A 114920-nucleotide genomic window follows, 5' to 3' on the forward strand; every position below is an offset into this window, starting at 1 on the left:
CACCGGCACGGTGGGCCGGGTCAACACCGGCATGGACCTCAAGCTGGCCGACGACGGCGAGATCCTGGTGCGCGGGCCGCTGGTCTGCCTGGGATATCTGCGCCCCGACGGCACCGTCGAACCGGTCACCGACGCCGGCGGCTGGCTCGCCACCGGCGACGTCGGCACCCTCGACGCCGACGGGTACCTCACCATCACCGACCGCAAGAAGGAACTGCTCATCAACTCCAGCGGGAAGAACATCTCGCCGGCACAGATCGAGAACCTGCTCCGGGCGCACCCGCTTATCGGCCAGGCGGTGGCGATCGGCGACCGCCGGCCGTACGTCACCGCACTGATCGTGCTCGACGAGGACGCGGCGCCGGTGTGGGCCCGGGCGCACGGCATCGCCGACCCGACGCTCCCCGCGCTCGCCGCCGATCCGGTGCTGCTCGCCGAGATCCGGGCCGCGGTCGAGGTGGCCAACGCCAAACTCGCCCGCCCCGAACAGGTCAAGGCGTTCCGGGTGCTACCGACCGCGTGGACACCGGAGTCCGGCGAGCTGACGCCCACACTGAAACTGCGCCGCCGCATCGTCGCCGACCGCTACGCGGCGACAATCGACGAACTGTACGGCTGAGTGGCGAACAGCAGATCGGCCACCTGGTCGGCCTCGATGGCGTCGAGGACGACCGCGTGCGCGGCGCGCTCTGGATCGTCGGTGTCGTAGAAAACAAGGTCGCGACGACCGCTGTGGTGGCACACCACGCCGACGCGTTGGCGGCGCGTGGTGGTGGCGGTGTGGCAGACGCCGACTCCGGGCAGTGCGACGCGTTCGATGATCACGATCGTCTCCATCCTGTACGCGGCCGTGGCACTCCACCGTCGCCCGACCCGGCGGCCGGTGCCATCCGGGGCGACACCCAAATGTGGTGCGGGCCGCCCGGTAGGCACCGCCGGTCGGGCGGAGACGGGCAGGATGGGTGTCAGCCCCGATGACGGGGCCCGCATCGGCCGGCACGCTGGAGACGGCGTGTCGATAGGACGCGGGCGCACCAGGTGATGAGGAGGCCATGCGAGGTTCCCTGTTCTGGCGGATCTTCCTCCTCAACGCGGCGGTGCTGATTGCCGCCACCGTGCTGCTGCTCCTCGGTCCGGTCACCGTGTCCACCCCGGTACTCGTCCGGGAGGTGCTGATCCTGGCCGTGGGGCTGGCCGCGATGCTCGCGGCCAACGCCGCCCTGCTGGGCATCGGTCTCGCGCCGCTGGCCCGGCTCACCCGAACCATGAGCACCATCGACCTGCTACGCCCCGGGCACCGGCTGGCGCCCACCGGACACGGCGGCGTCGCTGAACTGATCACCACCTTCAACACCATGCTCGACCGGTTGGAAGCCGAACGCGCCACCAGCGCCGCCCGCGCACTGTCGGCCCAGGAGGCGGAGCGGCACCGCGTCGCGCAGGAACTGCACGACGAGATCGGGCAGACCCTCACCGCTGTGCTGCTGGAGCTCAAACGGGTGGCCGACCACTCACCGCAGCCGGTCCGCGATCAGTTGCGCCAGGTGCAGGAAACCACCCGCAACAGCCTGGACGAGATCCGCCGCATCGCCCGCCGGCTGCGTCCCGGCGTGCTCGAGGAACTCGGCCTGACCAGCGCGCTCCGGGCGCTGGCCACCGAGTTCGGCGCGACCGGCCTGGCGGTACGCGGCACGTTCGACAACGACCTACCCGACCTGAGCCGCAACGTCGAGCTGGTGCTCTACCGGGTCGCGCAGGAGGGCCTGACCAACACCGCACGCCACGCCGACGCCCACCACGTCGAGTTGACGCTGCACCACCACGTCGTCGCCTCACTCGGCGACAAACCAGCGTGGGCCGGTGTCGAGTTGTCGATCCGCGACGACGGGCGCGGACTGCGCGACGCCGAGGAAGGAGCGGGAATCCGCGGCATGCGCGAACGCGCCCTGCTCATCGGCGCCGACCTCGCCGTCGGTTCCCACGCCGGCGGCGGCACCGAGGTCCGGCTGCGGGTCCCGCGCCCGGCGGTGCGGCGATGACCGCGCCCGCGACGCCACCGACCCGGATCCTGCTCGCCGACGACCACGCCCTGGTACGGCGCGGGGTACGGCTGATCCTGGACGGCGAGGCCGACCTGACGGTCGTGGCCGAGGCCGCCGACGGCGCCGAGGCCATCGAACAGGCCCGCGCCACCCGACCGGACCTCGCCATCCTCGACATCGCCATGCCCCGGTTGACCGGCCTGCAGGCCGCCCGCGAACTGTCCCGCCAGCAACCGGACCTGCGCATCCTGATCCTGACCATGTACGACAACGAGCAGTTCTTCTTCGAGTCCCTGCGGGTGGGGGCCTCCGGGTACGTGCTCAAGTCCGTCGCCGACCGGGATCTGGTGGAGGCCTGCCGCGCGGCCATGCGCGGCGAACCGTTCCTCTACCCCGGCGCCGTCACCGCGCTCATCCGCAGCTATCTGGAGCGGGCCGCGTCCGGCGACTCGATCCCGGCGCGCGCCATCACCGACCGCGAGGAGGAGATCCTCAAACTCGTCGCGGAGGGCTACTCCTCGAAACAGATCGCCGAACTTCTGTTCATCAGCGTCAAGACCGTCGAGCGGCACCGCGCCAACCTGCTGGCCAAACTCGGCCTCCGTGACCGCCTCGAACTGGCCCGCTACGCCATCCGCGCCGGCCTCATCGAGCCGTAGCCCACCCGCTACATGAAGTACCGGATCCAGACGTAGAGCCAGGCCAGCACCGAACTCAGCAGCGTCACCCCGATGCCGTACTTGGTGAACTGCCAGAACGTGATGGGGTTGCCGGTGCGGGCGGCGATGCCCACGGCGACGACGTTCGCGCTGGCGGCCACCGCCGTCCCGTTGCCGCCGAAGTCCGCCCCGAGTGCGAAGGACCACCACAGCGCCCGTCCGGTCTCCTTGTCCGGTGCCTCGGCGGCAACGCCCTCCACGATCGGCGCCATCGTGGCCGTGTACGGGATGTTGTCGAAGAACGCACCGAGCACCGCGGAGCCGAACAACAACGCGGTGGCCGCCAGGAAGTAGTTGTCCCCCACCGCGTCCACGGCCCAGGTGCCGATGACGCCGATCACTCCGGTGTGGACGAGCCCGGCGACCATCACGAACAGTCCCATGAAGAAGACCAGAGTGGCCCACTCGACCTCGCGCAGGACGTCGCTGAGGTCGGCGCCGCTGACGAGCAGCATCACCCCCGCGCCGACCAGCGCGACGACAGCCGGATCGATGTGCAGCACGGAATGCAGCCCGAACCCGAGCACGACGCCGGCGAAAACGATCAGGCAGCGACGCAGCATGCCCGCATCGGTGATCGCGCGCCGCTCCTTGAGCGCCATCACCGCGTCGACGTGGTCGGGGTGGTACTGGAACGAGGAGCGGAACAGCAGCCGCGTGGCGAGCACGAACACCACGAACACGACGGTGACGATCGGTGCCATGTGTACCAGGAAGTCGACGAACGTGAGGCCGGCGCGGCTGCCGATGATGATGTTCGGCGGGTCACCGATGAGGGTGGCGGCGCCCCCGATGTTGGAGGCGAGCACCTCCGCGATCAGGTACGGCCGGGCGGCGATGTTGAGCCGCTGGCACACCACGACGGTCACCGGAGCGACCAGCATGATCGTGGTGACGTTGTCCAGGAACGGCGACGCGATCGCGGTGATGAGCATCAGCATGACCATGAGCCGGTACGGTCGGCCGCGTGACTTCTTCGCCGCCCAGATGGCCAGGTAGTCGAAGACCCCGGTCTGCTTGACGATCCCGACGATCACCATCATCCCGAAGAGCAGGAAGATGACGTTCCAGTCGATGCCCTCGTGCTCGGAGAAGAACACGTCGGCACCGGGGACGAGCCCGAGAACCGCCATCGCACCGGAGGCGACGAGGACCACCTTGACCTTGTCGACCTTCTCGCTGGCGATGAAGATGAACGCCACCACGAAGATCGTCAGCGCCAGGGCGGCGGTCACGGACCGTGCCTCGGTGGTCCGGTCCGGACTGTCGTCAACACCGATGCGGAGACGGTGGATGCGCGCACGAGGATGACCTCCGGTCGCGGGGCGGCCCCCGCGGCGGCGTCACCGGCGGCGGCACGTGAACAGGTACGGGCGTGCCGACGTCACTCGTCGGGGCCGAAGACCGCCAGGCTCGTGATCAGCCGTTCGAGCGTGATCGCACCGACGAGCGCACCGTGGTCGTCGACCACAGCGACGAGTGGACTGTGCTGGCGCGCCATGAGCGCGGCCACCTCCAGCAGCGTCGCGTCGGAGCGGACGGTGACCGGCCGGCTGGACGTGCGGGGTACACATTCGCCCACGGTCAGGTCACCGAGTTCGGTCCAGAACCGGTCGGCGTGATCCTCGTCGACCACCCGGGCCAACGCCGGGTCCTCCTGGTAGGACTTGGGAACGGCAAGCCGCAGCACCTGGGATCCGGGCAGCACCAACGTCGGCCGCGACCGCCCGTCCACGACGATCAACCCCGGCAGGCGGCTGACCGCCATCACCCGCACCGCCTTGGCGACCGGATCGTCGACCGTGACCGTCGGCACGGGCACCGCGATATCGCGTGCTTGCATGGCAACAACCCATTCGGTGTGACGATCCAGCCCTGTCATCGCGTGTTCCCTGGCCATGCCTGCCAGTCTCTGCACAGCGGGGCGAAGCCACCATCGGCACCAGCACCCATTCCCGACGGGGACGGGCCCTACTGTTCCACCATCGCGTGCCGCGTCAGCGGCCGTGCCGGAGGGCGAAGAGCTTCACGGCGCGCGACATCGCGGCCGGTTTCCGGTCGAGCGTCATCAGGTCGATCGGGGCGCGGAAGCGCTGCCGGGTCACCGCGTGCGGGCGGGAGAACTCGCGCAGCCCGTCGGCGCCGTGGATCCGGCCGAACCCGGAGTCGCCGACGCCGCCGAACGGCAGTGCGGGAATCGCGGCGAACCCGAGCACCCCGTTGACCGAGACGGCGCCGGTGCGCAGCCGGCCGGCGACCTCCAGCGCGCGGCGACCGTCGCGGGAGAACACCGACGCGGCGAGCCCGAACCGGGACGCGTTGGCCCGTCGCACCGCCTCGTCGAGGTCGGCGACCCGGTTCACGACGAGCGTGGGGCCGAACGTCTCCTCGGTGACCGCGGTGCTGTCCTCGGGCACGTCGGTGAGCACGACCGGCTCGACGTACGGCGGGCGGACGGAGTCGACGCCACCGACGACGGCCCGCGCGCCCCGGCCCAGCGCGTCGGCGATGTGCCCGCGCACGACGTCGGCCTGGGTGGGTGTGGTCATCGGCCCGTACCGGGCGGTCTCCTCCGCGCCGGGCGCGACGTGGGCGGCGAGTGCGGCGAGCCGGCCGAGGAAGTCGTCGTAGACCGAGTCCACGACGTAGACCCGCTCGACGCCCGCGCAGGTCTGCCCCGCGTTGCCCAGCCCGCCGAAGACGGCGGCCCGGGCGGCGGCGTCGAGGTCGGCGTCGGCGGCGACGATGAGCGCGTCCTTGCCGCCGGCCTCGATGACCACCGGGGTCAGCGTCTGCGCGCACGCGGCCATGACGCGCTTGCCGGTGGCCGTCGACCCGGTGAACGCCAGCTTGTCGACGCCCGCGACACACAGCGCCGCACCCGTGCGGCCGTCGCCGGTGACCACCTGGAGCACGGGATGCTCGGGGACCGCCTCGCGCCACCGCTCGGCCAGCCACACGCCGACCGCCGGGGTGAACTCGCTCGGCTTGAACACCACCGCGTTGCCGGCGGCGAGCGCGTACGAGATGGACCCCATCGGCGTGTAGACCGGGTAGTTCCACGGTCCGATGACGCCGACGACGCCGAGCGGCTTGTACTCCAGCGTCGCCGCCAGGTTCGCGGCGAGGATGCCGGAGCCGACCCGGCGCCGGCGCAGCACCGGACGGGCGTTGCGCGCGGCCCAGTCGAGGTGCTCGACGGCGAGCATGACCTCGAGCACCGCGTCGCTCTTCGGCTTGCCGGTCTCGGCGCGCACGACGTCGGCGAGGTCGTCGATCCGCCGCGCGAGGAGCCGCTTCCAGGCGAGCAACCGGTGGCGTCGCCCGGCGAAGCCGAGGCCGGCCCACCACTCGGCGGCCGCCTGCGCGCGGTCGACCGCCGTCGCGACGTCGGCCGGGTCGGCGATGTCGTACTCCCCCACCAGGTCGCCGGTGACGGGGTGGACGGAGCAGAGGCGTGCGGCCATCGGGTGGTCCTTCAGGGACGTCACGGATTTGATATTTGATATGCTACGGTCGTTGTCAATCCCTTGCCGTGCCGTCTTTCTGGAGCGACGCGATGCCGATTGACCTCACTGACGAACAGCGCGCGTTCGAGCGCGGCGTCGAGGAGTTCTGCCGCCGCGAGGCGGGCACCCGGGAACAGCGCGGAACCGAACCGCACCACCCGGGCATCTACCGGAAGATGGCCGACCTCGGCTGGCTCGCCGCCCCGATTCCCGAGGAGTTCGGCGGTGCCGGCGGCGGCATGGTCGACACCTGCCTGTTCCTGGAGACCACCGCGCGCATGCAGGCGCCGATCGGCGGCTTCACCACGTCCATCATCGTGGCCGCCGCCTACGAGCGGTTCGGCTCGCCGGACCAGAAGAAGCTCGTCCTCGGCGGCGTCGCGACGGGCAGCGTCGAGGCGATCGCGATGTCCGAACCGGGCGCGGGGTCCGACGTCGCCGCGATGACCTGCCGGGCCGAGCCGACCGACGGCGGCTACCTCATCAACGGCCAGAAGACCTGGTGCTCCAACGCGCATCTCGCCGAACGGATCCTGCTCGTCGCCCGCACGTCCGGCGGCGCCGGCGACCACAACGGCATCACCATGTTCTGCGTGCCGGCCGACGCGGCCGGCCTCCGCATCCACCCGATCGACACGATGGGCGGCCGCGAGGTCAACGACCTGTACTTCACCGACTGCTTCGTGCCCGGGCACGCGGTCGTCGGCCGGGTCGACCACGGCTGGCACCAGCTGATGGCCGGCCTCAACGCGGAGCGGCTGATCCTGGCCGCCGTCATGCTCGGCACCGCCCGGCGTGCGTTCGACGACACGGTCACCTACGTCAGCCAGCGGCACCAGTTCGGTCGGCCGGTCGGCAGCTTCCAGGCGCTGCGGCACCGCATCGCCGACCTCGCCACCGACATCGAGTGCAGCCGCCTGCTGGTGTACAACACGGCCGGCCTCGTCGACCGCGATCCGGGCACGGTGCTGCGGCGGGAGGCGTCGATGGCCAAACTCAAGGCGACCGAGACGGCCAAGCGCGTCGCGCTGGAGGGCATGCAGATGATGGGCGGATACGGCTACTCCACCGAGTTCGACATGGAGCGGCTGGTCCGCGCGAGCCTGGTGTCCACTGTGTACGGAGGCACCAGCGAGATCCAGCGGGAGATCATCGGCAGGACCTACGGATTGTAGAACGTGTTCTCATTTCCGCCGTGAACCGCCTACGATGCCGTCGTGGACCCGTTTCTACCGGCGACGCTCGGACCGTTGACGGTGCGCAACCGGATCATCAAGGCGGCCACCTTCGAGGGGCGGTCACCGAAGCGGACCGTCACCCCCGACCTGGTCGAGTTCCACCGGCGGATCGCGGCCGGCGGCGTCGGCATGTCCACGGTCGCGTTCTGCGCGGTGTCGCTCGACGGCACCACCGACGGGCACCAGCTCGTCCTCACCGACGACGCCGTGCCCGGCCTGCGGACGCTGACCGACGCGATCCACGGCGAGGGAGCGGCGGCCGCCGCGCAGATCGGCCACGCGGGACCCGTCGCCAACGTCCGCGGCGTCCCCGCGCTCGCACCGTCCGCGATGGTCACCCCGGCGTTGAAACGCGCCCGCGCGGCGACCGAGGACGACCTCGACCGCGTCGTCGGCGCGTTCGCCGCCGGCGCCAAACGCCTTGCCGAGGCGGGTTTCGACGCGCTGGAAGTCCACATGGGACACAACTATCTGATCAGCGCGTTCCTCAGCCCCCGGCTCAACCGGCGCCGCGACCGCTGGGGCGGCCCGCTCGACAACCGGGCCCGCCTGGCCCGCCGCGTGGCGCGCGCCGTGCGCGAGGCGGCACCCGCGCTCGCCGTCACCGCGAAACTGAACATGGCCGACGGCGTCCGCGGCGGCCTCGACGTCGACGAAAGCCTTGCCGTGGCCGGGATGCTCCGCGACGACGGCACGCTGGACGCCCTCGAACTGACCGTCGGCAGCTCGCTGGCCAACCCGATGTTCCTGTTCCGCGGGCCGCCGCCCCGGCGGGAGTTCGCCGCCACCCTGCCGCCCGTGCTGCGGCCCGGTTTCGCGGTGGCGGGCCGGTTCCTGTTCCGGAACTACCCGTTCGAGGAGGCGTACCTGCGTCCGCTCGCGCGCCGGTTCCTCGCCGAGGTACGCATGCCGCTGATCCTGCTCGGCGGCATCAACCGGCTCGACACCATCCGCGACGCCCTCGGCGAGGGGTTCGCGTTCGTCGCGATGGCCCGCGCCCTGCTCCGCGAACCCGACCTGGTGAACCGCATGCGCGAAGGCGCGGCGTCGGCGGCGACGTGCGTCCACTGCAACAAATGCGTGCCGACCATTTACCGACGCACCCGGTGCGCGCTCGACGACCCCTGAAAGCGCTTGGTGCGGATAGCCGCACCTCTGAACCCGTGGTGGCACGGTTGATTCGATGCACCGCGGTCGATCAGCCTGAAGCCATGACTTCTGCAATCTTCCGACGGCGTCACGTACGCCGGACCCTCGTCAAGACGGCCGTCGCAGCCGTCTCCGTGGCGATGACAGCCGGATCGGTCGGGGCAGCTCACGCCGCGCCGTCTCGGCGTGTCGGGGTCAAGGCCGCGAGCGGGTCCGAGGCGGTCAAGGGCGTCCAGCGGGTCGGCGGTGTGAGCGTCAAGGGCGTCATCTCGTTGGTGTTCCTCGACTATGGCGGCGAGCACAACAAGCGCTCCATCGTCTTCGCGACCGGAAAGTTCGGGCTGAAGGCCTACGACATCACCGCCGACCCGACCCGGCCGACGCTGGTCGGCGAGCTCAACATGCCTGGCCTGCGGGAAACCGAGGACACCAACGTCGACCCACGGCGGAAGCTCATCTTCCTGGCCCGGGACCCGACGGCGTTCGGCGGGGACGAGGAAACCGGCGAGTCCGGTGTCTACATCATCGATGTCGCCGACCCGGAGCATGTGCGGCAGCTCGCCTACGCGAAGGTCCCGGCCGGACACACCACGAGCTGTATCAACGACTGCTCGTACCTGTGGACCTCGGGGGCGGGCCGGGCGAGTTGGATGCCCCCCGAGTGGGGCGGCCGCCCGGTGTGGGTGACCGACGTCCGCAATGCGCGCGAGCCGAAGACGTATCCAGATCCGATCGACACCGGACGCCACGACGGCGTGACCGACGGCGTCCACGACGTCCAGGTCGATTCGGACGGCGTGGCCTGGACCTCCGGGCGCGGCGGCGTCCGCGGTTACCACACCCGCGGCGAGCACTACGATCCGGTGGCCAAGCGGGTCCGTCGCGCCACCGCAGTCGACCCGGTGCCCTACGCCGGGGGCGGCATCGACGAGGCCGCGAGTGGGGGCTCGTGGGAGCACAACAGCTATCGCCCGGTCGGCAGGACGGGGGATCAGGCGGCCGACCCGGAGAAGTGGGGCGACGGCAACCTGATCTACGTCACCGATGAGTACTGGGTCGCCAACAATTGCGCGGCGGCCGGGCCGCTGGTGATCGCCTCCTTGGAGGGTTCGTACGACGGTCAGGGCTGGCGCTCGACGCCAGACAACAAGTTCCGGCTGCGGACCATCAGTACCTGGCGGGTGGCCGGGCAGGAAGGCAGCGACCCCACTACCGACGACTGCGCGGCCCACTACTTCGACGTCCGCGACGGCGTGCTGGTCCAGTCCTTCTACGCCCAGGGCACGCGATTCCTGGACGTACGGGACCCCACGAATCCACGCCAGATCGCCTACTACCGGCCGGCAAACGCCCAGTCATACCAGCCATACTGGCGCGGGGAATATGTGTACGTCGCCGACGAGCAACGCGGCATCGACATCCTCCGTCCGACTTTCCGCGTCGGCCGGTTGGCGATATAGGTTCGCACCATGACTCAGGTGCTCTCGATTGTTGGAGCGTTCTTCGTGTTGGCCGCCTTCACCGGCCTGCAGTTGGGTCGATTGGACGTCGAGAGCGCTACCTACCAGGTGCTCAATCTCCTGGGAGCGGGCGTGCTGACCGTCACGGGCCTGCTCACCGAGACATGGGGATTTGTCTTGCTCAACGGTGTCTGGACAGCGATCTCGATCGTCAAGTTGGTCCAGCTCGCTCGGGGTGTCGGCGGCGAATCCCGCACGGAGGATGGACCGACGGACGACAACGGGCCCTTTCACTCCGAAGGCTGAACGATCGGAACGCCGCCGTCTCCGCGCTCTATGGTGATGGCTGTGGCTGACCTCGATCTGTACGGATCCGCCTTCCACACCGATCCGTACGGCGAACTGGCCCGGCTCCGCGCCCAGGACTGGTACGCCGGAACGGCCATCGGGATGGCGGTTCTGCGCTACCACGAGGTGCAGACGCTGTTGTCGATGCGGGAACTGCGCACACCCGGCGCGGATTTCCTTGCCGTGCAAGGGGTCACCGACGGGCCGCTGGTCGACATCATGCGCGGCTTCCTCCTCAACGCCGACGGCGCGGCGCACGCCCGGGTCCGTCGCATCGTGAACACCGCCTTCACCACCCGCCGGGTGGACGGCTTCCGGCCGACCGTGGCGGCGATCGCCGACGACCTGATCGATGCCATGGTGACGCGGGAGGAGTGCGACTTCGTCGCCGCCTTCGCCGAGCCGTTCGCGCTGCGGGTGCTGTACCGGTTCGTCGGAATCCCGGAGGACCGGCGGGCGGACCTGCAACGGTGGACGGCCGATGTCGGCCTGATCTTCGGGTTCAGCGTCGTCGAGCACCGCGACCGGATCGGGGACGCGCTGCGCAATCTCGACCTGTTCCTCGACGGCCTGATCGCCGAGCGGCGCGCCGCACCGCGTGACGACCTGCTGAGCGTGCTGGTGACCGCCGAGTCGCTCACCGACGCGGAGTTGCGGGCGATGGTCATCACGCTCATGTCGGCGGGGCAGGGCACGGTGCAGCACCAGCTCGGCAACGCGATGGCCGCGTTCCTCGCCCACCCGGACCAGTGGCGGCTCCTGGCCGAGCGGCCCGACCTCGCCGCCGGCGCCGCCGAGGAGGTGGTGCGGTACTGCCCGTCGGCGCTCCTCGGCGTCCCGCGGGTGGCCAAGGTCGACGTCGAGCTGAACGGTCTGACGCTCACCGCGGGCAGCTGCGTGCTGCCGGTCACCGGCTCCGCCAACCGCGACGAGACGGTCTTCGAGCGCCCCGACACGCTCGACATCACCCGGGCCCGGACCGGTCACCTGACCTTCGGCGGCGGCATCCACTTCTGCCTCGGCGCGGCGCTGGCCCGGCTCGAACTGACCGAGGCGCTACCCCTGCTGGCCGCCAGGATCCGCGACCCGCACAGCGCCGGACCCGGCACGTGGCTCCCGCCGACCGAGGCGGTGTACGGCCCGTTGAACCTGCCGATCCGGTACACGCCCGTCAGCCGGCCGTGATTCAGCCGGCCGTGATCAGGTCAGGACGACGTCGCCGCCGCTGATGTCGTCGCGGGTGACCCCGCGGAACAGCAGGCCGACGTTGTCGCCGACGCTCGCCTGCGTGGTCTTCTTCCGGAACATCTCGATGCCGGCGATCTCGGCCGCGAGCGGGGGCCGCCCCGCCCGCTCGATCGTGACCCGGGCGCCGACCGCGACCGCGCCCGACCCGACCATCCCGGTGACCACCGTGCCGCGCCCGGTGATGAAGAAGACATCGTCGACGACCATGCGGAAACCGGAACTGCCAGGTGACGTCACCGGCCCGCTCTCGGGCACGGTGAACAGCTCTTTGCTCCGTCGCTTGAACAGTCCCACGCCGACCACGATAGCGGTCGGCCGATCATCGGCGCGCGTGCCGATTCACCCGAGCCGGCTCCGGCCGGAACTGAGGATCCGGCGGACCTCGGCGCTCGTCTGCTCCGCGTCGAGGCCGCTGGTGTCGATCGCATGACCTTCAAGGTCCCCGAGTTGCGCGAACGCGCCGTGCATACCGGTGATCGCGTCGACGTCCCGGAGTTCGTCGTCGCCCGCGCGCTCCGTCGCCCGCGCCACCGTGATGCCGAGCTCGGGGCGAAGAACCACATAGGACACCGTCAGGTGGTCCCGCTCCGAAAGCACCCGGAACGGCGACAGGAACCACGGCGCGAAGACCCCGTCGACGACGACGTCGTAGCCGCCGCGGGCGAACGTCGCGACGGTGCCGACGATCGCGTCGACGACCACCACGTTCTGGCGATGCGCCGCCGGCAGGTACGGCGGCACGAACCCGGTCTGGATCGCCCGGTAGAACAGGTCGGTCGTCAGGTTGACGGTCGGAACGCTCGCGTTCGCGGCGAGGAGCCCGGCCACGGTCGTCTTTCCGGCGCCCGGCGGCCCGGTCAGGATGACTACTTCACCGCTCACGGACACATCATGGACCGGGCCGCTTGTCTGCATGTGTAGGATACAGATTTATGACAAGTGGGCCGCGCTTCGAGCAGGTGGCCGCCGAGTTGCGCGAGCGGATCGCGCTCGGCGACTACGCACGGTCCGGCGCGCTGGAGAGCGAAGCGGAGCTGGGCCGCCGCTACGAGGCCAGCCGGGTGACCGTGCGGCGGGCGTTGGAGCGCCTGCGCGACGAAGGGCTGGTGGCCGCCCGGCGCGGCTCCGGTTGGTACGTCGTGTCGGGAGCGTCCTTCGGGCAGACGCTGGCGTTGGGCAGCTTCCAGCACGCGCGGTCGGCCGTCACCGACGCCGGCCTGGCGCTGACCCGCAAGGTGACCGGGTACGAGTACCGCCCGGCGCCGCCCGACGTGAGCGCGTTGCTGCACATCCCGCCCGGCGACGAGGCGCTCCGCGTGCGGGCCGTTCGACACGCCGGCCGCAATCCCCTCGACGTGGTGACGGAGTGGGTCGCGCTGCGCTTCGCCACCCCGGTCAGCCGCGCCGACGCCGAGGACCCCGGTGTGTGGGAGACGCTACGCCGGCAGGGTCACCACATCCACCTGGTGCGCCAGAGCATCGCCGCCACCGCGGCCAGCGACTCCGTCGCGCCGCTGCTGGAGACCACCGTCGGCACGCCGTTGCTGCTCGTCCGCCGCGTCGCCGTGCTGGCCGACGGACAACCGCTGGCCCTGTCCGAACACCGCTACCTGGGCCACCGGTTCCGGCTGGAGGTCGAGTTCCGCGGTGGTCCGGCGACCGCCGCCACCGAACCGCCGGGCGTCACCGCCGTCCCCGCACCGCAAGGAGAATCGTGAACCTGCTCGTCACCGGCGCGGCCGGCTTCATCGGCGCCAACTTCGTCCGCTACTGGATCCGCCGTCACCCCGCCGACCGGGTGGTCGCCCTCGACGCGCTCACCTACGCCGGGAACCTCGGCAACCTCGACGACGTCCGGGACCGGATCCGCTTCGTGCGGGCGGACATCGGGGACCTGCCGACCGTCGAGGCGCTGCTGCGCGAACACCGCGTCGACGTCGTGGTGAACTTCGCCGCCGAATCGCACAACAGCCTGGCCGTGCTCGACCCGCACCGGTTCTTCGCCACCAACGTCGTCGGAACGCAGCAATTGCTGGAGGCGTGCCGGCGGGTCGGGCTGGCCCGGTTCCACCACGTGTCGACCTGCGAGGTCTACGGCGACCTCGACCTCGACGACCCGGGCACGTTCACCGAGGAGTCGCCGTACCGGCCGCGCACCCCCTACAACGCCAGCAAGGCCGGCGCCGACCACGCCGTGCGCGCCTACCACGAGACGTTCCACCTGCCGGTGACCATCACCAACTGCGCCAACAACTACGGCCCGTACCAGTTCCCCGAGAAGGTCGTCCCGCTGTTCACCACCCGGGCACTGACCGACGAACCGCTGCCGGTCTACGCGTCCAGCGCCAACCGGCGCGAGTGGCTGCACGTCGACGACCACTGCGCCGCGATCGAACGGGTACTCCTCGACGGCCGCGACGGGGCCACCTACAACGTCGGCTCCGGGGTCGAGGTCAGCGTCGCCGAGCTGGCCACCCGCATCCTCGACCACCTGGGCAAGCCGCACACCCTGCTGCGCACCGTTCCCGACCGGCCCGGCCACGACCGCCGGTACCTGCTCGACTCCACGCTGCTGCGCACCGAACTCGGCTGGACGCCCACCGTCGACTTCGACCGCGGCCTGGCCGACACCGTCACCTGGTACGCCGACAATCCCGGCTGGTGGCGACCGCTGCGCACCGCGATCGACGAGAACACCTGGACCGCGAGCGCATCACCGGTGCGCTAAAGCAGACCCGCGATCGGGGCGTCCGGGCCGACGGCCTCGATGCCGAACTCGAGTTCGTCTCGCACCTCGTCGACCGAGTCGTCGTGACCCAGCACCTCGGGAACGTCGTTGCTGAGTTCCAGTTGCTCGAGCATGTCGTACGCCTCGCCCAGCGTCGAGGCACCCGACTCCTGCGCCCAGCGCAGGACGTTCCGGGTAGCCGCGGAGGGGGCGAACTCCTCATCCCAGCTCATCCGCCACATCAAACCATCAGCGGCGTCACCCGCAGAGTTCGTTCCGCGTACGGGTGAGGTCGAGGACCATCGCGGGTAGGCCGGTCGCGTCGACGACCCGCAACACGCATCCGTCGGCGGCCAACGCCGCGCGGCGTTCCATCAGGACCCTGACGACGCCGGCGTCGATGAACCGGACGTCACCCAGATCGATCTCGATGATCTTGGGGGACGCTCGCGCGGCCGTGCAGATGGCCTCGTCGAGGATGCCGCGGTTGGACATGTCGAACGCGCCGACGGCGCGCAGGCGGCACAGGCCGACCGTCACCCGGTCGACCGAGACCGAGCCTTCCCCAAAGGCGATGACGTTGATCGTGACCGCCTCTCGTGGTCGGATCCACCGCACGGCGTCACCGTTCATGGTCCGGCCGGATCGCCGGATCGCCTATCTCCGGGCACGAGGCGGACCCCACCCACCTGTCCGGAAAACGAATGGTCCGGTCCGAATCACGCTTCGTCCGGTGGACAACCCCGGGGGGTGGCCGATCCGGTCTATACCAGATGGCCGGAAACTGTTGACAAACTTAAATGTCTTGATGTCCCCTGTGATGAAGGTCGACGTCGGTGGGCGGACTAGTCGTCGGCAGACGCCCTCGCCTGCCGAAGGAGCCACATGACCCTCCGAAGAAGACTGGCGGTTCTCGCAGCCGCCACTCTCGCCGCACCGCTGCTCACCGTGATCATCCCGGCCTCCCCTGCCAGCGCACACGGTTGGGTCACCAGTCCACCGAGCCGCCAGGACCAGTGCGCCACCGGCGTGGTCTCGAACTGCGGCTCCATCCAGTACGAGCCGCAGAGCGTCGAGGCGCCCAAGGGCTCCCGGAACTGCAGCGGTGGCAGCAGTTTCACCGTCCTCGACGACGACAACAAGGGCTGGCGCGTCACGTCGATCAGCAGCTCGACGACGTTCACGTGGCGCAACACCGCCATGCACCGCACGCTCAACTGGCAGTACTACGTCGACGGCAACCTGCACCAGACGTTCACCAACGGCAACGCGCAGCCGCCGCAGATCGTGAACCACCCGGTCACCGGGCTGCCCGGCGGACGGCACAAGATCCTCGCCGTCTGGAACATCTACGACACCGCGATGGCGTTCTACGCCTGCGTCGACGTCAACGTCGGCGGCGGCGGCCCGACGAACCCGCCGACCAATCCCCCGCCGACCGGCAACTGCGGCGCGGCGTGGAGCGCCTCGGCCGTCTACACCGGCGGCATGGTCGTCTCGCACAAGGCACGCAAGTACACCGCGCGGTGGTGGACCCAGGGCGAGGAGCCCGGTACCACCGGCGAGTGGGGCGTCTGGCAGGACAACGGCGCCTGCTGACCCGGAATCACGCCGCCCGGCCCGCCAACCCGGGTCGGGCGGCTCCGAGCACCCACCCGAGCGGAGCCGCGTCGATGATCCTGAGCCGGCGTCACCTCGTCGCCGCGGCCGTGACCGCGGTGACCGTGGTCGCGGCCGTCGGCCTGTCCACACGGTCCGGTCCGACGACGGACGCCGCGCCCGCGGCGTCGGTCCCCGCCAGCACCGGGCATCACCACGCCGCCGGACCGGCGGCATCCGGTGCTTCCGGCGCGCCCGGCGGGACGCTCGTCGTGCACGCCGCCGACGAACTACGCGCCACGCTGACCACACTCGTGCCCACGTTCGAGGAGGCCTTCCCGGGCGTGAAGGTGGCCGTCGAGTACGGCACCGGGCACGCCGGGCACATCCTCGCCGGCGCACCCGTCGACGTGTTCGTCTCCGCCGACGCCGCCGCCACCGCCGAACTGGCCGCGCACGTCCGCGGCTCCCCCACGGTCGTCGCCCGGAACCCGATCGTCATCGCCGTGCCGAAAACCGCCGGCACCGGAGTTGCCGGCGTCACCGATCTGCCCGACGCCCGGGTGGCGCTGTGCGCCGAGACCACCCCGTGCGGCCGGCGCAGCCGCGCGGCGCTCGACGCGGCGGCCGTCGCCGTGCGGCCCGTGTCGGTCGAACCGGACCCGGCCACCGCGCTGGCCCGGGTGCGCGCCGGCACCGCCGACGCCGCCCTCGTCTACCGCACCGACGTCGTCGCCGCCGGAGACGGCCTGCGCGCCATCGACTTCGCGCAGGCCGCCCGCATCGCCGACGAGTACACCGCCGTCAAGGTGACCACCGGTGCGAACACCGTGGGCGCGGACGCGTTCGTCGCGTTCCTCGGTTCGGCCCTGGCCCGCCACATCTTCGCCGACACGGGCCTGTCCCCCACGTAGTGGACCGGGCGGCGCTCAACCGTCCGGGTCGAACGACCGTCACCGTTTCACCGGCTTCACCGCTTTCACCGGCGGGCGGCGACCGCGAGGAACCGGTGCGGCGGGTCGTCGTAGGTGGTGAGGGTCCAGCCGGTCCGCTCGGCCGCGAGGCGCAGCGGGGTCTCGGCGAGCGGGTCGTCGGGACGCAGTTCGCGGCCGTACCGGGCCGCGAGCGCCGCCCGCCCCGACGGGTGGAACAGGACGAGCCGGCCACCGGGCCGGGTGACGCGGGCCAGTTCCCGGAGTCCGGCGTCGGTGTCGGGCAGGTGCGTGATCAGCCCGGCGGCGAACACCGCGTCGACGGACCCGGTGGCCAGGGGCAGGTGGCGGGCGTCGGCGACGACGAGCAGCGCGCCGCTGGCGGTGGCGGCGAGCCGGGCGACGGCGAGCATCTGCGGGGTCAGGTCGATGCCGATCACCCTGCCGTCGGCGCCGACCGCGTCGCGCAGGGCGGGCAACGCCCGGCCGGTGCCGCAGCCGACGTCGACCGCCACCCCGCCGGGCGCGACCGTGGCATCGGCGACCGCGGCGGCGTAGGCGGGCAGGTCGTCGCCGAACCTCGCGTTCCAGGTGGCGGCGCGGGCGCCGAAGAAGGCGCGGGTCTCGCTGCGGTACCAGGCGCCGTGCGGGGCGAACCAGCCGTCGATGTGCCGGATGACCGGCCAGCCCGGATCGTGCAGGTCGACGACGACGTGCGCGTCGTCGCCCCGGTACCCGCCGGCGCCGGCGGCGGTGCGGACCCAGATGGTCAGCGCCCATTCCGTCGTCGGGACATGGTCGCGCCAGCGCGGCCCGTCGGCGATGACGGCCGTGTCGGGCGTCCGCCCGGTCCGGACGTCGGCGTGGTTGGCGCAGGCGGCGTCGCTGACGCGGACGCAGGTGCGGCCGGCGGCCCGCAGCGTGGCGGCCAGACGGTCGGCGAGCAGCCGGGCACCGCCGCCGGAGCCGCCGGAGCCGTCGACGTGGACGGACGGCGCCCCGGCGGGCACGGCGGCCGTCAGGTGGGCCAGCACGGTGGACCAGCGCTCGCGTTGTTCGCCCGTCAGGCCCGCCAGGTCCTCAGCCATCCCTCCATCATGCAGATACGGCGCCATCATGGCCAGAAGTGTTGCGGATACGAGTCGTTTCGCCGGTCCTGCGCCGCATATGCGGACGGTAGGCTGCGCGCGTGACAGAGTTTCGCATCGGTGAGGCCGCCGAGCTGCTCGGGGTGAGCGTCGACACCGTGCGCCGGTGGATCGACGCCGGCCGGCTGGCAGCCGCCCGCGACGAACACGGGCACCGGGTGATCGACGGCGTCGACCTGGCCGCTTTCGTGCGATCACAGGCGGGCGAGCCGGACGGCCGGTCGGAGGAGTCGTCGGCCCGCAACCGGCTGCGCGGGATCGTGACCGCGGTCGTCAAGGACACCGTGATGGCGCAGGTCGACATCCAGGCCGGCCCGTTCCGGGTGGTGTCGCTGATGAGCCGGGAGGCCGTCGACGAACTCGACCTGCACGTCGGGTCGGTGGCCGTCGCGGTGATCAAGTCGACCACGGTGGTGGTGGAGCGGTCCACGCCGGCCGTGGTGTCCAGGCGAGGGTGACGGAGGAGAAGTAGTGCGCGTACGTGTCGTTCTGGCCGGCTTGACGGCGCTGGCCCTGGTCGGTCTGGTCGGGTGCGGCGGGGACAGCAAGGAGGACGCCGGGTCCTCGTCGACCGGCACCACTACGGGCGTCACCGGCACCGTCACGGTGTTCGCGGCGGCATCGTTGACGGAGTCGTTCAAGCAGATCGGTACCGACTTCGAGAAGGCCAATCCGGGTGCGAAGGTCACGTTCAACTTCGCCGGTAGTTCGGCGCTGGCGACGCAGATCAACCAGGGCGCACCGGCCGACGTGTTCGCCTCGGCCGCGCCGGCGAACATGAAGACGGTCACCGATGCCGGCAACGGCGACGGAACCCCGACGACGTTCGTGAAGAATCAGCTCGTGATCGCGGTTCCGAAGGGCAACCCCAAGGGCGTCAAGGGCCTGTCCGACCTCACGAAGTCCGGCGTGAAGGTGGCGCTGTGCGCCGAGCAGGTGCCGTGCGGCGCGGCGGCGAAGAAGGCGCTCGACGCGGCCGGTGTGAAGCTCACCCCGGTGACGCTGGAACAGGACGTGAAGGCGGCCCTGTCGAAGGTGAAACTCGGCGAGGTCGACGCCGCGCTGGTGTACCGGACCGACGCGAAGGCGGCATCGTCGGATGTGGAGGGTGTGGAGTTCCCGGAGTCCGCGGGCGCGGTCAACGACTACCCGATCGTCGTGCTGAAGGGTGCGCCGAACAAGGCCGGCGCGACGGCGTTCGTCGAGTACGTGAAGTCCGACAAGGGCCGGGCGGTACTCAGCGGAGCCGGATTCCAGGCACCCTGACGTGCGGCGCGTTCAGAGGGCACCGCTGGCACTGCTGGTTCCGGCGGCGCTCGGGCTGGTGTTCCTGACGCTGCCGTTGGCGGGGCTGCTGATCCGGGCGCCGTGGAGCACGATGCCGCAGCGCCTCACCGAGCCCGGGGTGCTCACCGCGTTGCGGCTGTCGCTGCAGACGGCCACCCTCGCCACCGCCCTGTGCCTGGTGCTCGGCGTGCCGCTGGCGTGGGTGCTGGCGCGGGTCGAGTTCCCCGGCCGGCGACTGGTCCGGGCACTGGTCACGGTGCCGCTGGTGCTCCCACCGGTGGTCGGCGGGGTGGCGCTCCTGCTCGTGTTCGGCCGCCGCGGGCTGGTCGGTGAATGGCTCGACGCCACGTTCGGAATCACGTTGCCGTTCACCACCACCGGCGTCGTGCTCGCGGAGGCGTTCGTCGCGATGCCGTTCCTCGTCATCGCCGTCGAGGGGGCGTTGCGCGGCGCCGACTCCCGCTACGAGGAGGCCGCCGCCACCCTCGGCGCCGGCCGGTGGACCACGTTCACCCACGTGACCCTGCCGCTGGTGGCACCCGGCGTCGCCGCCGGTGCGGTCCTGTGCTGGGCCCGCGCCCTCGGCGAGTTCGGCGCCACCATCACCTTCGCCGGCAACTTCCCCGGCCGCACGCAGACCATGCCGCTCGCGGTATATCTCGCGCTGGAGACCGACCTCGACGCGGCCATCGTGCTCAGCCTCATCCTGCTCACCGTCTCCGTGGTCATCCTCGCCGCCCTGCGCGACAAATGGATCGCCGGCCCGTGACCGCCCTGGACGCACACATCGTCGTCGACCGGGGAACGTTCCGCCTCGACGCGCCCCTACGCATCGACCGCGGCGAAGTGGTGGCACTCCTCGGACCCAACGGCGCCGGCAAGACCACCGCCCTGCGCGCCCTCGCCGGCCTCCAACCACTGACCGGCGGCCACATCACCCTCGACGGCGAGACTCTCGACAACCCCGACCGTCGACTGTGGACACCCACCGAGAACCGGCCCATCGGCGTCGTCTTCCAGGACTACCTGCTGTTCCCGCACCTGACCGCCCTCGACAACGTGGCCTTCGGCCCGCGCCGCCACGGCGTCGACCGGCACACCGCCAAACGCGAAGCCGCCCAGTGGCTGCACCGGGTCGGGCTCGCCGGGTACGAGAAGCGCAAGCCCCGGCACCTGTCCGGCGGGCAGGCGCAACGCGTCGCGCTGGCCCGCGCGCTGGCCGTGCGTCCACAACTGCTTTTGCTGGATGAACCGTTGGCCGCGCTCGACGCCCGCACCCGCCTCGACACCCGCGCCGAACTCCACCACCACCTCGGCGACCACCCCGGCGCCACCCTCCTGGTGACCCACGACCCGCTCGACGCCCTCGTGCTCGCCGACCGCCTCGTCATCATCGAGGACGGCCGCATCGTGCAGGAGGGCGACGCCGCCACCATCACCGCCCGCCCCCGAACCGATTATGTGGCAAGGCTTGTCGGACTCAACCTGTACCGCGGGCACGCCGACGGCCACAGCGTGCGCATCGACGACCTCACCCTCACCGTCACCGACGAACTCTTCGGCGACGCGTTCGTCGCCTTCCCACCCGCCGCCGTCGCCCTGCACCCGAACCGGCCCGACGGCAGCCCCCGCAACACCTGGCCCGCCACCATCACCGGCCTGCAACGCCACGGCGACAACCTCCGCGTCCAACTCGACGGCCCCATCGTCGTCGCCGCCGACATCACCCCGGCCGCCGCCGCACACCTCGACCTCGCCCCCGGCCGCGCCGTCTGGGCGGCCGTCAAAGCGGCCGAGACGCGCGCCTACCCGAGCTGACCTCACCGTGCGCGGACGCCGCCGGAGAGGTTTGCGTCACGGGGCGGATTCATCGCCAACATGCGGCAGTGACCGCGGTGGCGTGAACTGGACGACGTGACCCAGGCGCGACAACCCACCACCGCCGCGGGCGGGACCTACCGGGCCGCGACCGGGCTGTCCTGGTGGGACGCCCACGAGGTGGCGGCGCGGGCACCGCGTGCTCTCGGTGCGGAGCGGGTCGCTTCCGCTGCCGCCACCGGGCGGACACTGGCCGACCCGGTGCGGGCGGTCGCCGCCGCACCGGCGTTCGACACCGCCGCGATGGACGGCTACGCGGTCGCCGGTGAGTCACCGTGGCGGGTGGTCGGCCGGGTCCTTGCCGGCGGGCCGGCGGTGCCGGACACCCTGTCGCCGGGCACGGCGGTGGAGATCGGCACCGGTGCCGTGGTGCCGCCCGGTACCCGGGCCGTCATTCCGTACGAACGGAGCCACCACGTCGACGATCTCGTGACCGGTGCGATCGAGGATCGCCGCAACATCCGGACGGCCGGGGAGGACCTCCGCCCGGGTGACGAGATCGTGCCCGCCGGTCGCGTCGTGACGGCGTCCGTGCTCGGCGCGATCGCCCAGGCCGGCGTGGACGAGGTGACGGTGCGCCGGCGACCCCGCGTCCGTCTGCTGGTGACCGGCGACGAGGTGATCACCGGCGGCAGGCCCGCCCTCGGGCAGGTGCGGGACGCCGTCAGCCCGATCGCCGCGGCAGTGATCGAGCGGGCGGGCGGGGACCTGGTCGACCACCGGCACGTCGGCGACGACCCGGACCTGCTCCACCGGCACGTCGAGGCCGCCGGCGTCGACCTGGTCGTGGTCAGCGGATCGTCCTCGATCGGCGCCGCCGACCACCTGCGGACCGTGCTCGCCGTTCTCGGTGCCCGCTGGTACGTCGACGGGGTCGCCTGCCGTCCGGGACACCCGCAGGCACTCGCCGAGACCTCCGACGGCCGCTGGCTGGTCGGGCTGCCCGGCAACCCGTTCGCCGCCCTCGTCGCCGCGCTCACCGTCCTCGAACCGGCCGTCGCCGCGCTCGCCGGCCGAGCACCGAACCCACCGCTACGCCTTCCCGTGACCGGCGACGCCACCCCCTACCCCCACGGAGCCCGGCTCGTCCCGGTCCACCTCGGCGGGTCCCACGCCCGCGTGGTGCCCGGAGCGCGGCCCGGCAGCCTGCGGGCGGCAGCGACCGCCGACGCCCTCGCCGTCCTGGCACCGGACCGGGTCGACGGCGAACCGGCCGAGATTCTTCCCCTGCCCTGACCTACGCCCACGAACACGGATCGTCGATTGCGATCCGGCCCGGCTGCTCGACGGTGGCGTGGACGCCGAAGGTCAGTTCGTGGTGTTCGGCGAGGGTCTTGAGAAGGTCGTTCCGGTCGCCGACGCGGTCCTGCGCCATGTCGATCATCACGCACCGGGTCAGCGGCCGGACCACCCGCAGAACGACCTGCCCGCCGATCTTCAGCCGGCGGCCCGGCCAGGTGTCCTCCACGAAGCCGTTGCCGGGTACGTCGAGGAGAACGTTGGCCCGGAACCGCAGCGCGTCGATCCGTTCTCCGCCGACCAGTTCGCCGAGGCGGCGCAGCGAGGCCGTGGTGATGACGCTGACCGGACCCTCGTCGTGATGCGGAACGGATGCCTCGGGTGCGAGTGTCACCGGGCGGCCGAGGAGTTCGCTGACGGCCCGGTGCCCGTCGGGGTCGGTGGCGGCGAAGCGACGGCCGTCGGGCAGCTCCACGACCGGGGCCGGGTCGGCCGCGTACGCCCGCAGGCGGAACAGGCCCGGCATCCGGCGGAAGCGGCGGGTGTTCTTGCCGCTGCCGAACTTGCCGTCCGGATCCCGCACCGCCCACAGCCGGTCACCGGCGATCCCGCGGGCACCGACGTCGGCGGCCGGCACGACCTCACCGAGCATCGACTTGACCGGATAGCGGCGCAGCTCGACGACCTTCACCGACCGAGCCTAGACCTCCGGCCGCCCGCCTCCACGGAACCCAACAGGATGTGGTCCCGGTCGGTCAGATGGGACTGGATCCGCACGCCACAACGCACGCCCAGACGTGGGCGCGGCGAGTCCGGTTGGCCAACGAATTGGGTACACGCGCTGATTGGTTGCCCGCACCTGCACGCGGTTACGAACGAGCGAGGTCGATCAGCCGGACCGTCGGGCGAGTGGCGTCGACGGTCCATGCCGGGCCGGCAGGCCCGTGTTCATGAAGGCGATCAGGCGTCGTGGTGGCAACGCGGGCTGGCAGCGGGTCTGCGGTCAGTTCGGTGTGCAGACAGCGTTGCCGTTCCGTCGTGGCGCAGACGACCAGGATGACCGTCGCCGGGACGCCGTTGGCGCGGCGGTAGCCGTCCAGGTTCATCGACGCCGATACGTTGGTGGCTTTCCAGGGTTGGCAGTCAACGTGCAGAAGGAAGCTGACGGTGGCGCCGTCTTCGATCCACGTCCCCTGCCCTACGACGTCGACCGGCCCGACGCCGTGGTCACGCAGCCACATTGCGGTGTCGGTGGCCCGCCGCCACCGGTAGAGGTGTCCGGATCCGTTCTCGCGGCTGGTTCGGGTGAGCGCGACGAGGAACGCGCTGGCGTCGAGCTGTCCACGTGCGGGCCGGCCGAGTCCGAGTGGGGTGGGCCGGCCCGTGGCCTGCAACCGCGACTTCAGCGCCGCAACGCCGTCGGTGCTCACCTCGTAGTAGGCCAGGTGTGAGGAGTCGTTGTCGTAGACGAACCGCCAAGCGAGGTCGGCACGCACGAGCGCGGTCAGGTATCGCACCGCCGCAGGTCGGCTCCCGAACATCAGCGTCACGACCTGGCCGGTGTGCAAGGGACCGTGCGTTGCCAGCACCATCAGCAATGACCAGTGCCTCGCCGTCAACCCCCGGACATCGACACCACCCGGCACTCGGGTCGGTGCGAGCTTCGGGCTCTCCCCCGCCCGCTGCCGGTACTGCCGCGCCACGGCCGCCTCCCCCAGACATCTGGCCATACCGATCCTTGTCGCAGTCTCATCGTGCCAAGGTCACCGAGGCCTACCGAAAACGCCTACGTAACCCATGGCCGTAGGAAAGCGCTTTCCTCGGGTCCGGTGTCCACTGAATCACCCGAACGGTCGATGCCTAACAAGTCTAAAAGCCGTGAAACGTCCACGGCCAATTGGGCGCGCAATCGAGTGTCGACAGCCCTAGATCGAGGGCATCGCGAGGCTTGTACAGCGTTCGTGGCCGCCCAAACGGTCCGGTTCCGTTACGGGCTCAGGAACTTGACCACCTGACGCTCCACCGAGGCCGGCGCCGCGTCCGGACGGTCGATCGTGTCGCCGGCGGCGTAGCGGTCGATCACCCGTGGGTCCACATAGGACGATCGCGCGACGGCGGGCGTGTTGCCCAGCTCGTCGGCGACCTCGCGCATCACCGCGGCGATCCGGCGCTTCTGCGCCGTGCGGGAGGACGCCGGTCCGCTCCGACTCAGTTCGGCGGCGGCCAGCACCGTGGCGTGGATCGTGCGGAAGTCCTTGGCGGACGCGTCGATGCCGAGCAGCTCGCGCAGGAAGTCGTTGATGTCGGCGGCGTGCACGTCGTGCGTCCCCGATTCGTCCGTCCAGAACAGGAGACGCTTGGTGCCGCGCCGGGCCGTGCGCAGTTCGGCCAGCGCGGCGACCACGTCGGGGTCGTCGACGGTCACCTCGTGCTCGATGCCGCCCTTGCCCGGGAAGCACAGCGCCGCCTCGTCGTCGCCGACGTGCACGTGCCGGGCCTCCAGCGTGGCGGCGCCGTACGTACCCTCGTCGCCGGCGGCGTACTCGTCGCCGCCGACGCGGAGCCGGGCGTGGTCGAGCAGGCTCACCGCGACGGCGAGCACGCGGTCGCGGGTGAGCCCGTCCTGCTTCAGGCACGCGCGGAGCTTGCGGCGCAACCCCGGCAGCTTCCGCGCGACGTCGAGCACGTGGTCGAACTTCAGCCGGTCCTGCCGTTCGCGCCAGCCGTCGTGGTAGCGGTACTGGCGCCGGCCGGCGTCGTCGGTGCCGACCGCCTGGATGTGCCCGTTGCGGTCCGGGCAGATCCAGACGTCCGTCCACGCCGGCGGGATGACAAGCGCCTTGATGCGCGCCACCTCGTCGGCGGGCAGCGGCTTGCCGTTCGTGTCGAGGTACCGGAATCCCTTGCCCTGTCTCACCCGGCGGTAGCCGGGGGCGGTGGGATCGCTTCGCCTGGTGCGCAACTCAGCTCTTGGACGACGGTTTGCCGAGGTCCTGCCACCGCTCCGCGGTCATCTCGACGTCGAACTTGCGGGCGGCCTTGCGGATCCGGTCGAACGCCTCGCGGCGCTCGGCGTCGCTGGCGTCCTTCACCTGGTCGAACCGGGAGATCGCGTTGCGGACATGGCTGGCGTCGCTCAAAGGTTCCTTGCGCAGTCGCGGGAACGCGTACGCGCTGTCTGGCATCTCGTTACGTTCAGCGGCATCGAGTTCATGGGACATGGAAATACGCCTACCCAGTATCGCTCTCGTCAATCACGGCATCGGCCCACGGCACGCGGTGGGTGTTGCGGCGCAGGATCCGCCGGGCGAGGTGTTCGAGGATCCACGGCCCCACCACCTCGTCGCGTTCGTAGCCGAGCAGCCGTCCCCACGGCCGTGCGGTCACGACGAGAGCGGTCACCCGCGGGCGCCCGTTCGGCCCGACGTCCGTTTCGATGTCGGCGATCCGGCCGAGGTCGCGGCCGTCGGTGGTTCGCACGCGCCGGCCCAGCAGGGCCGACGCGCGAAGGTCCACAGTGGACGCGGGTGCGGGTTCACGATTCATGGGACGCCCCGGGGATGTGCTCGATCAGGTGACGCCGCAGGAACGTTTCCAGCGGACGCTCCGCCAGCGCGCTCACCTCCACCGACAGGTGCACCGCGCTGTCCACGTTCGCCACGAGCTCGTACGGGATCCGGATCGGCTCCGCCCGCTGGTCCGGTGCGAGCTGCCGGGCCGCCGCCTCCATCCAGCGTCCGAGCCGGCCACCGATGCGCCGGCCGAGTGCGCGCTGACCGACCAGCAGGGCGGTCAGCACCGGCACACCGTCCGCGTCGAGCATGAACTCGACGTCGTCGACCTTTCCGTACGGCTCGCCGGTGCGGTCGAGGATCTGCCGGTCGAGGAGGTCGAAAGCCACCAGCATCAGCCGGCTCCCATCCGGGTGACGAGCATGAGCGGGATCGCGGCCACCGCCGCGACGAGGATGACCACCAGATAGATGACGCCGAACGCGTTGGCCAGCTTGCCGTTGACGCGGTCGCCGAGGTACCCGCGGTCGTTGGCGACGACGAGGATCGGCAGGTACGTCAACGGCAGCACGACCGCGCTGAAGATCAGCGTGTACTCGGTCAGCTGGATCGGGCCGATCGTCGTGGCGAGCGCGGCGACCCCCACGAGGATGCTGATGATGACGACGGTGTGGAACCGCGACGCCTCGGTGGGGCGCCGGAACTTCCCCCACGCCCACCCGAAGTACTGCGCCACCGTGTAGCCGGCCGACAGGCCCGTCTCCATGGCCGCGCCGAACGTGGCGGCGATGAACCCGAGGATCGCGGCCGCGAGGCCCAACTTGCCGAGCGCGATCGCCGCCGGCATCGCCGTCTGCGACAGGCTTCCCACCGAGGTGCCCGTCGGGTGGAAGACGGTCGCGGCGGTGACCATCAGCCCGAACGCGAGCAGGCCGCCGAGCGGGAAACCGAGGAACACGTTCAGGCGTGAGGTGGCCAGGTCCTTGCCGGTCCAACCCTCCTCGACGCTGCCCGAGGAGAAGAAGAACACCTCGTACGGGGTGAGCGCCGACGCGAACAGGGCGACGGCGAAGAATCAGTAGGTGCCCCAGTCCTCACCGGCGCCCGGCCCCGGATGGGTCGCCTGGTGCCACAGGGCGCCGCTGTCGGCGTCCAATCGGAAGGCCGCGATCAGGAAGACGATCAACGTGAGCCCGACCAGCCCGAACACGTTCTCCAGAACACTGAACTTCACCCGCCACAGCGCCACCCACAGCACGAACGCCACCACGGGCACCCACAGCAGGTAGTGCACGCTGGTGGCCAGCTGCAACGCCAGCCCCACGCCGCCGATCTCGGCGCCGAGGGTCAGCACCGTCACCAGCAGCGCCCCGCCGAGGTTGGCCAACGCGACCCGTGGCCCGAGCCGCTCGCGGACGAGGTCGAACACCGGCCGGTTCGACACGGCGCTGACCCGGCCGCACATCTCCGCGTAGACGCAGATCCCGACGACGCCGACGACCAGCACCCAGGCGTGCGAAATGCCGAACCGCGCACCGGATTCGGCGTTGGCGACGATGTCGCCGATGTCGACGAACCCGCCGATCGCGGTGAGGATGCCGAGCGCGACGGCGAGGAGCCGCTTCATCGGTGTGCCTCGATGAACTCTTCGAGGCTGCGGGAGACCGCTTCCAGCCGGTCGACAGCGGCGGCCAGCGCGGTACGATCGGCCGCTCCCGCCGCGTCACCGAAAGATCTTTCCGCGTCCGCGAGCAACGGACCCAGCTGATCGCGCAGCGACACCGCCCGTTCGTCGGGCGGTATCGCCGCGGCGAACTGCTTGCGTGCGCCCGCGAGCGCCTTGCCGGCGTCGTCGTAGGCCGTGGCCGCGAACGCCGCGGTGACCCGGCCGGCGAGCTGCTGCTGACCGGTGAGCCACCCGGTGCGGGCCGCGTCGTGCGTCGCACCGGCCACCTGCCCGACCGTGCGGCTGTAATCGGCGAAGTCGTCGGGCCGCGTCACGGTCCAGGCGAAACCCGACCACAGCGCCAGGACGGCCGCGAGCACGATGGACAGGCGGATGCGCCGCGTCATGACCGCGCCCATACCCAGAGTGTGCGTGGATCAAGCCCGCTTACTGAGCCGGGTGACCAGGCGTTCCCGGCGCCGCAGCGTCGCCGGATCGGCACAGCCGAGGAAACACAGCCGCGAACCGACCGCGAGCATCCGCTCCGACAACGGCACATTCCCACCGGCCACGGGGACGTCCAGGAGCGCGGCCCCGCGGAGCCGGAGGATCTTGCCGATCAGGTAGCGGACGCGGGGCAGGTGCCAGCCGTGCGACACGATCCCGAGCGGCCGCGCCGACGTGAACGCCCGCTCACCGAGCAGCCGCTCCTCGACGGTGTGCAGCAGGTTCTCCAGCGTGCTGCGCGACCGGGTCTCGGCGAGGAGCTCCACCTCCGGGGCGACGCCGGCCGCGCGGGCGGCCGCGAGCATCAGGTCGCCCTCGCGGGACCCGACGGGCGGCCCGGTCGGCCCGTCGGCCAGCGCCCAGCCGCCGGTGAACACGATCCGTTCTGGGCGACCGTGCTCGACATGGTTCACCGCCGCCCGCACCCGGGCGAGGCTCTCCGGCGTGAGCCGGTACCGCCCGTCGACGACCGTGACGCCGCGGCCGAACACCAGCAGCGTGTCAGCGTGCATCCCTCGACCGTAGCGTCACTTGTCGTTCAGGGTCGCCGACGGTGGAACGCCGTACGCCGCCCGGTACAGGGACGTGAACCGGCTGTGACCGATGATGCCCCAGCGGGCCGCGATCGCGCCGACGGTGACGGTGCCCGCCTCGGCGTCAACGAGGTCCTGGTGGGCCCGCTCCAGCCGGACCCGGCGGAGGTAGGCCATCGGCGTCGACCCGAGGTGACGGCGGAACGCCAGTTGCAGGCTGCGGATGGTGACGTGGGCCGACCCGGCGATGTCGGCGGCGCTGATGTCGCGGTGGGCGTTGTCGTCGATGAAACTGATCGCCCGGCGCAGCGTCGCCGGATGGGCGTCGCGCCGGTCCTCGACGGCCGGCTCATGCACCGAGTTGTTCGGGAACGCCGCCAACGCCGTCGCCGCGAGCAGCCGCGCGCCGTTACCCTCCAGCAGCGTCGCGTCGACGCCCCGGACGCTGGTGAGGTTGTCGCGCACGAAGTCGAAGGCGCTGCTCCACATCGCGGCCGCCGACGCGGAGACCGGCTCGTGCCCGGTGAACCGCAACGGCCGGGCCGCCCGCCCGGGCGCGGTCGCGGCGACCTGGGCCAGCAGTTCCGGCGGCAGCAGCGCGAGCTCGATGTCGGCGTCGTCGAGGAGTGCCTGGTAGGGCCGGTCGGGCTGGGCGGAGACGAACACGTCGCCGACCCGGTCGTGCCGCCGCTCCTGCCGGCCCGTCCGGCAGGTGATCATCCCCCGGGCGATCCGGCCGATCCCGAGCGAACCGATCGGCTCCCCGGTGACGTGGAACCGCATCCCGAACACGTTGCGGTGGATCTCCAACGGGCCGACACGGTCGCGGCTGATCCGCACCGCGACCGGTCCGCGGGTGACGCTGAGCCGGAGCTTGCCGTAGGCGGTACGCAACACGTGCTGCGCGAGGTCAAGATCCGTCGTTTCGAGTACGGTCGCCACGATCACTCCCTGGTCCCGTATCCGCCCTGCGAAAGTACTAGCCGGTGAACGAACGCGAGGCACTTCCCGCCGACGCGATCGGATAAACCTGCGACTTCGCCCGGCGGACAGGTGCCCGGCGCCGGCGAGTGACCGGGTTCAGGCGGCAACCATTTCTTGCGCCGCGAGGATCGAATCGGCCGCCCGCTCCGGTTCCGCCACCCGGTACAGGTACGGCGCACCGGCCAGGCGGGGGCCACCGCCACCCCGGTCCCACCGTCCGTTGCGCAGGATCGGGGTCCGGTCGAAGGCGATGGTGCCGACGCCGTCCGGGTCGACGTGGACCAGTGGCGGCCCGAGCAGAGCCAGCTCGGACTGGACCAGCTCAGGCGTACGGCGGTCGTAGACGACGACCACCCGCTGATCGGTGAGCGCGTAGCGGCCCCGCCGGAGCCGGCCGAACTGGCGGGCGGCGAGCACGAGCTGGTAGATCACCACGCCGACCCCGACCGCACACACGAGTGGCGCCCCGATCGTCATCCGGACCAGGACCGCGTGCCCGGCCCCGACCACGACCAGGATGGCGCCCCTGACGAGCCCGCGGTAGTTGGGGGCATCGACCAGGCGGGCGTCCCGGGCCGCACCGGTCCAGAGGACCCGCTCGCCGGGCCGTAGTTCGAGTCCCTTGAACACCACGGTCAGCCGCTCCCCTTCGCCGCATCCGAGCGGTCGCGGTCAATCTACGCGAAGTCGACCATAGACCGTGACCGCTCCGTGCGTGATCGGTGAGAAGCGGTTGTAACGATTGCCGACGTCGGACCGATGTGTTGGGTGACGAAGGAGGTCGTCGATGCGTCGGTTCATTCCGTTGTTCCTCAGTGTCCTGCTGGCGTCGGTCCTGACCGTGTTGACCGGTGCCGGGCCGGCGGCGGCCGGCCCGCCCGCTCCGGTCTCGTCCTGGCTGGCGGCCCGGATCGCCGGTGGGGCGGGCGGCACGCTACAGGTGTTCGTGCACGGCACCGACGTCACCGCCGCCCGACGGGCCGTAGTCGACGCCGGGTTGACCCTGGTCACCACGTGGGACCGGATCGGCGTGGCGGTCGCCCGTGGAAGCACCGGTCAGATCGCGTCGGTGCGGACCCGCAGCGGCGTGACCTACGTCGAGGGTGACCAGCCGATCAGTCCGCTGCTGTCCACGTCGAACCGGGCGACGCGGGGCGAGCAGACCCGCACCGACCTGCGTGACCCGCTCGGCCGGCCGGTCGACGGCCGAGGCGTGTCGGCGGCCGTCATCGACACCGGCGTCGACGGCAACCACCCGTTCCTCCGCAACGCCGACGGCTCCAGCGCGGTGCGACGCAACCTGAAGAACATCTGCGGCCCGTTGACGGACCTCGGTCTGCCGCTTCCGAACGACCTCTGCTTCCTCGACCTGACCGCCATCAACGACACCGACACCCTGTCGGCCGGCGGGCACGGCACGCACGTCGCCGGCATCGTCGCCGGACGCGACACCGCTGTCAGCGACGGCACCCGACCGCACGGTGCGGCACCGGGTGCGACGCTGATCGGCCTGTCGGTGGGTGCGGGGCTGAGCATCTTCGGTGCCGACAGCGCGCTGAACTGGGTGCTGGACCACCACCGCAACCCGTGCGCCGGCTGCCCGCCGATCAAGGTCACCAACAACTCGTACGGCCCGAGCGGCGGTGGTCCGTTCGATCCCGACTCGGCCACCGCCAAGCTCCAGCGGGCCCTCGCGGCCGACGGCGTGCTGACGGTGTGGGCGGCCGGGAACGACGGGCCGGACAACAACGCCACCAACCCACCGGGTCAGGACCCGACCCCCGGCGTGATCATGGTGGCGTCGTACGACGACCAGGGGACCGGAACCCGCAGCGGCACGGTGTCGGACTTCTCCAGCCGCGGCGCCGCCTCACAGCCACAGACCTATCCCGACGTCTCGGCCCCCGGCTCGGACATCACGTCGTCGTGCCGGCCGTGGCTGCCGATCTGCTCCACCGGACTGGCCCCCCTCAACGGCCCGGGCCCGGCGGATGTCGGCACGTTCAACACCATCAGCGGAACGTCGATGGCCACCCCGCACGTGGTCGGGATCGTCACCCAGCTGTTCCAGGTGGCGCCGAACGCCACGCCGGCACAGATCGAGGACGCCATCAAGGCGACCGCCGGCAAGTTCACCGACGGCGCGGCGTACGAGACCGCCGGTGCCTACACCACCTCGCCCGACAAGGGAACCGGCCTCGTCGACGCCTACGCCGCGGCACTGCGCCTCGGCGCCACCACAACGACGTGACGACGCGGCAGATGCCACGGCAGACTCGGCATCTTCGCATCGTGGTCGGGAGGCGGCGGGAATGTTCGACGTCGAATTGCGTGACGCGGTCGAGGGCTACCTCATCCGGCTCGCGGAGGTGGACGAGCGGATCACCGCAGCCGCGGTGGTGGGATCCCAGGCACACACCGACGGCGATCAGTGGTCGGACATCGACCTCACGTTCGCGGTCGCGGACACGACCGCGCCCGTCGCGGTACTCGACGAGTGGGCCGGGAAGCTGCGGGCACAGTTCGACGGCACGGCACTGTTCGACCTCGTCGCGGGTCCCGTCACCTACCGCGTGTTCCTCCTGCCCGGTGCCTTGCAGGTCGATCTCTCGGTGACGCCGACGAGCCGGTTCGCGGCGCGGGGCGACACCTTCCGACTGCTGTTCGGGACGGCGAACGAACCCGTCATCGCGGGTCCGCGCAACAGCACCGAAACGTACGGTCACGCCGTCCACCACGCGGTTCGTGCCCGCGTCTGCATCGAGCGCGGGCGTGCCCTTCAAGCGGAATACTGGATCAGCAGCCTCCGCAACGAGACGCTCGCCCTGGCGAGCCGGCGGGCCGGAGTTCAGGACTGGCACGCGCGCGGCGCGCACCTGTTGCCCCCGGAAACCCGCGATCGGTTCGCCGACGCGCTGGTACGTTCCCTCGACCCGGCCGAGCTCGATCGAGCCCTGCACGCGGCCACCGGCCTGCTCCTCGACCAGAGCGACGAGGCTCCCGCGCTCGCCGCCCGCGTCGAGAACCAGCTCCGTGCCATCACCGGATGCGCCGGCCCGCCGTGACCGGGGCGGTCCTACCGGCGGCAGCCGGGATCGGCGGTGTGGTCGATGAGGTGACGGAGCCAGGTCAACAGGCAGGCGAAGTCGGCGTCCCGGACTGCCGCGGCATGGTGGGAGAACCGGCCGGCTGCCTCGCTGGCGGCGAAGCCGAGGATCGCGGTGCTGAGCAGTCGTTCGGTTCGGGGGATCTGAGCCGGTTCCAGGCCGGCCTCGCGCAGCGCGGCGTAGATCGATTCGCGGACGCCGAGCGCCTCGGCGGTCCTGACCGGGCGGCTCAGCAGTAGCGCGAAGACGTCCGGGTGACGGGTGGCGGTGGCCCGGATGCCGTGCGCCGCCGTGGTCAGTCGCTGGTGCCACGGCAGTTCGGCGGCCGGCGGGAGGACCTCGGCCAGGAGCCGTTCGACGAGGCCGTCGAGGAGATCGTCCTTGTTGGCGACGTGCCGGTACAGCGCCATGGGTGTCACCCGCAGCCGGCGGGCCACCGCCTGCATGGTGACCGCGGGGAGCCCGTGCTCGTCCGCGATGGCCAGCCCCGCGGTGAGGATCGTTGCCCGGCTGATCTGCGCTGTGCGTCCCACAGTTATAAGTGTATGCTATACACAAATCGGAGGCGGCGATGCTCGTTCTACTCACGGACGGCTCCGGACTGACCGCACGGCAGACGGCTACGCTGCTGTCGCGGGCCGGTCACCGGGTCGAGGCGCTCTCCCCGGATCCCCGGTGTCTGTGCCGCTTCACCCGCCACGTACGGCGGATCCATCCGGTACCCGCGTACGGCGTAGACCCGTTCGACTGGCTCGACGCCGCCCTCGACCGGTACGCCCACACCGGCGCCGATATCCTGCTGCCGACCCAGGAGCAGGTCGCTGTTCTCTCCTGCGCGGCCGACCGGCTCGCCGGCGCCGGCGTCCGCACCGTGGTCCCGCCGTTCGAGGCGCTCGCCCGGGTCCAGGACAAGGTGTCGGCGTCCGCCACGCTCGACCACCTCGGGCTGCCCCAGCCGCCCTTCCAGGTGATCCGCGACGACCGGAAACTGACCGGCTGGGAGAACTTCCCGGTGTACCTGAAGCTACCGGTCGGCACGGCAACCAGCGGGGTGCGCCTGGTCACCGACGCGCACCAACTCCGGACCCTGCCGGACACCTGGGCAACCGCCGCCGGTCGCGGCGGGCTGCTCGCCCAGCAGCCGGTCGACGGTCCACTGGTCATGGTCCAGTCCGTCTTCGACCACGGCGCGATGGTCGCCCACCACGCCGCGGTCCGCACCCGGCTGGGCTCCCGCGGCGGAGCGAGCCACAAACGAAGCGTGACCATGGCCGACCTCACCGCGCTGACCGAGGCGTTGGGCCGGGGCCTGCGGTGGCACGGAGCGCTGTCCGCAGACGTCATCCTCGGTCCCGCCGGTCCGGTCTTCATCGACATCAACCCGCGCCTGGTCGAGCCGGTCAACGCCGCGCGATCGGGCGTCGACCTCATCGCACCGTTGCTCGATCTCGCCACCGGCCACAAGCCACCCCGGCAGGCCGCCGGACGTCCCGACACCGCGACCCACCAGCTCCTGCTGGCCGTCCTGGGCGCCGCCCAGCACGGCGGACGGCGACCCATCGCCGGCCACCTCGCCCGGGCCGCACTGGGTCGCGGCGAGTACCGCGCCAGCACCGAGGAGCTGACCCCGCTGCGATCGGATCCCGTCGCCGCGCTTCCCGTCGCGATCGCGGCGGCCACCACCCTGATCCGACCGGCAACCTGGCAACGGTTCGCGTCCAGCAGCGTCGACGGGTACGCCCTCACCCGCGAAGGCTGGCAGCTCATCCGGGACCGGCACTCCGCTCTGTCGACGAACGGCCCGACCGGCGTAGTGTGAGCGCAGGGAGCGATCCGGCCACTCCGGACCCGTCAGCGGTGCTGACGCGCTCCCCCTGCCGCCCGGACCTCGCGGTTGTCCACCAGCGACGTCCGGCGCTTCAACAGAGGTGTCGTCACCCGGCCGCGACCTGCAGCCTGTGCCCCCGAGGGGCGTGGACCCATGACCACCCTCGTCGTAACGACCTCGAACATCACCGCGCCGCCGGTCACCACGGAGCAGCTGCTCCGGACGCTCCACCGGTTGCCGGCCGGCCATCCCGATCGTGAGCTGTTGCGGGCCCGGGCCATCGAGAACAACCTGCCGCTGGCCAAGCGGCTGGCGCTGCACTACGCCGGCCGTGGGGAACGCTTCGACGACCTCGCCCAGGTCGCCGCGCTGGCTCTGGTCAGGGCCGTGGACCGGTACTCGCCCGACCGCAACTGCCCGTTCCTCGCATTCGCCGTGCCGACGATCCTCGGTGCGCTCAAGCGGCATTTCCGGGACACCGCGTGGGGCATGCGGGTACCGCGGTCCACCCAGGAACTGCTCCTGGACCTTCCAGCGGCCACCAGTCACCTCACCCAGCTACGCGGCCGACCACCGACGCCGGCCGAACTCGGCGATCACCTGGGCGTCGACGTCGACGTGCTGCTGGCCGCGATCGCCGCCGCCCAGGTGTACCGGTTGCCGTCACTCAACGCACCGGCAACCGGGACCGACGATGCCGACCTCGTCGACCTGGTCGGCACCGTCGATCCCGGCTACGGATGCGTCGACGACCGGATGGAACTCGGGTCGCTCGTCGCGACGTTGCCCCTGCGCGAGCGGCGCATCCTCACGATGCGGTTCTACGGCGAGTGGACCCAGGCCCGCATCGCCGCCGAGATCGGCGTCTCGCAGATGCATGTCTCCCGGCTCCTGAGCCGGGCCCTCACGCAACTCCGGGTGGCGTTCCTCGCCTCGGCCGGTGACCCGGCACACCCGGGAGCGAAGCCATCATGACCCCCAACGACGTCCGGACCGACGTCCAGGCCGACGTCCGGGCCGACACCCCGACGGTCACCGGGGCGTTGGCCCACGCGGTCGCCGCGGCCGGCCTCGCCCCGTCGATCCACAACACCCAGCCATGGCGATGGCGCATGACCGGCGACAGCCTCGACCTCGACCTCGAACCCAGCCGGCTCCTCCGCGTCGTCGACCCCGACACCCGCCTGGCGACGCTGAGCTGCGGCGCCGCCCTGCACCACGCCCGGGTCAGCCTGGCCGCGCAGGGTTGGCGCGCCACCGTGACCCGCATCCCCGACCCCGCACACCCCGAACACCTGGCACACCTGCGGGTGGACGGCCCGGCACCGGCACCGGTCGACGCGCTGACGGTGCGCCGCGCGCACACCATCGGGATCCGCCACACCGACCGACGGCCGCTGACCGGGCCACCGATCGGCCCGGCGGAACTCGACACGATCGTCACAGCCGTCGAGGCCGAGGGCGCGTCACTGCACATCCTGCGCCCGGACCAGGTCACCGATCTCGCGACCTCGGCGAGCCACGCTCATCGCACCGAACCGCACGAAGCCAGGCGACAGGCCGAACTCGCGCACTGGACCGGCCGCGACCCCGGCCACTACGGCGACCTGCCGGTCGGCGACGGACCCGACCGGTCGGCGACGTTCGCCATCCTCTACGGCCACGCCGACCAACCCCTGGACTGGCTCCACGCCGGGGAGGCGCTGTCGGCGGCCTGGCTCACCGCCACCGAAACCGGTGTCGGCGTGCTGCCGCTCAGCGCCACGATCGAGATGACCAGCACCCGACAGGCGATGCGCGTCCTGCTGTCCGGCGTCGGCTACCCCCACCTGGTTCTGCGTCTCGGCACCATCGGCCCGGACGACACCGACCCACCTCACGCTCCGCGGCTGCCGACCGACCAGATCATCGACAGCTCCTGAGGGCGGCACCAAACGTGGCATGCCTGGACTGTTAGGAGACCCCCGATGCGGGGGACGCTCCCGGCATGGGTATCGGAGTGGGCATTCTCCTCATCGTCATCGGCGCGATCCTGACCTTCGCGGTCGACGCCACGGTCTCCGGGATCAACCTGGACGTGGTCGGCTGGATCCTGATGCTCGCCGGCGCCGCCGGGCTGATCCTCTTCGTCTACTTCTCGCAGCGCCGCCGCGCACCTCGCGCCGTCGTGACCGAACGCTACGACGACCCCGGCCAGCCACCGCTGTGACCTCCCGTCGCCGCCTCCGCAGGCGGCGGACACCATCCCGGCGGCGGCCCGGGTGTCGGTGGATCCGCGGCGCCGCTCGCGCCGCAGCCGCCCGGTGTTAGCGTCAGAGCTGTATTCGGCCGCTTTCCCAGGGCCAGCCGCCTGATCTTCCTGGCGGCGAACACGAACGGTCACCCCCGGACCCCGGGCGACGCATCATCAGCACGATCGCGATGCGCACCTCGGAAGGTCAACAGTGACCGCACTCGTCCCTCCCACCGCCCGGCCCGAACGCGGCACCGTGGCCGGAGCGACACAGCCTCGCGGGAGTGATTTCGCCGAGCTGATGCGCCGGGTCAAGGCCGCCGGACTGCTGGACCGACGGCGCGGCTACTACTGGACGCGGATCGTCGTCACCGGCGGGCTACTCGCCGCCGGATGGGCCGCGTTCGTGATGGTCGGCGACTCGTGGTGGCAACTCGCCGTCGCCGCGTTTCTGGCGGTGGTGTTCACCCAGATCGGGTTCCTCGGCCACGACGCCGGGCACCGGCAGATCTTCACGTCGAAGCGGGCCAACTACGTGGCCGGCCTGCTGCACGGCAACCTGGCTATCGGGTTGAGCTTCGGCTGGTGGGTCGACAAGCACAACCGCCACCACGCCAACCCCAACACCGAGGACAAGGACCCGGACCTCGCCATCGGAGCGCTGGCCTTCACCACCGGACAGGCAGTTGCCAAACAGGGCCGGGTGACCCGGTTCATCGCCCGCCGTCAGCGGTACCTGTTCGTCCCGCTGCTGCTGCTGGAAGCGGTGCAACTGCACGTATCCAGCGTCCAGGCCGTTATCGGTCGCGGGCTTCGCAACCGCGCCTGGGAGGCGACTTTCCTGGGACTGCACGCCGCGGGCTACCTGACCGTGATGTTGCTGGTGCTCCCGCCGGTCAAGGCGGTCGTGTTCGTCGTGGTCCAGCAAGCCTTGTTCGGCCTGTACCTCGGATGCTCGTTCGCCCCCAACCACAAGGGCATGCCGATCCTCGCCGCCGATGACCGGAGCGACTTCCTGCGCCGCCAGGTTCTCACCTCCCGCAACGTGCGCGGCACCTGGCTGGTCGACCTCGCCCTCGGCGGGCTGAACTACCAGATCGAGCACCATCTGTTCCCGAGCATGCCGCGACCGAACCTGCGCCGCTCCCAGCCCATCGTCCGGGCGTTCTGCGAGCAGCGCGGCGTTTCCTACTGCGAGACGACCCTGCTGCGCTCCTACAGCCAGGCGCTCCACCACCTCCATGACGTCGGCCGCCCACTGCGCGTCACCCGGCGATGAGGTCGGCCAACGCGTTGCGCAGCGCACGCAACGCACGACGTGCGGCGGGCCCGACAGTTCGACAGCGAGGTCACCGTCCCGCCGGGACCCGCCTGGGTCGAGGGAAGCATCCGATGACCTCCACCGCGGGCCGGGCCGGTCACGCCGCGGGCGACGCCGCCCGGGACACGACCGGGAACCGGTACGTCCGGCTACTTGGTCGGATAGGCCTGATCGCCTATGGCCTGGTCCATTTCACCATCGCCTACCTGGCGACGCGGTTGACGGACAGGGCCGACCGCTCACGCGTCGCGTGGCCGACCCGCCAGATCCGTGGATCACGCCGTGAAGGCGAGCTCGTTCCTCACGTTGCTCACGCCGGCGGCCGCCCATGCGATCCCCTCGGCCTGGCGGCGCTCGTTCCATGAACGGACGTTTCCGCGCAACGTCACCTCAGCGCCGTCGATGTACACCGTGATCGACTGGGAGTGGAACTGGGCGCTACGCCGCAGCGCCGCCTCGATCGTGGCCTTCGCGTCGAAGGCCGGCGCGGGTGCGTTCAGCTCGATGGAGTTGATGATTCCGGTGACGCCGCGAAGGTACGTGACCGAGCGGGCGGCGGCGGTGCGCTGGTCCTGGCGCGCAACCGTTCCCGACAACGTGATCACGTGATCGTGCGCCATGGCCTTGACGGTGCCGGCCGGCACGTCGACTGCCCAGCCGAGCATCCGGTTCGCCATTTCGGCGATGTCGGTGTCCGTCACCTCGCGTGCGTTCGGAATTCGGACGACCATCGCGTCGGTGACAGCTTTGGCACCGAATACACGCATGGCGGCCTGCTTCGCGGCGTGTCGCTCGGGCAGGCTCGCGGTGTCTCCGGAGATTGTCACCGTACCGTCGTTCGCCGCTACGACAAGGCGATCGGCGCCGATGCCGGCGATGTAGGACAGTTCCTCGTCCACGGTGTTTTTCAATTGGACGTCGCTGTTGAAAATCGTTTCTGCCATGGGTCGACCATCGTCCTTTCACCAATCGGAGTGCAATCTGATTTGACCCTTTTCCGAATTAATCTTCAATTCGCTCCGAACTGCATGATTTTAAGACGTTATGGCCGCTTATTCGGTTGGACTTTGTTTGTCACACCCGACCCAGGAACACGACCCGAACCGGACGCCGACGCGGCGGCCCGTCGAACGCAAAGGCGCCCGATCTCATGACAGACACGCTCACGGTCGCCCCGTTGACCGACATCACCACCTGGGCTCGCAGCAGCGGGTTGGAGATCGTGTTGTTCATCAGTGGAGCGATCCTGCTGGCGCGGCTCACCAGGGTGGTGGGCTCCACGATCATCGGCCGGATCGACGCGAAGGCCGTCGACAGCGGTGGCCTGGTCCGCTCGGAGGCGGCCAAACACGGCCATGTCGTGGCCCAGGTGAGCACGTGGGCCGTGATCGTGCTCCTCTACTGCACGGCCGCCATCCTGTCCGTCGCCCGCCTCGGCATCCCGGTCACCGGGCTGGTCGCGCCGGCCGCCGTGGTGGCGGTGGCCCTGGGCCTCGGCGCCCAGCGGATCGTCCAGGACATCCTCGCCGGGATCTTCATCATCGCCGAGCGCCAGTACGGCTTCGGCGACGCGGTGCGCATCGCCGCGTTGGGCTCGGAGGAGGGTGTGAGCGGCACCGTCGAGCGGGTCACCCTGCGGATCACCCGGCTGCGCAACGTCAACGGCGAGGTCGTCATCGTGCCCAACGGACAGATCGTGCAGGTGACGAACCAGTCCCGCGACTGGGCCCGCGCGGTCGTCGACGTGCCGGTGCCCAGCACCTCCGACGTCGTCCGGATCCGCGAGATCCTCGGCCGGGTCAGCCGCGACGCCAGCGACGACGAGACGTTGGGACCGCTGCTGCTGGACCCGCCGTCCGTACTGGGCGTGGAGAGCATCGAGGTGGACACCCTGCACGTACGGATCGTCGCCCGAACGCTGCCCGGCAAACAGTTCAAGGTCGGACGCGAGCTGCGCGCGAGGATCGCGGTGGCACTGCGCGCCGAGGGCATCACCGTGCCGACCGGTCTCGACACCGAAGCCGCCGGAGCAAGCTGATGCCCAGACACCTGCTGCGCGGACATCTGCGCCTGTCGACGGTGCTCATCGCGCTGGTGTTCATCGCCACGCTGACGACCTACCTGCTCGTCCGGCCGGTACCGGCGTCCGGCACCGACCCGCGGACACCGCCGGGCCCCACCGGCCAGGCCACGACGGCACCCCCGACACCGACCCCGGCCGTCACCAGCCGCACGCCGACCACGGCGCCAGGTCTCAGCCACACCCCCACCGCGTCGCCGCCCCCGTCGGATGCGCAGGTCCCGACGTCGCCGGACCCGACGCGGTAGGCACCGCGGGCCGGTGACGGTTCTCGATGTGACGAAGGCGATGCCGGCCTGATTCACCGATGGCGACATCGGCCCGTATGGTGGTCGAAGGTAGTCGTGCTGACTCCTGCGCCCTGGATCCTGGCGTCGTCGAACGCCCCTGCTGGTCGGGCCCCCGTAAATCTCAATTCCATTGTTCGGTTGTGCCGTCGAACTCCGTGAACCGGAATCGGCTCACCGATTCGTCTGGCCCGCACCCCGGGAACGACTTCATCGACGAAGCGACGGGGCGGACCGCTGCACCGCAAACGGGTGCCTGCCGGTCGTTTGGCCAACCTCAATGTGTCAGGGAAGCAGTAGTGAGTCTTCGAACGACGAGTCCGCCGCGTCGGCGGGTGAACCATGCCCAGGCGACGCCCGCGGACGGGTTGTCGTGGCGTCCCCTTCAGCGATCGACCCGCGTCGCGGTCTCGATAGCGTTGGTCGTCACCATTTTCTACGTCCTGTTCCTGCTGAACCCGGAATACCGGGGCAACACCTGGCTCTGGATCGTGGTGCTGCTGGCCGAGGGTGTCACGGTGTTCAACGCGCTCGCGATGTGGTGGACGGTGCTCGCATACGAGCCCCGGCCCGACGCGCCCGAGGTGTACACCTGGCGGCGGAAGTTGGCCACCCGCGAACTCGCGCCCACGATCGACGTGCTCATCACCGTGTACGGCGAACCGCTCGAGATCGTCCTGGTCACCATCCGGGCGGCCCGGGACATGGACGTGGCGCACCGCACCTGGGTCCTCGACGACGGCGACAGCGACCTGCTGCGCGCGGCGTGTGCGGAGGAGGGCGTGGACTACCTTCGCCGCACGGAGCATTCGCACGCGAAGGCCGGCAACATCAACGCCGCGCTGAAGCGGACCACCGGCGAGTTCGTGGTCATCCTGGACGCCGACCACGTTCCCAGCCCCGACTTCCTGCTCCGGGCGTTGCCGCACATGCACGACCCGTTGGTCGCGTTCGCCCAGACGCCGCAGGCGTTCCCGGCCGCCCGCGGTCTCGTCGCGACGGGGGCAGCGGAGTCGCAGCGCATCTTCTACGAGCTGGTGCTTCCCGGCAAGAATTACTTCAACGCGGTGTTCTGCGTCGGCACCAACGTGATCTTCCGGCGTCGGGCGCTCGACGAGCTGAACGGGATGTACACCGCCAGCAACTCCGAGGACATCTGGACCTCGATAGAACTACACCGCCGCGGCTGGCGGTCGGTGTTCGTGCCGGAGACGTTGGCCCGGGGGTTGGCTCCGGACAGCCTGCTGACCTACTTCAAGCAGCAGTTCCGGTGGGCGTACGGCGCATTCGAGGTTCTCCTGCGCGGGGGACTGTTCCGCCGCAAGGGTCTGACGATGGACCAGCGGTTCCAGTACGTCCTGGCCGGGGTCAACTACCTGCTGTCGGTCGCCGTGGTCGTCTTCATGTTCCTGCCGGCCGTGTACCTGCTGTTCGGCATCAGCCCGATCCGGGCCGACACCACCACCTGGCTCGTCCACTACGTGCCCTTCTACCTGCTGATCGTGCTCGTGACGGTGCTGCAGGTCGGCGGGTTCCGGCTCGCGGCGATCGTCACCAGCATCGGTGCGGCACCGGTGCACGTACGGGCGCTGTTCATGGTTCTGTTGCGGCGCAAGGCCGGCTGGACCGCGACCAACGCCGGCTCGGGCGGACTGCCCGGCGTCGAACTGGTACTCCCCCACGTGGCGCTGCTGCTGGTCAACCTGATGGCCGTCGGCGTCGGTCTCAACGCGTTGACGATGCGCGGAGCCGACACCACCGGCATCATGCTGTCACTGGTCTGGGCCTGCATCTACGTGCTGGTGCTCGGCCGCGTCATCGGCGAGGCCGTCTTCGCGCCCAGACACATCAAGGAGCGCCTGGAGCGGCGCAAGGCCGGGGCAATGCTGTCCCGCGCGTTGCCGTGGCCCTCGCGGACCGGGGAGACCGACGAGGTCATCGACCTCACCGTCGAACAGACGTCGCGTCCCACTAGCCCTGCCTCGCGCAGCTGAAGGGAATTCTCATGCTCGACACGACCATAAAGACCGATACACCACGCGCCCCGGCATCGGCCACGCCCGCACCCGGGCGGTCCCGCCGCGGCACGTTCCGGAAGTGGCGGGCCCGGTTCATCGTGCTCGTCCTGATCGCGGGCGCCGGCTACGCCGGATACCTGATCACCCGGTCCAAGGCCGGCGAGGCCGCGGAGATCGACCTCGGCACCGTCACGCTCACGTCCCAGGTCGTCCCCGTCGAGACCCCCCGGCCCGGCCAGGTGATGTCGGTCGACGTCACCGCCGCCGAACGGGTGGAAGCGGGCCAGAAACTCGGCACGGTCCAGGTCACCACCACCGACTCCGACGGCGCACCCGTGCTGAGCACGGTCGTGCTGTCCGCTCCCCGCACCGGGATCGTCGTCGACGACCCGGTGACCGTCGGCAGCACGCTGCAACCGGGGCAACCCTTCGTCGAGCTGTACGACCCGACGAAGCTCACGTTCGAGGGCCAGGTGTCGCTGACGGACCTGGCCGAACTTTCCCCGGGGATGACCGCGACCCTGAAGGCGGAGGGCATGCGGGGATCGATCTGGGCAACGGTGCAACGGGCGGTGCCACGGGTCGGCGACACGGAGACCGACGTCGCGGCCGACTCGCTGCGCATCGTGCTGGTACCGATGAACGAGGCCGACGTGGCTCGCCTGGTGCCGGGCCTGCGCTTCACCGGCACCGTCGACACCGGTACCGGACCGGCCGACCGTCCGAAGCTCGTGTATGTCAATGCCTAGCCGCACGCGCTGGCTCGTCACCGGTGCGGTCGTGCTCGTCGCGGCCGTACCCGTGGCCGGCTATGCCGTCCACAACGCCACCCGCGACCCGGCCGTGGAGAAGGAGAACGTGGTGTGGGAGGACACCTTCGCCGGTGCCGCCGGCACCGCCCCGGACCCCGACAAGTGGCTGTTCACCACCGGCACCAGCTATCCCGGCGGCGCGCCGCAGTTCGGGACGGGCGAGGTGCAGACCTACACCGATGACCCGGACAACGTCCGGCTCGACGGTTCCGGGAACCTCGTCATCACCGCGACGCGCGACGCGGCCGGCGGCTGGCGATCGGCCCGACTCGAAACCCACCGCACCGACTTCGAACCCGCGCCCGGCACCACGCTGGAAGTGGCGGCGCGGATGAAGCTGCCCGTACCCAGCCAGGGTTACTGGCCGGCGTTCTGGATGCTCGGCGACGGCTTCCGTGGCACCTACACGAACTGGCCGGGGGTCGGGGAGGTCGACATCATGGAGAGCACCGGACGCCAGCCGAACCTGGTCTACGCCACGATGCACTGCGGCGTGGCACCCGGCGGCCCGTGCCGGGAGCACGACGGGCTCAGCGGCCGGCACACCGCGCCGGCGGATCAGCCGCTGTCGGCGGCGTTCCACACCTTCTCCATCCAGTGGGACCGGTCCCTGCCCCGGGAGGAGATCCGCTGGTACGTCGACGGGCGGCAGTTCCACACGGTGCACGCGAGCGACGTCGACGCCGCCACGTGGGCGAAGGCCACCGACCACGGCTTCTTCCTGTTGCTGAACCTCGCGATCGGTGGCGCCCTGCCGGGCGGTCCCGACGCGTCGACCACCCCCGGCGGGTCCCTGCTGGTCGACTTCGTCTCCGTGAAACGGTTGTGACGCCGTACGGCCGGGCGGTTCGTGCTATGGTGATTTCGTTGCAGTTTTGATTTCCGAAGACGTTCCTAAGCGCCTGACGGGTATCCGAATCCGTTTCGGGCGCTTTTTCGTTGTCGTGTCTTTCGGACGCGGGTTATCAACGCGGCGGCGCGGAGTCCGCGCAGTGCGGTCTCTTCAATAGCCTGCGAAGGAGCAGACATGGCTTCAGGTGTTGTGAAATGGTTCAACGGCGAAAAGGGCTTCGGCTTCATCAGCCCCGACGGTGGCGGCGCCGACGTCTTCGCCCACTACTCGGCGATCGCGGCGAGCGGCTTCCGTAGCCTCGACGAGAACCAGCGGGTGGAGTTCGACATCACCCAGGGCCCGAAGGGCCCGCAGGCGGCGAACATCCGCCCGCTCTGATCCATTCTTCAAACGGCGGCCCGGCTGGTACAGCGGGCCGCCGTTTGGCGTCCCCGCCCGCCCGGGCCGTGAGGCGGGAGCGCCGACAGCACGCTGGGTACAGACCACGCATTATCCGGTCCAGCCGGATGGAAGACAATGATCCAATGCAAGGAATTGTCGACCCCGGGTGCAGCATTCTGTTGCGGCATCGGTCACGGCCGAGCCGTCGAACCCCTGCTTCAGCTGGCATTTTCCGTTTGGGTCGTTGACAAAAGTCCGATATCTCCCTAACGGTGTGTAGTAGCTGTCTCTGGAAACACGGACACCGAATCAGGACGCACGTGCATCTGCACGTACCCCTACTATCGCTCCGTAGCTGTCAAGAGGCCCTTGTTCGAACCTGTACACCCGGGGCCGATTCGCGGGGGGATGGCCCAGGTGGATGCTCCAGAGACCGGCGCCCAGCAATTTGACGTGTGCCTCTCGTACGCCAGCGAGCAATACGAATACGTACGCGACGTGGCAGAGCACCTCAAGGCACACGGCATCCGCGTGTTCTTCGACGACTTCGAGACGATAGAGATGTGGGGGAAAGACCTGTGCGAACACCTCGATCGTGTCTACCGCCACGCGGCGCGGTACTGCGTCGTTTTCCAGTCCGCCGATTACGCCCGCAAGGCCTGGACCAACCACGAGCGAAAGAGTGCACTGGCTCGGGCGTTGGACGAGAATCAGGAGTACCTGCTCCCCGCTCGCTTCGATGACACCGAGGTGCCCGGTCTTCGACCGACGATCAAGTACGTCGATCTTCGCGGCATGTCGCCCAGGGAGTTCGCCGCGCTCATCCAGGGAAAGGTCGGTGCGTCCGCTCGCTCGGCCGCCGATCCCGCGGCGACGACCGGCGACCCATCCCGGCCCGGCGGGGCGCGCACGAGCCCTCGGCACCGCCGATTATCGCGATCACTGGGCATCCGCCGGGGCAGGTCGGTGATCGTCCCTGTTGCGGTGGCCACCATGATCATCATCGGCCTGGGCGCGGCCGCAAAGTCGATGTGGACGTCGGGCAGCCGCCCGGCAGGCTCGGCGCCCACCGCGTCGTCCACCACCGCGTCGTCCACCACCGGGTCGCCGACGCCGACCGCCAGCCCGAACCGCGCGGCGAGCCCCGCGACGTCCGGCACCTCACGGAACGCCGCCGCCAATCCCATCAAGGTCCGGGACGGCGAGTACTACGACTTCGATCAGGCGAAGGCCGACCTCACCGGGGGTCCGGGGTACGAAGTGAAGCTCGGCTCACCGCACTTCTATTTCAACCGGCAGCAGGGCACGTGGGGACAGTCCACCATCGCCGTCATCGACAACTCCCGGGCTTCCGCCGCCGGGTGCAGGGGTGGGGAAGATCCGTGGAAGGACGGCAAGGTGCATCTGGACTGGCTCGGCACCGGTCAAAGCCTGTGCATATCCACCAGCGGAGGCAAGTGGGCGTTGCTCAAGCTCATCGGCCACGACCACATGGCGGAGTACACCTTCGACCTGCAGATGGTCGGTTGACGCAACTAGCTGGTTGCGATAGCTTGAGTAGCAATCAGATGGTTGCTATGAAGGGTCGAGTCATGACCGACGAATCAATGCCCGCAGTGGTAGACCGGACGACCTTCCAGGCCGAGCTGGACAGGCTACGGGTTCGGGAGAAGGCACACACCCGCGAAGGCGACGCGATCGCCGCGGCCCGGCGGCGGCTGCCCATGGTGGAGGTCGACGCCACCATCGAGGTCATCGGTCCAAACGGACCGGTCACGATCCTCGACGTCTTCGACGGCCGCAAGCAGCTCATCGCGTACTTCCACGCCTGGTGGCCCGGCCTGCCCGCCGCGGAGCAGTGCGAGGGCTGCACGTTCTTCAACAGCCAGGTCCGCGAGCTGTCCTACATCCACTCCCGCGACGCCACGTACGCCACGCTCTGCAAGGGCCCGTACCAGCCGAGCGTCCGCTACCGGGACTTCCTGGGCCTGGAGATGCCGTGGTACTCGGTCGAGAAGACGGCGCCGCAACTCCTGGAGGGTCGTGACTGGCAGCGCCACCACCTGGTCTGCTACGTCCGCGACGGCGAGCGGGTCTTCGAGACGTACTACACCGGCGGTCGCGGCGTCGAGATCATGTCCCCCACCCACGGGCTGCTGGACATGACCGTCTACGGACGCCAGGAGACGTGGGAGGACTCCCCCGACGGCTGGCCCCAGCCCTGGGGTGACGCCAGCAACCCCCAGGTCTGGCGCACGAACGGACGTCCCATCGTCCAGTGGGCACGCATCGAAGCCGGCCACTCCGACGACCTCGGCACCTGACGATCGCGCCGATCCGGACCCCGGGATCCACACCCTCCGCGTCCGGACACGGTCGGCCGTCTGGCACGCTCTGCGTCATGGACAACTCCGCGTGGGACGAGGTCGAAGCGGCCGTCGCCGCGGCCCCGTATCCGGTCCGGTCGTTGCCGCCGGACCCGGCCATGGCGGAGGCCGGCCTGGGGCTGCTGGGCATCACGGTGCGGTCGTGGCTCGGCGCCGTCGTGGCCCACACCGGCGGGCTGCTGGTCGACCACGGCTGGCTCCGGGTCCTCGGCAGCGGCGGCGAAGGGCTGCCCGACGTCACCGTCGAGGCCGATCCCGCGATGGGCGGGCTGATCGTCGCCTACGACGTGCTCGGCGGGCATTTCGCCTGGGTGCCCGGTCAACCGGGCGCGCGCCCGACGGTCCACTATTTCGGCCCGGACACCCTCGACTGGCAGGACCTGGAGCAGGGATACGCCGCGTGGCTGGGCGCCGTGCTGGCCGGCTCGTTGACCCGCTTCTACGACACGTTGCGGTGGCCGGGCTGGGAGACAGAGGTGGGCGCGTTGCCGGCCGACCAGGGCATCACCGTGTTCCCGCCGCCGTGGAGCGAGGAGGGGCGGGACCTGTCGGCCGCCTCGCGCAGTCCCGCGCCGCTGCTGCAGATCGCGTCGTTCTGCCAGGACGCCGCGCAGCAACTCGGGCCGGGCTGAGGGCCCCGGCCGGACTGCCGGGGCCCTGCGCCGTCAGGCCGACCGGCGCTCGTACGCGCCGGCGTCGACCCGGGGACCGTAGACGCGCGGTTGGTCGTCGAGGTCGAGCGTCGCGCCGTACGTGTCGACGCCGAGGTTCAGCGCCGGCGAGCCGGACCTCAGGTGGTAGTCGGTGGCGGACTGGAACAGCGGGTTCGCCGTCGTCGAGGACGGGGCGGTCCCGACGCCGCCGGGTGCGGCGGTCGAGTTGATCCCGTTGTAGTTCCAGCCGTGGTACACGTTGTGGCCCTCGTCGATCGGGCCGTCGGTGTACCCGGTGTTGATGGCCTGCACGACGTTGTTGTGGAACGTCACGTCGGCGTCCGGGCCGACCGACAGCGGCCCGGGATCGGCGCTGCGCATCACGATGGTGTTGTTGGTGATCGTGGTGCGTTCGACGCCGCCGAACCGGCCGTCGCCGCCCTGCACGTTGAAGCCGTAGGCGCCGGCCGGAGCCGAGGCGGTCGTGACGATCAGGTTGTTCTGGTACGTGGTGTCGGCGGTCCCGTCGTTGCCCAGTTCGGTGAACGTCTGGTTGTCGGTCGCCCGGTTGTGGTGCACCGACGTGAACGTCGCGCCGTAGATCTCCACGGCCGAGCCGTCCAGCCCGAAGTCGGACGACGCGCCGACGTTGCCCACGAACGTGTTGTGGTCGATCTCGACGTGGTCGACCGTCAGCACCGCGACGCCGCAGGCGCCGTAGTCGTCGTCCCCGGTGTCGGGCTCGGGCTCGATGACGGTCGTGTTGTGGCTCAGGACGCTGCCGGTGACCCGCAGCCGGTCGCCGCCCTCCTGCGCCTGCACGCCGATCGCGTTGCCGGTCGCGGTGACCCGGCGCACCACGACGTCCGGCGCCGACACCGCGATGCCGACCTTGTCGACGTCGCCGCCGTTCTGCACCTGCAGATCCTGCACGGCGACGAACGGCGCCGTCACGTCGACGGTGTGCGCGTCGCCGCCACCACCGTCGAGAACCGGCCGGGCGCCGGTGCCGTACGAGCCGTAGGTGACCGAGGCGACGCCGGCGAGCAGCCGCGCGTCGTCGAACCGCTGGCCCTGCCGGAACAGCACCGCGTCACCGGGGTGCAGCGTCCTCCGGTTGACCTCGGCGACGGTCCGCCACGCCGTGGCCGGCGACGTGCCGGCGCGGGTGTCGTCGCCGGTCGCGTCGACGTAGTAGGTCGTCGCGGCCCGCACCTCCACGACCGCCCCTCCGCCGGCGGTCGGGTCGAGGGTCCGCGTGTGAAAGTGCCCGCCATTGCCGGCGGACGTCGGGCCGGCCGGCGCGGCGAACGCCGGGCCGGTTGGTAAGGCCAGTAACGCGGCGGCCACGCAGGCGGCGCCGCGTCGGCGCCATGTAGAGATAGACATCGGACCTGAATATCATCCTTCGTCGATACGTTCGAGACCCGAAGGGTGAATCGAAGGGATCGCGCGTCGTGTATGCGACGCGACGTATCCGGCGCCGCTCCGGTGACCCTTTCACCAGGAGACACCCGATCCCATTGGAGGTCACCATGTCGATCCGAAGGCGGTTCGGCGCGCTCGTCGCCGGCTCCCTGCTGGCGATCGTCGGCGCGATCGCGGTTCCCGGCCAGGCAGACGCGGCTCCGCCGTCGTCGGCCGTGTGGGGATTCGCGTACATGCACGACCCGACGCCACCGTCGGGCACCGTGATGGATCCGAGCCGGCAATGGGGAAGCTGGCGGACCGCCTTCCCGCTGGACCTCGCCACCGTCGACCATCTCGGCCCGGGCAGCTACGTGGTCCGGTTCCCGCACATCGCGACCCGCGGCGGCGTCGCGCACGTCACGGCCGTCATCGGGACCGGGCCGGCCTGGTGCCAGCTCGGCAAGTGGTACCCGCAGGGCACGGACCAGCTCGTCGAGGTGCAGTGCTTCCGCCACGGCGGCACGCCCGACGACACGCGGTTCGCGATCGTGTTCTCCGACCGGTCCGGCCCGCTGCCCCTGCCGGGCGGGTTCGGCTACGTCCACGCCGACGCGGGTGGCTCGATCATCAACGAGTACAACTCGACCGGCGCGCCGAACGCCACCGGCTACGGCGGCGGAGGCTTCTACAAGGTGCTCCTGCCGGGCGTCGGCCCGGGCGTCGGATTCGCCGGCAACATCCAGGTGACGGCCGCAGAGCCGAGCGCCTCCCGCCGGTGCAAGGTCGCCGACACCGCGTGGAGCGGTGCGGACATCTACGCCTACGTCACCTGCGTCGACGGCGTCACCAGCAAACCCGCCGACAGCGGGTTCACGCTGACCTATCACCGCGAACGCCCGGTCTTCGGTGAGGTGGGGCCGCCGAAGCGGTTCGGCTACGTCCTGAGCGGAACGTTCATCCCCTCCCCCGGCACCGACTTCAACAGCGCCGGCGCACCCAACGTGGTCACTCCCTCGGGCATCGGGCAGACCATGGTGACGTTCACCAAGCTCGGGGTCAAGGAGACGCACGCCGAGGTCACCGCGTTCGGCGGCGGTCCGGACTACTGCTCGCTGCAGGACGTCTGGCACAACCTCGGCAGCGACGGCGTGATCCGCAACGTCATCTGCTTCGACGACACCGGCACCCAGGCCGACAACCCCGCGTTCGTCACCTTCACCTCCCGCGCCTGACCCCGCACCACGACCAGAAATAAACGATGCTCGATCCGGTGCGGCTCATCGGATCGAGCGTCGTTTATGCGCGGCGGGTGCGGCGGCGGCCGGGGAAGCGGACCGTGGCCAGCGCCGCCACCGCCAACGCCGTCGCCAGGAGGACGGCCCAGCGGTCGTGCGCCGGCGCCCAGGCCGACCCGCCGACCTGGGTCACCAGTTCGATCCGCTCGGGCAGCAGCAGCGCGCCGATCAGCAGGAGCAGCGCCGCCGGCGCGGCGATCGGGCTGGTCACCCCGCGGGCGGAGCCGCGCCACAGGCACACCGCCGCCGCCAGGCCGACCGCGGCGAACGTCGCCGCCTCCAGGGTCAGGTCGCCGAGCGGGAGGCGGCTGCCGGCCCCCTGTTCGGCGCCGGCGACGGTGACACCGAGCGTCGCGGTCCACCAGAGGGCGGCCGCGGCGGCGGCCCACAGCGTCCGGACCGCGGTGACCAGCCCGAGCGGTGCCGGGACGGCGACGGTGGTCGGTTTCGCCGGGTCGTCGAACAGGAAGACGATGCCGACACCGAGACAGGCCGAGGCGATCCGGAGCAGGCCGACGAGGTCGTCGGGCTGCAGGGCCGTGGGCGTCAGCGAGGGGACGGCAGGGATCGCGAAACCCACGGCGGCGGCGGCGCCGAACGGCAGCCAGCGGGCGGCCCGCAGCAACGGGACGGCGAGCAGCCCGGCGACGGTCAGGAGGCGCACCCGACGGTCCTCTCCTCGGGGGGCGGCTGGGCTGCGACGGGCACCCCGAGCAGTGCGGCGAACCGGTCGACGCCGGCCGTCGGGTCGGTCAGCGCGGCCCAGTGCTGCCGCACGAGCGTGGTGGCCTCGCCGACGGGTCGCTTCAGCAGGGCCAGCCCGGACGCCGCGTCGCTGTCGGGAACGCTGACGCCGATGCGGGTCAGCACCGGGTCGCCCAGGCTCAGCGAGCCCCAGCTGAACTTGTCGGCCTCGCGGAGACCGGCGGCGATGTGCCCGCCGGCCTGCCCCACCAGCCAGACGACCAGCGCGCCCCGCGCACCGCAGACCAGCCCGCTGCCGTTGTCGGGACTCGCGCCGGTGATCAGGCGGAACGCCACCGCCGCGGCGAGCGCCGCGGCCGCCCGGTCGGACCACTCGGTGCCGATCGGGACGGCGTCCGGCATCCCGGCGGTGCGGTCGTCGTCCCGTCGGACCGCGGCCTCCGCCTGCAGCTCCTCCAGCGAACTGCTCGACCCCAGCCACTCGCCGTCGACCGGAATGCGCTGCCGCACGAACAGGGCCGGACCGGCGGAGGGCATCGGGCGCCGTACCGCGCGGACCGTCTCGGCCCAGGCGTCGATCCACGGGGTGAAGTCGTCGAACGCGCAGTACGTCGACCCGTCGACGGTCCGGCAGGTGTGCAGCGGCGCCGGCGCGGCGACCGCCGCCGCCCGGGCCCGCACCACGTCGGTGTTCGCCGGGACCTGCACCGCCACTCCGGCGACGACCAGCGCACCCGCGAGCCCGCCGGCCACGGAGACAGGGACGCCCCGCGCACCGGCCCGCACCAGCGCGGCGACGGCCAGCACGGCCGTCACCCCGACGACGTAGACCAGGTGACCGGTGGACGGCCGATCGACCAGCTCGGCCGGCAGCGCGTACGGCGGCGTACGGAAGATCAGCGGCAGCACCGCCATCAGCGGCCGCGCGGGTGTGCCGGCGACACCGCCGATCAAAACGAGCACCAGGATGCCCAGCACACCGACCGGCGCCACCACGACGCTGCGGACGAGCCCGGCGAGCCCGATACCGATCACCCCGAGCAGCAGCACCAGCGCGGGCGAGGTGAGCACCTCGGCCCACTGCGGGCGGCCCGCGGCACCCGGCAGCGCGGCCGACACCCCCAGGCGCAGCAGCACCAGCACCGTCACCAGGCCCCCGGTCGGCAGCAACGCGAGCAGCAGCCCGGCGGTCCGCCGCGCCCGCGACATCGTGAGCACACCGAAGAACTCGTCGACGTGATGCCGGTGCGCCCGCAGCGCGCCCAGGTTCGCCGCGACCATCACCGCGCTGCCGAACAACAGCAGCACGAGGAACTGCAGTTCCAGCGCGGCATCGCGGAGCCCGGGGTAGCGGTCGTCACCCCGGGCCAGGAAGAAGAGCCACGGCCCCAGGAACAGCACCGACGCGGCGAGCACCAGCGGATGGCGGACCAGCCGGACCGACTCGACCCGCGCGAGCGCAAGCATCGGCCCGCGATGGTCGACCACGGGCGCCGGCCGCTCGAGAAGCGCGGTCACCGTTCGACGCCCACGAGCGTGAGGTAACCGTCCTCAATGGACGGCTCGAGGAGATCCGCGCCGGACGGCGGGTCGCCGACGTGCCGGAACAGCCCGCTGCCGGTGCGCCACGAGGCGAACGCGTCGGGTTCGCGGGTGCCGCTGGTCCACACCCGGCCGGCGGCCAGCGCGGCGAGGTCGGCCGGTGGACCGGAGAACCGCACGCCGCCGTGGTCGAGGACGATCACCTCCCGGCACAGCGACATCACGTCCTCGGTCTGGTGGGTCGACAGCAGCACGGCCCGGTTCTCGCCCAGGTCGGCGAACAGCTCCCGGAACCGCATGCGCTGCTCCGGGTCGAGGCCCACGGTCGGCTCGTCGAACACCAACAGGTCGGGGTCGCCGACGAGCGCGGCGGCGAGGGCGACGCGCTGGCGCATGCCGCCGGACAGGGTGCGGATCCGCTTGCCGCGCCGCTCGGTGAGCCCGACCGCGTCGAGCACCCGGCGGACCTCGGCGTGCCGGGTCCGCCGGTCGGTCAACTCCTTGAGGATCGCGACGTAGTCGACGAACTCGAACGCCGTGAACGACGGGTGGAACCCGGGGTCCTGCGGCAGGTAACCGAGCCGGCGCCGGGCGGCGAGCCGACCGGGACCGGTCTGCGGGTCGTGTCCGTAGATCGACAGCTCGCCCGCGTCCGGGTTGATCGCCGTCGCGACGATGCGCAGCAGCGTCGTCTTGCCGGCGCCGTTCGGCCCGAGCAGCCCGGTGACGCCGGTGTCGAGCGTGAACGACACGCCGTCGAGCGCCGTCGTGCGGCCGTACCGCAGCGACAGGTTGGTCGCCCGTAACGCGACGGTGGTCGCGGTGGTCGTCATCGGTTCCTCCGGGTGAGGGGACGGTGGGGGAAGCGGCCCGTGTCGAACGCGGCGGCACGACGACGCAGCCCGAGGGCGGCGACGGCCGCACCGACGGCGATGACCGCCTGGCCGGCGAGGGAGAAGAGCACGGCGTTCGTCGACAGGCCGGTGACCACGACGAGCACCAGCCACCCGGCGCCGACCACCGACGCGGCGGGCACCGGGCCGAGCCGCGGCGCGAGCATCAGCGCCGCCGCGGTGAGGCCGAGGGACGGCAGGAACCAGCCGACGATCGGCAGGCCCTCGGTGGTCATCGTGAGCGTGGCCGCGGCGGCGAGCAGGGAGACGACCGACAGCACGGCGAAGCACCGCAGCAGCACCAGCCGGAACGTGTGGATCGGTGCCACCACGGTCAACTCGTAGGTGGGATCGGTGCGCGGGCCGAACGCGGCCGCCACGCCGAGCAGCGGCAGCAACGGCGTCAGCACCAGGAACACGATCGGGTCGGCGAGATGTGCCAGGCCGGCCGTGAGCGCGATCGTCACCGCGACGGCGGAGAGCCACGACAGGCGCAGCGCCGGGGTCGCGGCGAGCAGCCGGGCGGTGGACTCGGACACGCCGACCGCGACGAGCATTCGCTCGACCGGACCGGGAAAGGGCGCGTCCAGCTCGGCGTCGAGGCGGTTCCACCCGTCGTCGGCGAGCGCCGGCGACGCGGCGGCGGTCAGCCGGGCCCGGCAGTCCTCGCACGCGGCGAGGTGCGCCTCCACCGACCAGGTGAACGGCGCGGCGAATGCTCCGGTGGCGTATCCGGTGAGGTCGGAGTCGGTGAGATGCCAGGAGGTCATGTCAGCTCCTGTCGGAGTTGCCGGCGGGCCCGCATCGCCCGGGTCTTGACGGTGCCGGGCGGGATGCCGAGCAGCACGGCGGCCTCGCCGGTGGTCAGGCCGTCGAGGACCGTGGCCTGGACGACCGCGCGCAGTTCCGGCGAGAGCCGTTCGAGTGCCCCGCCGAGGTCACCGTGCTCGACGCCGCGCAGCACGAGGTCCTCCGCCGACGACGCCGACGAATCGGTCGGCGGGCGGAACCAGGACAGCATCTGCCGCAGGCGTTCGCGGGCGCCGTGCCGGCGCAGCGCGTCGACCAACCGGCGTGACCCGATCCGCCACAGCCACCCCGCGACGTCGCCGGGTTCGCGGTAGTGGGCCGCCCCGCCGCGCCACAGGTCGAGGAACGTCTCCTGGACGACGTCGTCGACCAGCGTCTCACCGGTACCGCAGCCGCAACGTCAGCCACACGGAGTGACGCCGGTAGAACGCCTCGAAGGCGGCCCGGTCGCCGACGGCGATCCGGGCCAGCAGATCGGCGTCGCGCGGCGTCGGTGTCACACCCCATCATCGTCGCGAGGGGGCCGATCGGTTCACGGTCGGACCGGTCAGGCGCCGGCTTCCTGCTGGCGCTGGTAGTTCTCGTTCTGGCGGAGAGCCTCTTCGAGCTGGTCCTCGAGGATGATGATCCGGCAGGCGGCTTCCAACGGGGTGCCCCGGGCGACCAGGTCCCGCGCCCGGACGGCGAGTCGTAGCTGGTAGCGGGAGTAGCGGCGGTGCCCGCCGCCCGATCGGAACGGGGTGATCAGTTTCGCCTCGTCGAGGCGGCGCAGGAAGTCCTGCGTGGCGCCGGTGATCTCCGCGGCGCGGCCCATGGTGTAGGCGGGGTAGTCGTCGTCGCCGAACATGTCATCCGGTGGGGCCATCCAAAAACTCTCCGTGAGGGGTCCTACTGAGGGGCAATACGAGGGCCCCGGCGCGGAAGCGCCGGGGCCCAGGGCTATAGGTCGAAAACACCATCTACCGACAGTTTCGTCGGGTTGTCGTATCCACACCCACCACCATGAGCAGTTTGGGGTGCGAGGATCGCATAAGCGTGACCGGAGACCACCTTTCTTCGATGGAAGCTGCGGTGTCCGCCCCAAAACTCGAAATACGTTCCGGCGACGGGCGATCCAACGGTGTTCAGCCCTCCCTTTCCTCTGCTTCCAATGTTCGTACTTCCAACTGCGGTACTTCCAACTGCTGTCCGCCGCATCGAAACCTCACGCAAATTCATGGTTCCGAACACGTGCGGCGTGCCGAGCGAGCCACGACATGGGGCCGATGGCTCCGCTAACGCTCGGTAGTCTGCGTTTCCGCATCTCCTCCGTCAACTCCAAGAACATTAGCCAACCCCGGCGAGAATGTCTAGTACGCCGGCCATAGATTTTCTCGGCCCGAAGCCGGTGGTGGCGATCGTCGGGCAGCAGGTGTCGAGCGAGCTCGGCAGCGCGTACCAGCGACCGGGCCTTCCGCGTCGCCCTGACCACCCGCAGCCCCACCTGCGTCGTGCTCCCCCACGACGTCCAGGTCGCGCCGGCACCCGACGGGCGAGTCGCTGCCGTTCCACACCGGCGTCATGGATCACGGCACCACCGCGAGCGCCGAGCTCATGAACACCTGCGGCACCCTGCTCCGCTGCTGCCGCCGCTGCGTGCATCCGAAGCATCGCCGCGATGTACGCGGGCCTGGCAGCCGAGGACGGCGCCCTCGCCCGGCGGGCCGAGGCCCACCTGCGCCGCGAACGCGCCGACGAGGGCTTCACATCGTGAGGTTGTCGAGGATGACGATGACGATCCAGACGGCGAAGGGCATGAAACAGCACCAGAATCCGATGAAACCGAAGAACTCCTCCACAGCCGGCTCACCTCCACCACCAGGATCCCGACCGGGTCGGGCAACCTCCCACCCGCTTTTGCATGCCCTTAACAGTCCGTTCTCTCAAATCGCGCACAGCCCGGGGCGCCATCATGGTCGGATGACTGCGCCCTACTACCGCGACGACCTCGCCTACGTTCACGACCGCGGGTACGGCTTCCACGCCGAGAACTGCGCGCCCGGTCTGCTGGCGCTGCTGGAACCGGTGCGGCGGCGGCAGGGGGTGGTGCTGGAGATTGGCTGCGGCAGCGGCCTGTTGACGAAACTGCTCGTCGACGCGGGCCACCGGGTGATCGCCACCGACGCGTCACCGGCGATGCTCGACCTCACGCGCGCCGCCGTGCCCGGTACCGAGCGGACCGAGGTCCTGACGCTGCCCGACGACCCGGTCCCCGCGGCCGACGCGGTCGTCGGCGTCGGGCACGCCCTCAACTACCTGCCCGACGCCGACGCGATCCGCCGTGCCCTGGTCGCGCTGGCCCGCGCGGTGCGGCCCGGCGGCGTGCTCGCCGTGGACCTGTGCGACCTGGCCTGGGGCACCGCGCGCGCCGGTGCCCCGGCGCAGGGCCGGGTCGGCGACGACTGGGCGATCGTCACCCGGTTCAGCCAGCCGTCACCGGACCGGTTCGACCGCGACATGACCACGTTCGTCCGGCAGCCCGACGGCACCTACCGCCGCGACGACGAGCACCACCGCAACGTCCTCGTCGACACCGCCACCGTCGCCGCCGCTGCTGCGCGAGCACGGCGTGACGGCGACGATCGGCACGTCCTTCGCCGACGACGCCCATCCCCTGCCGACCGGGCTGATGAGCGTCGTCGGTCACCGCGCGTAGCGACAGGCCGATCGACGACGGTCGTGCGGTCCGATGGTGCGCTCGTCGTACGATCCCTGTCATGGGGCGGTGGTGGGCGCGGGCTGTACGGCCGGCGGCCGCCCTTCCGCGGGAGATCACAATCCGTGGTCAGTACGTGTGGATCACCGCCCAGACGAGCGGCCTCGTCGTCCGGCGCCGGTCCGGGCTCGCCGCGTGGGTGCCGGTCTGCACGCTGGCATGGGTCGATATCGAGACGATGGAGCTCGATCCCCGCACCCACATGTTGTGCGTCGCCACCCGGTTCACCCGCGGCCACCGGCCCCTGATCGACCGGACCCACCTGACGCCGGACCAGTGGCTGGTCCTGCGCGACGCCGTCGCCGAGTGGACCGGCCAGGCCGTCCGGATCGACCTGGCGCACCTGGACGTCCCGGCGGGGCCTCAGCTTCCGCCGGACCCGCGGTCGTCGAGCACCAGCGGGGCCCGCCCGTCGACCCGGTAGCGGACGTGGGTGACCTCGGGCGTGTGCACCACCCGGACCGGCGTCAGCTCGATGGCCTCCTTGTCGGCGAGGTCGAGGTCGGCGTCGAGCAGGCGCATGCCGGTGCCGAGCACCACCGGGACGATGTGCAGCTCCAACTCGTCCAGCAGCCCCTCCTGCAGAACCCGCCGCAGCACCGTGCCGCCACCGGCCACCGCCACGTCCTTGCCCCCGGCGGCCTCCCTCGCCCGCGCGACGGCCTCGGCCACCCCGCCGGTGACGTACGTGAAGCTGGTGCCGCCCTTGCGCTGCAGCGTCTCGCGCGCACGGTTGGTCACCACGAACACCGGCGCCCGGAACGGCGGCTCCTCGCCCCACGGGATTTCGCCGCCGTCGGCCATCCGCCGCCCCATCACGTACGCGCCGGCCGCCGCGAAGTGCTCCGCGACGATGTCCGAGTTGGTGTTCTGGTCGCCGCCGGCGAACCCCTGCCGCTCCCGCCACGCCATCGCGTCGATCACCCACCGCGTCACCCGGAAGAACCCGGCCGACTCGGCCGATTCCATCCAGTCCCGCCCGGAGCCGTCGAATCGCGGACCGGCGTAGAAGCCGTCGAGCGACACCGACATCTGCGCGATCACCCTGGTCATGCTGCTGCCCCTTCCCTGCCGAGCGACCCGGCGGCCGCTTCCCGGGACAGACGGAGCCGGCGGGCCGGTCTCGACATCGGGCGGCTCAGGCTTTGGCGCGCGCCAGCAGGAAGTCGAGCACCGACGGGGTGAAAGCGGCGCCGAGATTCGGAATGTGGACGCCGCTGTCGATCGTCCACGTATATACCGCCGAACCACCGCGACATCCCGACGCGACCTCGCGCACGGCGGTCTCCGCTCCCGGCAGGTCCGCGATCACGTCGAGCGCGGCCTGGTCGGCGCCGGGGCCGGCGCATCCGTCGAGGGAGGCCCAGTCGGTGGCCGTGCGGGTCGCCGACGGGTAGGTGTGCTGCGAGAGCGTGCCGCCGCCGTACAGGATCGTGCGGTCGGCGGTGCCGTGGATCGCGAGCACGCTCACCGGATCCGATGGCCGGCACCGGGAGATGTCGTTCCACGTCGAGCCGGCGAGGGTCGCGATCGCGGTGATCGTGTCGGCGTGGTCGCAGGCCATGCGGAACGACATGAACGCGCCGTTGGAGTGGCCGATCAGGTAGACGCGACGGGCATCAATGGAATACCTACGTTTCAATGCGTCGATGACGTCGTGCAGGTAGCGGGCGTCGTCGACGCCCGTCCCGTACAGGTCGCAGCAGGTGTCGGTGGCGTTCCAGAACCGCTTGTCCGTGCGGTCGAGCGTGCCGTCGGGGTACGCGTAGACGAACCCGCGCCGGTCGGCCTCGGGCGTGATCCGGAAGTACCTCTCCTGCAGCGAACCGCTGGCCGTGTACCCGTGCAGCAGCATCACCAACGGCAACGGCGTACCGTCCACATAGGACGGTGGAAGATGCACGGTGACGGACCGGTCGTCCACCGTCACCGTTTCGGTGCTGGCGTACGGCTTGCGCGCCGCGTTCCCGGCGGAATCGCTGGTGAAGCGCCCCGCCACGACCACCACCGCGACGACGATCGCCACCACGACGAGCGCCGCCACCACCCACCCGACGACCCATTCGGTGGCCGGGGCGCGCCGGCCCGCTCCCACGCCGTCACCTTAACAGCGCCGGCGGCCGCGGCCCATGCGCCGAGGATCGACAGTCTGAGCGACATTCGGGTTGGCGTAGGCTTCGGGACCGGCAGAGGGTGACCGCCGGTCGGCCACCGGGAACGGGGACGCGCGATGGAGAACACGCCGACGCACGCGCAGCCGGGCGACGGCTCGCCGATGCCCTGGCAGCAGGGCCCGCCGGCGCCGGTACCGTCGCCCCCGGCCCCCCAGCCGTATCCGGCAATGTCACCGCAGGCCGCGCCGGCCCCGGCGATGCCACCGCAGCCGGCGCCGTGGACGCATCCCGACGCACCGCCGGCGCCGCTGCGGTTTCCGCCGTCGGCCCGCCGCCGGCGACGCCGGTGGGTTCCGGTCCTCGCCGCGGTGATGGCGGTGCTCGTCCTCGGCGGTGCGGCGGCCGTCGCCTGGCGGCTGGCCGGTTCCGACGAGGCGGCGATCCGCACCTCGGGGCCGGCGTCCGCTCCGCGCCAGAGCTCGCAGACCCCCTCGCCCGCGCCGGACCCCAACGGCGACGAGTTCGACGGTCCCCTCGACGAGCGGTGGGGCGTCTACGGGTCGACGTCGCCCAACGGCAGTGTCTGGGCGAAGGACGCGGTGCGGGTCGAGAACGGCATTTTGCGCATCACCGGCACCGGCCGCAATCCGACCGGCAGCGGGAACGTCGCCGGCGGGCTGTGCTGGTGCGGCGCGGGCGGCAACCGGACGTCGGGCGTGTGGACGGTGCGGGCCCGGTTCGACGCGGGCGCGGGCTACGGTCCCGGGCTGATGCTGTGGCCCGAGTCCGACAAGGCGACCGACGGGTTCGCCACCTTCGCCGGCCTCCGCGAGGCCGACCGGAAGACCGTGCGGTCGATGGTCATGTGGGGCACCGCCGGCAGCAAGGCGGAGGCGACGCTCGCCGGCGACTTCACCCAGTGGCACATCTTCCGGATCGAGTGGCGGGCCGGGTCGCTGCGGATGTTCGTCGACGACCAGGTGCTCTTCGACTCCGCGAGCCGGCCCGGCATCGTGGTGCCGACCGCGCCCATGCACCTGGTCATCCAGGTGGTGGTCGGACCCAAGGACGGCGTGCCGGCCGCGAACGCGAACACGCCCGACACCGTCGTCACGGAGGTCGACTGGGTGCGCTACACGCCCTGATCGAGTTCGGCGGCGCGGCGCAGGTCCTTCGGGCGTCCGACGGCCCGGCGCATCCGGATCAGGTCGGCGCGGTCGAGATAGTGGACGTCGAAGCCGTCGGCGCGGGCCGTCCGGCGCCGGGCGAGGAAGTCCGCGATCGGCAGGTCGCCCCACGGCAGGGCCGGTGTGCAGCAGTCGCCGCTGGCGTCGGCCGTGCGGAACTGCACCTTGGGCAGCGCGAACGACGCGGGGTCGCACGCCACCGGCCGTCCGTCGTCGTCGGTGAGATCGGCCGCCACCGACGCGAACCCGGCCGCGAGCGCGGCGGCCTGCCCGGCGTCGCCGGTCCACAGCAGGTCGAGGTCGCCGGTCAGTTCCCGGGAACCGTGCAGGATCCCGGCGACCTGCCCCATCACGACCACCTCGGCGCCGTGCCGGGCGAGCGCCCGCAGCAGCGGAAACGGGTCGAAGCCGATCGCGTCGTCGGTGGCGACGGTGCCCAGCGTGTCGTCGGCGTCGTCGTGCGATCGGTGCGTCCGCGTGCGCCCGCGGGTCTCCTCGGCAAGTCGCCCGACCGCGTCGCGCAACCGCCCGACGGCCTCGTCATCCTGTGTCATCCGCCTGATTATGGACGGTGCCGCGCGCCGGCGCGGTGGTCACGGCCGCAGGTCCGGCCAGCGGTCACGCAGGTAGGTGAGGACGGCGAGCACGCGCCGGTTCGCGTCGTCGGTCGGCGGCAGGTCCAGTTTGGCGAGGATGTTGCCGACGTGCTTGCCGATCGCGGCCTCCGACACCACGAGGATCCGCGCGATCGACGCGTTCGAGTGCCCCTCCGCCACCAGCGCCAGCACCTCGCGTTCGCGCGCCGAGAGCCGGCCGACGGGGTTGCCGAGCAGCCCGCGTACCACGTCCGGATCGATGACGGTCCCGCCGTCGACCACCCGCCGCAGCGCCGACACGAACTCCTCGACGTCGACCACCCGGTCCTTGAGGAGGTAGCCGACCCCGCGGCCGACCCCCCGGCCGACGCCGGAGGTCAGCAGCGCGGTCGCGTAGCCGTGCTGCACGTACTGGCTCAGCGCGACCACGGCGAGGTCGGGGTTCTCCTTGCGCAGCAGCACCGCCGCGCGCAGGCCCTCGTCGGTGAAGTCGGGTGGCATGCGGATGTCGGTGACGACTAGATCGGGGCGCACGGCCCGGACGGTGTCCACAAGGGACGGACCGTCGCCGACGGACGCGACCACGTGGAACCCGAACCGTTCCAGCAGTCCCGACAGTCCTTCGCGGAGCAGCACCCCGTCTTCGGCGAGGACGACACTCACGGACATGGCAGCTCCACCCGGAGGATGGTCGGCCCGCCGGCCGGGCTCGACAACAGCATCCGCCCATCCATGACGGCGACCCGGTCGGCGAGTCCCGTCAACCCCGAGCCGCCCGACGGGTCGGCGCCGCCACGGCCGTCGTCGGCCACCTCGACGACGAGGGTTGCGTTGTCGAGGTGGGCGGTGACGGTCGCGCACGTGGCCCCGCCGTGCTTGGCCACGTTGGTCAACGCCTCGGCGACGACGAAGTAGCCCGTCGCCTCCACGTGACCGGGCGGTCGCCGCGGCAGCTCGGCCCGCACCGTCACCGGAACCGGTGCCCCACGGGCCAGTTCGCGCAGCGCCGCCGGCAGTCCGAGTTCGGTGAGCACCTGCGGCCGGATCCCGTGGATCAGTTCGCGCAGCTCGGCCATCAACTGCTTGGCCTGGTCATGCGCGGTCGCCACCGCCGACGCGGCGGGCGTGGCGGGCGGCAGGTCGAGCCGCGCCAGCCCCAACTGGAGGGTCAGCCCGACGAGTTTCTGCTGCGCCCCGTCGTGCAGGTCGCGTTCGATGCGGCGGCGCTCGGCCTCGAACGCGTCCACCAGCCGGGCCCGCGACCGCGACACCTCCACCAGTTCCGCCCGCAGCGCCGCGTCGGGTGCCGTCGTGAGCAGGGCCCGCGCGGCCGCGCCGTGCGCGCCCGCCACCAGGGCGAGAAGATACGGGACCGCGAACAGCGCGCCGGTTCCCGCCACCGAGAACGGGATCGCCTGCCGGGCGGTGGTGATCGTGACGACGCCGAGCGAGATCGGTCCGTCGCTGACGAGGGCGGGTGCGCCCGCGCACACGAGGATCAGCATCAGGGTGACGGCCAGTGCGCCGTACAGCACCGGGACGGCGGTGACGAGGACGACGGCGTAGGCGAACTCCCGCCAGCCGACCCGTCCACCGAGGCGGTGCCGTAACCGGCGCACGGCGTCACCGGAAAAGACGACGCGGCCCGGCGCGAGCGGACGGTCGTCGACCAGCCGCAGCCGCAACCGCTCGACCACCGCGACCGGTGCCGCCACGAGCGGACCGAGCCCCGCGACCAGACCGGCCCCGACGAGCAGCAGGAGCAACGAGTCGAGCGGACCGGCGTCTCCTGTGGACAGTCGCCGCAGCAGCAGCGCCCACGGGAAACCCAGGATCAGCAACGGAATCCCGACACCCATCGCGACCGGTACGGTCGTGACGAGGTAGCCGGCCGACCGCCACGGCCAGGCGGTGAGGGGGAACCGCCGCTGCCGGACGGACGCCAACGCGGAGACGGGCATGCGGCGACGCTAGCCCGTCGGCCGGCGGCGGTTCCATCCGTTCACGGCTACCTTCCGGGTATGCCTGGGTATACCCGGACGCGGTGACCACGCGTAGTGCCCCGGCGGCGGTCGCGATGGTCTGCTTCCCGCCGTGAAATCACTGGTCGCATACTTCTCGCTGGCGTTCGGCCTGACCTGGCTGGCGTGGCTGCCGTACATCCTGTCCGAGACCGGGCTCGACGTGCTGCCGATCCGCTTCCCCGAGGTGCTCGGCAGTTCGCAGACCCTCGGTCTGCTGCCGGGCGCGTACCTCGGCCCCATCACGGCGGCGTTCGTCGTCACCGCCGTGGTCGACGGCCGCCCGGGGCTGCGCCGCTGGGCGGCCCGGTTGGTGCGGTGGCGGGTCCCGGTGCGCTGGTACGGGTTGGTGCTGCTGTCGGTTCCGGTGGTGGGTGTGTTGTCGACGCTGCCGCTGTCCACCTCGGTGTCGGCCCCGTCCCTCGGTACGCTGCTGGCCGTCCCCGTGGTGCTGGTGCTGCAGTTCCTGACGACCGGCGTCTCGGAGGAGCCGGGCTGGCGCGACTTCGCCCAACCCCGGTTGCAGGACCGGTTCGGGCCGTTGCTCGGGTCGCTGATCCTCGGACCCCTGTGGGGGCTCTGGCACCTGCCGTTGTTCTTCAGTGAGTGGGCCGGCTGGCCCGACGTCAACTGGTGGATGGCGGTCGAGTTCGTCGGCTCGGCCGTACTGCTCAGCATCGTGATGACGTGGTTGTTCAACCGCACCGGCGAGAGCCTGCCGGTGGTGATGCTGTTCCACGCCAACATCAACACGCTGTTCTCGCTCGTCTGGCCGGAGCTGTTCCCGAACCTCGACGCGTTCAGCGACTCGTTGCACGCCCTGGCGATCGGCTCCGGCGCCTGCGCCCTGATCCTCCTGGCCACCACCCGGGGCCGCCTGGGCTACCGCCGCCGATCTTGCAGTGATGGTGCCTCACAAAACGGGTCGAAGACGGGCGACCCTGACACCACAACTGCAAGATCGGCGGGGATGAGGGGTTAGCAGCAGCGGACGTTGGGTTTCGTCTTCGCCTGCTCGAATTCGCGTCTCGTGAGGACGGGTTTGCCGGTGTGCTGGCGGTGGCGGTGGGCCAGGTACAGGTCGTACGCGTCCTCGCCCATCACCGCCTTCACGTACCACCAGGTCTTCGAGAGGATCGTCGTCATGTCTCCTCCCGGGCGGCGCCGGCCTTGACCAGTTGGCGCTCCTCGGCCGTCGGGATCAGGCCGTCCGGTGCGACCAGCGTGGACTTCTCGAACGGCGCCTCCGTCGTCGGCAGCGGCTCGCGGGCGCGCGCCGCCTTGACGCACATCCGCAGCCCGTCGGCCAGCACGATGATGATGAGCAGCGCGAACAATGCCGCCAGGATGCCGTCCAACGTGGAGTTGAAGATGATCGCCTCCATCTGGTCGGTGGTCTTCGCCGGTGCGAGGATCTTGCCGGCGTCGAGCGCGTCGGCGTAGCGGTCGCGCTGGGCGAAGAACCCGAGGCGCGGGTCGTCGGAGAAGACCTTCTGGTAGCTGGCCGTCAGGGTCACCGCGGCGTCCCAGGCCAGCGGGAGCCCCGTCACCCAGGCGTATTTGACCTTTCCGGATTTCACGATCAACACCGTCGCCACCATGAGCGCCACCGCCGCCAGCAACTGGTTGGCGATGCCGAACAGCGGGAACAGCTGGTTGATGCCGCCCAGCGGGTTGCTGACGCCGGTGTACAGGAAGTAGCCCCACGCACCGACGACCACGGCGCTGGTCGCCCACACGCCCGGCCACCAGCTGACCCGTCCGATCGGCTTCCACACGTTGCCGAGCGTGTCCTGCAGCATGAACCGGCCGACCCGGGTGCCCGCGTCGACGGTCGTCAGGATGAACAGCGCCTCGAACATGATCGCGAAGTGGTACCAGAACGCCTTGGCGTCGTCGCCGCCGATCACCCCGGAGAAGATCTCCGAGATGCCGACCGCCAGCGTCGGCGCGCCACCCGTGCGGGCCACCAGCGTCGGTTCACTGACCGCCGCCGACGCCGCCGCCAGGTCCTGCGGCGTGATCGTGAAGCCCAGGTTGGTGACGGCGGTCGCCGCCGACTCGAACGTGGACCCGACCACGCCGGCCGGTGCGTTCATCGCGTAGTACAGGCCCGGGTCGAGCAGCGACGCGGCGATGATCGCCATGACGGCGACGAACGACTCCATGAGCATGCCGCCGTAGCCGATCAGCCGGATCTGCGGCTCCTTCTCGATCATCTTCGGCGTGGTGCCGGACGAGATCAGCGCGTGGAAGCCGGAGAGGGCGCCGCACGCGATCGTGATGAACACGAACGGGAACAGCTCGCCGGCGAACACCGGACCGGTGCCGTTCCGCGCGAAGTCGGTGATCGCCTCGTTCTTCAGCTCCGGCGCGGTGACCAGCACGCCGATGGCGAGCAGGGCGATGGTGCCGACCTTCATGAACGTCGACAGGTAGTCGCGCGGTGCGAGCAGCAGCCAGACCGGCAGCACCGACGCGAGGAAGCCGTAGATCGCCAGGCAGATCACCAGCGTCTTCGGCGTCAGTGTGAACGCGTCGGCCCAGCTCGACTCCTGCACCCAGCCGCCGGCGACGATCGCCAGCACCAGCAGCGCGACGCCGATCAGCGTGGTCTCGACGACCTGGCCGGGCCGCAGGTACCGCATGTAGACGCCCATGAACAGGGCGATCGGGATGGTCATCGCGATCGAGAACGTGCCCCACGGCGAGTTGGCCAGCGCGTTGACCACCACCAGCGCGAGCACGCCGAGCAGAATGATCATGATGATGAACACCGAGACGAGCGCGGCGACGCCGCCGATCGGTCCGATCTCGTCGCGGGCCATCTGGCCCAGGCTCTTCCCGTTGCGGCGCATCGAGAAGAACATGACCACCATGTCCTGCACCGCACCGGCGAAGATGACGCCGATGATGATCCACATGGTGCCGGGCAGGTAACCCATCTGCGCGGCGAGCACGGGCCCGACCAGCGGACCGGCGCCGGCGATCGCGGCGAAGTGGTGCCCGAGCAGCACCCGGCGGTCGGTGGGGTGGAAGTCGATGCCGTTCTCGAGCCGCTCGGCGGGAGTGGCCCGGTTCCGGTCGACGCCCAGCACCTTGTAGGCGATGAAGCGGGCGTAGAAGCGGTAGGCGATCGCGTACGAACAGATCGCGGCGATCACCAGCCAGATTGCGGAGACGTTCTCGCCTCGGACGAGGGCGAGCACGGCCCAGGCGATCGCGCCGACGATCGCGACGACGGTCCAGATGGCGATGGTGCGCGTTGGGGGAAGTTTGCGCGTTGGCGTATCGACACTCATAACCTGCTCCTCGGGGGTGAACAGCAGAAAGATCGACGGAACCTCATACTGCGCTATACCGACCGAACCAGTCGAGTACCTTCTGGTAGACGGCTGCGGCGGCCGTGGCGTCGTAGCGCTGGCCGGTGTCGTTGAAGAACGCGTGGTTGGCGCCGTCGTAGGTCACGATCTCGTGCGGGTTGCCCGCCTTCTCCAACGCCGCCCGCGCCGTGTCCCGGGTCGCGTTGACCCGGTCGTCGAGGCCCGCGTACACGCCGAGCACGGCCGCGCCCTTCGACCCGGCAAGATCGCCGCCGGACGGGAACGGCCCGTAGAACGGCGCGGCGGCCGCCAGTCGCGGCTCCCCCGACGCGAGCAGCGACCACACCATGCCGCCGCCGAAGCAGAACCCGATCGCCGCGGTCTTCTTTCCGGCGACCCGCCGCTGCAACTCGCCGACGCCGGCCTTCAGGTCGGCCATGAACCGGGCCGGCGGGGCGGCGTTCAACGCGGCGGTGGCCTGCGCCGGATCGGTGAACTTCGCGGTGCCGCCCTCCGCGGAGAGCAGGTCGATCGCGAGCGCCGAGTAGCCGCTCGCCGCGAACCGGCCGGCCACCGACCGGATGTGGTCGGTCAGCCCGCGGTTCTCGTGGATCACCAGCACGGTGCCGCGCGGGTCGGCCGCCGCCGCCCAGGCACCCTGCAGCGTCCGCCCCTCCGGCCCGGCGAACGTCACCGCCTCGGTCGTCAGCGGAGCGGGCCCGGCCGGCGCGGATCCCGACGGTGACGTCGAGGGAGCCGGTGCCGGCGCGCCGGACTCCTTCTCGGAGTCACAGGCGGCGAGCATCGGCGTCGCCACCGCCGCACCGACGCCGAGCAGCGACAACCGCCGCAGCGCCTCCCGCCGGTCGATGAGCCCGTCGGCGTAGTCGACGACGACCTCGCTGGTCAGGTATTCCGCATGCTCGGTCATGTCCAGAACGTACCGTTTCCGCCGTTAGATCGCCTCCTTCAGGTCGCCTCCTTCAGGTCGCCTCCTTCAGGTCGCCTCTTTCAAGCTGCCGAGTCGCCTCGCCTCGGTGACCAGCCGGCTCGACCCGCCCCGGGCCGCGACCTCCGCCAACCCGGGCACCGGCAGCACCACGCCGGTAGCGGCGGCCGTCTCGGCGGCGAGCGTCAGCAGGTCGGGCGTCCCGGCCGGGGGTTTGGGCACGGCCAGCAGCGGTGGCAGGGCCGCGGCCAGGATGCGCCACGTCGTCAGTCGCGCACCGACCGCCGCGGCGTCGCGCAGCGGTGACACGCAACGCGACGCGGTGAGCTTGCCGTGCCGGGCGAACTCCCCCAGGTGCGTGCCGACCCCGACGGGGTCCAACCGACCGGACGCGGCGAGCGCGAGCACCCCGTCGAGTGCCGCCACCCGATCGGGCTCGTGCCGGGCGGCCAGCCCGTACGCCAGCGCGACGTCGACGGCCGTCCCGCCCTCGCCCGTGCACTCGGCCACCAGCGGCAGCACGGCACCGGCACCGGCGAGACCGACGTCGGCCGTCGCGGCGACCCCCGGCTGGACCCAGGCCGCGACCAGCGCGCGGTAACCGGGCAGCACCGCGGGCCACAGCCGGGCGGCCGGGTGCGGGTCGTCGGCGGTGGCCCGCACCGTCAGCAGGCCGAGCAGATCCTTCGTGCCGGCCGCCGGCCTCGCCTCGACGACCACCCGCCCGTCGGGCGCCGCGGCGGGCTCCCACCGCTGGACGCCGTCGAACCGGGAGACCGTGGCCAGGCGGTACTCCGGCCGGGGCAGCCCGCCGCCGCGGAGCCAGGCGGCGAGCCGGTCGCCGGCCGGGGTGCGCAACTTCGTGGCGCGGGCCGCCGCCTCCTCGTCGACGACGGCGGGCAGCCGCAGCAGCGCCTGGACGAGATCGGCCGGCCACGGCTCCCGGCCGCCGGCCGCGGCGAGCCGGTCGAGAAGCGTCGACGCGTCGACGGCGCCGTTCGCCCACACCGGCGTGGCCAGCAGCCCGGGACGCGGGTCGGACCGGACCCGCTTCCCGATCTCGGCGAGCCGGCTCAGCAGGACCGCGTGCGGTGCGGGCATCGTCGGCACCGGCCAGGCGCTCGCCAGGCGGCCGGACCGCAGCGCGTTCAGCAGGCGGGTCCACTTCCCCCACCGCGGCTCGTCGTCGACGACCGCGTGCAGCGCGACACCGAGCGCCCCGTGCAGGCAGCCGCGGTCCCACTGGTGCTCGACCAGCAGGCCCTCGACGCGGTCGAGCACCGGTGCCAGGGCCCGCGCCGTGGCCGGCTGATCGGTGCCGGCGAGCCGGACCAGGCCGTCGAGCACCCGGTCGAGCGCCGGTGCGCCGGGAATGGCGTCGTGGTCCGGTACCAGGGCGGCGATCTCCTCGGCCAGTTCGTCGGGGTCGGTGATCGGTGGTGGGGCCGGGGCGGGGGCGGGCGGCGGCAGGTCGTCGCCGACGGGTGCGGCGATGGCCACCGGCGCCGGCCCGAGGCCGTGCTTCGTGGCCAGGGCGGTCGCGCGGTCGCGGACGTCGCCCGCGGGGTGGTCGGCGGCGACCGCGATCACCTTCGCGATCTCGACGGCGCGGTGCCGATGCTGCCTCGCGAGCGTGTCGAGCCAGCCCAGGTGGGCGCGCACGAGGGCCTTCTCCGGCCGGACGAGCACGTCGCGCGACGCGTCGAGCACGGCATCGAGCACGGCATCGAGCACGGCATCGAGGTCGGGCGCCGCGGAACGCAGCACCCGCTGGGCCATGACGGCCACCGGCGCCGGTGCGTCGACGAGCAACCGGAGGTAGTCGCCGGTGCGCCCGGCGATCTCGGCGGACGTCGGAGCGAGCGCCTCGTGCAACGCGACGAACACCCGCAGCGCGGCCGGCCGGTCGCCCCGCAGCAGCCGGCCGAGGCAGCCGCCGAGCAGCGCCAACCGGTCGAGCCGACCCTCGGCGGCGAGCGTGGCCAGCGCGTCCGGGAAGGCGGGCCGGTTACCCGGGGAGATCTGGAGCGACCCCAGCACGATCCCGAGGCCGTCGACGTCGAAGACCCGCGGCAGCAACGGGTCGAGAAACGGATCGGCACGCAACCGGTCGACCAGGCGGAGCCCGCCGGGCCCACCCTGCCAGAGCACGTAACCCGCCCAGAGCTGGACGAACGCGTCGCCGGTTGGCGGCGGCGCCTGCTCGTGCACCAGCAGCGCTGCCGGGAACTCGAAGGTCAGGACCGACCCGTCGCGGCGCAGCCGCTCGGCGATCCGGTATGCCAGGTCGGCCAGCCAGCCGACGCCCCGCTGCTGCGCCATCGCGATCACCGGCCCCGCCGCCGACCTGTCGAGGACGACCGAACGTCGCACCAGCACCGCGGCCGCCTTCGCCGCCGACGGCGCACAGCCGACGGTTGCCACGGCCAGCGCGGTCGCGTGGGGTGACGACCAGAAGTCCCTGCCCCGCACGAGTTCGGGCAGGCCGGCCGCCACGGCCCTGCGGCCGGCGTCGTCGAGCCCGCCCACCGCGCGGGCGACGGCGCCGACGTCTCCCCTGTCGACGAGCGTCCGGACCTCGCTCATCGGGGCGCCGTCATCGAGACCGCGAGCGCGTGCTTGCACGGGCCGCGCTGCCCGTGGTGCTTGGCCCACCACGCGCACGTGCAGGTGTACCCGCCGTCGGGCCGCCGCCGCACCCGGTAGATCTCCGGACCGCTCCGGATCGTGGCCGCACCGTCGCCGTCGGCGGACACCGCGCCGGCCTCGATCAGCGCCCGGGCACCGGTGAGCCGCGGGTTGTCGCGCTCGGCGCGGCCGGCGTCGTACGGCAGGGAACGGTGGAAGTAGGCGCCGTCGGCGACGTCGTAGCCGACCCGGCCGGCGGTACCGAGATGCGTCAATGCCGCCCGCACCCGACCGGCGTCGATGCCGGCGTCGGCGGCCAGCGCGTCGACGTCGATCGTCGGATCCCACGACAGCAGCGCGCCGACGAGCGCGGCATCGTCGGCGACATCATCGGACGCCAGCGCGGCGAGCACCGCACCCTCGCCGGAGAAGCCGCGGTACGGCTCGGGCGAGAGCGTCACCGACAGGCGCAGCTCACGGGCGTCCAATTGCCAGGTACTGGCCACCGGCGCCGACCCGGCGCCGACGCGCGGACCGTACACCCGAAGGCCGGTGGCGAAGCGGAGCGCGCCGCGCAACGCGGCCAGGCGCCCGGCGCCGGCCAGGCAGACCGCACCCGGCGCGGGCCGCGACGTGAGCCGCAACGTGCGCCCCGACGGCACCGCCCAGAGCACCGAACGATCATTGCCGCCCGGCAACCGGCGCAGGAACGCGGTGGCGTCGGCCGCCGACAATTCGGCAAGCGGCTCGAAACCGGCGGCGAGCACGTGCACCTCGGCGAACCCGCGCAGCCAGCGCGCCGGCAGCGGCACCTTCTTCTCGACGACCGCACCGTCCATCGTGGACACCGTGAGATCGTCGGGCCCGACGGCGAGATGCAACGGATCGAGACCGGCGACGCGGGCCAGCGCCTCGCGCAGCGGCGGGTTCACGTCGACGTTCGTGGTGCCGTGATCGAGAATCTCGCCGTCGAGCCCCGGGGGCAGGACGTCGAGCCGCGCGTACACGCCGCAGCAGCCGGAGAACGACTCGAACCGCAACCGGTCGCTGCTTCCGGTGACGACCGGATCGAGGCTGGCCGGCGCGACCGGCTGGAAGTAGCGGGTGCGGGCGACCTCGGCGACCGCGAGCAGCCCAGCGGCCGCCGCGCGCGGGGTGGTGAGGAACCCCGAGAAGAACCGCGGATTGAGCGCCGGGCCACCGGACGTCTGCAGCGCCAACCCACCCATGTCCAGAACGGACGGGCCAAGATAGCGGAGTGTCTGCATGTCCGGAAAGTTACCGGAGGGGTACGACAACACCCGTCGGGTTCACGGCGAAGGCGCGCGACCGGACACGGAGGCGGATAGTCTGGCATTCGTGCCAGAGATCAAACCCGGCCCCAACATCCGCCGCGTCGGCACGACCGTCGAGGACTTCGAGCAGAACCTCCTGAGCAACCTGTACTTCCAGCGCGGCACCACGATCGAGTCGGCCAGCGCCGGCGACGCGTACCACACCCTGGCGGTCACTCTGCGCGACCGACTGGTCGACAGATATGCCCGCACCGTCGCGGCGCACTATGAGACCAACCCGCGCTTCGTGTACTACCTCTCCGCGGAGTACATGCTCGGACGCCAGCTCAACCAGAACCTCCTCTACACCGGAACCGAGCAGTGGACCCGGGAGATCGCGGAGGCCCGCGGCCTGTCGATGGAGACGCTGGCGACGCTCGACGTCGAGCCCGGCCTCGGCAACGGCGGCCTGGGTCGGCTCGCCGCGTGCCTGCTCGACTCGATGGCCACCCTGGACATTCCCGCCGTCGGCTACGGGATCCGCTACGACTACGGCATCTTCAAGCAGACGTTCCAGAACGGCGAGCAGGTCGAACGGCCCGACGACTGGACGTTCTACGGCAACCCGTGGGAGTTCGCGGCGCCCGACGACCAGCACGTCGTCGGCTTCTACGGCAAGACCGAGTCGGCCAACGGCGACTCGATGGCCGGCCCGCGCCGCTGGATCCCCAGCGAGACCGTGCGCGGCGAGCCGAGCCACATGCTGGTGCCCGGCTACGGCACGCAGACGGTGAACATCGTGCGGCTGTGGCGGGCCCGGGCCAGCCGGCAGTCGTTCGACCTGGCCCGGTTCGGCGCCGGCCAGTACGGCGAGGCGGTGCAGCACATCGCGCTGTCGGAGAGCATCAGCAAGGTTCTCTACCCCGACGACAGCACCGAACTCGGCCGCGAACTGCGCCTCAAGCAGCAGTACTTCCTCGTGTCGTGCTCGTTGCGGGACATCATCCGGCGGTTCCAGTTCCGCAACCGCGACTGGGACGCGTTCCCCGACAAGGTCGTGATCCAGCTCAACGACACCCACCCGGTGCTCGCGATCCCCGAACTGATGCGGCTGCTCGTCGACGAACACCAGGTCGACTGGGACCGCGCCTGGTCGATCACGCAACGCACGTTCGCCTACACCTGCCACACGTTGCTCCCCGAGGCCCTGGAGACGTGGCCGGTCGCGCTGATGGAGCGGCTGCTCCCGCGTCACATGGAGATCATCTATCTCATCAACCACGTCTTCCTGCGCGATCTGGACATGCGCCACCCGGGTGACCTCCGCCTGATGCGTGACCTGTCGCTGATCCAGGAGGAGCCGGAACGCCGGGTCCGGATGGCGAACCTGGCCGTGGTGGGCAGCCACGCCGTCAACGGCGTCGCCGAACTGCACTCCAGGCTGCTCGCCGAGACCACGCTGCGCGACTTCGCCAGCCTCTGGCCGGAGAAGTTCCACAACGTCACCAACGGGGTGACGCCGCGGCGGTTCGTGCGGCTGGCCAATCCGCGCCTGTCGTCGCTGATCAGCGCGCACCTCGGCGGCGACGGCTGGCTCACCGACCTCGACCAGCTGGCCGGCCTGGAGGCCTTCGCCGACGACAACGCGATGCGCGAACGCTGGCGCGACGTCAAGCGGCTCAACAAAGTCGATCTCGCGGCGTACGCGGCGCGCACCACCGGCGTGGTCCTCGACCCGCAGGCCATGTGCGACGTCATGATCAAGCGGTTCCACGAGTACAAGCGGCAGCTGCTCAAGGTGCTGCACGTCGTCACGTTGTACAACCGGCTCCGCGACGACCCGGCCGCCACCGTCGTGCCGCGCACGGTGGTCTTCGCCGGCAAGGCGGCACCCGGGTACCGCGCGGCGAAACTCGTCATGAAACTGGTCAACGCGGTCGCCGACACGGTCAACAACGACCCGCGGGTGGCGGGCGCGCTGCGGGTGGTGTTCCTGCCCGACTACAACGTCACCCGGGCCGAGCTGATCGTCCCGTCGGCCGACCTGTCGGAGCAGATCTCGCTCGCCGGCAAGGAGGCGTCGGGCACCGGCAACATGAAGCTCGCGCTCAACGGCGCGGTCACCATCGGCACGCTCGACGGCGCGAACATCGAGATCCGCGACCGCGTCGGCGCCGACAACTTCTTCCTGTTCGGCTACAACGCCGAGCAGGCGATGAGCGCCCGTCGCTCGGGCTACTCGGCCCGGTCGTTCTACGACCAGGACCCCGAGTTGCGCGCCGTGCTCGACGCGATCTCCGGCGGCGTCTTCTCATCCGGTGACCGGGACGCGTTCGCGTCCGTCGTCGACTCGGTGCTCGGCTGGGACGAGTACCTGTGCCTCGGTGACTACCGGTCCTATGTGGACTGTCAGGACACGGTCGAGCGGGCCTGGCAGGATCGCGAGCGGTGGACGAGCATGTCGATCCGCAACACCGCGCGCAGCGGCTTCTTCTCGTCCGACCGCACGGTGCGCGACTACTGCCGCGGCATCTGGAACGTCGAGCCCGTGCGGGTGCCGGAGGAGTAGTTATCGTGGCGGGGTGGACGCCGAGCGGGACGCCGTCATCTCCGCGCTGGGCCGGCACTTCGCCGCCGGGCGGCTCGAACCGGCCGAGTACGAGAGCCGGGCGGTCGCCGCGGCGGCGGCCGTGCACCGGGCGGAACTGGTGGCGCTGTTCGCCGGGCTCCCGTCCACCGGCCCGGGCTTCCTCGTCGCCGACCTGCGCGACGGCCTGCTGGCGGAAGGACTTCAGGTCCTCGCCGAGGACCTGCCCGGCGTGATGATCTTCCGCCGTTACCGGGCACCGGGCCAACGCGTGTTCCGCCGCACGGTGCCGGTGCGCGGCGCGGTCGGGGTGAGCCGGCAACGGTTGGTGGTGTGGGCCGCCGGGGCCAAACGGGTCGACCTCGCGTTCGCCGACGCCCGATGGGACGCCGCACTCGACGTCTCCGTCGACCGGACGGGGCGGTTGCGGGTGGTCGCGGCCGTCGCGCCGTTCCACCCCGACCGGTCGGGACGCATCGAGTACCGGTTCACCACCGACCGGGCCGGGGAGATCGTGGCACTGCTGCGGGCGTCGCGCTGAACCGCGCTACACCCCGAGAAGGGACGCGATGCGCGGCAGCGCCTCGCCGATCGGCTCGCGGATCACCTCGTCGGCGATGGCGTCGTACGGCGTCGGGTCACGGTTGACGATCACCAACCGGTTCCCCGCGTTGACCGCCACCGCGCACAACGACGCCACCGGCTCCACCTGCAACGACGTGCCGACCGCGACCAGCAGCCCGCTGTGCGCGGCGATCCGCTGGGCGTGGCCCGCCACGTTCGCGTCGAGGTGCTCGCCGAACATGACGACGGCGAGCTTCAGGATCCGTCCACAATCGACACAACGCGGATCACGCTCGCCCGCCTCGACGCGGGCCAGCGTCGCCCGGCTGGGCGTGCGGGCGCCGCACCCGGTGCACACCACCTCGTGCATGGTGCCGTGCAGTTCGAGCACCTTGCGCGGGCTGGAACCGGCCTTCTGGTGCAGCCCGTCGACGTTCTGCGTCAGCACGCGGACGGCCACCCCGGCCCCCTCCAGCCCCGCGATCGCGCGGTGCGCGCCGTTCGGCTCGGCCCGCCACGCGGCGTGCCCGACGTACGCCTGCCAGAACCGCTCCCGCACCGCCGCGTCGGCCATGAAATTCTTGTAGGTGAACGCGTTGGCGAGCGACGGGTCGCGCGTCCAGACACCAAACGGCCCGCGGTAGTCGGGGATGCCGGAGTCGGTGGACACGCCGGCGCCGGTGAGCACCGCCACCCGCGACACACCTGCCGCCCACGCGTAGCTGTTCATGGTCGCCGATGGTAGGCAGCGACCCGGTCGGCGGGCGAGGCGATTATTTCGGCCTGGTCGCCTTGCCGTCCAACCACAGCGTGTCAGAATCGTCCCGGTGCGCGCCGGCCGCACCCACATGCTTGGTGCTGATCGTCGGCCCATTCTTGATGACGTGGTACAGCGCCATCGCGTGCCCCCGTCCGAGCCCGTAGTCCTCCTTCAGCCACTCGGCCACGGCGCCGGCCTTCACGGTCGGCCCGGTCAACCCGCGCTCGGCCGCCTCCGCGAGGAGCGCACGCGGCGTCCTCCCGGTCTTGTCCTCGATCGTGTCCAGATACGCCTGAAACGACATCACTGTCCCCTTCCGCAAAGTGCCTTCACGGAAGACAGCGAACGGCCGACCCGCAAATCGACAAACACTTCCGAGCAATCCTGGACTTCTGCCTCGGTGTCGATCTTGCCGTTGTGGTGCCAGATAACGACGGAACTGCCCCGTTTTGATAGGCACCACAACTGCAAGATCGACGAAAACTGAACTCGTAACAGCAGCGGCCGCTCGCGCCGCACCGAATGCCATGACGTGTCTGACGGTCCAAGAACGGTGGAGCGGGCGGCCGGACACCCTCCGGCCGGCCGCTGTCCGGCGGCGCGCCACCCGTCGCCGGTGTTCCCCCGGCGGCCTGCCACCGTGGCCGCCGGGGGGGTGGAATGCTTCTACAGCTTCGCCGGGCCGGCCGCGTCGGCCTCGGACTCCGCCGCCGACTTGCGGGCCGCCGCCTTGCCAGGAGCGGTTTCGGGACGGTCGGCAGCCGCCTTGCCACCGGCCGAGCGCGCCGCGGCCGCCGCCGCTGCCTGCTCGCCGACGACGCCGCCGCGGATGCGGTTGTTCGCCGCCACCTGCGCCGCCGGGTTGTTGGCGCTCAGCTGCAACTGGCCGTTGATGATGTTGTCGTCGAGCGACACCCCGCCGGTGGTGTTCGAGATCACCACATCCTTGCCCCAGTAGCCGCCGGACGCGCAGCCGTCGAGCGAGCCGTTCGGGCCGAGCTGGACGCCGCCGAGGTTGCCGGCGAACGTCGCCTTGCCCCGCACCGCGCTGCCGCACACGACGCTGCCGGTCGCGTTGTTCAGCACCGACAGCGCACCGTCCACAAAGGAATCGTGGACGTCGGTGTAGTACGCGCCGGAGCTGTTGACGTTGCCGGTCACCTGGGTGTTGCGGTCGAGGCGGGCCTCACCGACGTTCACCGCGACGTTGCCGGTGATCGTCGAGTTTTCCACGAACAGGAAGCCCTCGATGGTGGTCGTCCCCTTGGGCCGCAGCGTCACCGTGCCGCTGCTGCCGTTCTTCAGGTAGACGCCGAAGCCGCCCGCGTTCAACACGATCTGCCCACCGACGCTGGTGCCCGACGCGTCGAGGTAGCCGTCAGCGGCCACCCGGATCTCGCCGCTGATGGTGCCGTTGTTGACAACCAGGTTGGCGCCGGCGGCCACCTGGACGTTGCCGGTGATGGTGGTTCCCTCGAGCGAGCAGGACTCGCCCGCCGGCACGTACAGGTCGTTCGGCACGGTCACCGCACCGCCCGTCCCGATGCAGTAGGTGATGAGATCGGCCCGCGCGGCCGGTGCGCTCGCGCCCACGACGGACGCGGTGACGACCGCGGTCAGCGCCGCGAGCCTGGCGACGGTTTTGCTCGGCATCAGGGTCTCCTATTAGGCGAAGGCGTGGAAGCTGCGGGATCCGATGGTCGACGCGGCGGCGGCCCGGACGATGGCCCCCTGGTCGCGGCGGGTGATGACGCCGTTGGTCACCAACGGCGCGGTGACCGACTGGACGTGCCGCACGAACGTGGCGTGGTCGGGGTACTCCGCGTTCTCGGCGATCAAATCGTTGATGGTGCAGCCGTTTCCGGTGTCGACGTTGGCGACGCCGGTGTCGACGCCGTCGATGACGACGGTGGGGCGGGTGTCGGAGTTGGGGCACGCGTCCGACCCGGGCGCCACGACGGTGAACGTGACGGTCTGCTCGGCCGCGACGTTCCCCGCGTTGTCGGTGGCCCGGTACTTCACCGCGTGCGGCCCGGTCGTGGTGACGCTGACCGGTCCGCTGTAGGCGATGTACGGCCCGGCGTCGAGCGCGTACTCGATGCTCCGCACCCCGGACTGCGCGTCGGTGGCGGTGACCGTGACGGTCGCCGAGCCGATGTAGCTGCCGTTACCGTCGCGGTTCCCGCTGACCGTCGCGGACGTCGTCGGCGCCGTGGTGTCCGGCACCGGCCGCCGCACGACCGTGAAGTTCACGAGACCCACGAGCGAGGTGTTGCCGGCGTTGTCGGTGGCACGGAACGACACCGTGTGCGCGCCGAGCGAACTCACCACGACCGGCACGGTGTACGTCGTGAACGAACCACCGTCGACCGCGTACTGCACGGTCGCCACACCCGACTCGGCGTCGGACGCGGTCACCGTGACCGTCGCCGAGTCGAGGTAGTTGCCGTTGGCGTCGCGGTCCCCCGTCACCGAACCGGAAACCGTCGGCGGTGCGGTGTCACCGGTCACCACCGTGAAGCTCACCGAGCCCTCGGGCGAGGTGTTGCCGGCGTTGTCGGTGGCCCGGAACCGCACCGTGTGCGCGCCGGCCGTACTCACCACGATCGGCGCGGGGTACCTGGTGAACGCGCCACCGTCGAGCGAATACTCCACGATCGCCACACCCGACCCGGTGTCGGACGCGGTCACCGTCACGAACGCCGACCCGACGTAGTTGCCATTGACGTCGCGGGTGCCCGACACCGAACCGCTGACGGTCGGCGGCGTGGTGTCGGCGGCCACGACCGTGAAGCCCACCATGCCCTCCGGCGACTGGTTGCCGGCGTTGTCGACGGCCCGGTAGTGCACCATGTGCGCACCCGCCGAACTCACCACGACCGGCGCGGTGTACACGGTGAACGCACCACCGTCGACCGACGTTTCGATCCGGGCGACGCCGGAGTCGTCGTCGGTCGCGGTGACGGTCACCGTCGCGCTGCCGACATACCGGCCCTGCGCGTCCCGGTTCCCGCTGACGGCCGCGTTCACCGTCGGCGGCGTGGTGTCCTCGTCGTCGGGTTCGACGACGCGGAACTGCACGGAGCCGACAGCCGACACGTTGCCGGCGACGTCGGTGGCCCGGTACTGCACCGAGTGGTCGCCGATCGCCGTCACCACGACCGGCTGGGTGTACGGCACGAAACTCGTATCGTCGAGCTGGTACTCCACCGACGCCACCCCGGAACCGCCGGCGTCGGACGCGCCGACGGTGACCGTCGCCGATCCCACGTAGTTGCCGGCGGTGTCGCGGGTACCGGACACCGAACCGGAAACCGTCGGCGGCGTGGTGTCGACCGGGCCACCGGCCACCGTGAACTCGCCGACCATCGAGCTGTGGCCGGGGATCGAGCAGAAGTACCGGTACCGGCCCGGTGTCAGGGTGACGGTGGCGGTGTGCCGGCCGTTGTTGGCGTCGAACGGGTTGGCCAGGATGTTGAGGTTGACGTCGTGGTTGTAGCCCTCCGTCGACGTGTCGAACGTGAGCGTGTGCGGCATGCCGGTGGTGTTGCCGGTCGCCTCGCTGTTCTCGAAGACGATCGTCGTCTCACCGGCGACCGCCGTCGTCGGCGCGGTCTTGTACCGGGTGATCTCGTTGTCCGTCGTCCACGTCAACGTCTGCGCCAACTGGACGACGGGCCGGCTCCGCGGCGTCGACGAAGCCGACGCCGGGGAGACCAGAACCGGTACGAGTGCTACAACGACGCCGGCTAACGCCAGCCATCGGCGGTGCAGATTCACAGGGTCCTCACTCTGACGTTGCGCAGTTCCATGAGGTCGTTGCTGCCGTGGTTCTGCAGCCCGATGAACCCGCTGAGGAACTGGCGGAGATCGGTCGGCGGATCGCCGGCCCGCGAAGACTGCTTGCCGGGCGTGTTGTCGAACTCGTTGATGACGACGCCGTTGCGGGTCATCGTGTAGTGCTGGCCGACCACGCGGATCTCGTAGTCGCTCCACACGCCCTTCGGCGTGGCACCGGCCTGCGGCAGCGTGAGGACGGGGTCGAAGTTGTAGACCGACCCGGTCTTCTGCGGCTCACCGGTCTCACCGTCGTACATCTGGATCTCGTGTCCACAGTAGATGGCCACCCAGGCCTGCGACGTTCGCGCCGAACCGATGGTGCCGCAACTGCCCGCGGGCCGCTGGTCGAGCGGAATGCGCGGATCCGGGAACCGGACGAACGCGCCGCTGTTGGCACGGGTCGGATCCACCGAGACGTCGCGGAACTGCACCTTCAGGGAGAAGTTGGCGTACTCCTTGGCGGCGTACCAGAGCATGCCCAGCCCGCCCTGTGACAGCAGCGATCCGTCGGGTTGCAGCTTGAACGATCCGGACGGCGCCTGCACCCAGCCGGTCAACGACTCGGGTGTGCCGTCGAAGATCGCCTCGTACCCGGTGTGCCCGGTGCGGCCGATCGGCGACGCCGCCGCCGCGCGGGTCAACGCGCCGCTCTCGCGCCCGTTGAGGAAACCGTCGCGCTGCAGCCGGTCGGCCACCGCGGTGACGTGCCGCACGAAGCTGTCGTGGTCGGCCCACGTGCTGTCGTCGTCGATCAGGTCGTCGACGGTGCAGCCGCCGCCCACGGCACGGTTGGCCACGCCGGTGTCGGTGTCGCCGATGGTCACGGTGGCACCGCGGTCGGGCACCTGGCAGCCGACGGTCACCGTCGTGCTGACCTCGGCGACCTCACCGTCGGCGTACGTGACGGTCAGCCGCGCCGTGTACGTGCCCACGCGGGCGTAGGTGTGCCGCGGGTTCGCCTCCGTCGACGTGGCACCGTCCCCGAAGCTCCACTCCCACTTGATGCCGCCGGAGCGCGAACCGTTGAACGCGTACGTCAACGGCTTGTTCTGGACGGCCACCGCGAGCGCCGCCGGCGCCGGCGTCGCCGGTCCACCCTGGTAGGTCACCCGGACCATCTTCTGGTTCGAGTGCAGGGTGAAGAAACCGCCGCCGTAGTCGAGCAGGTAGAGCGCGCCGTCGTTGCCGAACTTCGCGTCCATCCAGCTCTGCACCGTCGTCGAACTGCCGCCGGCCGGGATGATGGCCCGCAGCGACTCGGCGAACACCGGCGGCGCCGCCGTCGCCACACCGCTCGGATCGATGGTGACCGCGACGCGGTTGGTGGAGTTGGACTCGTCACCGATGAACCACTTGTTGTCCCAGTACGCCGGCCACGCGACGCCGCTGTTGGTGTTCACCTTCGAGCGGAGGTACGTCGGGCCGGACATCACGGCCTGGCCGCCGCCGCGCAGGTACGGCTGCGTGTAGGTGGCGTCGGCCGCGTTGTACGTCGGGATGTTGCTGCCGGGACGGTTCGGGAAGACCGGGCCGCCGCCGTCGGGCGAGTACCAGATCATGTTGTTCTTCACCGGCGGCAGGTCGACCAGGCCGGTGTTGCGCGGCGAGTTGTTCTTCGGGTTGTCGCAGTCGTACCACCCGGTGAGCACCGTCGCGTCGGTGTTGCTGCGGTCGCGGTACGGCTGCTTGTTGCCCATGCAGTACGGCCAGCCGTGGTTGCCGGCCTCCGTGATCACCGTCGCCGTCTCGTACTTCGCCGGTCCCAGTTCGGGGTTCGGCGCCGCGGCGTCGGGGCCCACCCAACCGGCGGTGAGCCAGTTGTGCACCGGGTCCCACTGCAGGCGGGCGATGTTGCGCACGCCCATCACGTAGATCTCGGGGCGGGTCTTCGCCGTGCCGGGCGGGAACAGGTTGCCCGACGGGATCGTGTAGGTGCCGTCGGTCTCCGGGTGGATCCGGATGATCTTGCCGGCGAGGTCGTTGGTGTTGCCGGACGTGCGACGGGCGTCCTGGAAGCTGATGCCCGCGAACTCGGCCGTCCAGTTGTTGCCGGAGTAGCCGCTCGACCCCTCGGACGAGTTGTTGTCGCCGGAACCGACGTACAGGTTGCCGTTGTTGTCGAACGTCATGCCGCCACCGGCGTGGCAGCAGCTGTGGATCTGCACCGGGAACTGGAGCAGATCCTTGCGGGTCGACTGGTCGATCGTGTTGTTCACCTTGTCGTAGGTGAACCGGGAGATCGTCCGCTGGCCGACGCGCGTCGTGCGGTCGATCGACGCGTGCGGCATCCAGTAGACGTAGATCCAGTTGTTCGTCGTGAAGTTGGGGTCGGTGACGACGCCGAGCAGACCCTCCTCGTTCTTCACCAGTTCCCCGCCGCTGCCCCGGTTGCCCATGACCGCCAACGTGGTCAGCAGCTTCGTGGTCTTCGTCGCCGGGTCGTAGCGGTGGATCGTGCCGCAGCCGAGGCCGACGTTCGGGTCGTTCCAGTCGACGATCGCCCCGCTCGGGCAGGCCGCCTTGCCGACGTAGAAGATCGCGTTGTCCTGGGCGACGGTCATGCCGTGCGGCTCGCCGATCTGGTCGAGCTGCCCGGTCTGGTTGGCCGCGGTCAGCCGCTCGACCTTGTAGTTCGACGCGATCGTCGCCTGGCAGTCACCGCGCTCGATGCCGGTGGTCCAGCGCAGCGCGCCGGCGAGGTGCGTGCGGAACGCGGCCTCGTCGTAGCTGCCGACGGTGTGGCCCATGCCGGTGTAGAAGGACCGGCCGCCCTCGAAGTCACGGCACCACGACACCGGGTGGAACGCGCCGTTGCCGCCCTGACCCGGGTTGTGCTTCCACTCCTCGACCTGGGCGACCGTGTGCACGGTGCCGATCGGGTTCGGATCCCAGTTGTACCAACGGTCGGAGCGGGTCACCTTGAGCGGAAGCTCGGCGGTGGCCGGGTGCTGCCGGTCGAGGATGTCGACGACGCTCTGCTGCACGGCCGGTGGCGGCGGCGGTTCCGCGCTGCCCGCGAACAGCCGCAGGTCGGCGAGCTGGATGATCGGCTCGCCGGAGTTCGCGGTGACGTTGAGCCGGTAGTGCGCGTACGTCGTGGTGTTGGCGACGTCGAACACGCGGGTCTGGAAGCGCTCGGCGAACGTCTGGCCCGTGCGGCGGTCGACGTCGACCCAGTCGGTGCCGTTCTGGGAGCCCTGCAGCGTCCAGTCGCGCGGGTCGCGGCCCGGGAAGTCGTTGGCCGACGTGAGCGCGTAGCCGTTCACCGCGGCCGGCGTGGTGAGTCGGAACGCGGCCCATCCGGTGGTGGCGAACGTCAGCCACTTCGTCCCGGAGTTGTTGTCGATGAGCTTCTCTTTGGTCTCGTTCGGCGGGTTCTCCGCGCTGGCGGTCACCGCGGACACCGGCAGGGCCGCACGGATCGCACCGACGGGACGGGTGCCGATGAGACTGGTGAACCAGGTCGACTCCGGCTGCGCCTTCGCCGCGTCGGCGACGCCGAGGAACCCGTTGCCGGCCTTGATGTAGTTCTGCAGCGCGGTCTCCTGATCGCCGGTCAGCACCGCGCCGGCCGAGGACAGGAACACCACGCCGCGGTAGTTCGCGAGGTTGGCCGGGCTGAACACGGCCGGGTCCTCGGAGACCGTCACCGTGACGCCGTTGGCCTCGCCGACCTCGGTGATCTCGTCGGCGGCCTTGAGCACCGGGTCCTGCTGCTCACCGGCCGGGCCGTGGAAGACCAGCACCTGTACGGCGGTGTCGGCGGCGCCGGCGGGCTCGCGCACCGGTGTGGGCGCGGCGGACACGGGTGCCAGCGGCAGGCCCACGGTCACGGCCAGCACGGTCGCGGCGGCCAGCACGGGCCGCCACCTCCTGCGCCGGAAGCCGGATAGCGGGGGAAGCGTTCGCTCCATGCCTGGCTCCTTCTGTGTGGGGAGGGGTGTGCGGCCTCGCGGCTCGCGCCGCGCGGCCGCGTCAGTCGCCGTGCGTGTGCGCCCGTGCGGGGTCGGGGCCGTGCACCTCGGGCGGGGCGATGAACTGGGGTGCCGCCAGGCCGTGCGCGTCGGCCGTCGCCTGCTGCATGGCGGCGTGGTTGGCGCCGTGATACCGGTCGATGGCCTCCTGCGCGCCGGGCGGCATGCTGCCGTCGGCGTTGCGCACGAGGAACAGGCCGACCATGCCGGTGTCGGAGTGCGACTGGACGTGGCAGTGGTACATCCACACGCCCGGGCCGACGCCCTCTCCGGCGAGCACCTGGAACCCGAACGAGTTGCCCGGGTTGAGATCCTTGTTGTCGACGACCTGGCTGGGGTCGGTCGTGCTCTCGAGCATGCCGGTGCGGTTGTCGGCCCACCGGTGGGCGTGGAGGTGGAACGTGTGGAACAGGCTGCCGTGCCCGATCGCGATCCACTCGACCCGCTGGCCCAGGTTGGCCTCGAACATCGGCGCGTTCGGGGCGATCTTGTTGTTGATCATCTGGTCGTTGAAGACGACCGTGAACTGCTTCTCCGGCAGGATGTCACCGCGCCGGCGGACGATCAGCCCGCCGTACAGGCCACGGATGAGGCCGCCGGTGCCGTGGTCGGTGCCCATCGCGTGGTCGTGGTAGTGCCAGTAGCCGGCGCTGCCGGGCATGAAACGCCGGCCGGCGGCTGCGGACATCTCCCGCGACCGCCACGTGTAGACCCGGGTCTCGCCGGGGTTGTTGAAGGACAGGTGCAGCGGGCTGCCGTCGGACTCGGTGCTGTAGTCGACGCCGTGCGGATGGATCGACAACCGCTGCGTGGTGTTGTTGACGAGGGTGACCTCCAGGGTGTCGCCCTCGTACATCTCCAGCAGCGGGCCGGGAATCGTCGCCTGTCCGGGTGCGAGGCCGTAGCCGTACAGGTTGCCCGGCAACGCCTCCGCGTAGATGGTGACCCGGCGGGTGGCCCCCGCGGCCTTGGCGGGTGGCGGGTTCCCGGTCATCACGCTGCCGAGCGCCGCCGCCGGGAGAGTGGCCGCCGCCGCGCCGGTGACCAGCACCGAACGCCGCGACAGGAGCCTGCGTAACAGATCGGCGTGCTGGCCCATCCGTCCCCCTTACATCTGCGTGAGGTGCGACTGGCCGCGTGAGGCACGCACGGTTGAGCCACGCTTGGCCCAGTGGCCAGAAGGACGCCCGAACTGCGCATGCCGGCGGTAGCCGCGCCGCTGGAAAGTGGTTCTACGAGGAACTTTGGGGGTTCTGGGAGAAACTTATGTACTGACCGATCAAAAGTAAAGAGCTTCATCAATAAAGTCCGGCATCAGTACGATCGACCTCGATCTCCGCGTTCGAATCGCATCGACAGCCTTTCGACGCTCAGCGTAGCGACGGCGCTCGATAAGGCGCGCCGACACGCGGAGACCAGCACGAATGCCTCATCGGGCAGTGAGGTCTGGTGGACCAGACCATTCAGACCGGTTCGATATGACCTGAACGCAGGCGGAGCACGTCGTCGGCGACGTCGATGATGCGCTCGTCGTGGGTGGCCACGAGCACCAGCGTCCCGCCGGCGACGGCCGCCTTCAGCGCGTCGATCACCATGCCGACGTGCTCGTCGTCCTGGTGGCCGGTCGGCTCGTCGAGCACCGCGACCGCCGATCCCAGTACCAGCGCCCGGGCCAACGCCGTGCGCTGCTGCTCGCCCTGCGACGTCTGGTGCACCGGACGCCCCGCGATCCCGGCCAGCCCGAGCCGCTCCAGCAGCTCCGGGTCGGGCGTGCGGCGGCGGATCCGGGCCGGCAGCAACGCGTTCTCGGCCACGGTCAACTCGGTGGCCAGGGCGAGCCGCTGCGGCAGCAGCGACACCGTCGCCCAGTCACGCACCCGGTGCGCCGGCCGGCCGTCGACGCGCACGGTGCCCGCGGTCGGCGTCATCACGCCGGCGACCAGGTGGCACAGCGTCGACTTGCCCGACCCCGACCGCCCGGCGAGCACGGCCAGCCGCCCCGGCCGCAGCTCCACAGAGATGTCGTGCAGCACGGTCGTCGACCCGCGCGTGTGCGAAACCCCGGACGCCTCGACAAGACTCACGGGTGCAGCTCCACGTGGCCGTCCCGCACGGTCACCACGACCTGGCCGGCCGGGAACAGCGCCAGCGCGGCGGCCGGCAACTGGATGCGGCCCTGACCGTCGATCGCGGTCGCGTGCGCCCGGCCGTTGTCGGTCTGCGAGGTGGTCCCGGACAGCACGCCCCGGCTCAGGTGCAGCACGGTGTCTGCGAACGCGACCGCCCGCGCGTCGTGCGTGGCCATCACGACGCCCGCCCCCGCCGTCGCGCACGAGCGCAGGTGCGCCAGCACCAGTTCGGCGGTGTCGTCGTCGAGTTCGGCCGTCGGTTCGTCGGCGACGATCAGCGCCGGCGGCCCGACCGCCGCCGCGGCCACGGCGAGGCGCTGCTGTTCCCCGCCCGACATCGCGGCCAGCCGGGCGCCGGCGCGCGCGGTCAGGTCGAGGGCGCGCAGGGCCGCGTCGGGATCCGGGTGGACGCGGCGCAGGCGCGCCACCTGCGTCAGCTGCCGCCGAGCGGTCAACTGCGGGAACAGGCAGTGGCCGGGCACCTGCGCGATCCAGCCGATCTCGCGGCGACGGATCCGGTGCAGGTCGCGCCGGCCGAGCGCCGACACCGCACGGCCGCGCCAGCGCAACTCGCCGCCGGCCGGCCGCTCGCGCAGCGCCAGGATCGCCAGCAGGGTGGACTTCCCGCTGCCGGACGGCCCGGTGATCGCGGTGACCCGGCCCGGCCGCACCACGACGTCGACGCCGCGCAGCGCCTGCGTCGCACCGGTCGGCGCCGGATACAACTGCAGCAGTTCGGCACCGGCGAGAAGCCCCTCATCAGCCACGGAACGCCTCCTCCTCCCGCGCCGACGAGCGCACGATCACCAGAAGAACGGCCAGCGCCGCCGCCACCACCGCAACCCCCAGGGTGACGCCCACCGCCGACGCCGGCACGCCGAACCGCAGCACCGGCACCTGATCCGGCACCGGGTCGAGCAGCCGCGCCGCCATCGGACGCAGCACCGCCAGCCCGCCCACCGCGCACGCCAACGCCACCACGACCAGCGTGACGAGTTCCGCGACCCGGGCACCCACGACCTTCGCGCGTCCGACACCGACGCGGGCGAGCATCAGGTCACCGGGCCGGGCGGCCACCGCCGTCCGGTCGGCGTGCAGCGCCAGCGCGACGATCGCCAGCAGCGCCAGGTACGCCGCGACGGCCAGTTCGTAGCCGCGGGACTGGCGGGCCGCCACGTAGTCCGCGTCCTGCCGGTACTGCTCGATCGTCGAGACCAGGCCGGCGTCGACCGACCGCGGCGCCACCACCTCGTCGATGCCACGCTGCCCGGTCGAGCTCCACAGCTCGGTGCGGGCGAAACTGGGCGCGCCGCCGGTCGGGCGCAGCCGCGGATCGTCGCGCCCCAGATGGCGGAACATGGCCGCGTCCGGCACGACGTACAGCGCGCGGTTCCCGAGCCCGGGGAACGCCGGCAGCTTCGCGATCACCAGCATCTGCCCGTTCCACCCGGCGAGGTTCACCGGCACGTCGTCGACGCGCGCGAGCGACGGATCGCCGACCACGATCGCCGGAACCTTCGATCCGGACACGTCCGCGGTCGCCAGTCGCCGCAACGCATTCCGGGCGGCGGCGAGGTCGGCGCCGCGACCCCAGTCGGCGACCCGCAGGAACGACTCCGGCTCGACCACGACGAGGTCGCGAAGCCCGTCGTCGTAGGGCGTCGTGGCGTCGAGCCGCCACACCAACGCGGCGTGTGCGGGCAGCGGCGGCGTGCGCACGCCGGGCACCAGGCCCTCCGGCGCCGGCCCGTCCTCCGGTTTCGGCTCGGGCGGCCGGTTCACCGCCTGGTCGTCGAGCACCCAGGAGCCCGGAATCGTGGCGACCGCGGCGGCACCGGCCGACGTCGCCACCCGGTCGTCGATGTTCACCGCCACGGTGTCCACGGCCGACACGGTGAACACCAGCATTCCGAGGCCGGTGGCCAGCAGCACCACGGTCAGCACCCGTTCGCCGCCGGCCGCGAGCCGGCGGCGCAGCAGCCAGCCGACAACCATCGGCCTGCGGTCCGTGGTGGTCGTTCCTTTCAGCAGGGACGCGAGCCGCACGGCCAGCGTGCCGCCGAGCACCCCGGCCGCGGCGAACACCAGCATCGGGACGACACGGTCGACGCCCCGCGCCTGCGTGGTGCCCCACATCCCGACCCCGGCGACCGCCGCCGCCACGATCACGAGCAGCCCCCACGGCCGCGCCCGCCGCGGCGAGACCGGTACGGCCGGCCGCACGCGTCGCGCCGCCGACAGCGCGGCCACCGCCGCGACCGTCACCGGACCGGCGAGCGCGGCAAGTCCGGCCGCGACCAGAGCCGGCCGCAGCGAGACGGCCGTGACCGGACCGGGCGGCCCGAACCGCTCGACCAGCACCCGCGCCAGCGCCCAGCCCGCGACCGCCGCGGGCACCGCCGGCACGAGGTGCTCCACGAACCACAGAATGCCCACAGTGGACGGTGCCAGCCCCGACCCGACGCTGTGCCGCAGTTCGAGCCGCCGTCGCCGCACCGCGAGGAGGCCGATCGCGAGCACCGACGCGAGCCCGACTGCCAGCGCCGCCCAGCCGGATACCCGGGTCCGCCGCTGCACCGCCTCCGCCGTCCCGGACGCGTCGGCGACCACCTGCGCGATCCCGCTGGCCACCCGCGGCGTCACCGGGCCGGCGTCGACCATGCGGCCGAGGTAGCGGCGCCGGACCTCTTCGACCTCGCGCGCGGCCGTGCGCGCCTCGACCAGGGTGGTGCCGGGCGTGAGCTTCGCGTCGGCCCACCACAGCATGCGGTCGCCGCTCGCCTTGGCCAGCCGTTCGATCGTGTCGATGTCGCCGATGAGCAGGTGCGCCTTCAACGTCGACGCCTGCGTGTCACCCGGAAAGTCGCGCTGCTCCCGCGCCCACGACGCGGCACCGCCGGGCGGGTCGGCCGGCAACCGGCTGCCGGCGACCGCGTAGACCCCGGCGATCCGCACCGCGACCCCGTCCGGGTTCGCGCCCAGGGTGTCGATCCGGTAGGTGACGGTGTCGCCGGCCCGCACCCCGAGATCGGTGGCCAGCGGCTCCGGCAACCAGACCCCGTCGCTTCCGGCCTCCCCGACCGGCACCAGCCGCGCGGTCGGATCCGTGACGGCGAGCAGTCGCGCGGTCAGCGCCCGCCCGCCGGCCGTCACCGTCGCCTCCCACCGCTTCGGCCGCACCGACTCCATGCCGACCGAGGCCCCACCCAACGTCGGCTCCGACAGGTGCCGCACCCCGCGCAGGTCCGCGATCGCTGTCTGCTGGTCGGCGCTGTTCGGCGACGCGGAGGCGGTGAGCCGCACCGCCACGTCCTCACCCTGGCTGGCCGTCGGCGAGATCGCCGCCAGCCGGCTGGCGAAGACCGCGTTGTCCGACGCCTCGTCAAAGATCGGCGCGGACGCCGCGGCGAGCGACGCCACGGTGAACACGGCCAGCACGAGGACGGTCCACGGCCCCTGCCGCAACCACCCCGTCACCACGGCCGCCACCAATGGCCAGCGCACCCGTTCGACCTCCCCCGCCGACAGCCCGCCCACATCCTGCCCCGGGCCACCCCCAAGGTCCACTGAACGCCGATCCCAACCGGGTACCCACTACGGCGCCAGCCACCAGTTCAGCGGTTTGTCGTCGGCGTCGTAGACGTTCCCGTAGCTCCAGGGGCACTCATGATCAGCGGTCCAGTGATCGACGATTTCCTCGATCGCGGGGAAGCCCGCCGACACCGGCACCGTGATCACGATGAACCTCCGGTGCACCGGCGTCTCGACGATTCCGCCGAGGCGCTCGAACGCGGTGGTCAGAACGGTGATGTCCGGGTCGGCCGGTGGTGCGGCGGGCCAGATCACGAGGCAGAGGTTGCCGCCGCGTCGCAGCACCTCGAAGGTTCCGTCCTCGGTGACCCGGATCCGGTCGCCCGCCGCGCAGTCGTAGACCAGCGCCGGGCTGGCGAGAACGTCGTACACACCGGGCGACACCACCGTTGCCGGCACCTGCTCGTGAACGGGCTGCCCCTCCGCTGTCCCACCGGCCAACAGCATGACGTGCGTATGCTCGCGCTCGACCTTCTCGACCTCCACGGCCGCGATTCTTCCACCCTTACGTCAGCGCGCGATCCGCGTCTCGTCGGGCCGCCCGCCGGCGGTAGCGGCGAAGGTCGACGAGCAGGTCCTCGTAGTCCTCCGGTGACAGCAGGAGGCATGGGCGCGAGCGCGAGAGGCGAAGAAACGCCTCGTCGAGCCGGCCTGCCCTGCGGTGCACCGGAAGTCGAACATCCGCGTAGCAAGATCTGCGAACCGGGCATACGCCGGCTGCTACGCGAGGCCGAGGAGGTCCGGGCGATCCGCGACCGCGCGCCAGCGGGCACCCGGGTCGTCGACCAGCCGGCGGGTGTCCAGGTCGAGCAGCCCGGTGACCGTGCTGACCTCCGCCACCAGCGCGCCCTCGCGGTTGTGGAACTCGCGATGGACCCGGAACGTCCGGCCCTCGCCCCACGCGAACGCGCAAGAGACGGTCACCTCGTCGCCGCCGCGGAGTTCGCGGTGGTATCGGATGGTGGTCTCGATGTTGACCGGGCCGACGCCGGAGCGCAGCAGTGCGTCGACGTCGACGCCGGCCGCCCGTACGCAGGCGTACAGCGCGTGGTCGGCGTACTGGACGTACACCGCGCCGTTGGCGTGACCCTGCGGGTCGAGTTCGTACGACCGCACCTCGATCGGCACGGAGAAGGTGCTCATGCCGTCCGCTCCCGCAGCCACTCCCGCGACCGGGCGCTGGCGTACCGGAGCCCGTCGCGGGTCTCGATCCAGTCGCCGCGCGCCCAGCCGCCCGCGGTCTGCGGTGCGAACCCGTGCCGGCGGAACAGCGCGCTCGCCTCCTCGCGCGTCAGTCCGCGCGATCCCCATTCGTCGAGCACCGCGGCGATGCGGTCGTCCTCCGGCACGGCCGGTTCGTCGTCGAGCGCGTCGGCCAGGTCGGTGAAGCCGCGCGCGATGAGCCGCAGGGCCGCGGCGGCGGCACGGGTGTCCATGCTCCGATCGTATACCGATCGCTAGCGATCGGATAGCAATAGGAACGGCGCGACGACGGCCGCGAACCGGTCCGGCGCCAGGCTGTGAATGCGGTGACCGACCGGGATCGTCACGAACTCCGCGCCCGGGATCCGGGCCGCCGCGTCGGCGAGGCGGTCCGGCGGGAGGTGACTCGTCGGTCCGCCCGAGAGGACCAGTGTCGGCGCGGTGATCGCGGGCAGCCGGTCCCACCACCCGGGGTCGGGCCGGCGCAGTTCGCGGATGGCCGAGGTCAACGCCGTCGGGTGGTAGCGGCGCCGGCGGAGCAACGCGCCGGCGAAGAGCAACGTGACCCGCGCGGGCGACAGCACCGCGGTCGCGACGCCGTCCCGGGCCGGCGCGGGCGGGTCCTCGAGCACGAGCCGGCTGACCCCGTCGGGCCGCTCCTGCGCGACGAGTGACGCCGTGTGCGCGCCGAGCGAGTGCCCCACCAGCGCCGGCCGGTCCAGCGCGAGCACGTCCAGCAGCCCGGTGACCGCGTCCCGGTAGCCGGCCAGCGAATAGCTCCGGAACCGGGCGGTGCCGCCGTGACCGGGCAGGTCGGGCGCGATGACCCGGCGCCCGGCCGCGGCGAGCACGCCGGCGAACCGGTCCCAGGTCGACGCGTCGCTGCCGCCGCCGTGCAGCAGCACGACGGCCGGCCCGCCGGCGTCACCCGTCTCGCGGTAGCTCATCCGCGATCCGCCGACCTCGACCACCCGAACCTTGATCACGCCGCAGCCTAACGGCGGCCGGGGCACGGACCCGCGCGGCCGCCCGCCGCGTACCACCGGGCGTGACAACGAGCACCGCTCCGACCACCGCGCCGACCACCGCCGGCGGCATGACAACCCCCGTGGTGCGGCGGTCCGTGCTGCTCGGCGGCACCGGCGTCGTGCTCGCCACGGTCGTGGCGCTGGCGGTCTCCGCGCGCGACACGGCCGAGAACGCGCGCATGGCCGACGTGCTCGGGCTCGACCTCGGCTGGGCGCCGTGGCTGGTGCCCGTCGCCGGCACCGCCGGGACGTTGTCGGCGGTCGCGGTCGTCGGTCTGTTGCTCTCCGCCGGGTTCCTGTCGGGGGGACGCCCGCGGCCGGTCGCGGTCGCGGCCCTCGTCTGGACGGCGGTGACGGCGGTCCGGATCTGCGCCGGCACGGCCGAGGTGTTCGGCGTCCCGGTGCGGCAGGCGCTGCACCCCAAGGCGGTGTGGTTCTTCGTCACCGAGGTACCCACCGGCCAGGCGCTGCTCATGACGCTCGTGCTGGCCGCCGTGGTGGCCGCCGGCTGCCGCTTCGCAACCAGCGCCGACGGGGCCGCCGTGCTCATGGCGCTCGCGGTGGTCGCGGTCCTCCCGCCGGTGGCCGCCGGGCACGCCAGCACCGCCGGCAACCACCAGGTGATCACGTCGGCGCTCATGCTGCACGCGGCGGCGGCCGTGGTGTGGACCGGCGGGCTGCTCGCGCTGGTGCTCGGCGCGCGGCAACCGGCGGTGGCCGTGGAGCGGTTCTCCGGCATCGCCCTGTGGTGCTTCGCGGTCACCGTGGCCACCGGCGTGGTCGGCGCCGCCGCCCGCGTCGAGCGGTGGTCGGACTTCACGTCGACCCGCTACGGCGCGATCCTCCTCACGAAGGCCGCCGCCCTCGTGGTGCTGGGCGCGTTCGGGTGGTGGCACCGCCGCCGGTCGCTGCCGGCGCTCGCCGCCGGACGTCCCCGCGTGTTCGCCCGGGTCGCGGGCGTGGAACTCCTCGTGCTCGCCGCGACCATGGGGCTCGCGGTGGCGTTGGCGCGCTCGGCGCCGCCGAACGAACTCGGCGCGGTCGTGTTCGACACCCCGCTCACCCCGGCGGTGCGCTGGATCCCCGAACCGGTGCTGCTGCTCCTCGCGGTGGTCGTGGTCACCGCGTACGTGGCCGGCGTCCGTAGCGTCCCGGGCTGGTCGGGTCGACGAACGGCCGCCTGGGTGTCCGGGTGGTCGCTGCTGGTCGCGGCCGGCACCCTGCGTTTCGCGACGGTGGACGCGTCGGCGACGGTCGCCGTGCTGCAGCCGCTCGTGGCGGCGTTCGTGGTGCCGGCGCTGCTGGTGGCCGGCAGCCCGGCCGGGCTGGCCCGCGCCGCGGGTGCCGACCGGCTCGCCGCCGCCGCCGACAGCCGCCCGCTGCGGGTGCTGCGCCGGCCCGACCTCGCGGTGACGCTGTACGCGGCCGCCGGGTTCGGGCTGGCGGTGGGCGTCGTCGAGGACTGGGCCGCCACCCGCCACGGCGTCCACCTGTTGTCGTACCTCGCCGTCGTCGCCGCCGGCTGCCTGGTCTGGTCACCGGCAAGGCCGAGCCCCCGCACAGGTTGACGCCGGTCGTTCGCCGTTCATCCGCGCGTCGCTGTGTGCTCACCGGCCATCGGTAGCTTCTGCCCGTCACCGACGGCAGAACCGAAATGAGAACGCGATGGGTCACGGTCATCACCACCACGGCCACGATGTGCCGTTCGCGCCGGACGACGTGCCGGCGGTGCTGGACACCTCGGTCCCGGACAGTGAACTGTCGCCCGACGAGGTGACCCGGCGCGGGTTCCTGCGCAACGCCGGCCTGCTCGGGGCCGGCGCCGCTACCGGAAGCGTGTTCGCCGGCGCCGGCGCCGCATCAGCCGACGCTGGCAGCAGCCGGTCTGTCGCCGAGGGAGGCGACGGTGGTCACCGCGACGACGACCGCAGCCGGCCCGGCAACCTGCGTTGGCTCGCCGGCGACCACCACATCCACACCCAGTACAGCTCCGACGCGATGTACCGGGTGATCGACCAGGCCCAGCACGCCGCCGCGTACGGGCTGGACTGGATGGTCGTCACCGACCACGGCAGTGTGGCGCACGCGAAGATCGGCGTCGACAAGGTCAACCCGAACATCGTCGCGGCCCGCGAAGAGCTGCCGGACATGCTCATCTTCCAGGGCCTGGAGTGGAACATCCCGGCCGCCGAGCACGGCACGGTGTTCGTCACGCCGGGCCGCAACGAGGTCGCCGTCCTCAAGGAGTTCGAGAACGCCTTCGACGGCACGGTCACCAACACGAGCGGGTCGACGCCGGCCAACGAGGCGCACGCGATCGCCGGTCTGAACTTCCTCGCCGACGCGGTCAAGCGCCGTCGGGTCGAGCACGCCCTGTTCCTCGCGAACCACCCGGCCCGCCGCGGCGTCGACTCGCCGCACGAGTTCCGCGGCTGGCGCGAGGCGGCTCCCGGCGTCGCGGTCGGCATGGAGGGCGCGCCCGGTCACCAGGCCGCCGGCATCCCGGCGCCGCACGGACCGGGCAGCGGACGCGGCTTCTACGACAACGCCCCGTCGGCCGCGTCGTTCCCCGGCTACCCGCTGGAGAGCTACCGCACCTGGGGCGGCTTCGACTTCTTCACCGCGACCGTCGGCGGGCTGTGGGACAGCCTGCTCGCCGAGGGCCGGCCGTGGTGGGTCACCGCGAACTCCGACGCGCACACCATCTACCTCGACACGGCCGTGCGCGGCCCGAACAGCGACTTCAACGCCAACGGCGCCTACAACGACCCGGTGCACGGCGGGGTGCCGAACGGGGCGGCCGGCGACTTCTGGCCGGGCTATTACAGCAAGACCCACGTCGGCGCCGCCGGCGCGAGCTACCGGGCCGTGATGGAGGGCATCCGGGACGGGCGCATCTGGGTCGACCACGGCGGCCTGATCCGCAACCTCGACGTCCGCGTCAAGGTCCAGGGTGACCGCGACGGCGGCACCACGCTCGGCGGGGCGCTGAGCGTCCGGCGCGGCTCCTCCGTCGAACTGACCATCGACATCGACCTGGCCACCACGCCGAACTGGGCGCAGATCCTGCCGGTCCTCACGCGCGTCGACGTCATCGCCGGCGCGGTGACCGGACCGGCCGCCGACAAGGACGTCTTCACCGCGCCGGGCACGAAGGTCGTCAAGTCGTTCGAGGTGACCGCCGGGAAGAAGCGGGTCTCGTTCACGCACCGCTTCCCACGCGTCGACGCCCCGTTCTACGTGCGGGTGCGCGGCACCGACGGCAACCGCACCGCGGCGGGCTTCAACGGCGCCGCGGTCGACCCGGTCGGCCCGGCGATGGACGTCGTCGGCAGCGCCGACCCGTGGGGCGACCTGTGGTTCTACGCGAACCCGATCTGGGTCCTCCCCCGGTGACGTCCGTCTACATCGGACTCGACGCCGGCCACGGCACGGTGTCGGAGGCGGAGCACTGGCTCGACGACGTGCTCACCGCCACCGGCCTCGACGCCGAGGACGGCGTGGTCGCCTGCACCCACCTGGTCCGGGCACCGTGGCCGCACGTCGCGGTCAGCATCGCCGTGCCCGGGCCGGACGTGCCGGCGGGCCTCCCCGAGGTGCCGGAACCGCTGGCCCGCGCCGCCGAGCAGGCCCGCGCCGAGCACGTCGCGGGCCGGTCCGGTCGCGCGTCGCACTTCCCGGGCCGCGACAACCTCACGGGGACGCTCACCGTGGCCGATCTGGTCGCCGGCAGCGCGATCGACGCGGTGGTGGTGCTCGGCGCGCCGCCACCGGCACCGGACACGGTCGTCGACACCCGCGACTTCGTCCGTCCACAGTGGAGGGACGGCCGGTTGACGCTGGTGACCACGCCGGCGCCGGACGGCCGGGTCGCGCCGTTCGAGGTCCCCAACCCGACCCCCTGCTGCGCCGACCACGCTTAACGCATCAGGGCGGTCATCCGGTCGTTGTGCTGGGCCTGGAGGCGGGCCAGCTTGAACTCGGTCTCGTACTCCAACGCCTGCTGGGCCACCCGGCGCTCGGCCAGGCTCCGCGACCGTTCGATGTCGGCGCGCAGCGTGGCGTCCTCGGAGATGCGTTCGTCGTGCTGCGCGCTGCGGATCTCCCGCTCGATCTCGAGTTGGTGCAGCAGGTCGCGGGCGCGTTCCCGGCGCTCCTGCTCGTACACGGTGTTACCGGTCATCAGCTTGCCGAGCACGGGCAGCAGGTCGACGGCGAGGAACACGATCGTCACCATCAGCAGGAGCATCAGCGCGCCGTTGTCGTGGCGGACCAGGTCGACCATCGCCTCGTGGCGCGACAGCAGACCGGTGGCGCGGTGCACGTCGGTCGCCTGCGTGTCGGCGGTCGCGGCGGTCGCCTGCGCCTCGTCGGCCACTTCGGCGCGGCGTTTGTCCAGGGTGGACTGTGCGGTCGCCAGGTCGGCCGCGGCCTTGTCGCGGTTGGCCCGGACCGTGTCGGCGTGCGCCTGCTTGCGCTGCCACACCTGGCCCTGGCCGATCAGCCGGGTTCCGCCGGTGCCGCGCATCTCCGCGTCGGCGGCCTGCTGGGCGGAGGCGTACTCGGCCTCCAGCAGGCGCAGCGCCTCGGCGCGTTGCCGGACCGCCTCCTCCTCCACGACGAGCTTGCTCTCCCGGGCCTGCTGCTCGGTCTGGACGACGGCGGTGTAGCGGCTGGCGTTCGTCTCGGCCAGGCGCGCCTCGATGTCCGGCGCGAACAGCACCATGCAGGCGAAGTCGGCGACGACGATGCCGACGAAGACGCTCACCAGCATCCGGCCCACGTACGGGATCACCGAGGTGAGCCCGCCGATGTCGACCCGCCGCGGCGCGCCGAGGATGACCCCGCGGTCGAACGCGAACAGGGTGAGGCCCCAGAACAGGCCGATCGGCACGATGAGCCACCACGCCAGGTCGGTCGCGGTCGCGATCGCGCTGATCGACGTCGCCGCGGCGATGACGCCCACCGCGATGACCGTGACGCCGAGGGCGGCGTACACGCCGCGCTCGCCGGTGCGGGTGGCGAGGGCGGGTTCGGCGTTCCCCGCGACGATCAGGGCGTCGCCGACGGCCGACCGGCGGCCGGCCGGCTCAGGCTCGTCCAGCAGAGTCATCGATCATCCTCTGGCTGTGGGGCCGGCTGGCTGTTGGCGGCCGCTGGCCGCGGGCGCAGGCTCAGGCTACGTCGGCGCGCCCGGCGGGCGCTGGCGAATGCGCATCCGCGTGACGACCTCGCGCCACAGCACCAACTGCGCGACGGCGAGCACGGTGGCGAACGGCAGCAGCGTCCAGACGCCGACGCCCTGGGCGAGCGCGCCCGCGAGCCACGGGAACAGCGCGCCGCCCAGCACGGAGAAGCCGTTGACGACGCCGATGGCCGTCGGGACCAGCCGGGGCTCGACGACGTCGGGCAGCACCGCGATCGCCGTCGGGAACAGCGGGCCCAGGAAGCACCCCATCACCACCAGCGCCACGCTCACCACCGCACCGGTCGGCGCGACCCAGCCGAGCAGCGCTGCGCCCGTCACCCCGAAAAGGCACACGAAGGACGTGCCCGCCGCCGACAGACCCACCCGGCCCGCGACGGGGCTGATGACGAACCGGCCGAGCGTCAGGCCGAGCCAGTAGGCACTGACCGACCACCCGGCGAGGAGCGGGCCCTGGCCGTGCTCCTCGGTGAGGAGGGTGTAGGCCCAGTTACCGACGCCGATCTCCAGACCGACGTACACGGTGAGGAACGCGCCGGCGAACAGCACCGCCGGAACCCGGGCCGCGCGGCCGAGCAGACCGGGCCGCTGCTCCCCCTCCGCCGGCGGCTCCTGCCGCGGATAGACGAGCAGGTACCCGACCACCACCGGCATCGCGACCACCGCCAGCACCAGCCACACCATCGGCCACGTGGTGAACCCCAGCATCCAGGCGGCCAGCAGCGGACCGATCAGCGCGCCCACGCCGAAGAACGCGTGCAGGCGGTTGAGCAGCGTGGTCGCGTTCGGCAGCCCGGTGAGGTAGACGTTCAGCACCGACTCGATCACGCCGGTGCCGAACCCGGCCGTCACCTGCACCGCCAGGAAGAGGACGAACACCGGCCGGGTGGCGAGGAAGAGCCACGAGAGGACGGCCGCCGACCCGCCGAGCACGAGCGTGGCCCGCATGCCGATGCGGTGCAGCAGCGGGCCGGAGGCGGCGCCGGCCAGCAGGAACCCGGCCGCGAACGCGAAGAACGTCAACCCGATGACGGCCTTGTCGACCCCGTAGTCGTCGATCTGCGCGGGCAGGAGCACGCCGCTGACCCCGGCGGACAGCCCGGCCAGCACGAACCCGGCGTAGGCCAGCAGGACCGGCATGCTCACACTCCCGGGGTCGTATCGACGAAGATCCTGAGCGGAAATCGAACCACGTGCAACAGAATTGCCACCCGCCGGGCACCTAGATGCGAGGAGGTGCGATGCCGAGCGGGGACCCGGAAGAGCACAGACAGTTCCGCGAGTACTTCGCGGCCCGGCGTGACACGGTGCGCCGGACCGCCTACATGTTGTGCGGCGACTGGCACTGGGCCGACGACTTGACCCAGAACGCGTTCATGCGCCTGGCGGTGAGCTGGCGCAAGGTGAACGACCGGCAGGCGCTCGACGCCTTCGTCCGGACCTGCCTGGTGCGCGCATACTTCGCCGACCTTCGGCGGGTGTGGCGCCGCCGCGAGCGCAGCGTCGCCGAGCCACCCGACGTCGCGGTGCCGGCCGACAGCGGTTCCACCGATCGGGCCGCGTTCCTGGCCGCCCTGCGGCGGCTGCCGCCGCGCCAGCGGGCGGTGCTGGTCTGCCGCTACTACCAGGACCTCGACGTGGCCGCGACCGCGCAGACCCTGGGGTGTTCGGAGGGGACGGTCCGCAGCCAGGCCGCGCGCGGGCTGGCGAAGCTCCGCGACCTGCTGGCGGAGAACGGGGACCTGACGACGGTGGAGGGCACGTGGTGAACCGGATCTACGAACGCTTCATGGACGCGGCCGACGGGGACATGCCGCCGAGCCGGCTCACCGCCGACGAGGTGTACGCCGCGGCGTGGCGACGGCGGCAGCGGCGGGTCGAGGTGTGGACGGCCGTCGCGGTGGTGGCCCTCCTGGTGGCGACGATCGTGGGCATGCAGGTGCGCAAACCCCCGGCCGGGCACGAGGTGGCCGTGCCGCCGACACCGACACCGACGCCGTCACCCCTCGGCGGCTTGCCGAACGGAACCCGCGACGGTGGCGTGGTCTTCGCCGCCGCCACCGACGCCGACCACCTCTACGCGGTGATCACCCGCTGCCCCGGGACCGACTGCACCACCCAGTTGCTCGGCTCGGACGACGCCGGAGCCACCTGGACCCTGCGCTCGACCGACCTGGGCGACCCGTCCAACGACTACTACGTGACCGCGCCGGCCGCCGGGGTGCTCTACCGGACGGTCGAGCGGACCGACGTCGTGGAGAGCGGTCCGGTCACGAAGGTCCGGATCCCGAAGATCAGCACGGACGGCGGCCGGTCCTGGACGGACGTGCAGGCCACCACCACGCCGGTGACCTCGGTGCCGGCGAACGGCTGGCTCGAGTGCCGGAACATACCGAGCCAGCACCCGTGCCCGGGCCTGGTCGTCGTCGACCCGGCCACCGCCCGCTCGGCGCCGCTGGCCACGCCGCCCGGGTTCACGGTGAGCTCGGTGGTCAACGTCCCCGCGGCGGCGGGCTTCTGGGTGGAGGGCTACGACGAGGAGAAGAAGGCGCCGGCCGTCGCCGTGAGCACCGACCGCGGCCGATCCTGGACCGTGCACGCCTTCGCGGCCGAGCCGAGGGAGAGCGGCGTCACGGCGGCCAGCGTCGACGGCGTCACCGGGTACGCCGTCGTCAGCGAGTACCACGCGGGAAAGACGACCCGGGCGAATCCCACGCCCGGGCCGGCGAGCTCGACCCACCACGTCTACCGCACCGGGGACGCGGGACAGACCTGGCAACGCGTCGACTCCGGGACGGCGCTCTTCGGCAACCAGGTCGACCTCCAGGCATCCTTCGTCGCCCGGGACGGCACCCACTTCGTGATGACGGTGTCGGGCTGGGTGCAGCAGTGGTACGTGAGCCGCGACAACGGGCACAGCTACGAGCCGGCCGGACCGACCGGGCTCACCCCCTACCTGGGCCTCGCCAACGCACCGATGTTCGGTGTCGTCACCCACGCACCGGGCCTCTACCTGGCGTTCGACGTCGATTCCGTCTACCGGTCCACCGACGGGCTCCGATTCACCAGGCACCCGGTGAGGATCTAGGACCGGTGATACACAATCTGTTCCGTGAGCGATCAGGAGTGGGTCGTCATCGCGGAGGCGCGGCGTCCGTCCGACGCCCGGTCAGACGCCCTGAGCTGGTTCACCGACGCCGGGTTCAAGCTGGTCTCGCACCCCGGCCGGGGTGGCTTCGGTGTCGAGGGCATCGACGACGTTCAGATCAAGGTGGACGCGCTGTTCAACGGCACGTGGTGGCGCATCAGCGTGCTGCGGTCGGCGCTCGGTGAGGCGGCGCCACCGGCCTGATCCCCCAGGCCGGTGGCGCTCAGCTCGTTCCGGTCAACACCAGCTCAGGGTCGAGTTGACGCGGGTGACGTTGCGCACGACGTTGTTGGCGCCGCCGCACGGGTTCTGGGTGATGTTCGTATTCGTGACGGTGAGGTTCTGGAACGTGATCCCCGACGAGATCGGGAACTCGGTGCGGGCCGCGACGCGGACCTCGCCACCGCCGGTCACCGTGCCGGACACGCCGGCGATCGTCACGTTGTAGCAGTTCTCGATCAGGATCGAGTTGTTGCCAGTGTTGTTGATCGTCACGCGGTCGATCACGGCGCCGCCGCTCTCCGAGACGCAGAAGATGCCCCGGCCGCCGCCGCTGGCGATGACGGTGCCGACCCGGATGTTCGTCGGGTAGCTGCTGCCGACACGGCCGTTGCGATTGGCCATGCGGAACGCCGCGTACCCGGTGCCGGTGCCGGCGTTCTGCGCGTCGACGGTGCCGACCGTGGCGTTGATGGTGTCGTTGAACAGCAGCCCGGACTCGCCGACGTTGCGGGCCGTCACCGTGCCGATGGTGATGCCGTCGACGCCGTAGGTCTCCACGCCGTGCGAGCTGGTGCCCTGCGCGTACACGGTGTCGATGCGGATGTTGCGGACCTTCACCGCGCGGTCGCCGCCGTGGTTGTCGATGCGCACGCCGAGGCCGCTGCTCACCCGCATGTCGATGCGGCCCAGCGTCAGGTTGTTCACGTTGCGCATGAAGATGCCGTAGACGGGCGTGCCGGTGAGGGTCAGGTTCTGGATCTCGACGTCGGTGGTGCCGCGCGAGTAGACCGGTGCCATGTCACCGGATCCGGACCCGGTGACGTTGATCGTCCCGCACACGTCGAGCACCGTGTAGCTCGGCAGCGACAGCCTGCTCGCCGCGCTCACCGAGCCCGACCCGCGCACGACCACGCGTTGCTTGCTGGTGCGGCCGGAACTCAGGCTGTTCACCGCGCCCTGCATCGCCGACAGCATGCTGGTGCCGGTGTACACGGTGGAGCTTCCGTTGCGGGCGGTCCAGGTGCTGCCGCTGACGGTCACCTCGGCATTGAACGACCCGGAGCCGCAGCCGGTGCCGGGGGCCGCGGTCACCGGGACCAGCTGCCACTGCTGGTTGTTGCCGCCGAGGTCGTCGAACTGGGAGACGCGTCCACCGTCCGCTGTGGACCATTCCCACACCTCGAGGGCGAGGTTGCTGTTGCGGTTGATCAGCCGCACGTAGCCGCCGGCCGAGTCGGCCAGCCGGAACTGCTGGTTGAATCCGTTGGCGTCGGCCCACTGGACGACGTTGGCGCCGCCGGCGGTGGAGTGCTCGAAGATGTCGAGCACCTTGCCGCTGTGGCGCGACTTCAAGCGGTAGTAGCCGCCGCCGGAGTCGACGAACTGCCACTGCTGCTGGTTCCCGTCGTTACGGGCCCACTGGACGATCGGCGCGCCGTCGGTGGTGGCGAAGTTGTACAGGTCGAGCGCCTTGCCGCTGTGCCGGTTCACCAGTACGTACCAGGCGTTGGTGTCGACCGTGGCGGCGGCGGCCCGGTTCGGAACGATCGCCAACGCGGCGAGCAGCACGGTGAGGACGGCGCCGAGCGCCCCGATCCACCGTGCGGCCGATCGGGAGTGGGTGGCGGGCAGCATGAAGTTCTCCTTGGGCTGAGCCGGGGACCCGCTCGACGAACCCGCTCCCACCGCCACGGATGTGAACGTTCACAACACCCTGACACGCGCTGATCGATTCAGGTCTATGCGTTGGACCGATTCTGGTGGCCCGCCGTGGCGTGTGTCAATGTTCCGACACCCGACCCGTGTGTCGCTGGAAATCGAAAAACGGTGCAACCATGCGCGCGATGTTTTCGTACCTGTCGATGTACCTGAGGGTTCATCGCCTGATACGTCTGTGTTCACGATTCGGGGGATAGATGGCACCGGTTCACCATTTCGCGTACGGGTCGGTCAATCCCGTCCTGGCGTTCGTCTTGTCTTTCATCGGTTCGTTGTTGAGCCTGATCCTCGCCCGGCAGGCCCGTGATGCCCGCGGTTCCCAGCGGGTGCGGTACCTGATCCTTTCGGCGTTGTCGCTGGGTGGCACCGGGATCTGGTTGATGCACTTCATGGCCATGGTGGGTTTCGACGTGCCGGATTCACCGGTGCGTTACGACCTGCCGATCACCGCGTTGAGTTTCGCGATCGCGGTGGTCATCGTGGCCGTCGGCCTGTTCACGGCGATCTTCACCCGGCCCGGCACCTTGAAGGTCGTCACCGGTGGCGTCATCACCGGCATCGGCGTCGCCGCGATGCACTACACCGGCATGCTCTCGATGCAGGTCGGCGGAAAGATCTCGTTCGACCTGAAGTACGTGGCCGCGTCGGTGGGCGTGGCCGTCGTCGCCGCGACCGTGGCGCTGTGGTTCGCCGCCGTCCTGCGCGGAACGACGGCCATGGTCGGCGCGGCCCTGATCATGGCGGTCGCGGTGTGCAGCATGCACTACACCGGCATGCTCGCGATCCGGGTGCGGCTCACCGATCCAGGCGCCCGGGTGGAGGGGCTGGAGACGTTCGAACTGCTCGCGCCGATCGCCATCATCGCCTGCGTAATGATCATGGGCCTGGCGTACGCGACGGTGAGCAGCACCCCGAGCATGGAGGAGGCCCCGGCCGGGGCGCACCACCGGCGCGTCGTCGCCGACCGGACCTGACCACGGCGGCCGTGGGCGGCCGGCCCGACAAGGGCCGGCCGCCAGGCTCTCAGCGGTAGATGAAGTAGACGTAGGCGCCGCCCGCGCCGGCGTTGAGGTCGCCCGGAACGAGCTTCCAGCCGTCGGGCAGGGGCGGATCCTCGTTGTCACCCGCGACGACGGTCAGATCGTTGACCGGGTCGCCGGCGTCGGTGTCGCGCGTGTAGCAGAGATACACGTAGCTGCCGCCGGCGCCCTGGTTGAGGTCGACGTTGAGCACCGTGAACCCGGGCGGCACGTGGGGTTCGGCATCGGACTGGACCGACACGAACAGTCCGCGGATCGGAGTGCCCTCGTCACGCAGGTAGGCCGCGAAGATGTACTTGCCGCCGGCGCCCTGGTTGAGGTCGACCGCGATGCGGGTGTACCGCGGATCGGGCGGATAGACGTACGGCGTGCTCGACGGGTCGAGGATCATGATGTCGGATACGGCGGTCATGGTGGTCTCCCAACCAGCAGAGGGAATCAACGAAGACTCCATTGACCGCCACCACCGGGGTGCCGCGAATCAGGGGCGCACCCTAGTCGTCTCCAGGGCCGCCCCCAGGTCGGCCCGCGACGTGATGCCCAGCTTCCGGTAGACGTGGCTGAGGTGGTACTCGACCGTCTTCGTGCTGACGAACAGCCGCTCGGCCGTCTGCCGGTTGCTGGCACCGGTCTCGACCACGAGGGCGACCTGCAGTTCCTGCGGCGTCAGCAAATCGGCGCCGCGGTGCAGCCGGGCCGGTAGCTCCACCCCGGTGGCCCGCAGTTCCCGGTGCGCCCGCTCGGCCCAGCCCTCCGCGCCGAGCGCGGCGAACGTCTCCCAGGCGGCCCGGAGCTGGGTGCGGGCCTCGGCGCGGGAGCGCTGGCGGCGCAGCCGCTGGCCGTACGCCAACCGGGTGCGGGCGGTTTCGAACGGACGCCCGGCGCACTCGTGCAGGCTCAGCGCCTCCTCGAAGTGGTCGGCGAACAGCGGGTCGACCAGCCCGCGGCACCGGGCGGCCAGCGCGCCGGTGAGCGGCCGGCCGGTGAGCGCCGCCTGCGCCTCCAGCGCCTCGACCACCGGCTCGGCGTCCGCCGTCCGTCCACAGTGGACATACGCCTCGACGAGGTCGGCCGCCCACGGGAAGTGCATCGCCTCCTGGAAACCGGTCTCGGTCGCCAGCCGGCGCGCCGTCTCCAGCGGCGCCAGCGCCGCGTCGGGCCGGCCGAGGCCCAGTTCCAGCCCGCCGAGCAGCCCCTGCACCAGCAGGTCGAGCACCACCGTCCCGGACGCGCGGGACTGTTCCAGCACCAGGTTGGCGTACCGGACGCACTCGGTGCGGTGACCGCGCGCGGCGGCGATCCCGGCCCGCAGGTGACGGGTGTTGGCGATCTCGTTGACCAGACCGGTGTCGATCGCCAACTGCTCCGCCTCCAGGATCCCGGCGTACGCCTCGCGCCAGTGCCCGCGCCGGAAGTCGACCAGCGCCTGCTCGCCGATCGGCCAGACCATCAGCCCGACCGCCGACCGTTCGCGGGCGATGCGCTTGAGCCGGTCGTGCAGCTCGGTGGCCCGGTCGAACGCGTCGAGCACCGCGTACCCGTAGGCCATGTCGGCGATCAGCGGCAGCGCCTCGGCCGGCAGGTCACCGTCCAATGTGGACCCGACCAGCTCGTGGTCGAGCTCCTTCGCGTCGGTGGCCTCGCCCAGCAGCGTCCGCACGATGATCGCCGCGCACCGGCAGTAGACGGCGAGCGGGCCCGGGTCGTCGGCGATGAGCGCGGTCGCCTCGTGGATCACCGCCAACGCGTCGTGGCCCCGGCCGGAGTACACCGCCGCCCCGAACGCCGCGGCGAGGATCTTCACGGCCAGGTCTGGCCGGTGCCCGCGGACCCGGTCCGCCTCGGCCACCAGCCGGTCGAACGTCGCGCCGGTGTCGCCGCTGCGCGTCTGTACGCGTCCCAGCAGTGCCTCGACCTCGGCGCGGATCTCCTCCGCCGCCGGCGCCGCGGCGCGGGCGGCAGCCAGCAGGCGGGCGCTGCGGTCGGTCCGGCCGGCGTTGAACGCGGCCGCCGCCGCGGCGAACAGGCGCCCGGCCCGCACCTCCGGGCCGGCGGACAGCTGCGCGGCCCGCTCGTACGCGGCCGACGCCGACGCGTACCCGGACGCCAGGACCGCCCGGTCGGCCGTCTCGTGCAGGGCCGCCGCGGCGGACTCGTCCAGCCCGTACGCCGCCGAGGCCAGGTGCCACGCCCGGCGGGCCCGGCCGTGCACGCTCGCGTCGTCGGCGAGCGCGCCGGCGATCACCGCGTGCGCGGCCCGGCGGTCGCTGTGCGGCACCCGCTGCACGCACGCCGAACGCACCAGCGGATGCCGGAACCGCACGCCCGCGGGCGTCACCGTGACGAGCCCGGCGTCCTCGGCGGCGGCGAGCACCGTCCCGTCGGCGCCGTCGCTCGCCAGCGCCGCGAACAGCGTCGCGGTGTCGGCGTCGTGCAACAGCGCGGTGACGAGCAGCGCCCGCCGGGTCGCCGCCGGCAGCCGGTCGATCCGCTCGCCGTACGCGTCGGCGAGCACGATGCCGATCGGAAGCGGCTCCGCCGGGCCGTCGATCAGGTCCGGCGCCAGCCCGGGCAGGTCGACCAGCGCGAGCGGGTTCCCGCCGGTCAGCGCGACCAGGCGGTCGACACGGTCGGGCGGCACCGGGATCCCGCGCTCGGCCAGGAGGTCGGTGGTCGCAGGCCCGTCGAGGCCGGCGAGGTCGATCCGTGGAAGATCCCGGACGCCGTCGGCGCCGCGCCCGGCGAACAGCAGCGCGACGGCGTCGTGGGCCAGCCGGCGCGCCACGAACCCGAGTGCCGCCAGCGACGGCTCGTCGATCCACTGCACGTCGTCGAGGACGGCCACCACGGGCCGGTCCCGGGCCAGCGTCGTGAGCACGGTGAGCAGCCCGGCACCGACGGCGAACCGGTCGACGCCGCCGGTTGGCAGGTCGGCGGTGGCCAGCGCCGCCGCGAGCGCGGCCCGTTGCGGCACCGGCAGGTCGAGCGGATCGAGGTCGACCGGGCGCAGCAGCATGTCGAGCACGCCGAACGGCAGGTCGCGCTCGGACCGGACGCCGCGGCCGACGAGCACGCGTGCCCCGGCCGCGGCCCGGTGCGCGCCGTACTCCAGCAGCGCCGACTTGCCGATGCCGGGTTCGCCGACGAACGCGAGGACGGCTCCGCGCCCGTCGGCGGCGGTCGCCAGCAGTTCGTCGATTGCGAGGCACTCCGCTGAGCGGCCGTGCAGTCGGGTAGTCATCGCCCAAATCCCCCGGAAGCGTTACGACTCCGTCCGGGGTACCACGCGCGGCGGGCCGCGTAGAACCCATCTGGCGGGGACCCGACCACTTTCGCTCCGGTGCCCGGAGCTTTACGGTGAACCCGTCAATTCGTAGATGCACATGAACGAAAGTCGACCCCGCCCGACCGGAGGCATGCGCCATGACCCGATCCCCGTCCGTCACCCGTCGCGGCGTCCTCGCCGCCGGAGCCGCCGCAACCGCCGCCACCGCCGCGACCACGCTCGGTGCGGGCCCGGCCCAGGCCGATCCCGAGGCCGCCGGCGGCGACCACGGCCGCGTCCCCCGCGACCGCATCAGCGTGCAGCTCTACACGCTGCGCGACCAGTTGCAGATCGACCTGCCCGGCAGCCTCGCCGAACTGCGGCGCATCGGGTACACGCGGATCGAGCACGCCGGCTTCGTCGGGCGCACCGCCGCCCAGTTCCGGGCCGCCCTCGACGCGGCGGGGCTGCGCGCCACGTCGGGACACGTCGGCATCCCCCAGCCGTTCGACGCCGCGGCCTGGCAGCGCGCCCTCGACGACGCCGCGATCGTCGGCAACCGGTACATCGTCCACCCGTTCTTCGGCATCGACGCCACCGGCCAGCCGATCCGCGACGGCGCCGTCTACGCCGCGTTCGCCCGCGACCTCAACAGGGCCGGCGCCCTGGCGAAGCGCGCCGGATTGAGCTTCGGCTACCACAACCACCATCTGGAGTTCTTCCCCCAGAACGGATCCGGCCGCCGCCGCACCGGCTACGACATCCTCACCGCCGAGACCGACCCCGACCTGGTGCACCTGGAGGTCGACCTGTTCTGGGCGTGGCGCGGCACGGCCGACCCGGTCGACCTGATCCAGAAGCACCGCGGCCGCATCCGGCAGGTACACGTGAAGGACCTCGACGTCAACGCCAGCTTCGCCGACCCCGGTTCCGGCCTGATCGACTTCGGCCGCGTCTTCCAACACGCCCGCACGGCGGGCCTGGCCGAGTACATCGTCGAACGCGACGACGCCGGCACCCCGCCGAGAACCCCCGCCCAGGCGTTGGACACCGCCCGGAACGGCTTCCGCTACCTCGACGCTCTCCGCTTCTGAGGCGTTGCGACGTCGCAACGCCTAGGCGCGCTGCCGCGCGGACTCGGCGGTGTCGATCATCCCCAACGCCACCTCCAGCGCGGCGGCGGACAACTCGTCGTCGGTGTGCTTGTCGTCGCCGTCGAACAGGAACAGGCCGACGTGCATCGACATGATCGACAGCGCGCTCTGGATCTTCACCGGTAGCGGGTCGTCGGGCTCGACCAGGACGGCGAACACGTTCATCATCGCCTCTTTCAGCCCTTCGCCGCGGGACTGGTCGCGCAGCGCGGTCCGGTTCCGCTCGGCGAACCGCATGATGTTCGAGTGCTTGACGTCCTGCAGTTGAGCGGCGTACCGCCGGACCACCTCCCGCCGGAGGTCCGGCGTGCGGGGTTGCGCCTGCGCCCAGTCGACCAGTTCGCGCAGCAGCGTCAGCCGATCGTCGATCAGGCTGCCGATGATCTCTTCCTTGGTCTTGAAGTGGTAGTAGAGCGCCGCCTTCGTGACGCCCAGCCGCTCGGCGATCTCGCGCAACGAGGTCGCCTCGTACCCCTGCTCGGTGAACAGTTCGAGGGCGACCTCCTGAATGCGCCGACGCGTGTTCGATTGCTCCCTCATCTGCTCCGCCCTCGATTACTTACTTGACGGCCGGCTAGTACCGCGCCTACCGTTCGAAGCATACTAGCCGGCCGGCAAGTAAGTCGGCTCGTCCATCCGGGGGTAATGATGTCCGCACCCGCACCGGCCCGCCGCCGGGAGGTCATGGCCGTGTTGCCGGGCCTCATGCTGGCGATGCTGCTGGCCATGCTCGACAACATGATCGTCAGCACCGCGATGCCCCGCATCGTCGGTGACCTGCACGGTCTGTCCCACCTCTCCTGGGTGGTCACCGCCTACGTCCTCGGCACGACCGTCTCCACCCCGATCTGGGGGAAGATCGGCGACCTCTACGGCCGCAAGAACATCTTCCTCACCTCGATCGTGATCTTCCTGATCGGGTCCGCGCTCTCCGGCGCCGCACAGACCATGGGCGAGCTGATCGGGTTCCGGGCCCTCCAGGGCCTAGGCGCCGGCGGCCTGATGGTCGGCGTCATGGCGATCATCGGCGACCTGGTGCCGCCCCGCGAACGCGGGCAGTACCAGGGTTTCATGGCGGCGACCATGGCGGCGGCGACCGTCGCCGGGCCGCTCGTCGGCGGCTACATCACCGACCACCTGAGCTGGCGGTGGGCGTTCTACATCAACCTGCCGCTGGGCGGCCTGGCCCTGGTGATGCTCGCCCTGCAACTGAAGCTGCCCACCCGGCGCACCGAACACCGCATCGACTGGCTCGGCTCCGGCCTCCTCGCCGGCGGCATCACCGGGCTGGTCCTGATCACCACCTGGGGCGGCACCGAGTACGCCTGGGGTTCGTGGCAGATCCTCACGCTCGCGGCGCTGGCGGTCGTGCTGCTGGGCGCGTTCGCGCTCGTCGAACGGCGCGCCGCCGAGCCGGTGCTGTCGTTGGAGCTGTTCAAGAACCGCAACTTCACACTGTCGACGGTCATCGTCTTCCTGCTCGGCTTCTCGATGTTCGGCGCGATCAACTTCCTGCCGCTGTACCAGCAGACCGTGCAGGGTGCCTCCGCGACGAACTCCGGGCTCCTGCTGCTGCCGATGATGGCGGGCATGCTCGTCACCTCGCTGGTGGCCGGGCAGCTCATCACCCGCACCGGTCGCTACAAGGCGTTCCCGGTCATCGGCGGGGTGCTGGTCTTCGCCGGGATGGCGCTGCTGGCCACCGTCGACATCGACACGAGCCGGCTGCGCACGTCGCTGTTCATGGTCGCGCTCGGCGCGGGCATGGGCCTGCTCATGCAGACGACGATGCTGATCGCGCAGAACAGCGTCGATCAACGCAACCTGGGCGTGGCGAGCAGCACCACCACGTTCTTCCGCTCCATCGGCGGCTCGTTCGGGGTGTCGCTGTTCGGCGCCGTCTTCAACCGGGCGCTCGAAAACGATCTCACCAAGCACCTCGGATCCGCCGCGTCCGACGTCGCGTCCGGTGCGGGCGTCGCCGGCCTGACCCCGGAGAAGCTCGCCACCATGCCGTCCGAGGTGGTGTCCGCGCTCCTGCACGGCATCGCCGACTCCACCGCGGCCGTGTTCCTCTGCGCCGCGGTGATCGCCGTCGTGGTGCCGGTGGCCGCGGCGTTCATCCGGCACGAACCGCTGCGCGGAGCGGAACCCGCGCCGGCCGAACAGGAAGCCGAGACCACCGGCGTCAAAGCCTAACTACAACCGCTCGAGGAAGTCCGCCACACTGTCGGCCAGGTCCTCCCGACCGGCCGCGGTGTGGCGGCCGAGCAGCGCGGTCAGCCGGGTACGGGCGTCGCCGGACCGGCCCAGCCGCTCCTCCAGCATCGCGGCCGTGAACATGCTCTGGGTCGCGCTGCCCGGTTCGTCGAGCCCGAAGAAGCCGTCGGCGGCCGCGTCGGCCAGGTCGACGGCGCGGGCGGCCAGCTTCTCCGGACGCTCGTCCGGCGGCCAGTTCAGCACCAGGTGCGCCGCCTGCCGCAGCGTCTCGAAGTACTCGTACCCCGAATCGGGAACCGCCGCCGCCTCCAGCATCTCCAGCGCGCCCGGCCAGTCCGGCTCCTCGCGCTGCACCAGCGTCCAGGCGTGGCCGCGGATCGCCCGCACCTCGGCGTCGCGGTCGCCGACCTCGCGCCACACCTCGGCGGCCCGCTCGAACGTGCGACCGGCGTCGTCGGACATCCCGGCGCCGTCGAGCGCGTTGGCCGCGGCGTGCACCAGCGAGGCGTGCTCGCGCCGGTCGGCGGTCATGCGGGCCGCGGCGATCAGTTCCTCCGCCGCCGTCCGGAACTCGCCGATGTCGGCCAGGCACTCGCCGTAGACCTGGCGCACGTGCACGATCTCGTGCTCGTCGCCGCGCCGGTCGACGTCCGGGAGCATCGACTCCAGCAGCGCCACCGCCTCCGCCGGGCGGCCGGTGCGCCGGAACGCGAACACCGCGACCATCCGGGCCCGGGCCGCGACCGGCGGGTCCACGTCGTCGAGCAGGTGCGCCGCGCTCAACGCGGTGGACACCGCCTCGGTGTCGCGCCCGCCCAGCATCACGTAGATCTCGGCCCGCAGGGCGGCCAACCGGCCCCGGCTCTCGGCGTCGAGCCGGTCGCCGCCGACCGTCAGGGCCCGGTCGAGGTGCGCCTCCGCCGCGGCCGGGTCACCGCCGCGCATGGTCACCTCGGCCAGGAGCTGCAGCGACTCGGCCGCCCGGTGCGGCACTCCGGCCGCGACGAACGCCTCGGCCGCGCCCGCGAGCAGGTCCGGCGCGGGCTCGGGGTCACCGGCCGACAGCGTCAGCTGGGCGCTGATGTGCAGCACCGAGCCCTTCTCGTAGGGCCGATCGGCGGCCGCCGCCAGCAGCGTCGCCAGCAGGCGGTCGAGGCCGGCCTTCGCCGGGCTGTCCGGGTTCCGCGCCTCCGGCCCCCGCAACCAGTCGAGGAACAGGGCCTGCACGTGGCAGAACCGGACCGTCCACAGCACCGCGTCGGTGGCCTCGGGCAGCGCGGTGACCTCGGCCAGCACCGTCGCCGGGTCGGTGCCGGGCGGCGGTTCGTCGCCGTCGATCAGCGCGCCCAGGCCGGCCCGGGCCCGGTTGACCGCGTCGCGCCCGGCGTCGCCGGCCAGCGCGAACTCGCGGGCGACCGTCCGGAAGTCCTCGACGGTACCGGCCGGGTCGGCCACGGCCTTCGCCATCACCCGGCTCTCCGCGATCCGCGCCCGCACCGGCGGCGGCAGGTCGGCCCCGCTGGCCGCGACGCGTTCCCACACCTCGGCCGCCCGCGGGTCGTGCGCCTCGGCGAGCCGGGTCGCCTCCGCGATCAGCGCGTCGGCGTCATCCGGGGCTTCCGGCTCCGGTTCGGTCTTTTTGATGACGGGCACAGCGCCGCCCGGTGTACCACGGAGCCCGAGCGGCAACTCCGCGAGCAGCGGCTCCTGCGCCCGGCGGGTCGACGACCGCCCGCTCACCGCCGCCGTCCCGTTGCGCTCGTCGAACGTCGCCACGATGCCGTCGACCTCCGCCTCGACGGCCGGCAGCAGCGCCGCCACGGTGGTGGTCGGCCGGTCAGCGCGTGGGGTCGGCACCTCCAGGTCACCCTGACCGAGCGCCACCAGCCGGCGCAGCAGCACCACGACGGCCTCCAGGAAGAACAGCCGGTACCGCACCGGTTCGCCGGCGGCGAGCGTGAGCCAGCCGGCGTGCTCGGCGAGGATCTCCAGCGCCCGCGCCTCGTTGCCGGTCAGCGCCGCGAACTCCAGGTGCTCGGCGACGCTCGCCCGCAGCGCCGGGTTGCCCCGCACCATCCGGTACCCGCGCAGGTGGTTGGCGCGCGCCTCCTCGGCCCGACCCAGGCGCAGCAACGGCAGCAGCGTCCGGGCGAGCACCCGGTGCGGCTCCTCCGCGCACGTCAGGTGCCCGTCGGTGACCGCCTGCCAGATGCGCACCGCCTCCTCGTCCTGCCCCTGCGTGGTCAGCCAGTCGCCGCGGTTGTGCCGTTCGCAGGCCTCGCAGTCGGCCATGTCGTCGCGTTCGGCGGTGATCCAGCGGTCGAAGTGCGTGGCCGCCACCGCGGTGTCGCCGACGTGGACGGCCACGTAGTGCCGGCAGGCGTGCACCGCCTGCGAGTTGTGACCGGCGAGCCGGTACCGGCGCTCCATCTCGTCGAGCCAGCGCCCGATCGTCGCCAACGGCACGTTCGGCTGCCAGATCAGGCCGGCGCTGACCCACTTGAAGTGCCAGTGCAGGCTGTGCGCGGAGTACTCGTCGAAGTCCTCCGGCCGCTCGTCCCACATCTTCAGCACCCGCGCGAACGGCACCAGCATGCGGTCGGACGAGCCGTCGTACTCGTAGGCGGTGATGAGGGCCTGCAACGCGTGGATCAGCATCGGGCGGTCGCCGGTCTGCGCCGCCTGCTCCACCAGCTGCTCCGCGCGGGCGCTGCGGGCCGGCCCGTAGGGCCTGGACGCGTTGTCCTTCAGCGCCTCGTGTACTTCTTCCGTGCTTGACGGACTGTCCATCACGCCTCCGTGGTCCGGGTCCGGTCGGCCGCCCACGTGAGCAGGTCGCCGAGGGCGCGGTTGAGCAACGCCGACTCGGTCGTCCGCAGTGGACGGTGGGTCATCAGCAGGGCCTGTCCGTACAGCGCGTCGACGGCGGTGGCGCGCAGTTCGGGGTCGGCGAGCCCGGTCACCCTGCGGACCACCGGGTTGAGATCGTTGAGGACGAGCTGGGCGCGCGGGGCGGTGGCGCGCAGGTTCGACAGGATCTCCGTCCACAGTGGATCGGCGTCGGCCTCGGCCTGCGCGCGCGAGCGCTCGTGCAGCGCCTCGCGGCTGTCGAGGTACAGGGCCGGCACCGACACCGGATGGAACGTGCGCAGCACCACGTCGCAGTCGAGCCGGTCGAGCCGGGCCCGGGCCGCGGCGAGGAAGGCGGCCACGGCGAGTTCGCGGTCGGCGGGCACGGCGTCGAGGTGCGCGACCACCGCGTCGGCGGCCAGCGGCACCACCGACGTGCCCGGCGCCACCGACGGAAGCTTGTCGACCAGTGCGGCGTCGTAGGTGTACCCGCCGTTGACCACGCCGAGCCCCTGCGCCGACGCGATCGCCGCGACCTGGCGGAACTCCTCGACGGTGCGGGCGAGGTGCACCATCGGGTGCCGGCGGGCGAGTTCGGCGAGGCTCACCCGGCCGGCGGTGGTCTCGAACCGCAGCCACGGCAGCATCGTGCGCAGCAGCTCGTCGTCGTGCACCGCGAGGGCCTTGACGCCGAGCTGGTGCACGGCGAGGAACCGCTCCAGCCGCTCGGGGTCGGTGGCGGCGAGCCCGGTGAGCCAGTCGCGGATGCGGTCGCCGAGCGCGTCGCGCACCGCGGCGAGCGTCTCGTCGTCGTAGAGCGCCTCGCGGGACGCGGTGGGCCGCAACGCCTCCGCGTCGACGATGCAGCGGGCGAAGAACGCCCACTCCGGCAGCAGCTTGCTGGCCGACTCCGACAGCAGCATGCCCTTGAGGTAAACCCGGTGCCCGCCGCGCTCCAACGGGTTCGACGCGACCGGCAGCACGTACGCGGCGCCGCGCACGCCGACGAGGGGCAGGTCGAGGTCGACGACGTCGAGGGCGGCGAAGCCCAGCGTCTCCTGTCCGTAGGCGAGCAGCGCCGCGCGACGCGTGTCGGGCGTGGCGTGGTCGCGGTCCCAGACCGGCGGCGTGGTGTTCACCTTCGTGGTGACGCCCTGCGCCTCGACGAGGATGTCGTACCGCAGCAGCGCGCCGAAGCTGCCCGCCAGGTCCCGGACGCACTCGGCGGTGAACCACTGCTCGGCGCCGCGCCGGGCCGTCACCGTGACCGTCGTGCCGGCCTCCGGCCGCGCGTCGTCGGGCAGCGTGCGCACCGTGTACGCGCCGTCGGACGTCGCCCGCCACTCCACCGGCACCGCGGCCGGATCCGTCGCCGACCGGCTCACCACGGTGATCTCGTCGGCGACCACGAAACAGGCGAGCAGGCCGATGCCGAACTGTCCGAGGAACTCCCGCCGGGCCACCTCGACGCCGGCCAGGTCGTCACGCTTGGAGCTGCTGCCGATCGTGGCGAGGAACCGGTGCACGTCGGCCTCGGAGAGCCCGATGCCCGGATCGTCGACCCGCAACGCGCCGGGGAGAACCGTCAACCGGATCTCCCCTGGCGTCCCGTCCTGCCGCTTGTTCTGTCGTGCGGTGACCGCGTCGACCGCGTTCTGCAACAACTCACGCACGTAGACGCGCGGGCTCGAGTACAGGTGGTGGGAGAGCAGATCCACCAACCCGCGCAGATCGACCTGGAACGTGTGTGACGGCTGCTCGTGCACCTGCACATGCTACGAGGGTTGGATTCCCGGTGGTGCCCGGCCCGCGTCGGGCCCCGGTCAGGACCAGCCGCAGCCGCTCCACGTGCGGGCCGACCACGTACGGGCGGACCAGGTCCGGGCCGACCACGTACGCCCGTCCCAGACGGCGTCGCTCCAGGTGCGGGCGGTCCAGCTCACGCCCGTCCAATTGTTTCCGGTCCAGGTGGCGCCCGACCACGTCCGTGACGTCCACGACGAGCCCGACCACGACGAGCCCGACCAGGTGCGGCCGTTCCACACCCCGCCCACCCAGGCCCGGGCCGTGATGCTCTTCGTCCACGCCGCGCCCATGATGTCGCGCTCGCCGGTCAGCTCGATCCCGGACACCGGGTCGGTGACGTGCGCCGACCCGCGGGCGCCCTCGAGCGTGCCGGTGCCCAGCGACGCCGACCACGTCTGCGTGTACGCCGGGGTCGGCGCGGCGGCCGCGGCCGCGATGTTGAGCTGGCCCGCGCCGGCCGAGATCGGGTCGGCGGCCGGCATCGTGTCCGTGGTGGTCGTCAGCAGCCGCTTGACCTGGTCCGGGGTGAGGTTCGGCCGCTGCTGCAGGAGCAGCGCCGCCGCGCCGGAGACCACCGCGGTCGCCTGCGACGTGCCCGACCCGCGGAACAGCCGCTGGTCCTTGTCGGTGGGCAGCAGCCCGGTCGGGTAGTTGCTGTCGATGTACGAGCCGGGTACGCGCAGCGACACCACCGACTTCCCGGCGGCCAGCAGGTCGGCGTGCCGGGTGGCGTTGCCGCGGGTGCTGAAGTCGCCGACGATGTCGTCGGTGCGGGTGGTGGTGCCGCGGGGGTCGGCGCCGCCGACCGCGATCACGTACGGGTTGGCCGCCGGCATCGAGACGCGCGTCGCGGCGGCGCCGTCGTTGCCGACCGCGACCACCACCACGATGCCCGCCCGCCAGGCCGCCTCGACGGCGTGCGACAGCGGGTCGAGCCGGGGATCCTGGGCCGAGTCGGTGCCGAACGAGAGGTTCAGGACGCGGATGTTCAGCCCCGGGTCGTTCCGGTGCGCCACCGCCCAGTCGATCGCGGCGATCACCTGCGAGACGTCCACGGCGCCGTCGGCGGCCGCGACCTTGAGGTTGATCAGCGTCGCGTCCGGCGCGACACCGGTGAACAGCTTGGGGTCGTCCTCCTTGCCGGCCTTCACCTTGGTGTCCCGGCCGGCGATGATCCCCGCCATGTGGGTGCCGTGCCCGAACGTGTCCAGGTACCGCGTCGCCGCGCCGTTCGACTCGAACGACAGGTCCGGGCCGTTGACGACCTTGCCCGCCGCGGTCAGCCCCTCGACCGGCGCGATCCCGGAGTCGATCAGCGCGACGCCGATACCCTTGCCGGTGACGGTGCGCCCGGTGGCATCCGTGGTCGTCCACACCTGCTGGGCGCCGTTGCCCGCCTCGATGTTGTAGAGCGAGTTCTCGTCGT

General features: G+C 71.5%; 109 protein-coding genes and 2 pseudogenes (2 of these 111 running past the window's edge). 48 read left to right on the forward strand and 63 right to left on the reverse strand.

Annotation, left to right across the window (positions count from 1 at the left end; all coding sequences use genetic code 11):
* A protein-coding gene (locus tag Vau01_RS09600) for an AMP-dependent synthetase/ligase (protein ID WP_203989451.1) crosses the window boundary here: on the forward strand, window positions 1-619 show its 3' end. Its footprint begins 1199 nt before the window's first position; the window shows 619 of its 1818 coding nt (coding positions 1200-1818); its start codon lies off the left edge, out of view; the stop codon is at window positions 617-619.
* Here Vau01_RS09600 and Vau01_RS09605 read toward each other — a convergent pair.
* The gene (locus tag Vau01_RS09605) at window positions 586-825 is read right to left on the reverse strand and encodes a cation:proton antiporter regulatory subunit (protein ID WP_203989453.1); all 240 of its coding nucleotides are present in this window, start codon (window positions 823-825) and stop codon (window positions 586-588) included. The two genes, Vau01_RS09600 and Vau01_RS09605, sit on opposite strands and share 34 nt — an antisense overlap.
* Window positions 826-1052: 227 nt before the next feature.
* Between Vau01_RS09605 and Vau01_RS09610 the strand changes: the two genes are divergently transcribed.
* Both Vau01_RS09610 and Vau01_RS09615 read left to right on the forward strand, forming a co-directional pair.
* Complete coding sequence (locus Vau01_RS09610) at window positions 1053-2039, forward strand: sensor histidine kinase (protein WP_203989455.1); 987 nt, start codon at window positions 1053-1055, stop codon at window positions 2037-2039.
* Window positions 2036-2701 carry a response regulator gene (locus tag Vau01_RS09615; RefSeq protein ID WP_203989457.1) on the forward strand — a complete coding sequence of 222 codons (666 nt, stop codon included), beginning with the start codon at window positions 2036-2038 and terminating at the stop codon, window positions 2699-2701. Before Vau01_RS09610 ends, Vau01_RS09615 begins: the two co-directional genes overlap by 4 nt.
* A gap of 8 nt (window positions 2702-2709) precedes the next feature.
* Here Vau01_RS09615 and Vau01_RS09620 read toward each other — a convergent pair whose 3' ends face one another.
* The 3 genes from Vau01_RS09620 to Vau01_RS09630 all read right to left on the reverse strand — a co-directional run bounded on the left by Vau01_RS09620 (window position 2710) and on the right by Vau01_RS09630 (window position 6228).
* The gene (locus tag Vau01_RS09620) at window positions 2710-3996 is read right to left on the reverse strand and encodes an ArsB/NhaD family transporter (protein WP_203989459.1); all 1287 of its coding nucleotides are present in this window, start codon (window positions 3994-3996) and stop codon (window positions 2710-2712) included.
* 149 nt (window positions 3997-4145) lie between these two features.
* Complete coding sequence (locus Vau01_RS09625) at window positions 4146-4604, reverse strand: CBS domain-containing protein (RefSeq protein WP_203989461.1); 459 nt, start codon at window positions 4602-4604, stop codon at window positions 4146-4148.
* 154 nt (window positions 4605-4758) lie between these two features.
* Window positions 4759-6228 (reverse strand): aldehyde dehydrogenase family protein, encoded by a 1470-nt coding sequence (locus Vau01_RS09630; protein WP_203990985.1) that lies wholly within the window; start codon window positions 6226-6228, stop codon window positions 4759-4761.
* A gap of 92 nt (window positions 6229-6320) precedes the next feature.
* On the opposite strand from Vau01_RS09630, the gene Vau01_RS09635 reads away from it, so the two are divergent.
* Genes Vau01_RS09635 through Vau01_RS09655 form a run of 5 tightly spaced genes read left to right on the forward strand, consistent with a single transcriptional unit; the run spans window position 6321 to window position 11650 of the window.
* Window positions 6321-7445 (forward strand): acyl-CoA dehydrogenase family protein, encoded by a 1125-nt coding sequence (locus Vau01_RS09635; protein WP_203989463.1) that lies wholly within the window; start codon window positions 6321-6323, stop codon window positions 7443-7445.
* A 42-nt stretch (window positions 7446-7487) separates the two neighbouring features.
* Window positions 7488-8636, forward strand: coding sequence for an oxidoreductase (locus tag Vau01_RS09640; RefSeq protein WP_203989465.1), 1149 nt, complete (start codon window positions 7488-7490; stop codon window positions 8634-8636).
* Complete coding sequence (locus Vau01_RS09645) at window positions 8567-10117, forward strand: LVIVD repeat-containing protein (RefSeq protein WP_203989467.1); 1551 nt, start codon at window positions 8567-8569, stop codon at window positions 10115-10117. Before Vau01_RS09640 ends, Vau01_RS09645 begins: the two co-directional genes overlap by 70 nt.
* A gap of 9 nt (window positions 10118-10126) precedes the next feature.
* Window positions 10127-10423, forward strand: coding sequence for a CBU_0592 family membrane protein (locus Vau01_RS09650; protein WP_203989469.1), 297 nt, complete (start codon window positions 10127-10129; stop codon window positions 10421-10423).
* A gap of 42 nt (window positions 10424-10465) precedes the next feature.
* Window positions 10466-11650, forward strand: a complete 1185-nt coding sequence (locus tag Vau01_RS09655; RefSeq protein WP_203989471.1) for a cytochrome P450 — start codon at window positions 10466-10468, stop codon at window positions 11648-11650.
* Window positions 11651-11665: 15 nt separating this feature from the next.
* On the opposite strand, the gene Vau01_RS09660 is transcribed toward Vau01_RS09655, so the two are convergent.
* Window positions 11666-12007: an EF-Tu/IF-2/RF-3 family GTPase gene (locus Vau01_RS09660; RefSeq protein ID WP_203989473.1), complete on the reverse strand. Its 342-nt coding sequence runs from the start codon at window positions 12005-12007 to the stop codon at window positions 11666-11668.
* A gap of 45 nt (window positions 12008-12052) precedes the next feature.
* Entirely contained in the window at window positions 12053-12595 is a 543-nt protein-coding gene (locus Vau01_RS09665) for an AAA family ATPase (RefSeq protein ID WP_203989475.1), read from the reverse strand.
* Window positions 12596-12645: 50 nt separating this feature from the next.
* On the opposite strand from Vau01_RS09665, the gene Vau01_RS09670 reads away from it, so the two are divergent.
* Both Vau01_RS09670 and rfbB read left to right on the forward strand, forming a co-directional pair.
* Window positions 12646-13431 carry a GntR family transcriptional regulator gene (locus Vau01_RS09670; protein WP_203989477.1) on the forward strand — a complete coding sequence of 262 codons (786 nt, stop codon included), beginning with the start codon at window positions 12646-12648 and terminating at the stop codon, window positions 13429-13431.
* Complete coding sequence (gene rfbB, locus Vau01_RS09675; RefSeq protein WP_203989479.1) at window positions 13428-14441, forward strand: dTDP-glucose 4,6-dehydratase; 1014 nt, start codon at window positions 13428-13430, stop codon at window positions 14439-14441. Before Vau01_RS09670 ends, rfbB begins: the two co-directional genes overlap by 4 nt.
* On the opposite strand, the gene Vau01_RS09680 is transcribed toward rfbB, so the two are convergent.
* Both Vau01_RS09680 and Vau01_RS09685 read right to left on the reverse strand, forming a co-directional pair.
* Entirely contained in the window at window positions 14438-14674 is a 237-nt protein-coding gene (locus tag Vau01_RS09680) for a hypothetical protein (protein WP_239151459.1), read from the reverse strand. The genes rfbB and Vau01_RS09680 overlap by 4 nt on opposite strands.
* 25 nt (window positions 14675-14699) lie before the next feature.
* Window positions 14700-15059 (reverse strand): STAS domain-containing protein, encoded by a 360-nt coding sequence (locus Vau01_RS09685; protein WP_203989483.1) that lies wholly within the window; start codon window positions 15057-15059, stop codon window positions 14700-14702.
* 267 nt (window positions 15060-15326) lie between these two features.
* On the opposite strand from Vau01_RS09685, the gene Vau01_RS09690 reads away from it, so the two are divergent.
* Both Vau01_RS09690 and modA (Vau01_RS09695) read left to right on the forward strand, forming a co-directional pair.
* On the forward strand, window positions 15327-16040 hold the full coding sequence (locus Vau01_RS09690; protein ID WP_203989486.1) for a lytic polysaccharide monooxygenase: 714 nt from the start codon (window positions 15327-15329) through the stop codon (window positions 16038-16040).
* A gap of 74 nt (window positions 16041-16114) precedes the next feature.
* Complete coding sequence (modA, locus tag Vau01_RS09695; RefSeq protein ID WP_203989487.1) at window positions 16115-16954, forward strand: molybdate ABC transporter substrate-binding protein; 840 nt, start codon at window positions 16115-16117, stop codon at window positions 16952-16954.
* A 65-nt stretch (window positions 16955-17019) separates the two neighbouring features.
* Here the strand turns inward: modA (Vau01_RS09695) and Vau01_RS09700 are convergent, their stop codons facing one another.
* Window positions 17020-18060, reverse strand: coding sequence for a class I SAM-dependent methyltransferase (locus Vau01_RS09700; RefSeq protein ID WP_203989488.1), 1041 nt, complete (start codon window positions 18058-18060; stop codon window positions 17020-17022).
* A 101-nt stretch (window positions 18061-18161) separates the two neighbouring features.
* Here Vau01_RS09700 and Vau01_RS09705 point away from each other — a divergent pair, with 101 nt between their 5' ends.
* The 5 genes from Vau01_RS09705 (at window position 18162) to Vau01_RS09725 (ending at window position 22521) form a co-directional block, all read left to right on the forward strand.
* The gene (locus tag Vau01_RS09705) at window positions 18162-18578 is read left to right on the forward strand and encodes a TOBE domain-containing protein (protein ID WP_203989490.1); all 417 of its coding nucleotides are present in this window, start codon (window positions 18162-18164) and stop codon (window positions 18576-18578) included.
* Window positions 18579-18591: 13 nt separating this feature from the next.
* Complete coding sequence (gene modA / locus Vau01_RS09710) at window positions 18592-19386, forward strand: molybdate ABC transporter substrate-binding protein (RefSeq protein ID WP_203989492.1); 795 nt, start codon at window positions 18592-18594, stop codon at window positions 19384-19386.
* Between the two features lies 1 nt (window position 19387).
* Window positions 19388-20176, forward strand: coding sequence for an ABC transporter permease (locus Vau01_RS09715; protein ID WP_203989500.1), 789 nt, complete (start codon window positions 19388-19390; stop codon window positions 20174-20176).
* Window positions 20158-21225, forward strand: coding sequence for an ABC transporter ATP-binding protein (locus tag Vau01_RS09720; RefSeq protein WP_203989502.1), 1068 nt, complete (start codon window positions 20158-20160; stop codon window positions 21223-21225). Before Vau01_RS09715 ends, Vau01_RS09720 begins: the two co-directional genes overlap by 19 nt.
* Before the next feature lie 96 nt (window positions 21226-21321).
* Window positions 21322-22521, forward strand: coding sequence for a molybdopterin molybdotransferase MoeA (locus Vau01_RS09725; protein ID WP_203989504.1), 1200 nt, complete (start codon window positions 21322-21324; stop codon window positions 22519-22521).
* Between the two features lies 1 nt (window position 22522).
* On the opposite strand, the gene Vau01_RS09730 is transcribed toward Vau01_RS09725, so the two are convergent.
* The 11 genes and pseudogenes from Vau01_RS09730 to Vau01_RS09780 form a co-directional block, all read right to left on the reverse strand.
* On the reverse strand, window positions 22523-23215 hold the full coding sequence (locus Vau01_RS09730) for an MOSC domain-containing protein (RefSeq protein WP_203989506.1): 693 nt from the start codon (window positions 23213-23215) through the stop codon (window positions 22523-22525).
* A gap of 178 nt (window positions 23216-23393) precedes the next feature.
* A complete protein-coding gene (locus tag Vau01_RS09735) occupies window positions 23394-24254 on the reverse strand; it encodes a helix-turn-helix domain-containing protein (RefSeq protein WP_203989508.1) in 861 nt (286 codons plus the stop codon).
* Between the two features lie 257 nt (window positions 24255-24511).
* Window positions 24512-25486: a DNA topoisomerase IB gene (locus tag Vau01_RS09740; RefSeq protein WP_203989510.1), complete on the reverse strand. Its 975-nt coding sequence runs from the start codon at window positions 25484-25486 to the stop codon at window positions 24512-24514.
* Window position 25487: 1 nt separating this feature from the next.
* Window positions 25488-25709, reverse strand: a complete 222-nt coding sequence (locus Vau01_RS09745; protein ID WP_239151460.1) for a DUF6582 domain-containing protein — start codon at window positions 25707-25709, stop codon at window positions 25488-25490.
* A 46-nt stretch (window positions 25710-25755) separates the two neighbouring features.
* Complete coding sequence (locus Vau01_RS09750) at window positions 25756-26070, reverse strand: PRC-barrel domain-containing protein (protein ID WP_203989514.1); 315 nt, start codon at window positions 26068-26070, stop codon at window positions 25756-25758.
* The gene (locus Vau01_RS09755; RefSeq protein WP_203989516.1) at window positions 26060-26431 is read right to left on the reverse strand and encodes a hypothetical protein; all 372 of its coding nucleotides are present in this window, start codon (window positions 26429-26431) and stop codon (window positions 26060-26062) included. Before Vau01_RS09755 ends, Vau01_RS09750 begins: the two co-directional genes overlap by 11 nt.
* Window positions 26431-27663, reverse strand: a pseudogene (locus Vau01_RS09760) (NRAMP family divalent metal transporter). Before Vau01_RS09760 ends, Vau01_RS09755 begins: the two are co-directional and overlap by 1 nt.
* The gene (locus Vau01_RS09765; protein ID WP_203989518.1) at window positions 27660-28121 is read right to left on the reverse strand and encodes a hypothetical protein; all 462 of its coding nucleotides are present in this window, start codon (window positions 28119-28121) and stop codon (window positions 27660-27662) included. Before Vau01_RS09765 ends, Vau01_RS09760 begins: the two are co-directional and overlap by 4 nt.
* An 18-nt stretch (window positions 28122-28139) precedes the next feature.
* A complete protein-coding gene (locus Vau01_RS09770) occupies window positions 28140-28721 on the reverse strand; it encodes an ElyC/SanA/YdcF family protein (protein ID WP_203989527.1) in 582 nt (193 codons plus the stop codon).
* A gap of 15 nt (window positions 28722-28736) precedes the next feature.
* Complete coding sequence (locus Vau01_RS09775; RefSeq protein WP_203989528.1) at window positions 28737-29684, reverse strand: helix-turn-helix transcriptional regulator; 948 nt, start codon at window positions 29682-29684, stop codon at window positions 28737-28739.
* Window positions 29685-29822: 138 nt separating this feature from the next.
* Window positions 29823-30359, reverse strand: coding sequence for a hypothetical protein (locus tag Vau01_RS09780; protein WP_203989530.1), 537 nt, complete (start codon window positions 30357-30359; stop codon window positions 29823-29825).
* A 154-nt stretch (window positions 30360-30513) separates the two neighbouring features.
* Between Vau01_RS09780 and Vau01_RS09785 the strand changes: the two genes are divergently transcribed.
* Together Vau01_RS09785 and Vau01_RS09790 are read left to right on the forward strand one after the other, a co-directional pair.
* A complete protein-coding gene (locus Vau01_RS09785; RefSeq protein WP_203989531.1) occupies window positions 30514-31977 on the forward strand; it encodes a S8 family serine peptidase in 1464 nt (487 codons plus the stop codon).
* Window positions 31978-32038: 61 nt separating this feature from the next.
* A complete protein-coding gene (locus Vau01_RS09790; protein ID WP_203989533.1) occupies window positions 32039-32791 on the forward strand; it encodes a hypothetical protein in 753 nt (250 codons plus the stop codon).
* Between the two features lie 11 nt (window positions 32792-32802).
* Here Vau01_RS09790 and Vau01_RS09795 read toward each other — a convergent pair whose 3' ends face one another.
* A complete protein-coding gene (locus tag Vau01_RS09795; protein ID WP_203989541.1) occupies window positions 32803-33366 on the reverse strand; it encodes a TetR/AcrR family transcriptional regulator in 564 nt (187 codons plus the stop codon).
* A gap of 38 nt (window positions 33367-33404) precedes the next feature.
* Between Vau01_RS09795 and Vau01_RS09800 the strand changes: the two genes are divergently transcribed.
* From Vau01_RS09800 to Vau01_RS09820, 5 genes are all read left to right on the forward strand, one after another.
* On the forward strand, window positions 33405-34652 hold the full coding sequence (locus Vau01_RS09800; protein ID WP_203989543.1) for an ATP-grasp domain-containing protein: 1248 nt from the start codon (window positions 33405-33407) through the stop codon (window positions 34650-34652).
* A 162-nt stretch (window positions 34653-34814) separates the two neighbouring features.
* On the forward strand, window positions 34815-35636 hold the full coding sequence (locus Vau01_RS09805; protein ID WP_203989545.1) for a sigma-70 family RNA polymerase sigma factor: 822 nt from the start codon (window positions 34815-34817) through the stop codon (window positions 35634-35636).
* On the forward strand, window positions 35633-36583 hold the full coding sequence (locus tag Vau01_RS09810) for a nitroreductase family protein (protein ID WP_203989547.1): 951 nt from the start codon (window positions 35633-35635) through the stop codon (window positions 36581-36583). The genes Vau01_RS09805 and Vau01_RS09810 overlap by 4 nt, the downstream gene beginning before the upstream one ends.
* 65 nt (window positions 36584-36648) lie before the next feature.
* Window positions 36649-36870, forward strand: a complete 222-nt coding sequence (locus Vau01_RS09815; RefSeq protein ID WP_203989549.1) for a DUF6458 family protein — start codon at window positions 36649-36651, stop codon at window positions 36868-36870.
* Window positions 36871-37195: 325 nt separating this feature from the next.
* The gene (locus tag Vau01_RS09820; protein ID WP_203990987.1) at window positions 37196-38173 is read left to right on the forward strand and encodes a fatty acid desaturase family protein; all 978 of its coding nucleotides are present in this window, start codon (window positions 37196-37198) and stop codon (window positions 38171-38173) included.
* A 317-nt stretch (window positions 38174-38490) separates the two neighbouring features.
* On the opposite strand, the gene Vau01_RS09825 is transcribed toward Vau01_RS09820, so the two are convergent.
* Window positions 38491-39159, reverse strand: a complete 669-nt coding sequence (locus tag Vau01_RS09825) for a BON domain-containing protein (RefSeq protein WP_275423931.1) — start codon at window positions 39157-39159, stop codon at window positions 38491-38493.
* Window positions 39160-39365: 206 nt separating this feature from the next.
* On the opposite strand from Vau01_RS09825, the gene Vau01_RS09830 reads away from it, so the two are divergent.
* The 9 genes from Vau01_RS09830 to Vau01_RS09870 all read left to right on the forward strand — a co-directional run bounded on the left by Vau01_RS09830 (window position 39366) and on the right by Vau01_RS09870 (window position 47665).
* A complete protein-coding gene (locus Vau01_RS09830) occupies window positions 39366-40253 on the forward strand; it encodes a mechanosensitive ion channel family protein (RefSeq protein WP_203989559.1) in 888 nt (295 codons plus the stop codon).
* The gene (locus Vau01_RS09835; RefSeq protein ID WP_203989561.1) at window positions 40253-40543 is read left to right on the forward strand and encodes an Rv3103c transmembrane domain-containing protein; all 291 of its coding nucleotides are present in this window, start codon (window positions 40253-40255) and stop codon (window positions 40541-40543) included. Before Vau01_RS09830 ends, Vau01_RS09835 begins: the two co-directional genes overlap by 1 nt.
* Before the next feature lie 374 nt (window positions 40544-40917).
* The gene (locus Vau01_RS09840) at window positions 40918-42576 is read left to right on the forward strand and encodes a glycosyltransferase family 2 protein (RefSeq protein ID WP_239151461.1); all 1659 of its coding nucleotides are present in this window, start codon (window positions 40918-40920) and stop codon (window positions 42574-42576) included.
* An 11-nt stretch (window positions 42577-42587) separates the two neighbouring features.
* The gene (locus tag Vau01_RS09845) at window positions 42588-43349 is read left to right on the forward strand and encodes a biotin/lipoyl attachment domain-containing protein (RefSeq protein ID WP_203989563.1); all 762 of its coding nucleotides are present in this window, start codon (window positions 42588-42590) and stop codon (window positions 43347-43349) included.
* Entirely contained in the window at window positions 43342-44241 is a 900-nt protein-coding gene (locus Vau01_RS09850) for a glycoside hydrolase family 16 protein (protein ID WP_203989565.1), read from the forward strand. The genes Vau01_RS09845 and Vau01_RS09850 overlap by 8 nt, the downstream gene beginning before the upstream one ends.
* 198 nt (window positions 44242-44439) lie before the next feature.
* On the forward strand, window positions 44440-44643 hold the full coding sequence (locus tag Vau01_RS09855) for a cold-shock protein (protein ID WP_203989567.1): 204 nt from the start codon (window positions 44440-44442) through the stop codon (window positions 44641-44643).
* 420 nt (window positions 44644-45063) lie between these two features.
* Window positions 45064-46176 (forward strand): toll/interleukin-1 receptor domain-containing protein, encoded by a 1113-nt coding sequence (locus tag Vau01_RS09860; protein WP_203989569.1) that lies wholly within the window; start codon window positions 45064-45066, stop codon window positions 46174-46176.
* 62 nt (window positions 46177-46238) lie between these two features.
* Window positions 46239-46970 (forward strand): DUF899 family protein, encoded by a 732-nt coding sequence (locus Vau01_RS09865; protein WP_203989571.1) that lies wholly within the window; start codon window positions 46239-46241, stop codon window positions 46968-46970.
* Between the two features lie 77 nt (window positions 46971-47047).
* The gene (locus Vau01_RS09870; RefSeq protein WP_203989573.1) at window positions 47048-47665 is read left to right on the forward strand and encodes a DUF2625 family protein; all 618 of its coding nucleotides are present in this window, start codon (window positions 47048-47050) and stop codon (window positions 47663-47665) included.
* A 33-nt stretch (window positions 47666-47698) separates the two neighbouring features.
* Here Vau01_RS09870 and Vau01_RS09875 read toward each other — a convergent pair whose 3' ends face one another.
* The gene (locus Vau01_RS09875; protein WP_203989575.1) at window positions 47699-49075 is read right to left on the reverse strand and encodes a choice-of-anchor Q domain-containing protein; all 1377 of its coding nucleotides are present in this window, start codon (window positions 49073-49075) and stop codon (window positions 47699-47701) included.
* A 146-nt stretch (window positions 49076-49221) separates the two neighbouring features.
* Between Vau01_RS09875 and Vau01_RS09880 the strand changes: the two genes are divergently transcribed.
* Complete coding sequence (locus tag Vau01_RS09880; protein WP_203989577.1) at window positions 49222-50328, forward strand: hypothetical protein; 1107 nt, start codon at window positions 49222-49224, stop codon at window positions 50326-50328.
* Window positions 50329-50392: 64 nt separating this feature from the next.
* On the opposite strand, the gene Vau01_RS09885 is transcribed toward Vau01_RS09880, so the two are convergent.
* From Vau01_RS09885 to Vau01_RS09910, 7 genes are read right to left on the reverse strand one after another with little or no spacing between them, the layout of a single operon-like run.
* On the reverse strand, window positions 50393-51055 hold the full coding sequence (locus Vau01_RS09885) for a hypothetical protein (RefSeq protein WP_203989585.1): 663 nt from the start codon (window positions 51053-51055) through the stop codon (window positions 50393-50395).
* Window positions 51043-52614, reverse strand: a complete 1572-nt coding sequence (locus tag Vau01_RS09890) for a hypothetical protein (protein ID WP_203989587.1) — start codon at window positions 52612-52614, stop codon at window positions 51043-51045. Before Vau01_RS09890 ends, Vau01_RS09885 begins: the two co-directional genes overlap by 13 nt.
* Window positions 52611-53471, reverse strand: coding sequence for an ABC transporter ATP-binding protein (locus tag Vau01_RS09895; RefSeq protein WP_203989589.1), 861 nt, complete (start codon window positions 53469-53471; stop codon window positions 52611-52613). The genes Vau01_RS09890 and Vau01_RS09895 overlap by 4 nt, the downstream gene beginning before the upstream one ends.
* Window positions 53468-54301 (reverse strand): cupin domain-containing protein, encoded by an 834-nt coding sequence (locus Vau01_RS09900; protein ID WP_203989591.1) that lies wholly within the window; start codon window positions 54299-54301, stop codon window positions 53468-53470. Before Vau01_RS09900 ends, Vau01_RS09895 begins: the two co-directional genes overlap by 4 nt.
* The gene (locus tag Vau01_RS09905; RefSeq protein WP_373320226.1) at window positions 54298-54714 is read right to left on the reverse strand and encodes an RNA polymerase sigma factor; all 417 of its coding nucleotides are present in this window, start codon (window positions 54712-54714) and stop codon (window positions 54298-54300) included. The genes Vau01_RS09900 and Vau01_RS09905 overlap by 4 nt, the downstream gene beginning before the upstream one ends.
* Window positions 54715-54718: 4 nt before the next feature.
* Window positions 54719-54841, reverse strand: a complete 123-nt coding sequence (locus Vau01_RS65210) for a hypothetical protein (protein ID WP_373320210.1) — start codon at window positions 54839-54841, stop codon at window positions 54719-54721.
* 47 nt (window positions 54842-54888) lie between these two features.
* Window positions 54889-55206 (reverse strand): helix-turn-helix domain-containing protein, encoded by a 318-nt coding sequence (locus Vau01_RS09910; RefSeq protein WP_203989593.1) that lies wholly within the window; start codon window positions 55204-55206, stop codon window positions 54889-54891.
* Window positions 55207-56300: 1094 nt separating this feature from the next.
* Here Vau01_RS09910 and Vau01_RS09915 point away from each other — a divergent pair.
* A complete protein-coding gene (locus tag Vau01_RS09915; RefSeq protein ID WP_203989595.1) occupies window positions 56301-57344 on the forward strand; it encodes a class I SAM-dependent methyltransferase in 1044 nt (347 codons plus the stop codon).
* Window positions 57345-57459: 115 nt separating this feature from the next.
* Here the strand turns inward: Vau01_RS09915 and Vau01_RS09920 are convergent, their stop codons facing one another.
* Window positions 57460-58149 (reverse strand): dihydrofolate reductase family protein, encoded by a 690-nt coding sequence (locus Vau01_RS09920; protein WP_203989597.1) that lies wholly within the window; start codon window positions 58147-58149, stop codon window positions 57460-57462.
* A gap of 85 nt (window positions 58150-58234) precedes the next feature.
* Window positions 58235-59191: a CE1 family esterase gene (locus tag Vau01_RS09925; RefSeq protein ID WP_203989600.1), complete on the reverse strand. Its 957-nt coding sequence runs from the start codon at window positions 59189-59191 to the stop codon at window positions 58235-58237.
* A gap of 135 nt (window positions 59192-59326) precedes the next feature.
* Between Vau01_RS09925 and Vau01_RS09930 the strand changes: the two genes are divergently transcribed.
* A complete protein-coding gene (locus Vau01_RS09930) occupies window positions 59327-60355 on the forward strand; it encodes a glycoside hydrolase family 16 protein (protein WP_203989602.1) in 1029 nt (342 codons plus the stop codon).
* Here the strand turns inward: Vau01_RS09930 and Vau01_RS09935 are convergent.
* The 3 genes from Vau01_RS09935 to Vau01_RS09945 are packed head-to-tail and all read right to left on the reverse strand — an operon-like array spanning window position 60343 to window position 62954.
* A complete protein-coding gene (locus tag Vau01_RS09935; protein ID WP_203989604.1) occupies window positions 60343-60951 on the reverse strand; it encodes a hypothetical protein in 609 nt (202 codons plus the stop codon). The two genes, Vau01_RS09930 and Vau01_RS09935, sit on opposite strands and share 13 nt — an antisense overlap.
* A 39-nt stretch (window positions 60952-60990) precedes the next feature.
* The gene (locus tag Vau01_RS09940) at window positions 60991-61662 is read right to left on the reverse strand and encodes a response regulator transcription factor (protein ID WP_203989606.1); all 672 of its coding nucleotides are present in this window, start codon (window positions 61660-61662) and stop codon (window positions 60991-60993) included.
* A complete protein-coding gene (locus tag Vau01_RS09945) occupies window positions 61653-62954 on the reverse strand; it encodes a sensor histidine kinase (RefSeq protein WP_203989608.1) in 1302 nt (433 codons plus the stop codon). The genes Vau01_RS09940 and Vau01_RS09945 overlap by 10 nt, the downstream gene beginning before the upstream one ends.
* Window positions 62955-63087: 133 nt before the next feature.
* Between Vau01_RS09945 and Vau01_RS09950 the strand changes: the two genes are divergently transcribed.
* Window positions 63088-63996, forward strand: coding sequence for a type II CAAX endopeptidase family protein (locus Vau01_RS09950; protein ID WP_203989610.1), 909 nt, complete (start codon window positions 63088-63090; stop codon window positions 63994-63996).
* Here the strand turns inward: Vau01_RS09950 and Vau01_RS09955 are convergent.
* The 5 genes from Vau01_RS09955 to Vau01_RS09975 all read right to left on the reverse strand — a co-directional run bounded on the left by Vau01_RS09955 (window position 63993) and on the right by Vau01_RS09975 (window position 71182).
* The gene (locus tag Vau01_RS09955) at window positions 63993-64160 is read right to left on the reverse strand and encodes a CstA-like transporter-associated (seleno)protein (RefSeq protein WP_203989618.1); all 168 of its coding nucleotides are present in this window, start codon (window positions 64158-64160) and stop codon (window positions 63993-63995) included. The genes Vau01_RS09950 and Vau01_RS09955 overlap by 4 nt on opposite strands.
* Window positions 64157-66316 (reverse strand): carbon starvation CstA family protein, encoded by a 2160-nt coding sequence (locus tag Vau01_RS09960; protein WP_203989620.1) that lies wholly within the window; start codon window positions 66314-66316, stop codon window positions 64157-64159. The genes Vau01_RS09955 and Vau01_RS09960 overlap by 4 nt, the downstream gene beginning before the upstream one ends.
* Window positions 66317-66359: 43 nt before the next feature.
* Window positions 66360-67268 (reverse strand): dienelactone hydrolase family protein, encoded by a 909-nt coding sequence (locus Vau01_RS09965; protein ID WP_203989622.1) that lies wholly within the window; start codon window positions 67266-67268, stop codon window positions 66360-66362.
* Window positions 67269-67334: 66 nt separating this feature from the next.
* On the reverse strand, window positions 67335-69872 hold the full coding sequence (locus tag Vau01_RS09970) for a DUF6493 family protein (RefSeq protein ID WP_239151462.1): 2538 nt from the start codon (window positions 69870-69872) through the stop codon (window positions 67335-67337).
* Window positions 69869-71182, reverse strand: coding sequence for a DprA-like winged helix domain-containing protein (locus tag Vau01_RS09975; protein WP_203989626.1), 1314 nt, complete (start codon window positions 71180-71182; stop codon window positions 69869-69871). The genes Vau01_RS09970 and Vau01_RS09975 overlap by 4 nt, the downstream gene beginning before the upstream one ends.
* A gap of 91 nt (window positions 71183-71273) precedes the next feature.
* Between Vau01_RS09975 and Vau01_RS09980 the strand changes: the two genes are divergently transcribed.
* Complete coding sequence (locus Vau01_RS09980) at window positions 71274-73757, forward strand: glycogen/starch/alpha-glucan phosphorylase (RefSeq protein ID WP_239151463.1); 2484 nt, start codon at window positions 71274-71276, stop codon at window positions 73755-73757.
* A 13-nt stretch (window positions 73758-73770) separates the two neighbouring features.
* A complete protein-coding gene (locus Vau01_RS09985) occupies window positions 73771-74316 on the forward strand; it encodes a DUF1707 SHOCT-like domain-containing protein (RefSeq protein ID WP_203989630.1) in 546 nt (181 codons plus the stop codon).
* 6 nt (window positions 74317-74322) lie between these two features.
* On the opposite strand, the gene Vau01_RS09990 is transcribed toward Vau01_RS09985, so the two are convergent.
* The 14 genes and pseudogenes from Vau01_RS09990 to Vau01_RS10055 form a co-directional block, all read right to left on the reverse strand.
* Entirely contained in the window at window positions 74323-75069 is a 747-nt protein-coding gene (locus Vau01_RS09990) for an SIR2 family NAD-dependent protein deacylase (RefSeq protein WP_203989638.1), read from the reverse strand.
* 43 nt (window positions 75070-75112) lie between these two features.
* Window positions 75113-75403, reverse strand: a complete 291-nt coding sequence (locus Vau01_RS09995) for a DUF4287 domain-containing protein (protein ID WP_203989640.1) — start codon at window positions 75401-75403, stop codon at window positions 75113-75115.
* 362 nt (window positions 75404-75765) lie between these two features.
* Window positions 75766-76752, reverse strand: a complete 987-nt coding sequence (locus Vau01_RS10000) for a hypothetical protein (protein ID WP_203989649.1) — start codon at window positions 76750-76752, stop codon at window positions 75766-75768.
* Window positions 76753-77067: 315 nt separating this feature from the next.
* A pseudogene (locus Vau01_RS63325) lies at window positions 77068-78879 on the reverse strand (OmpL47-type beta-barrel domain-containing protein); the annotation flags it as partial.
* Window positions 78876-82853, reverse strand: coding sequence for a ThuA domain-containing protein (locus Vau01_RS10010; protein ID WP_203989657.1), 3978 nt, complete (start codon window positions 82851-82853; stop codon window positions 78876-78878). The pseudogene Vau01_RS63325 and the gene Vau01_RS10010, both read right to left, overlap by 4 nt.
* Before the next feature lie 61 nt (window positions 82854-82914).
* Entirely contained in the window at window positions 82915-84012 is a 1098-nt protein-coding gene (locus Vau01_RS10015; RefSeq protein WP_203989666.1) for a multicopper oxidase domain-containing protein, read from the reverse strand.
* A 364-nt stretch (window positions 84013-84376) separates the two neighbouring features.
* Window positions 84377-84997, reverse strand: coding sequence for an ABC transporter ATP-binding protein (locus Vau01_RS10020; RefSeq protein ID WP_203989674.1), 621 nt, complete (start codon window positions 84995-84997; stop codon window positions 84377-84379).
* Window positions 84994-85809: an ATP-binding cassette domain-containing protein gene (locus tag Vau01_RS10025; protein WP_203989681.1), complete on the reverse strand. Its 816-nt coding sequence runs from the start codon at window positions 85807-85809 to the stop codon at window positions 84994-84996. Before Vau01_RS10025 ends, Vau01_RS10020 begins: the two co-directional genes overlap by 4 nt.
* Entirely contained in the window at window positions 85802-88546 is a 2745-nt protein-coding gene (locus Vau01_RS10030; RefSeq protein WP_203989683.1) for a hypothetical protein, read from the reverse strand. Before Vau01_RS10030 ends, Vau01_RS10025 begins: the two co-directional genes overlap by 8 nt.
* 90 nt (window positions 88547-88636) lie before the next feature.
* Window positions 88637-89119 (reverse strand): DUF4265 domain-containing protein, encoded by a 483-nt coding sequence (locus tag Vau01_RS10035; protein WP_203989685.1) that lies wholly within the window; start codon window positions 89117-89119, stop codon window positions 88637-88639.
* 19 nt (window positions 89120-89138) lie between these two features.
* Window positions 89139-89300 carry a hypothetical protein gene (locus Vau01_RS10040; RefSeq protein WP_203989693.1) on the reverse strand — a complete coding sequence of 54 codons (162 nt, stop codon included), beginning with the start codon at window positions 89298-89300 and terminating at the stop codon, window positions 89139-89141.
* 53 nt (window positions 89301-89353) lie between these two features.
* On the reverse strand, window positions 89354-89776 hold the full coding sequence (locus Vau01_RS10045) for an acyl-CoA thioesterase (protein WP_203989695.1): 423 nt from the start codon (window positions 89774-89776) through the stop codon (window positions 89354-89356).
* Window positions 89773-90069 (reverse strand): hypothetical protein, encoded by a 297-nt coding sequence (locus Vau01_RS10050; protein WP_203989697.1) that lies wholly within the window; start codon window positions 90067-90069, stop codon window positions 89773-89775. Before Vau01_RS10050 ends, Vau01_RS10045 begins: the two co-directional genes overlap by 4 nt.
* 21 nt (window positions 90070-90090) lie before the next feature.
* Complete coding sequence (locus tag Vau01_RS10055) at window positions 90091-90822, reverse strand: alpha/beta fold hydrolase (RefSeq protein WP_203989698.1); 732 nt, start codon at window positions 90820-90822, stop codon at window positions 90091-90093.
* Between the two features lie 110 nt (window positions 90823-90932).
* Here Vau01_RS10055 and Vau01_RS10060 point away from each other — a divergent pair, with 110 nt between their 5' ends.
* The 3 genes from Vau01_RS10060 (at window position 90933) to Vau01_RS10070 (ending at window position 94787) form a co-directional block, all read left to right on the forward strand.
* Window positions 90933-92432 (forward strand): CopD family protein, encoded by a 1500-nt coding sequence (locus Vau01_RS10060; RefSeq protein WP_203989700.1) that lies wholly within the window; start codon window positions 90933-90935, stop codon window positions 92430-92432.
* 97 nt (window positions 92433-92529) lie between these two features.
* Complete coding sequence (locus Vau01_RS10065) at window positions 92530-94260, forward strand: PHP domain-containing protein (RefSeq protein WP_203989702.1); 1731 nt, start codon at window positions 92530-92532, stop codon at window positions 94258-94260.
* Window positions 94257-94787 carry a hypothetical protein gene (locus Vau01_RS10070; RefSeq protein ID WP_239151465.1) on the forward strand — a complete coding sequence of 177 codons (531 nt, stop codon included), beginning with the start codon at window positions 94257-94259 and terminating at the stop codon, window positions 94785-94787. Before Vau01_RS10065 ends, Vau01_RS10070 begins: the two co-directional genes overlap by 4 nt.
* Here the strand turns inward: Vau01_RS10070 and Vau01_RS10075 are convergent.
* Together Vau01_RS10075 and Vau01_RS10080 are read right to left on the reverse strand one after the other, a co-directional pair.
* Window positions 94784-95977: a DUF4407 domain-containing protein gene (locus Vau01_RS10075; RefSeq protein ID WP_203989709.1), complete on the reverse strand. Its 1194-nt coding sequence runs from the start codon at window positions 95975-95977 to the stop codon at window positions 94784-94786. The genes Vau01_RS10070 and Vau01_RS10075 overlap by 4 nt on opposite strands.
* 66 nt (window positions 95978-96043) lie before the next feature.
* Window positions 96044-97210: an MFS transporter gene (locus Vau01_RS10080; RefSeq protein WP_203989711.1), complete on the reverse strand. Its 1167-nt coding sequence runs from the start codon at window positions 97208-97210 to the stop codon at window positions 96044-96046.
* 101 nt (window positions 97211-97311) lie between these two features.
* Between Vau01_RS10080 and Vau01_RS10085 the strand changes: the two genes are divergently transcribed.
* From Vau01_RS10085 to Vau01_RS10095, 3 genes are read left to right on the forward strand one after another with little or no spacing between them, the layout of a single operon-like run.
* Window positions 97312-97839: a SigE family RNA polymerase sigma factor gene (locus Vau01_RS10085; RefSeq protein WP_203989713.1), complete on the forward strand. Its 528-nt coding sequence runs from the start codon at window positions 97312-97314 to the stop codon at window positions 97837-97839.
* Window positions 97833-99158, forward strand: a complete 1326-nt coding sequence (locus Vau01_RS10090; protein ID WP_203989715.1) for a WD40/YVTN/BNR-like repeat-containing protein — start codon at window positions 97833-97835, stop codon at window positions 99156-99158. Before Vau01_RS10085 ends, Vau01_RS10090 begins: the two co-directional genes overlap by 7 nt.
* Window positions 99159-99182: 24 nt before the next feature.
* Entirely contained in the window at window positions 99183-99422 is a 240-nt protein-coding gene (locus Vau01_RS10095; RefSeq protein WP_203989717.1) for a hypothetical protein, read from the forward strand.
* A gap of 33 nt (window positions 99423-99455) precedes the next feature.
* Here Vau01_RS10095 and Vau01_RS10100 read toward each other — a convergent pair whose 3' ends face one another.
* The gene (locus Vau01_RS10100) at window positions 99456-101075 is read right to left on the reverse strand and encodes an RICIN domain-containing protein (RefSeq protein ID WP_203989719.1); all 1620 of its coding nucleotides are present in this window, start codon (window positions 101073-101075) and stop codon (window positions 99456-99458) included.
* 356 nt (window positions 101076-101431) lie between these two features.
* Between Vau01_RS10100 and Vau01_RS10105 the strand changes: the two genes are divergently transcribed.
* On the forward strand, window positions 101432-102133 hold the full coding sequence (locus Vau01_RS10105) for an MHYT domain-containing protein (RefSeq protein WP_203989721.1): 702 nt from the start codon (window positions 101432-101434) through the stop codon (window positions 102131-102133).
* A 49-nt stretch (window positions 102134-102182) separates the two neighbouring features.
* Here the strand turns inward: Vau01_RS10105 and Vau01_RS10110 are convergent, their stop codons facing one another.
* Together Vau01_RS10110 and Vau01_RS10115 are read right to left on the reverse strand one after the other, a co-directional pair.
* Window positions 102183-102611 (reverse strand): hypothetical protein, encoded by a 429-nt coding sequence (locus Vau01_RS10110; protein ID WP_203989723.1) that lies wholly within the window; start codon window positions 102609-102611, stop codon window positions 102183-102185.
* 69 nt (window positions 102612-102680) lie between these two features.
* A complete protein-coding gene (locus tag Vau01_RS10115; RefSeq protein ID WP_203989725.1) occupies window positions 102681-105440 on the reverse strand; it encodes an AAA family ATPase in 2760 nt (919 codons plus the stop codon).
* Window positions 105441-105622: 182 nt separating this feature from the next.
* Here Vau01_RS10115 and Vau01_RS10120 point away from each other — a divergent pair, with 182 nt between their 5' ends.
* Window positions 105623-106558: a sugar phosphate isomerase/epimerase family protein gene (locus Vau01_RS10120; RefSeq protein ID WP_203989727.1), complete on the forward strand. Its 936-nt coding sequence runs from the start codon at window positions 105623-105625 to the stop codon at window positions 106556-106558.
* Window positions 106559-106579: 21 nt separating this feature from the next.
* Here Vau01_RS10120 and Vau01_RS10125 read toward each other — a convergent pair whose 3' ends face one another.
* Window positions 106580-107158, reverse strand: a complete 579-nt coding sequence (locus Vau01_RS10125; RefSeq protein ID WP_203989729.1) for a TetR/AcrR family transcriptional regulator — start codon at window positions 107156-107158, stop codon at window positions 106580-106582.
* A 105-nt stretch (window positions 107159-107263) separates the two neighbouring features.
* On the opposite strand from Vau01_RS10125, the gene Vau01_RS10130 reads away from it, so the two are divergent.
* A complete protein-coding gene (locus Vau01_RS10130; RefSeq protein WP_203989737.1) occupies window positions 107264-108817 on the forward strand; it encodes an MDR family MFS transporter in 1554 nt (517 codons plus the stop codon).
* Here Vau01_RS10130 and Vau01_RS10135 read toward each other — a convergent pair whose 3' ends face one another.
* The 3 genes in view from Vau01_RS10135 to Vau01_RS10145 are tightly spaced (at most 57 nt apart) and all read right to left on the reverse strand, a layout consistent with a single transcriptional unit that may run on beyond the window.
* On the reverse strand, window positions 108818-111628 hold the full coding sequence (locus Vau01_RS10135) for a tetratricopeptide repeat protein (protein WP_203989739.1): 2811 nt from the start codon (window positions 111626-111628) through the stop codon (window positions 108818-108820).
* Window positions 111628-113454, reverse strand: a complete 1827-nt coding sequence (locus Vau01_RS10140; protein WP_203989741.1) for an HSP90 family protein — start codon at window positions 113452-113454, stop codon at window positions 111628-111630. The genes Vau01_RS10135 and Vau01_RS10140 overlap by 1 nt, the downstream gene beginning before the upstream one ends.
* Window positions 113455-113511: 57 nt before the next feature.
* A protein-coding gene (locus tag Vau01_RS10145; RefSeq protein WP_203989743.1) for a S8 family serine peptidase crosses the window boundary here: on the reverse strand, window positions 113512-114920 show its 3' portion. The gene runs 334 nt beyond the window's last position; the window shows 1409 of its 1743 coding nt (coding positions 335-1743); its start codon lies beyond the right edge, outside the window; the stop codon is at window positions 113512-113514.

Source organism: Virgisporangium aurantiacum, assembly GCF_016863635.1.
In the GTDB taxonomy this organism is placed as follows: domain Bacteria; phylum Actinomycetota; class Actinomycetes; order Mycobacteriales; family Micromonosporaceae; genus Virgisporangium; species Virgisporangium aurantiacum.

Coding starts and splice junctions, on each gene's coding strand:
- Vau01_RS09610 (WP_203989455.1), top strand. CDS start 1,053: ATGCGAGGTTCCCTGTTCTGGCGGATCTTCCTCCTCAACGCGGCGGTG.
- Vau01_RS09615 (WP_203989457.1), top strand. CDS start 2,036: ATGACCGCGCCCGCGACGCCACCGACCCGGATCCTGCTCGCCGACGAC.
- Vau01_RS09625 (WP_203989461.1), bottom strand. CDS start 4,604: ATGCAAGCACGCGATATCGCGGTGCCCGTGCCGACGGTCACGGTCGAC.
- Vau01_RS09630 (WP_203990985.1), bottom strand. CDS start 6,228: ATGGCCGCACGCCTCTGCTCCGTCCACCCCGTCACCGGCGACCTGGTG.
- Vau01_RS09635 (WP_203989463.1), top strand. CDS start 6,321: ATGCCGATTGACCTCACTGACGAACAGCGCGCGTTCGAGCGCGGCGTC.
- Vau01_RS09650 (WP_203989469.1), top strand. CDS start 10,127: ATGACTCAGGTGCTCTCGATTGTTGGAGCGTTCTTCGTGTTGGCCGCC.
- Vau01_RS09670 (WP_203989477.1), top strand. CDS start 12,646: ATGACAAGTGGGCCGCGCTTCGAGCAGGTGGCCGCCGAGTTGCGCGAG.
- Vau01_RS09680 (WP_239151459.1), bottom strand. CDS start 14,674: ATGAGCTGGGATGAGGAGTTCGCCCCCTCCGCGGCTACCCGGAACGTC.
- Vau01_RS09690 (WP_203989486.1), top strand. CDS start 15,327: ATGACCCTCCGAAGAAGACTGGCGGTTCTCGCAGCCGCCACTCTCGCC.
- modA (WP_203989487.1), top strand. CDS start 16,115: ATGATCCTGAGCCGGCGTCACCTCGTCGCCGCGGCCGTGACCGCGGTG.
- Vau01_RS09700 (WP_203989488.1), bottom strand. CDS start 18,060: ATGGCTGAGGACCTGGCGGGCCTGACGGGCGAACAACGCGAGCGCTGG.
- Vau01_RS09720 (WP_203989502.1), top strand. CDS start 20,158: ATGGATCGCCGGCCCGTGACCGCCCTGGACGCACACATCGTCGTCGAC.
- Vau01_RS09735 (WP_203989508.1), bottom strand. CDS start 24,254: ATGGCCAGATGTCTGGGGGAGGCGGCCGTGGCGCGGCAGTACCGGCAG.
- Vau01_RS09745 (WP_239151460.1), bottom strand. CDS start 25,709: ATGCCAGACAGCGCGTACGCGTTCCCGCGACTGCGCAAGGAACCTTTG.
- Vau01_RS09750 (WP_203989514.1), bottom strand. CDS start 26,070: ATGAATCGTGAACCCGCACCCGCGTCCACTGTGGACCTTCGCGCGTCG.
- Vau01_RS09755 (WP_203989516.1), bottom strand. CDS start 26,431: ATGCTGGTGGCTTTCGACCTCCTCGACCGGCAGATCCTCGACCGCACC.
- Vau01_RS09765 (WP_203989518.1), bottom strand. CDS start 28,121: ATGGGCGCGGTCATGACGCGGCGCATCCGCCTGTCCATCGTGCTCGCG.
- Vau01_RS09770 (WP_203989527.1), bottom strand. CDS start 28,721: ATGCACGCTGACACGCTGCTGGTGTTCGGCCGCGGCGTCACGGTCGTC.
- Vau01_RS09785 (WP_203989531.1), top strand. CDS start 30,514: ATGCGTCGGTTCATTCCGTTGTTCCTCAGTGTCCTGCTGGCGTCGGTC.
- Vau01_RS09790 (WP_203989533.1), top strand. CDS start 32,039: ATGTTCGACGTCGAATTGCGTGACGCGGTCGAGGGCTACCTCATCCGG.
- Vau01_RS09800 (WP_203989543.1), top strand. CDS start 33,405: ATGCTCGTTCTACTCACGGACGGCTCCGGACTGACCGCACGGCAGACG.
- Vau01_RS09805 (WP_203989545.1), top strand. CDS start 34,815: ATGACCACCCTCGTCGTAACGACCTCGAACATCACCGCGCCGCCGGTC.
- Vau01_RS09810 (WP_203989547.1), top strand. CDS start 35,633: ATGACCCCCAACGACGTCCGGACCGACGTCCAGGCCGACGTCCGGGCC.
- Vau01_RS09815 (WP_203989549.1), top strand. CDS start 36,649: ATGGGTATCGGAGTGGGCATTCTCCTCATCGTCATCGGCGCGATCCTG.
- Vau01_RS09820 (WP_203990987.1), top strand. CDS start 37,196: ATGCGCCGGGTCAAGGCCGCCGGACTGCTGGACCGACGGCGCGGCTAC.
- Vau01_RS09825 (WP_275423931.1), bottom strand. CDS start 39,159: ATGGCAGAAACGATTTTCAACAGCGACGTCCAATTGAAAAACACCGTG.
- Vau01_RS09830 (WP_203989559.1), top strand. CDS start 39,366: ATGACAGACACGCTCACGGTCGCCCCGTTGACCGACATCACCACCTGG.
- Vau01_RS09835 (WP_203989561.1), top strand. CDS start 40,253: ATGCCCAGACACCTGCTGCGCGGACATCTGCGCCTGTCGACGGTGCTC.
- Vau01_RS09845 (WP_203989563.1), top strand. CDS start 42,588: ATGCTCGACACGACCATAAAGACCGATACACCACGCGCCCCGGCATCG.
- Vau01_RS09850 (WP_203989565.1), top strand. CDS start 43,342: ATGCCTAGCCGCACGCGCTGGCTCGTCACCGGTGCGGTCGTGCTCGTC.
- Vau01_RS09855 (WP_203989567.1), top strand. CDS start 44,440: ATGGCTTCAGGTGTTGTGAAATGGTTCAACGGCGAAAAGGGCTTCGGC.
- Vau01_RS09865 (WP_203989571.1), top strand. CDS start 46,239: ATGACCGACGAATCAATGCCCGCAGTGGTAGACCGGACGACCTTCCAG.
- Vau01_RS09870 (WP_203989573.1), top strand. CDS start 47,048: ATGGACAACTCCGCGTGGGACGAGGTCGAAGCGGCCGTCGCCGCGGCC.
- Vau01_RS09875 (WP_203989575.1), bottom strand. CDS start 49,075: ATGTCTATCTCTACATGGCGCCGACGCGGCGCCGCCTGCGTGGCCGCC.
- Vau01_RS09880 (WP_203989577.1), top strand. CDS start 49,222: ATGTCGATCCGAAGGCGGTTCGGCGCGCTCGTCGCCGGCTCCCTGCTG.
- Vau01_RS09895 (WP_203989589.1), bottom strand. CDS start 53,471: ATGACGACCACCGCGACCACCGTCGCGTTACGGGCGACCAACCTGTCG.
- Vau01_RS09900 (WP_203989591.1), bottom strand. CDS start 54,301: ATGACCTCCTGGCATCTCACCGACTCCGACCTCACCGGATACGCCACC.
- Vau01_RS09910 (WP_203989593.1), bottom strand. CDS start 55,206: ATGGCCCCACCGGATGACATGTTCGGCGACGACGACTACCCCGCCTAC.
- Vau01_RS09915 (WP_203989595.1), top strand. CDS start 56,301: ATGACTGCGCCCTACTACCGCGACGACCTCGCCTACGTTCACGACCGC.
- Vau01_RS09920 (WP_203989597.1), bottom strand. CDS start 58,149: ATGACCAGGGTGATCGCGCAGATGTCGGTGTCGCTCGACGGCTTCTAC.
- Vau01_RS09930 (WP_203989602.1), top strand. CDS start 59,327: ATGGAGAACACGCCGACGCACGCGCAGCCGGGCGACGGCTCGCCGATG.
- Vau01_RS09935 (WP_203989604.1), bottom strand. CDS start 60,951: ATGACACAGGATGACGAGGCCGTCGGGCGGTTGCGCGACGCGGTCGGG.
- Vau01_RS09940 (WP_203989606.1), bottom strand. CDS start 61,662: ATGTCCGTGAGTGTCGTCCTCGCCGAAGACGGGGTGCTGCTCCGCGAA.
- Vau01_RS09945 (WP_203989608.1), bottom strand. CDS start 62,954: ATGCCCGTCTCCGCGTTGGCGTCCGTCCGGCAGCGGCGGTTCCCCCTC.
- Vau01_RS09955 (WP_203989618.1), bottom strand. CDS start 64,160: ATGACGACGATCCTCTCGAAGACCTGGTGGTACGTGAAGGCGGTGATG.
- Vau01_RS09960 (WP_203989620.1), bottom strand. CDS start 66,316: ATGAGTGTCGATACGCCAACGCGCAAACTTCCCCCAACGCGCACCATC.
- Vau01_RS09965 (WP_203989622.1), bottom strand. CDS start 67,268: ATGACCGAGCATGCGGAATACCTGACCAGCGAGGTCGTCGTCGACTAC.
- Vau01_RS09970 (WP_239151462.1), bottom strand. CDS start 69,872: ATGAGCGAGGTCCGGACGCTCGTCGACAGGGGAGACGTCGGCGCCGTC.
- Vau01_RS09975 (WP_203989626.1), bottom strand. CDS start 71,182: ATGCAGACACTCCGCTATCTTGGCCCGTCCGTTCTGGACATGGGTGGG.
- Vau01_RS09990 (WP_203989638.1), bottom strand. CDS start 75,069: ATGAACAGCTACGCGTGGGCGGCAGGTGTGTCGCGGGTGGCGGTGCTC.
- Vau01_RS09995 (WP_203989640.1), bottom strand. CDS start 75,403: ATGTCGTTTCAGGCGTATCTGGACACGATCGAGGACAAGACCGGGAGG.
- Vau01_RS10000 (WP_203989649.1), bottom strand. CDS start 76,752: ATGCCGAGCAAAACCGTCGCCAGGCTCGCGGCGCTGACCGCGGTCGTC.
- Vau01_RS10010 (WP_203989657.1), bottom strand. CDS start 82,853: ATGGAGCGAACGCTTCCCCCGCTATCCGGCTTCCGGCGCAGGAGGTGG.
- Vau01_RS10015 (WP_203989666.1), bottom strand. CDS start 84,012: ATGGGCCAGCACGCCGATCTGTTACGCAGGCTCCTGTCGCGGCGTTCG.
- Vau01_RS10045 (WP_203989695.1), bottom strand. CDS start 89,776: ATGAGCACCTTCTCCGTGCCGATCGAGGTGCGGTCGTACGAACTCGAC.
- Vau01_RS10050 (WP_203989697.1), bottom strand. CDS start 90,069: ATGGACACCCGTGCCGCCGCCGCGGCCCTGCGGCTCATCGCGCGCGGC.
- Vau01_RS10060 (WP_203989700.1), top strand. CDS start 90,933: ATGACAACCCCCGTGGTGCGGCGGTCCGTGCTGCTCGGCGGCACCGGC.
- Vau01_RS10065 (WP_203989702.1), top strand. CDS start 92,530: ATGGGTCACGGTCATCACCACCACGGCCACGATGTGCCGTTCGCGCCG.
- Vau01_RS10075 (WP_203989709.1), bottom strand. CDS start 95,977: ATGACTCTGCTGGACGAGCCTGAGCCGGCCGGCCGCCGGTCGGCCGTC.
- Vau01_RS10080 (WP_203989711.1), bottom strand. CDS start 97,210: ATGCCGGTCCTGCTGGCCTACGCCGGGTTCGTGCTGGCCGGGCTGTCC.
- Vau01_RS10085 (WP_203989713.1), top strand. CDS start 97,312: ATGCCGAGCGGGGACCCGGAAGAGCACAGACAGTTCCGCGAGTACTTC.
- Vau01_RS10100 (WP_203989719.1), bottom strand. CDS start 101,075: ATGCTGCCCGCCACCCACTCCCGATCGGCCGCACGGTGGATCGGGGCG.
- Vau01_RS10110 (WP_203989723.1), bottom strand. CDS start 102,611: ATGACCGCCGTATCCGACATCATGATCCTCGACCCGTCGAGCACGCCG.
- Vau01_RS10115 (WP_203989725.1), bottom strand. CDS start 105,440: ATGACTACCCGACTGCACGGCCGCTCAGCGGAGTGCCTCGCAATCGAC.
- Vau01_RS10120 (WP_203989727.1), top strand. CDS start 105,623: ATGACCCGATCCCCGTCCGTCACCCGTCGCGGCGTCCTCGCCGCCGGA.
- Vau01_RS10125 (WP_203989729.1), bottom strand. CDS start 107,158: ATGAGGGAGCAATCGAACACGCGTCGGCGCATTCAGGAGGTCGCCCTC.
- Vau01_RS10130 (WP_203989737.1), top strand. CDS start 107,264: ATGATGTCCGCACCCGCACCGGCCCGCCGCCGGGAGGTCATGGCCGTG.
- Vau01_RS10135 (WP_203989739.1), bottom strand. CDS start 111,628: ATGGACAGTCCGTCAAGCACGGAAGAAGTACACGAGGCGCTGAAGGAC.